The organism is Massilia cellulosiltytica (genome assembly GCF_047325105.1).
Classification (GTDB): domain Bacteria; phylum Pseudomonadota; class Gammaproteobacteria; order Burkholderiales; family Burkholderiaceae_D; genus Telluria; species Telluria orientalis.
Genome location: NZ_CP168562.1, coordinates 1,251,394 through 1,366,736, shown reverse-complemented (window position 1 = coordinate 1,366,736; position 115,343 = coordinate 1,251,394). Strand labels below are relative to the sequence as shown.

Annotated in this window: 92 protein-coding genes (2 of these 92 only partly in view); 33 read left to right on the top strand and 59 right to left on the bottom strand. The window is 66.0% G+C overall.

Translation table 11 applies throughout. The features are described 5' to 3' along the window. Nucleotides 1–7, top strand: partial view of a sensor histidine kinase gene (locus tag ACEN9H_RS06040; RefSeq protein ID WP_413674105.1) — the final stretch only. It extends 1,424 nt beyond the left edge of the window; 7 of the gene's 1,431 nt are visible here — the last part of the coding sequence; its start codon lies beyond the left edge, outside the window; it ends in the stop codon at nucleotides 5–7. Nucleotides 8–373: 366 nt separating this feature from the next. On the opposite strand, the gene ACEN9H_RS06035 is transcribed toward ACEN9H_RS06040, so the two are convergent. Genes ACEN9H_RS06035 through ACEN9H_RS06020 form a run of 4 tightly spaced genes read right to left on the bottom strand, consistent with a single transcriptional unit; the run spans nucleotide 374 to nucleotide 5,927 of the window. After that, nucleotides 374–1,717 (bottom strand): sigma-54-dependent transcriptional regulator, encoded by a 1,344-nt coding sequence (locus ACEN9H_RS06035; RefSeq protein ID WP_413674104.1) that lies wholly within the window; start codon nucleotides 1,715–1,717, stop codon nucleotides 374–376. A gap of 9 nt (nucleotides 1,718–1,726) precedes the next feature. Then, nucleotides 1,727–3,589 carry a sensor histidine kinase gene (locus tag ACEN9H_RS06030; protein ID WP_413674103.1) on the bottom strand — a complete coding sequence of 621 codons (1,863 nt, stop codon included), beginning with the start codon at nucleotides 3,587–3,589 and terminating at the stop codon, nucleotides 1,727–1,729. A gap of 29 nt (nucleotides 3,590–3,618) precedes the next feature. Continuing rightward, nucleotides 3,619–4,623 carry a porin gene (locus ACEN9H_RS06025; RefSeq protein ID WP_413674102.1) on the bottom strand — a complete coding sequence of 335 codons (1,005 nt, stop codon included), beginning with the start codon at nucleotides 4,621–4,623 and terminating at the stop codon, nucleotides 3,619–3,621. Between the two features lie 32 nt (nucleotides 4,624–4,655). Then, nucleotides 4,656–5,927: a dicarboxylate/amino acid:cation symporter gene (locus tag ACEN9H_RS06020; protein WP_413674101.1), complete on the bottom strand. Its 1,272-nt coding sequence runs from the start codon at nucleotides 5,925–5,927 to the stop codon at nucleotides 4,656–4,658. A gap of 301 nt (nucleotides 5,928–6,228) precedes the next feature. Here ACEN9H_RS06020 and ACEN9H_RS06015 point away from each other — a divergent pair, with 301 nt between their 5' ends. The 3 genes from ACEN9H_RS06015 (at nucleotide 6,229) to ACEN9H_RS06005 (ending at nucleotide 9,404) form a co-directional block, all read left to right on the top strand. Beyond that, nucleotides 6,229–7,155, top strand: a complete 927-nt coding sequence (locus ACEN9H_RS06015; protein ID WP_413674100.1) for a LysR substrate-binding domain-containing protein — start codon at nucleotides 6,229–6,231, stop codon at nucleotides 7,153–7,155. Between the two features lie 565 nt (nucleotides 7,156–7,720). Further along, nucleotides 7,721–9,004, top strand: a complete 1,284-nt coding sequence (locus ACEN9H_RS06010) for a Glu/Leu/Phe/Val family dehydrogenase (protein WP_413674099.1) — start codon at nucleotides 7,721–7,723, stop codon at nucleotides 9,002–9,004. Nucleotides 9,005–9,191: 187 nt separating this feature from the next. Further along, nucleotides 9,192–9,404, top strand: coding sequence for a hypothetical protein (locus ACEN9H_RS06005; RefSeq protein ID WP_413674098.1), 213 nt, complete (start codon nucleotides 9,192–9,194; stop codon nucleotides 9,402–9,404). A gap of 59 nt (nucleotides 9,405–9,463) precedes the next feature. Here the strand turns inward: ACEN9H_RS06005 and ACEN9H_RS06000 are convergent, their stop codons facing one another. Both ACEN9H_RS06000 and ACEN9H_RS05995 read right to left on the bottom strand, forming a co-directional pair. Next, the gene (locus ACEN9H_RS06000) at nucleotides 9,464–10,783 is read right to left on the bottom strand and encodes a homoserine dehydrogenase (protein WP_036233023.1); all 1,320 of its coding nucleotides are present in this window, start codon (nucleotides 10,781–10,783) and stop codon (nucleotides 9,464–9,466) included. Between the two features lie 29 nt (nucleotides 10,784–10,812). Next, nucleotides 10,813–12,039 carry a pyridoxal phosphate-dependent aminotransferase gene (locus tag ACEN9H_RS05995; RefSeq protein ID WP_056136773.1) on the bottom strand — a complete coding sequence of 409 codons (1,227 nt, stop codon included), beginning with the start codon at nucleotides 12,037–12,039 and terminating at the stop codon, nucleotides 10,813–10,815. 188 nt (nucleotides 12,040–12,227) lie between these two features. Here ACEN9H_RS05995 and ACEN9H_RS05990 point away from each other — a divergent pair, with 188 nt between their 5' ends. The 10 genes from ACEN9H_RS05990 (at nucleotide 12,228) to ACEN9H_RS05945 (ending at nucleotide 22,470) form a co-directional block, all read left to right on the top strand. Next, the gene (locus ACEN9H_RS05990) at nucleotides 12,228–12,617 is read left to right on the top strand and encodes an Mth938-like domain-containing protein (RefSeq protein ID WP_413674097.1); all 390 of its coding nucleotides are present in this window, start codon (nucleotides 12,228–12,230) and stop codon (nucleotides 12,615–12,617) included. Continuing rightward, nucleotides 12,614–14,281, top strand: coding sequence for a glycosyltransferase family 39 protein (locus ACEN9H_RS05985; RefSeq protein ID WP_413674096.1), 1,668 nt, complete (start codon nucleotides 12,614–12,616; stop codon nucleotides 14,279–14,281). The genes ACEN9H_RS05990 and ACEN9H_RS05985 overlap by 4 nt, the downstream gene beginning before the upstream one ends. A 9-nt stretch (nucleotides 14,282–14,290) precedes the next feature. Continuing rightward, complete coding sequence (locus ACEN9H_RS05980; protein ID WP_413383871.1) at nucleotides 14,291–14,665, top strand: 4-amino-4-deoxy-L-arabinose transferase; 375 nt, start codon at nucleotides 14,291–14,293, stop codon at nucleotides 14,663–14,665. Nucleotides 14,666–14,742: 77 nt separating this feature from the next. Beyond that, entirely contained in the window at nucleotides 14,743–15,882 is a 1,140-nt protein-coding gene (locus ACEN9H_RS05975; protein WP_413674095.1) for a DegT/DnrJ/EryC1/StrS family aminotransferase, read from the top strand. 11 nt (nucleotides 15,883–15,893) lie between these two features. After that, nucleotides 15,894–16,877 (top strand): glycosyltransferase, encoded by a 984-nt coding sequence (locus tag ACEN9H_RS05970; RefSeq protein ID WP_413674094.1) that lies wholly within the window; start codon nucleotides 15,894–15,896, stop codon nucleotides 16,875–16,877. Between the two features lie 88 nt (nucleotides 16,878–16,965). Beyond that, nucleotides 16,966–17,883: a formyltransferase gene (locus tag ACEN9H_RS05965; RefSeq protein ID WP_413674093.1), complete on the top strand. Its 918-nt coding sequence runs from the start codon at nucleotides 16,966–16,968 to the stop codon at nucleotides 17,881–17,883. Between the two features lie 22 nt (nucleotides 17,884–17,905). Next, complete coding sequence (locus ACEN9H_RS05960) at nucleotides 17,906–18,946, top strand: bifunctional UDP-4-keto-pentose/UDP-xylose synthase (RefSeq protein ID WP_413674092.1); 1,041 nt, start codon at nucleotides 17,906–17,908, stop codon at nucleotides 18,944–18,946. Nucleotides 18,947–18,955: 9 nt separating this feature from the next. Beyond that, nucleotides 18,956–19,897, top strand: coding sequence for a polysaccharide deacetylase family protein (locus ACEN9H_RS05955; RefSeq protein ID WP_056136761.1), 942 nt, complete (start codon nucleotides 18,956–18,958; stop codon nucleotides 19,895–19,897). 36 nt (nucleotides 19,898–19,933) lie between these two features. Continuing rightward, a complete protein-coding gene (locus ACEN9H_RS05950; protein ID WP_371767560.1) occupies nucleotides 19,934–20,431 on the top strand; it encodes a peroxiredoxin in 498 nt (165 codons plus the stop codon). Between the two features lie 221 nt (nucleotides 20,432–20,652). Continuing rightward, a complete protein-coding gene (locus ACEN9H_RS05945) occupies nucleotides 20,653–22,470 on the top strand; it encodes a PhoH family protein (protein ID WP_056136756.1) in 1,818 nt (605 codons plus the stop codon). Between the two features lie 164 nt (nucleotides 22,471–22,634). Here ACEN9H_RS05945 and ACEN9H_RS05940 read toward each other — a convergent pair whose 3' ends face one another. From ACEN9H_RS05940 to ACEN9H_RS05920, 5 genes are all read right to left on the bottom strand, one after another. Then, on the bottom strand, nucleotides 22,635–23,417 hold the full coding sequence (locus ACEN9H_RS05940) for a FecR domain-containing protein (RefSeq protein ID WP_413674091.1): 783 nt from the start codon (nucleotides 23,415–23,417) through the stop codon (nucleotides 22,635–22,637). Continuing rightward, nucleotides 23,383–27,450, bottom strand: a complete 4,068-nt coding sequence (locus tag ACEN9H_RS05935; RefSeq protein ID WP_413674090.1) for a filamentous hemagglutinin N-terminal domain-containing protein — start codon at nucleotides 27,448–27,450, stop codon at nucleotides 23,383–23,385. The genes ACEN9H_RS05940 and ACEN9H_RS05935 overlap by 35 nt, the downstream gene beginning before the upstream one ends. A 10-nt stretch (nucleotides 27,451–27,460) precedes the next feature. After that, a complete protein-coding gene (locus ACEN9H_RS05930; RefSeq protein WP_413674089.1) occupies nucleotides 27,461–29,017 on the bottom strand; it encodes a ShlB/FhaC/HecB family hemolysin secretion/activation protein in 1,557 nt (518 codons plus the stop codon). 314 nt (nucleotides 29,018–29,331) lie between these two features. Continuing rightward, nucleotides 29,332–31,560, bottom strand: a complete 2,229-nt coding sequence (locus tag ACEN9H_RS05925; RefSeq protein ID WP_413674088.1) for a CHASE2 domain-containing protein — start codon at nucleotides 31,558–31,560, stop codon at nucleotides 29,332–29,334. After that, complete coding sequence (locus ACEN9H_RS05920; protein ID WP_413674087.1) at nucleotides 31,557–33,176, bottom strand: HD domain-containing phosphohydrolase; 1,620 nt, start codon at nucleotides 33,174–33,176, stop codon at nucleotides 31,557–31,559. The genes ACEN9H_RS05925 and ACEN9H_RS05920 overlap by 4 nt, the downstream gene beginning before the upstream one ends. A 210-nt stretch (nucleotides 33,177–33,386) precedes the next feature. Between ACEN9H_RS05920 and ACEN9H_RS05915 the strand changes: the two genes are divergently transcribed. Genes ACEN9H_RS05915 through ACEN9H_RS05905 form a run of 3 tightly spaced genes read left to right on the top strand, consistent with a single transcriptional unit; the run spans nucleotide 33,387 to nucleotide 36,955 of the window. After that, nucleotides 33,387–34,289, top strand: coding sequence for an MBL fold metallo-hydrolase (locus ACEN9H_RS05915; protein ID WP_413674086.1), 903 nt, complete (start codon nucleotides 33,387–33,389; stop codon nucleotides 34,287–34,289). Then, nucleotides 34,289–36,670 (top strand): ATPase, T2SS/T4P/T4SS family, encoded by a 2,382-nt coding sequence (locus ACEN9H_RS05910; protein WP_413674085.1) that lies wholly within the window; start codon nucleotides 34,289–34,291, stop codon nucleotides 36,668–36,670. Before ACEN9H_RS05915 ends, ACEN9H_RS05910 begins: the two co-directional genes overlap by 1 nt. A gap of 36 nt (nucleotides 36,671–36,706) precedes the next feature. Beyond that, nucleotides 36,707–36,955: a hypothetical protein gene (locus ACEN9H_RS05905; RefSeq protein ID WP_036232992.1), complete on the top strand. Its 249-nt coding sequence runs from the start codon at nucleotides 36,707–36,709 to the stop codon at nucleotides 36,953–36,955. A gap of 65 nt (nucleotides 36,956–37,020) precedes the next feature. On the opposite strand, the gene ACEN9H_RS05900 is transcribed toward ACEN9H_RS05905, so the two are convergent. The 8 genes from ACEN9H_RS05900 to rpsF all read right to left on the bottom strand — a co-directional run bounded on the left by ACEN9H_RS05900 (nucleotide 37,021) and on the right by rpsF (nucleotide 45,411). Then, complete coding sequence (locus tag ACEN9H_RS05900; protein WP_413674084.1) at nucleotides 37,021–40,116, bottom strand: alpha-1,6-glucosidase domain-containing protein; 3,096 nt, start codon at nucleotides 40,114–40,116, stop codon at nucleotides 37,021–37,023. A gap of 445 nt (nucleotides 40,117–40,561) precedes the next feature. Next, nucleotides 40,562–41,572: an inorganic phosphate transporter gene (locus ACEN9H_RS05895; protein WP_056136745.1), complete on the bottom strand. Its 1,011-nt coding sequence runs from the start codon at nucleotides 41,570–41,572 to the stop codon at nucleotides 40,562–40,564. A gap of 22 nt (nucleotides 41,573–41,594) precedes the next feature. Continuing rightward, nucleotides 41,595–42,221 carry a DUF47 domain-containing protein gene (locus tag ACEN9H_RS05890; protein ID WP_056136743.1) on the bottom strand — a complete coding sequence of 209 codons (627 nt, stop codon included), beginning with the start codon at nucleotides 42,219–42,221 and terminating at the stop codon, nucleotides 41,595–41,597. Between the two features lie 96 nt (nucleotides 42,222–42,317). Continuing rightward, nucleotides 42,318–43,703: a replicative DNA helicase gene (locus tag ACEN9H_RS05885; RefSeq protein WP_056136924.1), complete on the bottom strand. Its 1,386-nt coding sequence runs from the start codon at nucleotides 43,701–43,703 to the stop codon at nucleotides 42,318–42,320. Between the two features lie 182 nt (nucleotides 43,704–43,885). Further along, the gene (gene rplI / locus ACEN9H_RS05880) at nucleotides 43,886–44,338 is read right to left on the bottom strand and encodes a 50S ribosomal protein L9 (protein WP_056136742.1); all 453 of its coding nucleotides are present in this window, start codon (nucleotides 44,336–44,338) and stop codon (nucleotides 43,886–43,888) included. Between the two features lie 46 nt (nucleotides 44,339–44,384). Next, complete coding sequence (gene rpsR, locus ACEN9H_RS05875; RefSeq protein ID WP_020656854.1) at nucleotides 44,385–44,675, bottom strand: 30S ribosomal protein S18; 291 nt, start codon at nucleotides 44,673–44,675, stop codon at nucleotides 44,385–44,387. A gap of 38 nt (nucleotides 44,676–44,713) precedes the next feature. Beyond that, nucleotides 44,714–45,004: a primosomal replication protein N gene (priB, locus tag ACEN9H_RS05870; RefSeq protein WP_056136740.1), complete on the bottom strand. Its 291-nt coding sequence runs from the start codon at nucleotides 45,002–45,004 to the stop codon at nucleotides 44,714–44,716. 23 nt (nucleotides 45,005–45,027) lie between these two features. After that, nucleotides 45,028–45,411 carry a 30S ribosomal protein S6 gene (rpsF, locus tag ACEN9H_RS05865; RefSeq protein ID WP_056136738.1) on the bottom strand — a complete coding sequence of 128 codons (384 nt, stop codon included), beginning with the start codon at nucleotides 45,409–45,411 and terminating at the stop codon, nucleotides 45,028–45,030. Between the two features lie 326 nt (nucleotides 45,412–45,737). On the opposite strand from rpsF, the gene lexA reads away from it, so the two are divergent. Next, nucleotides 45,738–46,400 carry a transcriptional repressor LexA gene (gene lexA / locus ACEN9H_RS05860; RefSeq protein WP_056136736.1) on the top strand — a complete coding sequence of 221 codons (663 nt, stop codon included), beginning with the start codon at nucleotides 45,738–45,740 and terminating at the stop codon, nucleotides 46,398–46,400. A gap of 55 nt (nucleotides 46,401–46,455) precedes the next feature. On the opposite strand, the gene ACEN9H_RS05855 is transcribed toward lexA, so the two are convergent. After that, the gene (locus tag ACEN9H_RS05855; protein WP_413674083.1) at nucleotides 46,456–47,091 is read right to left on the bottom strand and encodes an SAM-dependent methyltransferase; all 636 of its coding nucleotides are present in this window, start codon (nucleotides 47,089–47,091) and stop codon (nucleotides 46,456–46,458) included. Nucleotides 47,092–47,579: 488 nt separating this feature from the next. On the opposite strand from ACEN9H_RS05855, the gene ACEN9H_RS05850 reads away from it, so the two are divergent. Further along, complete coding sequence (locus ACEN9H_RS05850; RefSeq protein WP_413674082.1) at nucleotides 47,580–47,873, top strand: hypothetical protein; 294 nt, start codon at nucleotides 47,580–47,582, stop codon at nucleotides 47,871–47,873. 15 nt (nucleotides 47,874–47,888) lie between these two features. On the opposite strand, the gene ACEN9H_RS05845 is transcribed toward ACEN9H_RS05850, so the two are convergent. From ACEN9H_RS05845 to ACEN9H_RS05750, 20 genes are all read right to left on the bottom strand, one after another. After that, entirely contained in the window at nucleotides 47,889–48,677 is a 789-nt protein-coding gene (locus ACEN9H_RS05845) for a tetratricopeptide repeat protein (protein WP_371770825.1), read from the bottom strand. A 52-nt stretch (nucleotides 48,678–48,729) separates the two neighbouring features. Further along, nucleotides 48,730–49,971, bottom strand: a complete 1,242-nt coding sequence (locus tag ACEN9H_RS05840; RefSeq protein WP_413674081.1) for a cystathionine gamma-synthase family protein — start codon at nucleotides 49,969–49,971, stop codon at nucleotides 48,730–48,732. A gap of 66 nt (nucleotides 49,972–50,037) precedes the next feature. Beyond that, nucleotides 50,038–51,561 carry an amidophosphoribosyltransferase gene (gene purF / locus ACEN9H_RS05835; protein ID WP_056136727.1) on the bottom strand — a complete coding sequence of 508 codons (1,524 nt, stop codon included), beginning with the start codon at nucleotides 51,559–51,561 and terminating at the stop codon, nucleotides 50,038–50,040. A 40-nt stretch (nucleotides 51,562–51,601) separates the two neighbouring features. Then, nucleotides 51,602–52,090 carry a CvpA family protein gene (locus ACEN9H_RS05830; protein WP_056136726.1) on the bottom strand — a complete coding sequence of 163 codons (489 nt, stop codon included), beginning with the start codon at nucleotides 52,088–52,090 and terminating at the stop codon, nucleotides 51,602–51,604. Between the two features lie 13 nt (nucleotides 52,091–52,103). Continuing rightward, on the bottom strand, nucleotides 52,104–53,105 hold the full coding sequence (locus ACEN9H_RS05825; protein WP_413674080.1) for an SPOR domain-containing protein: 1,002 nt from the start codon (nucleotides 53,103–53,105) through the stop codon (nucleotides 52,104–52,106). 11 nt (nucleotides 53,106–53,116) lie between these two features. After that, a complete protein-coding gene (gene folC, locus ACEN9H_RS05820) occupies nucleotides 53,117–54,415 on the bottom strand; it encodes a bifunctional tetrahydrofolate synthase/dihydrofolate synthase (protein ID WP_160410289.1) in 1,299 nt (432 codons plus the stop codon). 68 nt (nucleotides 54,416–54,483) lie between these two features. After that, on the bottom strand, nucleotides 54,484–55,356 hold the full coding sequence (gene accD / locus ACEN9H_RS05815; RefSeq protein WP_056136719.1) for an acetyl-CoA carboxylase, carboxyltransferase subunit beta: 873 nt from the start codon (nucleotides 55,354–55,356) through the stop codon (nucleotides 54,484–54,486). 162 nt (nucleotides 55,357–55,518) lie between these two features. Next, nucleotides 55,519–55,890 carry a hypothetical protein gene (locus ACEN9H_RS05810; RefSeq protein WP_413674079.1) on the bottom strand — a complete coding sequence of 124 codons (372 nt, stop codon included), beginning with the start codon at nucleotides 55,888–55,890 and terminating at the stop codon, nucleotides 55,519–55,521. Nucleotides 55,891–56,181: 291 nt separating this feature from the next. Further along, on the bottom strand, nucleotides 56,182–56,982 hold the full coding sequence (gene trpA, locus ACEN9H_RS05805; protein WP_056136715.1) for a tryptophan synthase subunit alpha: 801 nt from the start codon (nucleotides 56,980–56,982) through the stop codon (nucleotides 56,182–56,184). A gap of 84 nt (nucleotides 56,983–57,066) precedes the next feature. Beyond that, complete coding sequence (trpB, locus tag ACEN9H_RS05800; protein ID WP_413674078.1) at nucleotides 57,067–58,323, bottom strand: tryptophan synthase subunit beta; 1,257 nt, start codon at nucleotides 58,321–58,323, stop codon at nucleotides 57,067–57,069. Beyond that, on the bottom strand, nucleotides 58,292–58,999 hold the full coding sequence (locus ACEN9H_RS05795) for a phosphoribosylanthranilate isomerase (RefSeq protein ID WP_413674077.1): 708 nt from the start codon (nucleotides 58,997–58,999) through the stop codon (nucleotides 58,292–58,294). Before ACEN9H_RS05795 ends, trpB begins: the two co-directional genes overlap by 32 nt. A 148-nt stretch (nucleotides 59,000–59,147) precedes the next feature. Further along, complete coding sequence (truA, locus tag ACEN9H_RS05790; protein WP_413674076.1) at nucleotides 59,148–59,948, bottom strand: tRNA pseudouridine(38-40) synthase TruA; 801 nt, start codon at nucleotides 59,946–59,948, stop codon at nucleotides 59,148–59,150. 11 nt (nucleotides 59,949–59,959) lie between these two features. Then, nucleotides 59,960–62,926, bottom strand: coding sequence for a FimV/HubP family polar landmark protein (locus ACEN9H_RS05785; RefSeq protein WP_413674075.1), 2,967 nt, complete (start codon nucleotides 62,924–62,926; stop codon nucleotides 59,960–59,962). 247 nt (nucleotides 62,927–63,173) lie between these two features. Beyond that, nucleotides 63,174–64,295, bottom strand: a complete 1,122-nt coding sequence (asd, locus tag ACEN9H_RS05780) for an aspartate-semialdehyde dehydrogenase (RefSeq protein WP_082577194.1) — start codon at nucleotides 64,293–64,295, stop codon at nucleotides 63,174–63,176. A gap of 49 nt (nucleotides 64,296–64,344) precedes the next feature. Next, a complete protein-coding gene (leuB, locus tag ACEN9H_RS05775) occupies nucleotides 64,345–65,415 on the bottom strand; it encodes a 3-isopropylmalate dehydrogenase (RefSeq protein ID WP_413674074.1) in 1,071 nt (356 codons plus the stop codon). Nucleotides 65,416–65,428: 13 nt separating this feature from the next. Next, nucleotides 65,429–66,076: a 3-isopropylmalate dehydratase small subunit gene (leuD, locus tag ACEN9H_RS05770; protein ID WP_056136701.1), complete on the bottom strand. Its 648-nt coding sequence runs from the start codon at nucleotides 66,074–66,076 to the stop codon at nucleotides 65,429–65,431. A 12-nt stretch (nucleotides 66,077–66,088) separates the two neighbouring features. Then, a complete protein-coding gene (locus tag ACEN9H_RS05765) occupies nucleotides 66,089–66,211 on the bottom strand; it encodes a lipoprotein (protein WP_413674073.1) in 123 nt (40 codons plus the stop codon). A gap of 14 nt (nucleotides 66,212–66,225) precedes the next feature. Further along, on the bottom strand, nucleotides 66,226–67,626 hold the full coding sequence (leuC, locus tag ACEN9H_RS05760) for a 3-isopropylmalate dehydratase large subunit (RefSeq protein ID WP_413674072.1): 1,401 nt from the start codon (nucleotides 67,624–67,626) through the stop codon (nucleotides 66,226–66,228). 220 nt (nucleotides 67,627–67,846) lie between these two features. Next, on the bottom strand, nucleotides 67,847–69,757 hold the full coding sequence (locus ACEN9H_RS05755; protein WP_413674071.1) for a chemotaxis protein CheA: 1,911 nt from the start codon (nucleotides 69,755–69,757) through the stop codon (nucleotides 67,847–67,849). Next, on the bottom strand, nucleotides 69,757–70,629 hold the full coding sequence (locus ACEN9H_RS05750; RefSeq protein ID WP_371767587.1) for a protein phosphatase CheZ: 873 nt from the start codon (nucleotides 70,627–70,629) through the stop codon (nucleotides 69,757–69,759). Before ACEN9H_RS05750 ends, ACEN9H_RS05755 begins: the two co-directional genes overlap by 1 nt. 369 nt (nucleotides 70,630–70,998) lie before the next feature. On the opposite strand from ACEN9H_RS05750, the gene ACEN9H_RS05745 reads away from it, so the two are divergent. The 3 genes from ACEN9H_RS05745 (at nucleotide 70,999) to ACEN9H_RS05735 (ending at nucleotide 73,450) form a co-directional block, all read left to right on the top strand. Continuing rightward, nucleotides 70,999–71,463, top strand: coding sequence for a universal stress protein (locus ACEN9H_RS05745; protein WP_056136694.1), 465 nt, complete (start codon nucleotides 70,999–71,001; stop codon nucleotides 71,461–71,463). 128 nt (nucleotides 71,464–71,591) lie between these two features. Next, nucleotides 71,592–72,236, top strand: a complete 645-nt coding sequence (locus ACEN9H_RS05740) for a response regulator (RefSeq protein WP_413674070.1) — start codon at nucleotides 71,592–71,594, stop codon at nucleotides 72,234–72,236. A gap of 419 nt (nucleotides 72,237–72,655) precedes the next feature. Then, nucleotides 72,656–73,450, top strand: a complete 795-nt coding sequence (locus tag ACEN9H_RS05735; RefSeq protein ID WP_056136692.1) for a Crp/Fnr family transcriptional regulator — start codon at nucleotides 72,656–72,658, stop codon at nucleotides 73,448–73,450. Nucleotides 73,451–73,535: 85 nt separating this feature from the next. On the opposite strand, the gene ACEN9H_RS05730 is transcribed toward ACEN9H_RS05735, so the two are convergent. The 6 genes from ACEN9H_RS05730 to ACEN9H_RS05705 all read right to left on the bottom strand — a co-directional run bounded on the left by ACEN9H_RS05730 (nucleotide 73,536) and on the right by ACEN9H_RS05705 (nucleotide 82,229). After that, a complete protein-coding gene (locus ACEN9H_RS05730) occupies nucleotides 73,536–74,633 on the bottom strand; it encodes a glycine zipper 2TM domain-containing protein (protein ID WP_413674069.1) in 1,098 nt (365 codons plus the stop codon). A 69-nt stretch (nucleotides 74,634–74,702) separates the two neighbouring features. After that, nucleotides 74,703–75,353, bottom strand: a complete 651-nt coding sequence (gene pdeM / locus ACEN9H_RS05725; RefSeq protein ID WP_160410276.1) for a ligase-associated DNA damage response endonuclease PdeM — start codon at nucleotides 75,351–75,353, stop codon at nucleotides 74,703–74,705. Continuing rightward, entirely contained in the window at nucleotides 75,350–77,836 is a 2,487-nt protein-coding gene (locus ACEN9H_RS05720) for a ligase-associated DNA damage response DEXH box helicase (RefSeq protein ID WP_413674068.1), read from the bottom strand. The genes pdeM and ACEN9H_RS05720 overlap by 4 nt, the downstream gene beginning before the upstream one ends. Continuing rightward, entirely contained in the window at nucleotides 77,833–79,464 is a 1,632-nt protein-coding gene (locus tag ACEN9H_RS05715; RefSeq protein ID WP_413674067.1) for an ATP-dependent DNA ligase, read from the bottom strand. The genes ACEN9H_RS05720 and ACEN9H_RS05715 overlap by 4 nt, the downstream gene beginning before the upstream one ends. Then, the gene (locus ACEN9H_RS05710) at nucleotides 79,457–80,497 is read right to left on the bottom strand and encodes a ligase-associated DNA damage response exonuclease (RefSeq protein ID WP_056136684.1); all 1,041 of its coding nucleotides are present in this window, start codon (nucleotides 80,495–80,497) and stop codon (nucleotides 79,457–79,459) included. The genes ACEN9H_RS05715 and ACEN9H_RS05710 overlap by 8 nt, the downstream gene beginning before the upstream one ends. Before the next feature lie 19 nt (nucleotides 80,498–80,516). Continuing rightward, nucleotides 80,517–82,229, bottom strand: a complete 1,713-nt coding sequence (locus ACEN9H_RS05705; RefSeq protein ID WP_413674066.1) for a RecQ family ATP-dependent DNA helicase — start codon at nucleotides 82,227–82,229, stop codon at nucleotides 80,517–80,519. 437 nt (nucleotides 82,230–82,666) lie between these two features. Here ACEN9H_RS05705 and ACEN9H_RS05700 point away from each other — a divergent pair, with 437 nt between their 5' ends. The 4 genes from ACEN9H_RS05700 (at nucleotide 82,667) to ACEN9H_RS05685 (ending at nucleotide 86,898) form a co-directional block, all read left to right on the top strand. Next, complete coding sequence (locus ACEN9H_RS05700) at nucleotides 82,667–83,113, top strand: hypothetical protein (protein WP_413674065.1); 447 nt, start codon at nucleotides 82,667–82,669, stop codon at nucleotides 83,111–83,113. A gap of 374 nt (nucleotides 83,114–83,487) precedes the next feature. After that, entirely contained in the window at nucleotides 83,488–84,714 is a 1,227-nt protein-coding gene (locus ACEN9H_RS05695) for a glycoside hydrolase family 30 protein (RefSeq protein WP_413674064.1), read from the top strand. Nucleotides 84,715–84,745: 31 nt separating this feature from the next. Continuing rightward, on the top strand, nucleotides 84,746–86,290 hold the full coding sequence (locus ACEN9H_RS05690; protein ID WP_371770840.1) for a glycoside hydrolase family 30 protein: 1,545 nt from the start codon (nucleotides 84,746–84,748) through the stop codon (nucleotides 86,288–86,290). 11 nt (nucleotides 86,291–86,301) lie between these two features. Next, nucleotides 86,302–86,898, top strand: coding sequence for an NF038129 family PEP-CTERM protein (locus ACEN9H_RS05685; protein WP_413674063.1), 597 nt, complete (start codon nucleotides 86,302–86,304; stop codon nucleotides 86,896–86,898). Nucleotides 86,899–87,170: 272 nt separating this feature from the next. Here the strand turns inward: ACEN9H_RS05685 and ahpF are convergent, their stop codons facing one another. The 9 genes from ahpF to ACEN9H_RS05640 all read right to left on the bottom strand — a co-directional run bounded on the left by ahpF (nucleotide 87,171) and on the right by ACEN9H_RS05640 (nucleotide 101,236). After that, a complete protein-coding gene (gene ahpF, locus ACEN9H_RS05680) occupies nucleotides 87,171–88,748 on the bottom strand; it encodes an alkyl hydroperoxide reductase subunit F (RefSeq protein WP_413674062.1) in 1,578 nt (525 codons plus the stop codon). Nucleotides 88,749–88,963: 215 nt separating this feature from the next. Continuing rightward, complete coding sequence (gene ahpC / locus ACEN9H_RS05675) at nucleotides 88,964–89,527, bottom strand: alkyl hydroperoxide reductase subunit C (protein ID WP_056136676.1); 564 nt, start codon at nucleotides 89,525–89,527, stop codon at nucleotides 88,964–88,966. 154 nt (nucleotides 89,528–89,681) lie between these two features. Further along, nucleotides 89,682–90,899: an ATP-binding protein gene (locus ACEN9H_RS05670; RefSeq protein WP_413674061.1), complete on the bottom strand. Its 1,218-nt coding sequence runs from the start codon at nucleotides 90,897–90,899 to the stop codon at nucleotides 89,682–89,684. After that, entirely contained in the window at nucleotides 90,896–91,528 is a 633-nt protein-coding gene (locus tag ACEN9H_RS05665; RefSeq protein WP_413674060.1) for a chemotaxis protein CheB, read from the bottom strand. The genes ACEN9H_RS05670 and ACEN9H_RS05665 overlap by 4 nt, the downstream gene beginning before the upstream one ends. Continuing rightward, on the bottom strand, nucleotides 91,525–92,352 hold the full coding sequence (locus ACEN9H_RS05660; RefSeq protein WP_160410269.1) for a CheR family methyltransferase: 828 nt from the start codon (nucleotides 92,350–92,352) through the stop codon (nucleotides 91,525–91,527). The genes ACEN9H_RS05665 and ACEN9H_RS05660 overlap by 4 nt, the downstream gene beginning before the upstream one ends. Before the next feature lie 8 nt (nucleotides 92,353–92,360). Continuing rightward, complete coding sequence (locus tag ACEN9H_RS05655) at nucleotides 92,361–95,831, bottom strand: response regulator (RefSeq protein ID WP_413674059.1); 3,471 nt, start codon at nucleotides 95,829–95,831, stop codon at nucleotides 92,361–92,363. 110 nt (nucleotides 95,832–95,941) lie between these two features. Then, entirely contained in the window at nucleotides 95,942–98,467 is a 2,526-nt protein-coding gene (locus tag ACEN9H_RS05650; protein ID WP_413674058.1) for an excinuclease ABC subunit A, read from the bottom strand. 438 nt (nucleotides 98,468–98,905) lie between these two features. Continuing rightward, complete coding sequence (locus tag ACEN9H_RS05645; protein WP_413674057.1) at nucleotides 98,906–99,985, bottom strand: SDR family oxidoreductase; 1,080 nt, start codon at nucleotides 99,983–99,985, stop codon at nucleotides 98,906–98,908. A gap of 27 nt (nucleotides 99,986–100,012) precedes the next feature. After that, on the bottom strand, nucleotides 100,013–101,236 hold the full coding sequence (locus ACEN9H_RS05640; protein ID WP_413675556.1) for a glycosyltransferase: 1,224 nt from the start codon (nucleotides 101,234–101,236) through the stop codon (nucleotides 100,013–100,015). A gap of 167 nt (nucleotides 101,237–101,403) precedes the next feature. On the opposite strand from ACEN9H_RS05640, the gene ACEN9H_RS05635 reads away from it, so the two are divergent. Beyond that, entirely contained in the window at nucleotides 101,404–103,008 is a 1,605-nt protein-coding gene (locus ACEN9H_RS05635) for an ATP-binding cassette domain-containing protein (RefSeq protein ID WP_413674056.1), read from the top strand. On the opposite strand, the gene ACEN9H_RS05630 is transcribed toward ACEN9H_RS05635, so the two are convergent. The 4 genes from ACEN9H_RS05630 to ACEN9H_RS05615 form a co-directional block, all read right to left on the bottom strand. Then, entirely contained in the window at nucleotides 102,953–103,795 is an 843-nt protein-coding gene (locus ACEN9H_RS05630; RefSeq protein ID WP_413674055.1) for a sterol desaturase family protein, read from the bottom strand. The two genes, ACEN9H_RS05635 and ACEN9H_RS05630, sit on opposite strands and share 56 nt — an antisense overlap. A 6-nt stretch (nucleotides 103,796–103,801) precedes the next feature. After that, entirely contained in the window at nucleotides 103,802–104,524 is a 723-nt protein-coding gene (locus ACEN9H_RS05625) for a PEP-CTERM sorting domain-containing protein (protein ID WP_413674054.1), read from the bottom strand. Nucleotides 104,525–104,766: 242 nt separating this feature from the next. Continuing rightward, the gene (locus ACEN9H_RS05620; protein ID WP_413674053.1) at nucleotides 104,767–105,234 is read right to left on the bottom strand and encodes a DUF1854 domain-containing protein; all 468 of its coding nucleotides are present in this window, start codon (nucleotides 105,232–105,234) and stop codon (nucleotides 104,767–104,769) included. A gap of 3 nt (nucleotides 105,235–105,237) precedes the next feature. After that, entirely contained in the window at nucleotides 105,238–107,526 is a 2,289-nt protein-coding gene (locus tag ACEN9H_RS05615; RefSeq protein WP_413674052.1) for an ABC transporter ATP-binding protein, read from the bottom strand. A 307-nt stretch (nucleotides 107,527–107,833) separates the two neighbouring features. Between ACEN9H_RS05615 and cphA (ACEN9H_RS05610) the strand changes: the two genes are divergently transcribed. The 6 genes from cphA (ACEN9H_RS05610) to ACEN9H_RS05585 form a co-directional block, all read left to right on the top strand. Next, nucleotides 107,834–110,011 carry a cyanophycin synthetase gene (cphA, locus tag ACEN9H_RS05610; protein ID WP_413674051.1) on the top strand — a complete coding sequence of 726 codons (2,178 nt, stop codon included), beginning with the start codon at nucleotides 107,834–107,836 and terminating at the stop codon, nucleotides 110,009–110,011. A 54-nt stretch (nucleotides 110,012–110,065) separates the two neighbouring features. Beyond that, a complete protein-coding gene (gene cphA, locus ACEN9H_RS05605; protein ID WP_413674050.1) occupies nucleotides 110,066–112,636 on the top strand; it encodes a cyanophycin synthetase in 2,571 nt (856 codons plus the stop codon). A 166-nt stretch (nucleotides 112,637–112,802) separates the two neighbouring features. Continuing rightward, nucleotides 112,803–113,171 carry a hypothetical protein gene (locus tag ACEN9H_RS05600; protein WP_413674049.1) on the top strand — a complete coding sequence of 123 codons (369 nt, stop codon included), beginning with the start codon at nucleotides 112,803–112,805 and terminating at the stop codon, nucleotides 113,169–113,171. A 71-nt stretch (nucleotides 113,172–113,242) separates the two neighbouring features. Next, nucleotides 113,243–113,458: a hypothetical protein gene (locus ACEN9H_RS05595; RefSeq protein ID WP_056136651.1), complete on the top strand. Its 216-nt coding sequence runs from the start codon at nucleotides 113,243–113,245 to the stop codon at nucleotides 113,456–113,458. 206 nt (nucleotides 113,459–113,664) lie between these two features. Further along, nucleotides 113,665–115,074: a PLP-dependent aminotransferase family protein gene (locus ACEN9H_RS05590; protein WP_413675555.1), complete on the top strand. Its 1,410-nt coding sequence runs from the start codon at nucleotides 113,665–113,667 to the stop codon at nucleotides 115,072–115,074. Between the two features lie 171 nt (nucleotides 115,075–115,245). Beyond that, a protein-coding gene (locus ACEN9H_RS05585; RefSeq protein WP_413674048.1) for a nitroreductase family protein crosses the window boundary here: on the top strand, nucleotides 115,246–115,343 show its 5' end (the start). It continues 538 nt past the right edge of the window; the window shows 98 of its 636 coding nt (coding positions 1–98); its start codon is at nucleotides 115,246–115,248; its stop codon lies off the right edge, out of view.

The window sequence follows — 115,343 nt, the reverse complement described above, 5'->3', positions numbered from 1 at the left end:
CCGGTAACGCAAGTACGTCGTCCCCGCGCAGGCGGGGACCCAAGTTTCATGCGCAGACGAGACGCAAGCAAGATTGGATCCCCGCCTGCGTGCACTGCTGTCCGGAATAATTTTTACCGTCGAAAATAGGCCCGCCATAGGAAAAACCGTCGTTCCCGGCATTGCCGGAAACGACTTCCCGCGAAAGCGGGAACCCATGCTGACTGCTCGAAGTCGACTCTTTGTAGCCAACGAGGTGGAAATGAAGAACGTAGTCAGCATACTCAGTATGGATTCCCGCTTGCGCGGGAATGACGCTGCTATTTCTGACGGTTTTTGAAAACAATATTCCGGACACTAGTGCGCCTTCGCGGGAACGACGGTCAACTTTAATCTAGCGGTAGTCGTCCGGCGTAAGCGCGTATTTCTGCATCTTGTAGTACAGCGTTTGCTTGGGCACCCCGAGCGCCGCGGCGACGTCGACGACGCTTCCCGCCGCCCTGCGTAACTCCTGTTCGATGACGGCGCGCTCGAACGCGCCCACCTGGTCCGCGAGCGGCACCGGCGCCGCCGTGCGCGCGGTCAGCAGGCCGTCGGCGCCGCTGGACAGGCCCAGCACGAAGCGCTCCGCGATGTTGCGCAGCTCGCGCACGTTGCCGGGCCAGTCGTGCGCCATCAGCGATTGCATCAGCGGCCCCGGCACCGTGGGCGCGGCGCGCTTGTAGCGGGCCGCCGCGCCCAGCATGAAGTGTTCGAACAACAACGGGATGTCCTCGCGCCGCTCGCGCAGCGGCGGCAGGTTCAGCACGATCAGGTTCAGGCGGTAGTACAGGTCGCTGCGGAATTTCTGCTGGTCCGACCATTCCTTCAGGTCGACCTTGGACGCGGCGATCACGCGCACGTCCACCGGCACCGGGTGGTTGGAACCGAGCCGCTCGACGTAGCGTTCCTGCAGCACGCGCAGCAGCTTGACCTGCAGCGACAGCGGCAGGCTTTCGATCTCGTCGAGGAACAGCGAGCCCTTGTCGGCATGCTCGATCTTGCCGACCTGGCGCTTGGTCGCGCCTGTGAACGCGCCCGGTTCGTGGCCGAACACTTCGCTCTCGAAGATGTTTTCCGGGATCGCGCCGCAATTCAGGGCGACGAAATGATGCGCGCGGCGGCGGCTGAACTGGTGCAGGCAGCGCGCCACCATCTCCTTGCCGGTGCCCGTCTCGCCGTAGATCAGCACGTCGGCCGATTCGTCGGCCAGGTCCAGGATCAGGCGGCGCAGGTCGCGCATCGGGGCCGAATCGCCCAGCAGCATCGCCTCGATGCCCTCGCCGTTCGCGATGCGGTGGCGCAGCGTCTCGACTTCCAGGATCAGGCGCCGCGTCTCCAGCGCGCGCTGCACCGCCTCGACCAGCTGTTCCGACGAATACGGCTTCGGGATGAAATCGTAGGCGCCGCCGCGCATCGCGCCGACGGCCATCGAGATGTCGCCGTGGCCCGTCACAAGGATCACCGGCAGCTGCGCATCGATGGCCTTGACGGCGGCCATCAGCTCGATGCCGCCCATGCCGGGCAGGCGCACGTCGCTGACGACGACGCCCGCGAAGCCGGGCTTTATCTGCGCCAGCGCCGGCTCGGCGGCGTCGAACGCCTCGACCTGGAAGCCGGCGAGATCGAGCGCCTGCGCGCTGCCCGCGCGGACGATGGCGTCGTCTTCGACGAGCAGCACTTTCATGGATTCGTACATGGTTGTCTCCTACTCCGCCCGGGGCAGATCGATGATGAACCGGGCGCCGCCCTCGGGCGGCGACTCGGCCCGCAGCCGGCCGCCGGACTCGCGCACGATCTGCTCGGAGATCGCGAGCCCGAGGCCCAGTCCTTTGCCCTGCGGCTTGGTGGTAAAGAAGGGTTCGAACAGGTGCGCGCGGACGTCCTCCGGGATGCCGGGACCGCTGTCCGTCACGGAGATCAGGACGCGCGCCCCCTCGCGCCCCGCTTCGACGACGAGCTGGCGCGGATGACTTCCCGCCATCTCCATCGCATCGAGCGCATTGCCGAACAGGTTGACGAGGACTTGCTGCAGCCGGTTGCTGTCGCACAGCGCGTACAGGTCGCGCGGATGAGTCGCCATGCGGAATCCTACACGTTCCTGCGCGATGCGGCGCTCGACGAGGAACAGCGCCGCGGTGACGGCATCCGCCACCGGCACGGCGCTCGGCCGCGTGTCGGACTTGCGCGCGAACTGGCGCAGCTGCCCGGTCAGTTGGCCCATGCGCTCGACCAGTTGCGAGATGGTCGTGAGGTTCGCGGAGGCGTCGGCGTGCCGGCCGCGCTCGATCAGCACGCGGGCATTGTCCGCCATCGTGCGCAGCGCCGTCAGCGGCTGGTTCAGTTCATGCGTGATGCCGGCGGAGAGCTGCCCGAGCACGGCCATCTTGCCCGCCTGGACCAATTCGCTCTGCGCCTTGCGCAACTGCTCTTCGGCCTGGCGCCGCACGGCGTTCTCGTCGCGCAGCTCGCGCGTGATCTGCTCCAGGCTCGCGGTGCGGTCGGCCACCAGGTGTTCCAGCTGGTCGTACGCGCGCTGCAGATCCTCGCGCGCCCGCTGGCGCTGCCGGCCGAGGCGGTGGCGCTGGCGCGCATACAGCACGAGCATGACCGCCAGCGCTTCCGACAGCACCGTCAGCAGCGCCGCCGCGCGGGCGCTCGCGCGGGCCGGCGCGAGGTCGGACAGGTACACCATCTGCCAGTTGCGCTTCACCAGCCCGCGCGACTGGCTCAGCATCGGCCCGGTGGCCGGCGGCGGTCCGGCGACGATGCGCGCGCGGGCGTCGAGCGCGCGCACCTCGCGCAGGCCCAGCGGCGTGAGCGCATGCGAGAAATACTGGCGCGACTGTTCCAGTTCCTGCCGCGCGGCCGGCGTCAGCGGCGCAAGCGTCCGGTATTTCCATTCGGGCACCGAACTCAGGAACACGACACCATGCGCATCGGTGAGCAAGGCCTTGCCGCCGGCTTCCGCCCAACTCGCCTCCAGGCTCTCGATGTTGACCTTGACGGTCGCCACGCCCAGCATGCGGCCCTCGTGATAAATGCCGCGGGCAAAGTAATAGCCGGGCTCGCCGCGGGTCGTGCCGACCCCGTAAAAGCCGCCCGGCATGCCCCGCAGGGCCTCGCGGATATAGGGCCGGAACGCGATGTAGTCGCCGACGTAGCTGTCGGGCGCGCGCCAGTTGCTGGCCGCCTGCGTCACGCCCTTCAGATTGACGATGTAGATGCTGGTCGACCCGGCCAGCCGGTTGACGCGCTCCAGGTAGATGTTCACGTCCCGGCGCAACGCCTCGTCGCCCGGCTGGCGCAGCAGCGCGATGACGTCCTTGTTCAGTTCGAACGTGCCGGGCAGGAAATCGTACTTGGACAGCAGGTGTTCGAGGCCGGCCGCGTACGTGTCCAGGCGCTGCGCGCCGGACAGCCGCAGCCGGTCGATCGCGGCATCCTCGGCATAGCGGTACGCCACGGCCGCCAGCGCCGCGCACACCAGCAGCAGCATGAGCGACAGCCCCAGCCGCCGCGGCCAGCGGCCGGTCTGCTGCGGGTTGACGGTGGGTGCGGCTGCGGGCATGGCGGTCCTGGAATGTTTACGTTGTGCGATTAAAACACATGACGCACGCCCAGGTTGATGCCCGTGGTGCCGGTACCGGCGTTCGTGGCGTCGCCGACCGTGTACGCGGCGCCGCCGCGGTTGACGATATGGCCATACGCCGCGTACAGGTCGGTGCGGCGCGACAGGCTGTACTCGTAGCCGATCGCGGCCTGGCGCGCGTTTGCACCGCGGCCGGAATCGTCGTGGTGGACGATCACGGACGCGAGCACCCTGCCCGCGGCGCCGGCCTGCACGGCCGCGCCCAGCAGCGCGTCGCGGCTGGCGTGGCCCAGCACGTCGCGGTTGCGCGCGAAGGCTGCGTGCGCCGTCACGGTGCCGAAGCGGTAGCGGCCCACCAGCATCGTGTTGCGCTCGTGCGCGGCGCCCGTCGCATGGTTCTGCCGGTGATGCGTCAACGCCAGCGTCAGCGGACCCGCTTCGTACGTGGCCGACGCGTCGACAGTACGGTTCTTCGCGGCGTCGCCGGCCACTTCGCCCGCGCCGTACAGCACATCGGCGGACAGGCCGTTCCACTTCGGCGACTGGTACTCGACCGAGTTGTCGACCCGGCCGAGTCCGGGGAGGATGTTCTGCGCATTGCCGGCGAGGCCCGTGCAGAACGGGTCGGCGATGTCGCGCATGACCTTGTAGTACGGCGCGTACTGGCGGCCCAGGCTGATCGTGCCGGCCGCGCCGGACAGGCCCACGTACGCCTGGCGGCCGAACAGCAGGCCGCCCTGCGCCGCCTTGCCGGTGTCGATGTTGTAGCCGTTTTCCACCACGAAGACGGCGCTCAGGCCGTCGCCGAGATCTTCCTTGCCCTTGAAGCCCAGCCGCGAGCCGGACGCCACGCCACTGCCGATGTTCTGCGACGAACCGGCGGCGCCGCCGCGGTCCAGCACGATGCCGGCGTCGGCGACGCCGTAGACTTTAACGAACGATTGCGCCTGCGCGCAGGTGGCAAACAGGGCGAGCGCGCACGCGCCGGCACCGGCGATATGACGATATTTCAATGAAGTCTCCGTTGATTTGATTTGTTATGTGGTCAGCCGACTTGCGCGACGACGGGTGCGACCTGTTGCGGTTTTTCTTCCAGCGCGCCTTCCCAGTTGGCGACGACGGCCGTGGCGACGGCGTTGCCGACGGCATTGGTGGCCGAGCGGCCCATGTCGAGGAACTGGTCGATACCCATCAGGAGCAGCAGGCCCGCTTCGGGAATGTGGAACTGGTTCAGCGTGGCGGCGATGACGACCAGCGACGCGCGCGGCACGCCGGCCATGCCCTTGGAGGTCAGCATCAGCAGCAGCAGCATGGTGATCTGCGTGCCCAGCGACAGGTCGATGCCGTACGCCTGCGTGATGAACAGCACGGCGAAGGTGCAGTACATCATCGAGCCGTCCAGGTTGAACGAATACCCCATCGGCAGCACGAAGCTGGAGATCTTGCGCTGCACGCCGAACTGGTCGAGCGCCAGCAGCAGCTTGGGATACGCGGCTTCCGAGCTGGCGGTGGAAAACGCCAGCAGGAACGGTTCGCGGATCAGCGCCAGCAGGTGCAGCACGCGCTTGCCGATGAACAGCGAGCCGCCCAGGATCAGCAGCAACCACAGCGTCACGAGACCGAGGTAGAAGCCGCCCATGAACTTGGCGAACGTGAAGAGGATGCCCAGGCCGTTGGTGGTGATGATGGAGGCCATCGCCGCGAACACTGCCAGCGGCGCCATGTTCATGATGACGCCGGTAATGCGCAGCATCACCTGCGCCAGCTGGTCGATCACGGCGGTGAGACCGGAGGCGGCGGGGCCCAGCGCGCCCAGCGCGGCGCCGAAGAACAGCGCGAACACGAGCACCTGCAGGATCTCGTTGTTGGCCATCGCCTCGATCGGCGATTTCGGCACCAGGTGGGCGGCGAAGTCCTTCAAGGTGAACGCCGTGGTCTTCAGGCCCGTGGCCGCGTCGACCGGCGGCAGCGGCAGGTTCAGGTGCGCGCCCAGCTGCATCACATTCGACAGCAACATGCCCAGGCTCAGCGAGACCAGCGACGCGATCACGAACCAGGCCATGGCCTTCATGCCGATGCGGCCCGCGGCGCGGCCGTCGCCCATGTGCGCGATGCCGACGGCCAGCGTCGAGAACACGAGCAGCGAGATGATCATCTTGATCAACCGGAGGAACACGTCGGTGACGATGGAAATGTGGGCGGCGATGTCGGCGCTGATCGCCTTGTCGGCGACGGTTTCATGCAGGCCGTAGCCGACCGCGGCGCCCAGCACCATCGCGATCAGGATGTACAGGGTCAGGGGACGCTTCTTTTTCACTTTGATCTCCAAGAATCGCGGCGTTTTACTGTCGCCGCGTGTTGTCGTGACCCGGCGGGAACCGGGTGCGACCACAACAGCAAGCCGCATGCCAGAGAGATCTTTGAAATATTTACGTCGTAAACTCCTGATTACAAATGTGTTTTATTTTGGAAACTGAAGTTAGCCAGCCCGGAGCGTCCAACTTTCGGGACGCGCTCGGCGGGGGCTGTATGAATAATTGGAAGGCGCCGCAAGGCCCTGTCTGCGGGGCCGGGAATGGCCTTACAATGCCGCGATATTCAACGGTGCGGGACGCGGCATGGAAACCAAATGGCTGGAAGATTTCATTTCACTGGTCGAGACCAAGAACTTCAGCCGCTCCGCGCAGTTGCGGCACGTGACGCAGCCCGCGTTCTCGCGCCGCATCCGCTCGCTGGAAAACTGGCTCGGCACGGACCTGATCGACCGCACCACGTTCCCCACCCGCGTCACGCCGGCCGGCATGATCTTCTACGAACAGGCACTGGAAATGCTCGGGCAGATCAACGGCGTGCGCGAGATGCTGCGCAACAACCGCGTCACGGCGACGAAGACGATCGACCTGGCCGTCCCGCACACGCTGTCGCTCACGTTCGTGCCGAAGTGGCTCGCCGCGCTGGAACGCGACTTCGCGTCGATCAACAGCCGCCTCATCGCCCTCAACGTCCATGACGCGGTGCTGCAGCTCGTCGAAGGCGGGTGCGACCTGCTGCTGTGCTACCACCATCCGCGCCAGCCGGTGCAGCTCGACCCGGGCCGCTACGACATGCTGCTGATGGGCCGCGAGGCGTTGTGTGCGTACGCCCGCTGCGGCGCGGACAGCCAGGCGGAATACCGCCTGCCCGGCCGCAGGGACGCGCCGCTGCCATTCCTCTCCTACACGACGAACGCCTACCTCGGGCGGATGGTGGACCTGATCCTCGCCGACGCGAAGCCCGGCCTGCACTTCGACAAGCGCTACGAGACCGACATGGCGGAAGGCCTCAAGATGATGGCGCTCGATGGCCACGGCATCGCGTTCCTGCCCGAATCCGCCGTCACGCGCGAGGTCGCGCAGGGGCAACTGGCGCGGGCCAGCGAACCCGGACAGTGGGAGATCGAGATGGAGATCCGGCTGTATCGCGAACGGCCGTCCGATGCGCGGCCGGGCAAGCAGATCGTCGCGGAACTGTGGGAATACCTCGTCGCGCAGCAGTCGGCGACGTGATGCTGGTGGCGGTGTTCGCGTCTGGTATGTCACATCGCTAGTTGGAGCAGGCGTTGCAGACGCCTGCAGGGTCGATGGCGGATGTGCCGGTGTCAATTATCCGGTCGATCATCCGGCGCGTGCTACAGCGGACCGGCCACTTGGCCGGGAGCCTGCGATTTATCCGAATATCAGCTAAATCCGTTTTATCTGCTATTCGGATATTTTCCATGCCCTTCGCGCCTGACTAGCACACGCTCTCTACCGCATCCAACCTCGGCCAGCTCCTCAAGACCGCCCGCACACGCCACAACATCACGCACGCCGACGGTCTTGAAGAAGGTTCTGGATGGCAGGCTGGCCGCGGCGCACGCGCTGGAAGCAATGCCGCCAAGCCAAGAACGCCTCACAGATCGCCGAAAGGTGAGCGAAGGCGCATCGACGAACATGTGGCTGTCGGCCCGCGCAAGTCACGCAAACACCGCCATGCTTTTTGCGCATGACCGCATGCGCAAGCAGCATTGGCCAGGCTCCGGCAGCCCATCCTATGATGCGCTCAGCCTTGAACCACACACGGAGACCTGCCATGAGCCACGACTACATCCCTTCCTATCTGAACCCGAACGACCTCGGCCCGTGGGGCCAGTACCTGCAACAGGTCGACCGCGTCGCCCCGCACCTGGGCAGCCTGTCGCGCTGGGTCGAAACGCTGAAGCGTCCGAAGCGCATCCTGACCGTGGACGTGCCGATCGAACGCGACGACGGCACCATCGCGCACTACGAGGGCTACCGCGTCCAGCACAACCTGTCGCGCGGTCCGGGCAAGGGCGGCGTGCGCTTCCACCAGGACGTGACGCTGTCGGAAGTGATGGCGCTGTCGGCCTGGATGTCGGTCAAGAACGCGGCCGTCAACGTGCCGTACGGCGGCGCCAAGGGCGGCATCCGCGTCGATCCGTCCACCCTGTCGAAGGGCGAGCTGCAGCGCCTCACGCGCCGCTACACGAGCGAGATCAGCATGCTGATCGGCCCGACGAAGGACATCCCCGCGCCCGACGTGAACACCAACGAACAGGTCATGGCCTGGATGATGGATTCGTATGCCATGATCGAAGGGAATCTGTCGACGGGCGTCGTGACGGGCAAGCCGATCTCGCTCGGCGGCTCGCTGGGGCGCCGTGAAGCGACGGGCCGCGGCGTGTTCGTCGTCGGCCAGGAAGCGGCGACGCGGCGCGGCGTGGCGCTGGCCGGCGCGCGCATCGCCATCCAGGGCTTCGGCAACGTGGGCGGCACCGCCGCCACGATCTTCGCGGATGCCGGCGCGAAGATCGTCGCCGTGCAGGACCACACGGGCACCATCGTGCGCGAAGGCGGCCTCGACGTCGCGCAGCTGCACAAGCACGTGGCCGAAGCGGGCGGCGTGAAAGGCTTCCCCGGCGCGGATGCGACGCTGGACCGCGACGCGTTCTGGGACATCGAGTCCGACATCCTGATCCCGGCCGCGCTGGAGCGGCAGATCACGGCGGACGTCGCGGCGAGGCTCAAGACGAAGATCATCCTGGAAGGCGCGAACGGCCCGACGACGCCGGAAGCCGACGACATCCTGGCTGACAAGGACGTCCTCGTCGTGCCGGACGTGCTGGCCAACGCGGGCGGCGTCACCGTGTCGTACTTCGAATGGGTCCAGGATTTTTCCAGCTTCTTCTGGACGGAAGACGAGATCAATGCCCGCCTCACCCGCATCATGCAGAGCGCGTTCGGCGCCGTGTGGGACGTCGCTCAGGAGAAGAAGGTGAGCCTGCGCACCGCGACGTTCATCGTGGCCTGCACGCGCATCCTGCAGGCGCGTGAAGTGCGCGGCCTGTACCCGTAATCTCGAATCGAAGCTCGCGTGGCGCGCCTGCCGGTATGACGCCACGCGACTTCAAAAAAATCCATTTTTCACCGCACATTGCGCGCAGATAAGCATGCGTTGCAGCACATTCTCACATCGTTGAGCGACCGCAAGCATGCCTTCGGACATGATTTCTTGTGCGCCGCAGCACAGGTAAGATGTGCGGATGAAAACGACCGACTTCCCTCCCCCATCGCCCGGCGCGGACGACGCGCTGTTCGACCACATCGAGCGCCGCCTGCTGGCGCTCACCACCGCCCCGCTGCACGCGCCGACACAGGTGGAAAGCCGCTGCGTGGATGAGTTCGCGGATGGCTTCCTCGGCCACATCGGCCTGGCTCCCATCCCGCTCGCGCGGCGCTGGCGCACCGCACCATGAGACGTAAAAAAAGCCGCCTGCCGTTCGCACGGCGGCGGCTTCGCTTCGAGCGAGGACGATCAGCCCAGGCTTTCCAGGCGGATGCGCACCACCTTGCCCACGGTCGTCGCCAGGCTCTCGATCTTGGCGATCGCGGCGTTGACGTATTTTTCGCGGGTCTGGTGGGTGATGATGACGATGTCCGTGCGCGCCTTCTCGCCCGGCTCCTTCTGCAGCACGGCGTCGATCGAGATGCCGGCGTCGGCCAGGATGCGGGTCAGGTCGGCCATCACGCCCAGCTGGTCCTGCACGGTCACGCGCAGGTAGTAGCTGGTGCGGATCTCTTCCATCGGCAGGATCGGCACGTCGGCCAGTTCCGTCGGCTGGAACGCCAGGTGCGGCACGCGCGAATACGGGTCGGCGGTCGCCAGGCGGGTCACGTCGATCAGGTCGGCGATGACGGCGGAGGCGGTCGGCTCGGCGCCGGCGCCCTTGCCGTAGTACAGCGTCGCACCGACGGCGTCGGCCTGCACGAGCACGGCGTTCATCGCGCCTTCGACGTTCGCGATCAGGCGCGCGCCCGGCACGAGGGTCGGGTGCACGCGCAGTTCGATACCCTCTTTACCGTCGACCGTCGTGCGGCGCGTGATGCCCAGCAGCTTGATGCGGTAGCCCAGCTGTTCGGCGTAACGCAGGTCCACGGCCTGCAGCTGGCTGATGCCCTCGATGTGGGCGCTGCCGAACTGCACGGGGATGCCGAACGCGATGGCGGACATGATGGTCAGCTTGTGCGCCGCGTCCACGCCTTCGATGTCGAAGGTCGGATCCGCTTCCGCATAGCCCAGTTCCTGCGCCTGCTTCAGCACGGTGTTGAAATCCAGGCCCTTGTCGCGCATCTCGGACAGGATGAAGTTCGTCGTGCCGTTGATGATGCCGGCCACGGATTCGATGCGGTTCGCGGACAGACCTTCGCGCAGCGCCTTGATGATCGGGATGCCGCCGGCGACGGCCGCTTCGAACGCCACCATCACGCCCTTGGCCTGGGCCGCCTCGAAGATCTCGTTGCCGTGCAGCGCCAGCAGCGCCTTGTTGGCGGTGACGACGTGCTTGCCGTTGGCGATCGCCTGCAGCACCAGTTCGCGCGTCAGGTCGTAGCCGCCGATCAGTTCGACGACGATGTCGATGTCCGGATTGTTCACGACGGCGAACGGGTCGGCGACGACCTCCACTTCGCTGCCGACGATGCGCTTGGCGCGTTCGAGGTTACGGACGGCGACCATCGCAACCTCGATGCCGCGGCCGGCGCGGCGGCGGATCTCTTCCTGGTTGCGTTGGAGGACGTGGTAGGTGCCGGCACCGACGGTGCCGAGGCCGAGCAAGCCTGCTTTGATGGGTTTCATATGAATGTACTGTCTGCTGTCTGTCGTTCTCAGCGCGCGTGGCGGCGCCGGTAGCCATCGAGGAAGCGGGCGATACGGCCGCACGCATCCGTCAGGTCGTCGGAATTGGGGAGGAAGACCAGGCGGAAATGGTCCGGCGTCTTCCAGTTGAAGCCAGTGCCTTGCACCAGCAGGACTTTTTCCTCGGACAACAGCTCACAGATAAATTGCTGGTCATCGGCGATCGGGTAGATCTTCGGGTCGAGGCGTGGGAACATGTACAGCGCCGCTTTTGGCTTGACGCAGGTAACGCCCGGGATATCGGTCAGGAGTTGGTGAGCCAGGTCGCGCTGGCGTGCGAGGCGGCCGCCGGGGGCCACGAGGTGCGCAATGCTCTGGTGGCCGCCGAGCGCGGTCTGGATCGCGAACTGGCCCGGCGCGTTGGCGCACAGGCGCATCGACGCGAGCATGTTCAGGCCTTCGATATAGTCCTTCGCATGGCGTTTTTCGCCGGAGAGGACCATCCAGCCGGCGCGGTAGCCGCACGAACGGTAGTTCTTCGACAGGCCGTTCAGCGTGACGAACAGGACGTCGTCGGCCAGCGAGGCGAGCGACACGTGCTCCTCGCCGTCGTACAGCGTCTTGTCGTAGATTTCGTCGGCGTAGACGATCAGCTGGTGCTGGCGCGCCAGTTCGACGATTTCCAGCAGCACGTCGCGCGAATACAGCGCGCCGGTCGGGTTGTTCGGGTTGATGACGACGATCGCGCGCGTGTTCGGCGTGATCTTCTTGCGCATGTCGTCGATGTCGGGCAGCCAGCCGGCCTGTTCGTCGCAGACATAATGCACCGGATTGCCGCCGGCCAGGCTGACGGCCGCCGTCCACAGCGGGTAGTCCGGCGCCGGGACGAGGACTTCGTCGCCGCTGTTCAGCAGGCCCTGCATCGCCATCACGATCAGTTCGGAGGCGCCGTTGCCCAGGTAGATGTCGTCGATGCCGACGCCGCGGATATTTTTTTCCTGGGTGTAATGCATGATCGCCTTGCGCGGTGCAAACATGCCCTTGGAATCCGTGTAGCCGGCCGAGTTCTGCATGTTGAGGATCATGTCGCGCACGATCTCGTCCGGCGGGTCGAACCCGAACACGGCCAGGTTGCCGATGTTCAGCTTGATGATCTTGTGGCCGTCTTCCTCCATCTGGCGCGCGATCTGCAGCGCCGGGCCACGGATCTCGTAGCAGACGTCGTCGAGCTTGTTGGATTTCAGAATCGGTCGCAAAATATCACCTTGGAAATAAAAGCTGCGGAAAAGTGCCTGTTAAGCAGCCTGATCTGTAGCGCGTTGTTGCAATGCGAAAAATTCCATTCTGCCCAAAGCGCAAGGATTAAGCAACCCGCCATTGCTGGGACGTGGTGGAAACCAGTTACAATACGCGCCCTGTGCCTGTCATTCCCCGGCTTGCCATCATGAAGCTCCATTCCAGCAGCACCGAAAAATACCAGACTGTCACCGGCTACGACCAGGCCGGCGTCGAGATCAACGCCCAGCGCTTCGACTACAGCGTGCTCGTGATGCCCGAAGTGGCACCGCGCGCGTGGCCCGTCACGCGCTTCGAGGACCTGAAAGCCGAGCATTTCGAGGCGATCGCAGCCGACAAGCCGGACGTCGTCATCCTCGGCACCGGCGAGCGCCAGCGCTTCGTGCATCCGCGCCTCGTCACCAGCCTGTCCAGCCAGCGCATCGGCGTCGAAAGCATGGACAGCCACGCCGCCTGCCGCACCTACAACATCCTGATGGGCGAAGGCCGCAAGGTGACGCTGGCGCTGATCATCGAAGGGGACGCGAAGGCCGCATGAACGACCTGCACCGGAATAAAACCCTCACCTGGACCCTGCTGATCGTCTTTGCCGCCGTCCTGCTGTACGCACTGGGCGCGCGCACGCTCGTGCCGCCGGATGAAGGCCGCTACGCCGAGATGGCGCGCGAGATGTTCGCCAGCGGCGACTGGATCACGACGCGCCTGAACGGCATCAAGTATTTCGAAAAGCCCCCGCTGCAGACGTGGATGAACGCCCTGTCGTTCACCCTGTTCGGCCTCGGCGACTGGCAGGCGCGCCTGTGGACGGGCCTGTGCGGCCTGCTCGGCGTCGTCCTGACCGGCGTCGCCGGCACGCGCGTGTTCGGCGCACGCATCGGCTTCTACGCCGCGCTGGTGCTCGGTTCCTCGTTCTACTGGGTCGCGTGCAGCCAGATCGATTCGCTCGACATGGGCCTGTCCGGCATGATGACGGTGGCCCTGTGCGCCCTCCTCATCGCCCAGCGCGACGATGCGTCCGAGTCCGAGCGCCGCAACTGGATGCTCGTGTGCTGGGCCGGCATGGCGCTGTCCGTGCTGTCCAAGGGCCTGATCGGCCTCGTGCTGCCGGGCGGCGTGCTCGTGTTCTACACGATCTTCTCGCGCGACTGGGCCATCTGGAAGCGCCTGCACCTCGTGAAAGGCCTGCTCCTGTTCTTCCTGATCGCCACGCCGTGGTTCGTGCTGGTCGGGCTGAAGAATCCGGAGCAGCCGCACTTCTTCTTCGTCCACGAACACTTCGACCGCTTCCTCAAGAAGGAACACCACCGCGAAGCGGCGTGGTACATCTTCTTCGTGCTGCTGGCCGCCGGCAGCGTGCCGTGGGTCGGCGTGCTGGTGCAAAGCCTGATCGGCGCCGCCCGCCGCGACGGCGAGACGACCAAATTCCGCCCGCGCCTGATGCTGCTCGTGTGGGTCGCGTTCATCACGCTGTTCTTCACCAAGTCGAATTCCAAGCTGCCCGGCTACATCCTGCCCGTGTTCCCCGCCGTCGCGCTGCTGGTGGCGGTCTACCTGGACGCCGGCACGCGCCGCGGCCGCATGGTCACGGCGGCCCTGACGGCGCTGCTGGGCGTGGGCTTCCTCGTCACCGTCCCGTTCATGCTGAAGTTCGCCAAGCATGCGGGCGAGGACGTGCTGTACGCGGCCTATCAGCCGTGGGTGCTTGCGGCCGGCCTCGTGCTGCTGATCGGCGGCTGCCTCGCCCTGCTGTACGCACGCCAGATGCTGCGCGACCTGTTCGTCGTCGTGCTGGCCGTCGCCGGTTTCGCCGGTACGCAGCTGCTGCTCGTCGGCTTCGAGCCGATCGGCCAGGTGCGCGCGGGCGTCAACCTGCTGCCCGCATTGAAGGCCGCCGGCGCCGCGAATCCGGCCGTGAAAGTCTACTCGGTCGGCATCTACGAGCAGTCACTGACCTTCTATCTCGGCCGTCCCGTGACGCTCGTCGATTACCGCGACGAGTTCGACTTCGGCCTCCAGCAGCAACCGGAACTCACGATCCCGACGATTCCCGAGTTCGTCGCCCGCTGGCGGCGCGATGCGGCCGCGGGCGTGCACGACGTGGCGATCACCCGTCCCGAGATCGCCGCGGACCTGCAGCGCCAGGGCGTCCCCCTGCGCATCGTGGCGGCGGACGCGCGCCGTACCGTCATCGCGAATTTTTGATACTCCCGAATGAACCTCACCACCTTTGCCTTCATCATCTCCGGCGTGATCCTGAACGCCTGTGCCCAGCTGCTGCTGAAAGCGGGCACCAACGCCATCGGCGGCGCCATCCACCTCACCATGAGCAACTGGTTCGAGACCTTCGTCAAGGTCGTGACCCAGCTGCCGATCCTGGGCGGCCTGGCGTGCTACGCCATCTCGCTGGTCGTGTGGATCATCGGCCTGTCGCGCACGGACGTGACGATCGCGTATCCGATGCTGTCGCTGGGCTATGTCGTGTCCGCGTTCGGCGCGTGGATGTTCCTGGGCGAGGTGGTGTCGCCGCAGCGCCTGGCGGCCATCGGCGTCATCGTGGTGGGCGTCGTGTTGCTGGCGAGAACCTAATTTAGCGTCGGACAGGGCGCTGTTACAATGCCCGCTTTGTCCGCATATATCTTTATCAAGAGAATAACGAGTTTCCCATGACTGCCGAGCTGCCCTTCCTGCCCTTTTCCCGGCCCACCATCGACGAAGAGACCATCGCCGCCGTCGGCGAAGTGCTGCGCTCCGGCTGGATCACGACCGGTCCGAAAAACCAGGCATTCGAGGCCCTGCTGTCGGAATACTTCGGCGGCCGCCCGGTCCGCACCTTCAATTCCGGCACCTGCACGATGGAGATCGCGCTGCGCATCGCCGGCATCAAGCCGGGCGATGAAGTGATCACGACGCCGGTCTCGTGGCCGGCCACCGCCAACGTGATCCTCGAGGTGGGCGCGACGCCGGTCTTCGCCGACATCGACCCAGTCACGCGCAACATGGACCTGGACAAGCTGGAAGCCGCGATCACCCCGCGTACGAAGGCGATCATCCCCGTGTACCTCTCCGGCCTGCCGCTGGACATGGACCGCCTGTACGCGATCGCGCGCAAGCACGACCTGCGCGTCGTCGAGGATGCCGCGCAGGCCATCGGCTCGCTGTGGAACGGCAAGCGCATCGGCTCGTTCGGCGACTTCGCGTCGTTCAGCTTCCAGGCCAACAAGAACATCACGACGGGCGAAGGCGGTTGCCTCGTGCTGAACAACCTGGAAGAAGCGCGCCTGGCCGAGAAGTACCGCCTGCAGGGCGTGACGCGCAGCGGCGTGGACGGCATCGACGTCGACGTCCTGGGCGGCAAGTACAACATGAGCGACATCATGGCCACCATCGGCCTGGGCCAGATGAAGAACCTGGAGACGCTGACGGCGCACCGCGCCGCGCTGGCGCGCCATTACTTCGACTGCTTCGGCCCCGATTTCGAGGCGCAGACCGGCGCCCAGCTGCCGATCCAGGCCTTCGGCACGAGCAACTGGCACCTGTTCCAGATCATCCTGCCGGACAACGGCCCCGGCACGCGCGCCGACTTCATGACCCGCATGCAGAAGGAACACAACGTCGGCACCGGCTACCACTACGCGCCGATCCACCTGTTCACGCTGTACCGCGAGCGCGGCTTCAAGGAAGGGATGTTCCCCGTCGCCGAGAAGATCGGCCGCCTGACCGTCACGCTGCCGATGTTCAATGCGATGACGTTCGCCGACGTCGAACGCGCGGTCAACGCAGTCAAAGCGGTGCTCGCAAAATGACGGCGGTGGCGATGAAACCGGAAGTCTCGGTCGTCATTCCGGTCTATAACGAGGAAGCGGGCCTGGCGAATTTGTTCGCGCGCCTGTACCCCGCCATGGATGCGCTCGGTATCGCGTACGAAGTCGTCTTCGTCAACGACGGCAGCCGCGACAACTCGGTGGCGATCCTCGCGGATCAGTACCGCAAGCGCCCGGACGTCACGCGCGTCGTCCTCTTCAACGGCAACTACGGCCAGCACATGGCGATCCTCGCGGGCTTCGAGCAGACGCGCGGCCAGATCGTTATCACGCTCGACGCCGACCTGCAGAACCCGCCGGAAGAGATCCACAAGCTGATCGCCAAGATGCGCGAGGGTTACGACTACGTGGGCTCGATCCGCCGCAAGCGCCAGGATTCCGCGTGGCGCACGGTGGCATCGAAGGCGATGAACCGGGTGCGCGAGCGCATCACGAACATCCACATCACGGACCAGGGGAACATGCTGCGCGCGTACGGCCGCAACGTGATCGACCTCGTCAACCAGTGCGGCGAAGTGAACACCTTCGTGCCGGCGCTCGCGTACAAGTTCGCGCGCAAGCCGACGGAAATCGTCGTCGAGCACGAGGAACGCGCGGCCGGCGAATCGAAGTATTCGCTGTACAGCCTCATTCGCCTGAACTTTGACCTGATGACGGGCTTCTCGCTCGTGCCGCTGCAGATGTTCTCGCTGCTGGGCATGACCCTGTCGCTGCTGTCGGCGCTGCTGGTGATCGTGCTCATCTTCCGCCGCTTCCTGCTGGGCGCCGAGGCGGAAGGCGTGTTCACGCTGTTCGCGATCGCGTTCTTCTTCATGGGCGTGATCCTGTTCGGCATCGGCCTCGTGGGCGAATACGTGGGCCGCATCTACCAGCAGGTGCGCGCACGGCCGCGCTACGTCGTCGCGACGATCCTGGAGGGCGTGCCGCCGGACCTGGCGGAACTCGACGGGATCGAGAAGCGGCAGGTCGCGCGCTGAGTATCTGGCCGCGGCCATAAAATCGTCGTTCCCGCGAAAGCGGGGATGACGGTGTTTTGCATGCTCATCCCAAATTGACTCGAACACTATGACCCAACCCCGCAAACGCGCAGTCGTCTTCGCCTACCACAACGTGGGCGTGCGCTGCCTGAAGGTGCTGCTGGCCGGCGGCGTCGACGTCGCGCTCGTCATCACGCACCAGGACAGCGCCACCGAAAACATCTGGTTCGAATCCGTCCTCTCGCTGTGCGAGACCGAAGGCATCCCCTACCTCACGCCGATCGATGCGAAAGGCGCCGACCTGGTGGAAGCGATCAAGGCCGCGCAGCCGGACCTGATGTTCAGCTTCTACTTCCGCCACATGCTGCCGCAGGCGATCCTCGACATCGCGCCCGCGTACAACATGCACGGCTCGCTGCTGCCGGCGTTCCGCGGCCGCGCGCCCACCAACTGGGCCGTGCTGCACGGCGCCACCGAGACGGGCGCCACCCTGCACGAGATGACGGTGAAACCGGACGCCGGCGCCATCGTCGCCCAGCAGGCCGTGCCGATCCTGCCGGACGACACCGCGTTCGAAGTGTTCGGCAAGGTGACGGTCGCCGCGGAGCTGGCGCTGTACCACGTGCTGCCGAGCCTCCTCGCCGGCACCGCACCGCGCACGCCCAACGACCTGACGAAAGGCGGCTACTTCGGCGGCCGCAAGCCGGAAGACGGCCGCATCGACTGGACCAAACCGGCGCAGGAGGTGTACAACCTGCACCGCGCCGTCGCCCCGCCCTACCCCGGCGCCTTCACGGACGTCGGGCCGCGCCGCTACGTCATCGAACGCGCTCGATTACAGAACGGTAATGTTCAGGGCCTCTCGCCGGGTCTTGCGGTCGTCGATAATGCCATCCTCGGCGTCTGCGGCGACGGCCGCGCGCTGGTCATCCACAGCCTGCTGGCCGACGGCCTGCGCATCTCCCCTGCCGAACTGCGGGCACAACTCGCAGAAGGCCAGGCCTGAACAAGCATCCAGGAAAACCCACATGAAAAAAGTCCTCATCCTCGGCGTCAACGGCTTCATCGGCCACCACCTGTCCAAGCGCATCCTCGAGACGACCGACTGGGAAGTCTACGGCATGGACATGTCGTCCGACCGCATCAGCCACTTGCTCGGCAACCCGCGCATGCACTTCTTCGAAGGCGACATCACCATCAACAAGGAGTGGGTTGAGTACCACGTCAAGAAGTGCGACGTGATTCTCCCGCTGGTGGCGATCGCGACGCCGTCGACGTACGTGAAGGAACCGCTGAAAGTCTTCGAGCTGGACTTCGAGGCGAACCTGCCGATCGTCCGCTCGGCCGCGAAGTACAAGAAGCACCTGATCTTCCCGTCGACGTCGGAAGTCTACGGCATGAGCCGCGACGCCGAATTCGATCCGGAGAACTCGGAACTGGTCTACGGCCCGATCAACAAGCCGCGCTGGATTTACGCCTGCGCCAAGCAGTTGATGGACCGCGTGATCTGGGGCTACGGCATGGAAGGCCTGAACTTCACGCTGTTCCGTCCGTTCAACTGGATCGGCGCCGGCCTGGATTCGATCCACACGCCGAAGGAAGGTTCGTCGCGCGTGCTGACGCAGTTCTTCGGCCACATCGTGCGCGGCGAGACCATCCAGCTCGTCGACGGCGGCCACCAGAAACGCGCCTTCACGTACATCGACGACGGCATCTCGGCGCTCATGAAGATCATCGAGAACAAGGACGGCCGTGCCACCGGCCAGATCTACAACATCGGCAACCCGACGAATAACTATTCGATCCGCGAACTGGCCGACATGATGATGAAGCTCGCGGCCGAGTACCCGGAATACGCGGCCGGCGCGCAGAAGGTGCAGATCGTCGAGACCAGCTCGGGCGCCTACTACGGCACCGGCTACCAGGACGTGCAGAACCGCGTGCCGAAGATCGAGAACACGAAGAACGATCTCGATTGGGCGCCGTCCGTGACGATGGCGGACGCGCTGCGCCACATCTTCGACGCCTACCGCGGCCAGGTCGCGGCGGCCCAGGCCCTCGTCGATTAAGGAACGACCTTGGCACCGCTGCTCGTCCTCAAGATCGACGTCGACACCTACCGCGGCACGCGCGAAGGCGTGCCCAACCTCGTGCGCATGCTGAGCAAGCACGGGGCCGGGGCGACGTTCCTGTTTTCGCTGGGCCCCGACCACACGGGATGGGCGATGCGGCGCGCGCTGCGTCCCGGCTTCTTCCAGAAGGTGTCGCGCACGTCCGTGGTTGAGCACTACGGCGTCAGGACGCTGATGTACGGCGTGCTGCTGCCCGGCCCGGACATCGGGGCGAAGGCGGCGGCCGAGATGCGCGCCGCGCGCGACGCCGGCTTCGAATGCGGCATCCACACGTGGGACCACGTCTGGTGGCAGGACAACGTGCGCGGGCGTGACGCCGCGTGGACGGACCGCATGATGAAGAAGAGCGAGCAGCGCTATACGCAGGTGTTCGGCGAGCCGCCGCACACGCACGGCGCGGCGGGCTGGCAGATGAACCCGCATGCGTTCGCCCGTCATGATGCCGTCGGCTACCGCTACGCATCCGACGGCCGCGCCCAGTTGCGCGACGACGGCTCGCTGGCCGATCCGCAGTTCGGCCCGTACCGCTACCGGGGCCTGTCGCACATCCAGATGCCCACCACGCTGCCCACGCTGGACGAGCTGCTGGGCCGCGAGATCGACGGCACCGTCATCGACGAGAACAATATCGCCGCCCACTTGCTCAAGCTGACGGCCGATCCGCAACGCGACCACGTGTATACCTTGCACGCAGAGCTTGAAGGACAGAAACTCGCCCCCATATTCGAGCAGCTGTTGTCAGGTTGGAAAGCCCAGGGCTACCGACTTGCCTCGATGGCGGACTATTATGAGAAGATAAAAGGCGACCCGCTGCCCGAGCATCCGGTCCAGTGGGGCGAGTTACCGGGACGATCGGGCGAACTGATCATCCTCGACAAGACTATGTAAGCACGCGGTGCTAGGGCCGCGAGACAGGAGAAAACCGTGGCCGAAAGCCCAACCGCAGCACCCGCAACCGCAGACGGCGCCGCCGCGCCCTTGGCGAATTTCAGCGCGCCGATGACCGGCGACGGGACTTTTCAACTGAACGGTCGCCCCGCGCGCTACACGGTGCTGTACTTCTATCCCAAAGATAATACTCCCGGCTGCACGACGGAAGCGATGAACTTCCGCGACCGCTACGACGAATTCAAGGCGCTGAACACCGACGTCTACGGCATCAGCCGCGATTCCCTGCGCTCGCACGAAAACTTCAAGACCAAGCTGGGCCTGCCCTTCGAACTGATTTCCGATCCGGACGAAGCCGTGTGCACCCAGTTCGACGTCATGAAGATGAAGAATATGTACGGCAAAAAAGTGCGGGGGGTCGAGCGCAGTACGTTTGTCATTGACGCTGACGGCAAGTTGGTGAAAGAATGGCGTGGCGTGAAAGTCAATGATCACGTCCAAGAAGTGCTGGAATTTCTACAAAGCCAGCCTTGAAGAGCGGGCTGGCGATGGTTCTTACAAACCTTTAGCCGAGCGTTCGCCTATTTTGAGTCACTGTTTTACCTCACCGCATCATTCCAATCTGGCTGCCGGCCAGGGCCCCCGTCTGGGCTCGCCGGCGCCTCGCAGCTCCCCCCAGTTGCATCTGTCTGCCCGGCGGCGCGCGCGTGCCGTGCGGTGCGTTTTTCCGACTTTTTTTCTGGATTGAGAACCTGATGCCACTGCCTAAACTCCCCACCAAGCCGGCAACCATTTTGCTGGCCAAGGATTACCCGAGGGCCGAACCGGGCAAGACGCCTGTGCGCGCAACCGCGAAAGCGGAAAACGACCCCGTCGAAGACCTGATCAGCGGCCCGGCCGTGCCGGCCCCCAAGGCGACGAAGCCGCGCAAGTCGAAGGCCGCCCTGCTGGCCGAGGCGCCCGCGCGCGAAGACACGCCGGTGGCTGCGCCACCCACGCCCCCGATGCCCGCACGCGGCGAAAAGCCCGCGAAACCCGGCAAGGCGAAGGCCGAAGGCGCCGGCGCCAAGCTGCGCGAGAGCGACATGAACGAACCGCATCCGGCCAAGCACAAGCCGGTCGAGGTCAACGTCAAGTCGCAAGCGAGCCGCAAGGCCGACACGTCGGGCACCACGAAGGTGTTCGTGCTCGACACGAACGTGCTGATGCACGACCCGACCTCGCTGTTCCGCTTCGAGGAACACGACGTCTACCTGCCGATGATGACGCTGGAAGAACTCGACAACCACAAGAAGGGGATGTCGGAGGTCGCGCGCAACGCACGCCAGGTCTCGCGTACGCTGGACGCGCTGATCGCCAATGTCGACGACGACGCCATCGAGACCGGCATCCCGCTGGCCAAGCTGGGCAACAAGGATGCGAAGGGCCGCCTGCACTTCCAGACGCGCCTGAACGGCGCCGCCCTGCCGGAGGGTCTCCCGTCCGGCAAGGCCGACAACCAGATCCTCGGTGTCGTGCGCGCGCTGGAAGCGGAGCAGCCGGGCCGCGCGATCGTGCTGGTGTCGAAGGACATCAACATGCGCATCAAGGCGCGTGCGCTGGGCCTGGCCGCGGAAGACTACTTCAACGACCACGTGCTGGAAGACACCGACCTGCTGTACTCGGGCATCGTCCAGCTGCCGGACGACTTCTGGACGAAGCACGGCAAGGGCGTCGAATCGTGGCAGGAGATCAAGGGCGGCTACTCGTCCACGTTCTACCGCATCACGGGTCCGCTGATCCCGACCCTACTCGTCAACCAGTTCGTGTACCTGGAACCGAAGAACGGCGAAGCGCCGCTGTACGCCCAGGTCAAGCAGATCAACGGCAAGACCGCCGTGCTGCAGACCCTGCGCGACTATTCCAGCAACAAGAACAACGTGTGGGGCATCACGGCGCGCAACCGCGAGCAGAACTTCGCGCTGAACCTCCTGATGAATCCGGAAGTCGACTTCGTCTCGCTGCTCGGCCAGGCCGGTACGGGCAAGACGCTGCTGGCGCTGGCCGCCGGTCTCGCGCAGGTGCTGGAGACGAAGGTCTACAACGAGATCATCGTCACCCGCGTGACGGTCCCCGTCGGCGAAGACATCGGCTTCCTGCCGGGCACCGAGGAAGAAAAGATGTCGCCGTGGATGGGCGCCTTCGACGACAACCTGGAAGTGCTGATGAAGGGCGACGGCGACGCCGGCGACTGGGGCCGCGCGGCGACGCAGGACCTGATCCGTTCGCGCATCAAGATCAAGTCGCTGAACTTCATGCGCGGCCGCACGTTCGTGAACAAATTCCTCATCATCGACGAGGCGCAGAACCTGACGCCGAAGCAGATGAAGACGCTGGTCACGCGCGCGGGTCCGGGCACGAAGATCCTCTGCCTCGGCAACATCGCGCAGATCGACACGCCTTACCTCACCGAGGGCTCGAGCGGCCTGACGTACGTGGTCGACCGCTTCAAGGGCTGGGGTCACGGCGGCCACGTGACCCTGGCACGCGGCGAGCGTTCGCGCCTGGCGGATCACGCGAGCGACGTGCTGTAACGTCGGTAGTTCCAGACAAAAAGCCTGTGCATCGGAAGGTGCACAGGCTTTTTTTGTCACCGTCGTCCCCGCGAAGGCGAGGGCCCAATTTTGCTGGCGTTACCGCAGCGCTTGCAAAATCGGGCTCCTGCCTGCGCAGGGGCGACGTTGTTTTGCCGTGCGGCTTAGCGCACGATGCAATCCACCTTGTTCTGCTGCGCCTCAGGCCCCTGCGACGCCAGCGGTCCACCCGTACCGATATTGAACGTCGGCGGCGGAGTGAACTTCAGCCCCGGATTCTGCGGGATCACGATCGGCGGCACGGTCATGTTGGGCACGAAGCCGAACTGGCCGGCCTGGAAATGCTGGGCGCCGCCCGGGTTCGTCACGACGATCATGCCGTCCAGGACGGCCACGTGCAGACCCGGCGCCAGGTCGGGCACGAGACCGGGCGTGACCGGCCCCGGCGCCTGCTTCGCCGCGGCCGCGTCTTCGACCCACTGCGCGATGAACGTCGTGCCGCGGATACCGATCGTGGCGGCCGGCGTCTTGAGCTGGAACTTCTCCTTGTTGCGCTTGCCCAGCAGGCCCGTGATCGAGCGCAGGCCGCCCTTCACGAGGCTGAATGCGGCGCTGTCGGCTTCCGGCTTGTCGGCGTCATACGCGAAGTTGTCGATCTTGAAGGTCGTGCCCGGTCGCAGCGTGATCTCGCTGTTGTCGATGAAGCGGATCTGCGCGTAGGTGTTCTTCTCCGCCACGAGCGTGTCGCCGCTCTCCACTTCCGACTTCGCTGCGAGTATCTTGACGGTGCCGTCGGCCTTGCGGTCCATCAGCGGCCCGCTCAGGTGCTCCACGATGCCCACGGCCTGCCCTGCCCATGCCGCGCCTGCGCCGCACAGCAGCACGGCGCACAGCAGGACCCGGGCCAGCGCCTCAATTGCAGTACATTTTGGTCGCAGGTTTTTCATTCTTGACTCCAGATAGTTCCGCTTGCGCGAGGCCCGACAGGCGTTCGCCCGGCTTGGCGGCCGCCGCGTCCTTGTCGCTCTTGTCGGCACCGCTGCCGGAGACAGTGGGCGTCGACGTGTTGATGAGTTGGACGACCGTCTGTACCGCCTGGGCCACCGGCGTGCCCTTCGCGTCCTGGCCGGCGCCGCCGCTGCCGCCGAACACCACGCAGACGGCATCGCCCGGATGCGTGCTGCAGAACGACGCCGTCGGCAGCACGGCTTCACAGCCCGCCGTGTTCGGCGCCGCCGCGCACACCGCGAGGCTCGGCAGGCGCACGTCGCAACCCTGCAGGCTCGGGCTGCCGATGCATTGCGCCAGGGTCGGCAGCACGGCGTCGCAGCCGGGCAGCTTCGTATTGCCCTGGCATTGCGTCAGCGTGGGCAGGATGCCGCTGCAGCTCGCATCGTGCGGGTTCGCGAGGCAGGCCTGGAAGCCCAGCGCCAGCACCTGCGTACAACCTTCCAGCGACGGCGTCAGCTTGCACACGTCCAGCTTCGGCAGGACGTCGCCGCAGCCCGCGCCGGACGGATTCGCGAGGCAGGCGTCGAACCGGGCGCGCGCCAGCACGGCCGCGCAGCCGTAGGCGCTGCCGTCCGCGCGGCACTGGTCCAGCGGCGGCAGGGTCGCCGTGCAGCCCGGCGCTTTCGGATCGGCGATACAGGCGGAGATGGCGTCGTGTTCCTTGATGACGACCGCGCAGCCATAGGTCGCCGGCGCCGTCTTGCAGACGTCGTACACGGGCAGCGTGGTCGTGCAGCCCGGCGCCTTCGGGTCGGCCATGCACGCGGTGATCGCGTCGTGTTCCTTGATGATGGCACCGCAGCCCGGTGCGGTGGGCTGGGCCGAGCACGTCTCGTACGTCGGCATGATCTCGCCGCAGTGCGGGGCGGACGGATTCGCCGTGCAGGCCTGCAGCGCGGCCGCCAGCACGGGGGCGCAACCGGCCGCGGTGCGGTCGGCGAGGCAGGCGTCGAGTGTCGGCGTCGGCGGCGGGGTCGTGGTGCCACCGTTCGTGGAAGTGATGTCGACGTGGGCGCCCGTGACCCTGTTCGGCGCGATCTCCGTGGTGCCTGCCGTGATGGTGACGTTGCCGGTGACCGACATCACGTTGGCGCTGTCGCTGATCTTGAGGACGCCGCCATTGTCGGCGAAGAGACGCACGTTGCCGCTCGTCGTCGCCACGCGGCCATCGATGGTCAGCGGGCTGTGCGTCGTGAGGCTGATGTCGCCGCTATTGGTCCGCACTTCGCCGGCGCCGTTCTCGACATCGAACACGGGCACGGTCATGCCGCCCACGCTGTCGATGGCGATCGCGCCGCCATTGCCCGCGCCATCCTGCACGGCCCGGCGCAGCAGCAGCGGGCCATCGTTGGCGATGTTGATCGGCTGGCTGCCCGTGCCCTGGTTGGACGCCGTCAGGACACCGGTGCGGGTCTTGAGCGGGCTCGTCGTGGTGCCGATGCCGGCGCTGGACTTCAGCGTCAGCGTGCCGGCCTGCAGCAGTCCGCTGCCCGCGATGCCCGCCGCGTCCAGGGTCGCGTCGGCGCCGGCGATGCCGGCATCGAGCGCCAGGAGACCGCCGGTGACGACTTGCACGCTGGCGTTCGGCGCGGCGATGCCGCTCATGCCGTCGACGGTGCCGATGCGCAGGGCGCCCCGGTTCACGACGTGGAACGTGTCGCCGCCCGCACTGCCGGACAGCGTGCCGATCTCGTTGGCACCGGTGAGAATCACCTGGCCGCCGCGCAGCGCCACGTTGCCCGCCCTGAGGGCGCCCGTATCGCGTTCGTAGATGCCGAGGGTGGACGCCAGCGCCACGGTGCCGGTCGCGCCCAGCGGCGCCTTGATCGCCAGCTCGCCGGCGCCCGCATCGAGGGTCAGCTTCGCGCCCGCGAAGCTCGCGGCGCCGTCGACGTCGATGCCGCCCCAGCCGCCGGCCAGCCCGCCGATCGTGAGATCGTTCGTCTGCACATTGGACAGGGCCGCCTGGCCGATCATGAAGCCGTCGGACTGGCCCGTGCCGCCGATGCTGATGTGCGTGCCCGTGCTGTTGGGCTGCAACGTGACCTTGTCGGCGGATACGGTCGCGCCGATCCCGAGCCAGTCGCTCTGCAGCAGCACGGATTTCGCAGCCTTCACGCCGCCCGCGACGTCGATCCGGCCACCCGGCGCGTACTGGCTCGCGATGAAGCGGCTGCCCGCGTTCGCAGTCAGGTCGACGGGCGCGCCGATGTGGATGTCGCCGGCGTTTTCCAGCACCACGTTGGTCGCGGCGGAGAGCGCGCTGTCGACGGACACGGTCCCCTTGTGCGCGCTGTTGCCCACGTTGATCTCGAACAGGTTGGTGCTCAGGCGCTGCAGGGATGCGGCGTCCAGCGCCAGCGCCCCGGTGCTGCCGGTGCCCGTGCCGATGCTGATGGCGCGGCCCGGATCGGCCGACGTCAGGGTCATGATCGGCAACTGCCCGGTACCGGCGATGCCACCCGCCAGCGTGATCGAGTTGGCGCTGATGTCGATGTAGTTCCCGGTCTTGAGCAGGCCGTTCGCGCCCAGCGTGAACGCATTCTGCGCGCGGAAATCGAGGTCGCCGCCCGCGCTCACCTGGGCGTTGATGCGGATGTCGTTGCCCGCCGTCGCGCGTACGCTGGCGGCTGCGTCCAGCGCGTCCGTGATGGTGAGGTCGTGCTCCGCCTGCAGGACGACGTCCGTGCCGGGGGCCGTCAACGTGGCGGGCGCCACGCGGGTGACGTTGTCCGTGCCCGCCGTGCCGCCCGCCACGACCTCGATGTCGTACGGATCCAGCAGCCACGTGCCGTTCTTCCCTTTGCTGCCGGAGGCGTCGACCGCGATGCCGTCCACGTCGAGCGCATGGCCCGACGTCTCGACCTTGCCGCCGGCCGCGCTGCCGCGCGCGGACACGACGCCGTGCGCCGCCGTCGCGCCGTCGGACCACAGCACGACCTTGCCGCCGTTGCCGGCACTGCCGTCGGCGCGGATGACGGCGCCTTTCGCGACGCTGGTGGTCTGCGCGCGCACGATGCCGCCGCCGCCCTGCCAGCCGCCGCCGACGAGCACCGTGCCGCCATTGCGGCCGCTCGCATCCACGCCCGCGCCGGCGGCGACATTCACCTGCTCGCCCAGCACCTGCACCGTGCCGCCGTCCGCGCCCGCGCTACCGGCGGCGCGCGTCACGCTGCCCGCGTCCAGCGCTACCGCGCGGGTCGCTTTCAGGACGACGCGGCCGTTCGCGCCCATGACGGCGCTGTCCGCGTTGACGACGCCGCGCTGGTTCACGAGCGCGCCGTAGATGCCGATGCGGCCGCCCTGCGCGATCACCTGGCCCAGGTTGATGGCCTGTCCGGCCGGCGCGGAAAGCTCCACACGCAGGTCCGGATCGTTCGAATCCACCAGCTGCACGCTGTGGCCCGCCGCGAGGATCACGTCGCCGTTCGGCGCCGTGACGATGCCCGTGTTCTCGACGTGCGGCGCGATCAGGAAGACCTGGCCGCCGGACGGCGTCGCGATCGTGCCTTCGTTGCGCACGCTGCCCGCGACGGTGCCGGCCTGGAAGCGCTTGCGGCCCGCCCGGAAGTCGGCATCGCCGATGTCCAGCGTGGAGGCCACGAGGCCGTTCACGTCCACGCGCGCGCCCTGGCCGAACAGGATGCCGTTCGGGTTGATCAGGAAGACCTTGCCGTTCGATTGCAACGCGCCGAGGATCTTCGTCGGGTCCTGGCCCAGCACGCGGTTCAGCACCGCGCTGTCCGCGCCCTGCTGGATGAAGCGGGTGACCTCGCCTGCGCCGATATTGAAGCTCTGCCAGTTGATGATCGCGCCGGGCGTGTTCGTGATCGAGAACACGTTGCCCTGCTGGTTGAACGTCGCCTGGCCCGCGACGACCTGCGGCAGCGTGGGCGCGGCGGAACCGGTGGCGTAGTAACACGCCGCGAGCAGCAGCGCACCGAGCCGTCTTTGGATGGAAGAAGTCATGGATGGATCCTCAATACGCGAGCGCCACGCGCACGTGGAGCTTGTTCCTGCTGGTGGCCGCCACCTGGCCCACGTGCAGGCCGTGGCCGTAGTCGAGCTGCACGCTGGCCGCGCCGCCCGCCGAGACACGCAGGCCGAGGCCCGTGCTGGAGATCGCGGTGCGATGCAGCTCGGCCGGGAGTGCGCGATTGCGCTCGCCCCAGGCCGTGTCGTAGAAGCCGAGCAGGCGGCATTGCCAGCCCGCGCGGCCGCACAGGTCGGGCGTGTACAGTTCGATGTTGGAGACGATGCCCGTGTCCGTCGCGAGATCGCGCTCGCCGAAGCCGCGCACGGACGTCGCGCCGCCGGCGCCGAACTGCTCGCCCGGCACCAGCGCGTCGTGCGTCCACTGGCCGTTCAGCAGCACGCGCGTCTGCCAGTCGCGTGCCACGACGTTGGTGAAGGCGGCCGCGAAACGCACCATGCGGTAGCCTGCCTTGGCGCCGCTGCGCACGGCCGCGAAGTCGTCCGCGCTGCCGCGCGAGCCGCCCGGTACGTTCTGCAGCAGGGCGATGGAGAAATCGGCCTGGCCGTCGGCCGTCGCGTGGCTGCCGGCCCAGGCGATGCTCAGCGGACGCACGGTGACGTCGTTGCCGAAATTCTGCGTGCCGAAGACGACGTTGTTGCGGTAGGCCTTGACGTCGAAGCCAAGGACGATGCGGCTCTCCAGGTTGCCGCGCTTGGCCAGCACGTGGTTGTAGCGGCCGCCGTAGACCGTGCCCTTGCCGCTCACGGCGAGGTCGAACAGGCCGGCGTTGACGGCGCCCGAATCGACGTCCGAATAGCTCGCGAACAGGTCGATCGAATCGCCCAGCGCGTACAGCGGCACGTGGTAGCCGGCGGCCCACACGGCCACGCGGTCCGGACGCTCGGCCGTCGTCGTGTACTGCAGCGTGCCCACGTGGTCGCGGCCCCACAGGTTCGCATGCTGCAGCAGCACGCCCGCGTGGGTCTGGCCGGTGGACTCGGTGCCCGTGTTGTCGGCATTGACCATCACCTTCCACGGACGCTCGTCGGCCACTTCGACCTTCGCGTCGACCGCGTCTTCGCCGTTCGCACCGGCGAGGCTCAGCTTGACCCTCTTCGCCGGGTTCTCGTTGACGAGTCGGAGGTTGCGCGACACCTCGGCCAGGTTGGGCGTCGCACCCGGGACCAGCGTGGGCAGGCTCGCGCGCACGTTCGCCTCGGAGAACCAGCGGTTGCCCGTCACCTCGACCTGGCGCACGGTCGTCTGCACCACGTGCAGGCGCACGACGCCGCCATTGAGTTCCTGTTCCGGCAACTGGACGGTGACGACGTTCCAGCCGCGCGCGTGGTACAGCGCCTCGAGCGCTTCCAGCGCGCGCTGGACGTCGCCGAAATCGCGGCCCGTGCCCGTGTACGGGGCGACGGCGGCCTGCACGTCGGCTGCGGGCAGCAGCGTATTGCCGCTCACGTCGAAGCGGCTGATCTCGAACCGGATCGCATCGTCGGCCCAGGCGGCGCCGACGGCGGCAGCCAGCACCGAGCCCGCGACCAGGCGTGCCAAGCATAGTTTCATGTTGTGGATGACCATATCGTTATTGTTCTGGCCCATGCATCCCCGGGCCCCTCGACGAGTGTAAAGAGGTTTTACTTGCTTGAGAGAAAAATAGTGGAGAATGCCGGCATCTTCCCCACGGGATGGGGGGAATAGCGGGCACGGCGTTGTGCGACCGATACATCCGCCGTCGCCCCCGCGGAGGCGGGGGACCATGCCGAGGCGCCGAAGTCAGTCTGTCGATCGAACTTGCTGCGTTTCCAGAGTACGGGATTCGGCCGACCAGCATAGGTTCCCGCTTTCGCGGGAACGACGAGCCACTGTCATTTCATCTCGAACGTCGTCACGCCATCCCACCCCGCCCCCGGCGGGTCCGCACGCCAATGCGCGATCCGTTCCAGGTACAGGGTGTAGAGCGCGCGCTGCGGATGCGCCGCGTGCAGCGCCGCGATCGCGCCTTGCGCGCCATCCCAGTCCTGCGCGCGCACCTTGGCCAGCGCCCCATCCCATGCGGCCAGCTCGTCCAGCACGGCGGGATCGAGATCGGCCGGCTTGCCGAGCGGCTCGAAGATCGCCACCGGCTCGTTCTTGCCTTTTACACGGACGAGATCCAGCTCACGGTAGACGAATTCGGGGGCGGCCAGGCGCGTCGCCTCGCCCACCGCGATCCCGACGCCGTACACCTTCGTGATGCCTTCCAGGCGCGAACCCAGGTTCACCGCATCGCCCATCACCGTGTAGGCGCGGCGGATCGCGGAACCCATGTCGCCCACGTGCATCAGGCCCGAGTTGATGCCGATGCCGATCGCGAGCGGGGGCCAGCCGCGCCGCTGGAAATCCTCGTTCAGGCGCGCCGCGCTGGCCTGCATCAGCAGCGACGTGGCCACCGCGCGGCTCGCGTGGTCGGCGAAGGCGACGGGCGCGCCCCAGAAGGCCATCACGGCGTCGCCGATGTATTTGTCGAGCGTGCCCTGGTGGCTGCCGCGGATGTCCTCGGACATCGCCGTGAGATAGAGATTGATGTACTCGCGCAGCGCCTTCGGCGACAGGCCTTCCGAGATCGTCGTGAAGCCGCGCACGTCGACGAACATCACGGACAGCTCGCGGCTTTCGCCTTCCATCGTATAGGCTTCGGGATTCTCGGCCATCTGCGCGACCAGTTCCGGCGCCACGTATTCGCCGAAGCGCGAGACCAGCGCGCGGCCCTTGCGGTGCTCGAAGAACCAGCCCCACGCCAGGTTCAGCACGAACAGCACGGCCACCAGCAACAGGCAGATGAACATGTCGGTCGTCCAGTCGAGCGCACGGTAGGCGTACCAGTTGAGGCCCACGACGGCCGCGAAGGCGATGCCGGACGTGAGCACGGCCGCCAGCGGCGCGAGGGCCGGCAGCAGCAGCGACAACGCCAGCCCGACGACGATCACCTGCGCGAACTCGATGCCGGACGCGTAATCGGGATGCGTCTTGTAGTGCTGGTCGAGGATGGACTTGATGACGTTGGCGTGCACCTCGACGCCCGGGTACTCCTTGTTGACAGGGGTGGCGCGCAAGTCCTGCAGGCCGGGCGCCGTCGTCCCCACCAGCACGATCGCGCCCTTCAGCACGCGCGGATCCACCCGTCCCGCCAGCACGTCCGCCGCCGACACGTAGCGGAACGCTCCGCCCTGCGGCCCGCCCGTGCCGCGGAACTGCACGGCCGTGAGCAGGCCCAGGCCGACCGGGATGCGGCGCTTGCCGCGCGTACCCACCACGCGGATGGCGTCGGCGGCGCCGCTGTCCGCATCGTACTTGCCGAAGTCCGGCGTCAGCTTGCCGGCATCCAGGTACACGGCGGCCGTCGCCAGCGCCAGCGACGGGTAGTAGCCGTCGCCGATCTGCTGCAGCAGCGAACTGGATCGCACCATGCCGTCGTCGTCGGAGATCACCGTGAAGCTGCCGGCGCCGCGCGCGGCCGCCTGCAGGCGCGCCAGGTTGGCCTCGTAGCCGTCCGCCGCGTAGGCGACCAGTTCGCGCCCCCGCAGGTCGGCCGCCGTGAACGCGGGCGCCGGCAGCACGCCCCGCTTCACGGCGGCCAGGTTATAGCCCAGCACGACGGGCCGGCCTTGCAGCGCTTGCGCGAACAGGCCGTCGTAGTCGAGCGCCGGTTGCAGCTGCGCCAGTTGCGCGCGCAGCGCGGGAACGTCCTTCAGCTCGTGCGCCGCCAGGCGGTCCAGCACCGCGTAGCCGGAACTCGTGTCCGGCTCGGGAAAGGAGATGTCGAAGCCGATCGCGGCGGCGCCGTAATGCCCGGCCAGCTGGTCGACGAGCTTCGCCAGCACGTTGCGGCTCCAGGGAAACCGCCCGACCTCGCCCAGGCTCTTCGTGTCGATGTCGACGATGACGATGCGCGGATCGAGCACGGGCGCCTCCAGGCGCATGCGCACATCGCCGATGATGGTGTCCTGGCGCGCGATCGCGTGGCTGCTCCACATGCCCATCACGTAGGCCAGCGCGGCCAGCGTGAGCGCCAGCCCCAGTGCCCAGCGCGCGCCGTAGCGGCGCAGCAGCTTCACGGCGTGTAGCCCGGGATCGCCGCCTCGTCGACGTGGTCGATCTGCGACGGATCCAGGTTCTTGCGCGCGAATTTCAGGTACACCTTCTGGCGCACGAAGATGTCGAACAGGTCCGGGTCGATGTGGCCGTTGAGGGCGAACTTGCCCAGGATATGGAGCGATTCGGACAGCGACTTGCCCTTCTTGTACGGGCGGTCGCGCGCCGTCAGGGCCTCGAAGATGTCGGCGATGGCCATCACGCGCGCCTGCACGGACATCTGCTCGCGCGTGAGACCGCGCGGATAGCCCTTGCCGTCCATGCGCTCGTGGTGGCCGCCGGCGTATTCCGGGACGTTCTTGAGGTGCTTCGGCCAGGGCAGGGATTCGAGCATGCGGATCGTCACGACGATGTGGTTGTTGATGATCTTGCGTTCATCGTCGTTGAGTGTACCAAAGCGCACGGTCAGGTTGCGTACTTCGTCCTCGTCGAGGAAGTCCCGTTCCTGGCCGTCCGGCCCCGTCCAGCGGACCGCGGCGATGCGGCGCACGCGCTCCTGGTCGTCCGGCGACATGCCTTCGCCGCCGATGTTCGCCTGGCGCAGGAAGTCGCGGTCGGCGCGCAGGCGCGCCTGCTCGGACGCGAGGCGGTCGACGATCGCGGCGCGGTTCGCCCCGGGCTGGCATTGCTCCTTCAGCGCGCGGATCTCGGCGTCGCGCAGCAGCACCTCGAAGCGCGTGTCGATCATGTGGATGCGGTCGAAGATCGTTTCCAGCTTCGTCGCCTTGTCGACGACGTGGACCGGCGTCGTGATCTTGCCGCAGTCGTGCAGCAGGCCGGCCAGCCACAGTTCGCGGCGGTCGCGGTCGTTCATGCGGAACGACGCCATCGGCCCGAGGGGCGTCTCGTGCACGGCCTCGGCCAGCATCATCGTCAGCTCCGGCACGAACTGGCAATGGCGGCCCGTGTACGGCGATTTTTCGTCGATGCCGATGTTGATCAGGTTGACGAGGGCTTCCAGCAGCTGTTCCATCTGCACGACGAGCTGCTGGTTCGTGAGCGCGACGGCCGCCTGCGCCGCCAGCGCCTCGATGAAGCGCTGGTCGGTGTCGGAGAATGCGACGATCTCGCCGGTGTCCCGGTCCTTCGCGTTGATCAGCTGGAGCACGCCGAGCAGTTCGCCCTCGTGGTTCGTCATCGGCACCGTCAGGATCGACTTGGACCGGTAGCCGAACGTCTGGTCGAACGAACGCATGCCCGAGAAGTTGAAGACATCGGCCTGGTAGACGTCGGCGATGTTCACGGACTGGTGGAAGTTGGCCGCATAGGCCGCCACCGACGCGAGGTTCTTGTTGCCGTGCTGGTCGTACAGGGGAATCGGCGGCAGGTCGATGGACACACCACTGGCGCCGCCCTGGTAGAGGTCCAGCGTGTCGTTCAGCGAGATGTGGAAGCACAGGCTGCGCTCGTCGCTGCTCGGACGGTACAGCGTGCCGCCGTCCGCATGCGTCATGCTCTTGGCGACCTTCAGGATGCGGTCGAGAAAGGTGCCGATGTCATGGCCGTCGCCGAGGGCGACGCTGACCTCCGTGAGCAGGTCGAGGCGCTCCACGATATTGGCCGGGGTGAGCTCTTGCATGTGATGTATCGCCACATTAATTGCCGCTGTGAAATTCTACCACAGTGTAACGTCATTACGCCCCGCTGTACACCAACCGATGCATAATTGCAAATTCCAGATAATCAGTTACAAATAAACGTTATGATCTGACATATATTGCAACGGTGCTGGCCTGGCCGCGACAAAAAACAGAGCAGACGACGAGGCTGCACAGCAAGGGGAGTCCCGATGAAATTCAGATTCTGGGGAGTACGCGGATCGATCCCGTCCCCCGGGCCGCGTACCGTGCGCTACGGCGGCAACACTACGTGCATCGAGGTGCGCGGCGACGACGGCACCCTCGTGGTGCTGGACGCCGGCACCGGGATCTACGCGCTCGCCCAGGACCTGATGCGCCGGCGCGCGGAAGACGGCGCGCCCGTGCGCGCCAACATCTTCATCACGCACAGCCATTGGGACCACATCCACGGCCTGCCCTTCTTCACGCCGCTGTTCGTGAAGGGCACGCGGGTCTGCCTGCACGGCGCCCACGATCCCGTCACCGGCCAGGGCATCGAGCATGTGATGGGCGTGCAGCTGCAGAACAGCTACTTCCCCGTCAGCGAGGAACGGATGGACGCCACCATCGACTACCGGACCCTGGACATCGGCGTGGCGCACGCCGTGGGCGACGTGGTCGTGCACAACGTCGTGATGAACCACCCCGTGACGAACCTCGGCTACCGCGTCGAATGCAACGGCCGCGCCATGTTCTTCACGGGCGACCACGAAGCGTTCTTCAACCCGCACGCGCCCGGCGGCGCGGACTACGACGCGGCCCAGCGCGAGATCGAGCGGCGCGAGCGGGAGATCGAGCGCGCCATGGAAGGCGTCGACGCGCTCGTCGCCGACTGTTCATACACGCTCGAGGAATATCCCGCCAAGCAGGGCTGGGGCCACGGCACGTTCGACGGCGCCATCGCGCTGGCGCTGAAGGTCGGCGCGCGCAGCCTGTATTGCACCCACCACGAGCCGACCCGCTCGGACGACGAGCTGGAAGCGGTGTTCGCGCAGGCCGTCGCGCGCTGGCGGGACCGGTTGAACGGCCTCGCCGTGACGCTGGCTTTCGAAGGCCTGGAAGTGGAGCTCTGATGAGCGGGGACTTCGTGGAACAGCGCAAGGGAGACCGGCGCGCGCCCGACGACACGGCGCGGCGCCTCGACTTCCAGCGCCGCCTGCAGGCGATCACCACGAGGATCCACGCCACCGCCAACCTGGACCAGATCATGCTCGACCTGGGCCAGGACTTCTGCGACCTGTTCGATGCCGACCGCTTTACCCTGTACGCCGTCACGCCGGCGCAGGACGCCCTCGTCGCCAAGGTCAAGACCGGCCTGTCCGAAATCCGCCACCTGCAGCTGCCGATCGGCCCCGGCTCCATCGCCGGCTTCGCGGCACTGGCGCGCGCGACCGTCAACATCGCCGACGTCTACGACGAGGCCGAGCTGCGCCGCCTGGCGCCCACGCTGCGCTTCCAGCGCGGCGTCGACCAGCGCACGGGCTACCGCACGCGCGAGATGCTGGTGGCGCCGCTGATTGACGCGGGCGGTGCGCTGCTCGGCGTCATCCAGTTCATCAACCACCGCGCCGGCGGCCCCTTCCCCCAGCTGTGCCTCGACGGCGTGAAGCAGTTGTGCGACACCCTGGCCGTCGCGTTCAGCCAGCGCCTGCGCGCCCCGCTGCCGCGCGGTCGCTACGATGCCCTCGTCACGCGCGCGGTCCTCGCCGTGCAGGAACTGGAACTGGCCACGCGCCTCGCGCGCGAGCGCGATGCCGACATCGAGGACGTGCTGCTGTCCGACTTCCACCTGAAGCCGGGCCAGATCGGCGAGGCGCTGTCGGCGTACTGCGGCCTGCCCTACGAAGCGTTCCGCGCCGAGCGCGTGAAGCCCGTCGAGCTCCTGCGCAACCTGAAGCCGCAGTACGCGCTCGAACACGGCTGGCTGCCGCTGGAAGATGGTCCCGACGGCCTCGTGCTGATGGCGCTGGACCCGGAGCGGGTGGCCGCCAGCCACATCGCCGCGCAGGTGTTCGGCCGCGCGCGCATCGCGTGGCGCGTGACGACCCGGCACGACCTGCGCCTTACGGTGGCCCAGTTCTTCGGCGGGGCGGTGGCCGACGACACGAGCGTGGGTGAACTGCTGTCGCACCTGGACGAGGAAGGCGATCCGGACGAGGAGACGGAGGGCGGCAGCACCGAGGTCTCGGCCGCCGTCGAGAACGAACTGGTGAAGCTGCTGAACCGGATCATCGTCGACGCGCACCGCCAGGGCGCGTCCGACATCCACATCGAACCGCAGCCGGGCCGCGGCAAGACGGGCATCCGCTTCCGCAAGGACGGCGTGCTCGTACCGTACATCGAGATCCCGGCCAGCTACCGCAACGCCCTCGTCGCGCGCATAAAAATCATGTGCGACCTCGACATCTCCGAGCGGCGCAAGCCGCAGGACGGCAAGATCCGCTTCCGCAAATACGGTCCGCTCGACATCGAACTGCGCGTGGCGACGATCCCGTCCAGCGGCGGCGTCGAGGACGTCGTGATGCGCATCCTGCAGGCCGGCGAACCGATCCCGCTCGACAGCCTGGGCATCCTGCCGCACAACCTGGCGCGCCTGAAGGCCGCCGTCGCCAAGCCGTACGGCCTGTTCTTCGTGTGCGGACCGACCGGCTCGGGCAAGACGACGACGCTGCACTCAATCCTCGCGCACCTGAACACGCCGGAGACCAAGATCTGGACCGCCGAGGACCCGGTCGAGATCACCCAGAAGGGCCTGCGCCAGGTGCAGGTCAACCGCAAGACGGGCCTCGACTTCGCCACCGTCATGCGCGCTTTCCTGCGCGCCGATCCGGACGTGATCATGGTCGGCGAGATGCGTGACCGCGAGACCGTCAGCACGGGCATCGAGGCCTCGCTGACGGGCCACCTCGTGTTCTCGACCCTGCACACGAACAGCGCGCCGGAATCGGTCGTGCGCCTGCTCGACATGGGCATGGACCCATTCAATTTCGCCGACGCCCTGCTGGGCATCCTGGCGCAGCGCCTTGCACGCCGCCTGTGCACCGCGTGCCGCCAGCCCTACCGCCCGGACGACGCCGAGGTGGAGGCGTTGCTCGACGAGTACTGCGAAGAGCTGCGCGGCCAGGCCTCGTACAGGACGGACCCGCAGGCCGCGCGCGCGGCCGTGCTGGCCGGCTGGCGCCAGCGCCACGGCGACGCTTCCGGGCGCTTCACGCTGTACCGCGCCGTGGGCTGCGCCGAGTGCAACAAGGGATACCGCGGGCGCGTCGGCCTGCATGAACTGATGCTGGGCAGCGAGCGTATCAAGCGCCTGCTGACCGAGCACGCGCGCGTGGCCGACCTGCTCGCGGCCGCGCTGGAGGACGGGATGCTGACCCTGAAAATGGACGGCATCGAGAAGATCCTGGGCGGCGTCACCGACATCAAGATGGTGCGTGCCGTCTGCATCAAATGACCTGCCAACCGCAACTCACTACAGGAGAGTAACGTAATGAACCGCATCGTTCCGCCGATCCTGGCGGCCACCGCCATCCTGCTGTCCGGCTGCGCCGCCGACGGCGCCAAACCGACGCAAGGTGGCAACACCTACCTCGATTCGAGCTACACGCCGACCGGCACCCTCATCCCGCGCAAGGCGCCGAGCCGCACGGACAACCTGACGATCGTCGACAAGCAGGCGCTCGAGAACGACCGCACCAACGGCAGCGGCACCAACAACTGGGCAGCCGGCAAGCCCTGAGTCGCAACGCGCCATGGCACACGGGCCGGAGACCGCATCTCCGGCCCTTTTTCATTGCACGCCGATCAGTCGTTCGCGTTCTGCACGAACACCGCCGCCGTGCGCGCCGGGATCGCGAAGATGCCGACGCCGGGCACGAAGGTGGAGGCCTTCACGACGTCGTCGCTGCCGTTGCGCTGGATGCGATGCAGCTGCAGCTTGCGACCCTTCAGTTCCGGGATCGCGATCGTCTTCGGGATCTTGTCGACGTTGAACACGACGACGACCGCCTTGTACCGGGCGCCCGGATAGCGCGCACCATCGATGCTCAGCGCGACGAGTCCCGGCACCTGGTTCGGTCCCACGTTGTAGAACTTCAGGCGGTCGATCACGTCCTGCGCCGTGCGCATGCGGAACAGCGTGCTGTCCGCGCGGATCGCGAGGAAGTCTTCGAACGCGTTCTTCGCGGCGAGGATCGCGCGCGTGTCCGGCTTGATCAGCGGGTTGGCGAGGATGGGCGCCATCAAGGACCAGTTGTCCTGGTTCTGCCCCGCCATCGGCAGGCCGACGCCGAAGTTATTCGACGCGTAGCTGTAATCCAGCTTGTTGAACCAGTCGCCCGCGTTGTAGCTGTCGCGGTCGAGCGATTTCGAGCGCAGGATTTCCTGGCCGGCGTGGAAGAACGGGATGCCTTGCGCCAGCACGTTGATCGCGGCACCGAGCGTCTGCACGCGCACGCGGTCGGACAGCGAGGTCGCTTGCGGCAGGCGGAACGCGTTGATGTCGAACAGCGTCTGGTTGTCGTGCGCCTCGATGTAGTTGATCGTCTCGGCCGGACTCGCCGCGAAGCCGGCCTGCTGGCCGAAGTAATCGATCTGCGCGTTCGTGCGCTCGTTGCCGAAGCGGTCCGTGAAGCGGTAGTCGCGCAACGTGCCGGACAGCGCGACGCGCACGAGGTCCGCGAGGCGCAGCGCGTCGTCGCGGGTCTGCGTCGACAGTGCGTTCGGGTCCGTGTAGACGCCGTTGATGAAGCCCTGCTCCTTGACCAGCGCCTGGCCGCCGTCGCAGCAACCGCCGCCGCGCACCGTGTCGCGCATGCGGTCGTTGAACGAACCGATGCCGGTGCCCGCCATGTTGGCCTGGCGCGCCTGCACGAAGCGGGCGTCGTTGCCGACGGCGCCGAAGTTCCACGCTTCGCCGTACAGGTAGATGTCGCGGCCCGCGGCCTGGTTGACGCTGACCTGCAGGCGCTTGATGAGATCCAGCGGCGACAGGCCCATGATGTCGAAGCGGAAGCTGTCGACCTTGTACTGGCGCGCCCACAGCGACACGGAATCGATGATCAGCTTGCCCATCATCGCGTTTTCCTGCGCGGTGTCGGCGCAGCAGCTGTCGTTCAGGATGTGGCCATCGTTGGCGAGGCGGTAGTAATAGGTCGGCACGATGCGGTCGATGACCGACAGCGGACCTTGCTGCGAATGGCTCGTGTGGTTGTACACGACGTCCATCGTCACGCGCAGGCCGGTCTCGTGCAGCGCCTGCACCATCGCGCGGAACTCGCGCACGCGCACGGCGCCGTCGTCGGCATCCGTTGCATAGCTGCCTTCCGGCGCGCTGTAGTCGACCGGGTCGTAGCCCCAGTTGAAGCAATCCGCATCCGCCACCGCGGCCACCGCCGCCTGCTGCGCGGTCGAATCGGCCGCTGCATTCGGGATGGCCGGCGTGACGCAACCCTTCTCGTTGACGCTGGCGATGTCGAAGCTCGGCATCAGGTGCACGTGCGTCATGCCCGCCTTCTGCAGCGATTTCAGGTGACGCATGCCGTTGGCGTCGCCGTCCGTGAAGGCCAGGTATTTGCCGCGGTGGGCGGCCGGCACGGTGGCGTCGGACGCGGAGAAGTCGCGGATGTGCAGCTCGTACAGCGCGATGTCGGTGGGCGCATCGAGTTTCGGGATGCGCTGGTCGTCCCAGCCGGCCGGCTTCAGTTGCGGGCTGTCGAGGTTCGCGACAAAACTGCGCGCGCTGTTCGCGGACAGGCTCAGCGAATACGGATCGGTCACGGTGTTCGTCACGATCTTGTTGTCGGCCCAGCGCGACAGCACCTGCACGGTGTACGTGTAGTAGGCGCGGTTGGCGAGCGTCGGATCGTTCGACGTGGCGCTCCACACGCCGCTGGCCGCGTCGCGCGTCATCGGGACGGTCGTCGCGGTCGCCGCGTTGGCGCTCGCGTACAGGTTCAGCGCGACGGATTTCGCCGTCGGTGCCCACACGCGGAACGTCGCGCGGCCGCTGCGGTCGAACGTCACGCCCAGCTGGGCCTGCGCCGCCTGCGCCGCGTACAGATCGTCCAGCAGGCCGGCCGTCTGCAGCGACGTCACCTGCACGAGATTGCCGGCACCGTCGTACTGGGCGATGGCGAACTGGCCGCTGACCAGCGATGCGATCCTGGCCGCGTCGGCGTCCTTCAGGCGCAGGCCGGTCGCGCCGGCCAGATGCGGATATTTCTGGCGCATGGCGTCCGGCAGCGCGGACACGGTGAGGTCGAAGGCGACCTCCGCGCCGCTGAGGCCCACGGGACCGCCTTCGCTCGCCGCGAGACCGCCGTTCGCGGCATGGAACAGTTTATAGGTGCCGCCGGTGGGCACGCCCGGCCAGGCCAGCGTCGTGCTGGTGAGCCACTGGGCGTTGGCGAAGGCGAGATTGCCGAAGCTGAGCGCGGGCTGGGTGACGTACACGGTGCAGTCGCCTTCGAGCATCCAGACTTCCTGGCCCTTCGTGGCGACGTCGGCATTCAGGTCGGCGTGCTGGTCGGCGCCGCAATTCTTGCTGCCGTTGCCGTCGGTGACGAGGAACCAGATCGCGCTCTTGCCCGCCGCCAGCGGAATATCGACGTAGCCGCCAAAGCCGTCGGTGCCCGTGAACATGAAGCGGTCGGTGATCCACGCCGAACTGGGATGCTGCGGACCATCCCACGAATATACGCCCCACTGGGCCGTGTCGTTCTGGACGCGGTGGAAGTGCATGCGGATGCTGCCCGGCGCGACGGGTGTGGCCGTGGTAGCGCTGGCCGCCAGCAACCGGGTGCCGGACTGGGTGGCCTGCTGGCCGGAACCGCCGGCGCCGCAACCGGCCAACAGCAGGCTGGCGCAGGCGGCCGCAGTGAGCCCCAACCATGAAGTCAAACTACTTCTCAATATCATATTGTCCCCTCTTCATTCTTATTCTGACCGACGGGCGTGGCCCGGACGGCAACGCTGGCCGACGATCGCCTGTAATATTACTACGTACGTTAGCAAAAATGAAAAGGAAACACCGAAATGTGGCGCAAAACCCAAATTCGGGGTCAGAGCACATTTTTCGCAAAATTCGGGGTCAGAGCCCTTTTTGAGGGAAGAAACTGCAAGAAATTTCGAGTGCGCTGTGGGCAAAAAACGGCCACCAACGTGGTCAGTGATCACAGCAGCGTCGCTTCTGCCCATCTTTTGAAAAAGTGCTCTGACCCCGAATCTGCGGGAAAATGTGCTCTGACCCCGAATTTGGGCAATTTCTTAAAGCTGGGGGTTGACTTCGGTGTTGGGAAATAAAAAAGCAGCCCGGAGGCTGCTTGTCGATGACGGCGCGGTGCGCTTACAGGATGTGGGTGCCGACCCACCACGCGATCGCCGCCATGAACGCCGACGCGGGGATGGTGAAGATCCAGGCCCATACGATGTTGCCGGCCACGCCCCAGCGCACGGCCGACGCCTTCTGCGCCGAGCCGACGCCGACGATGGCGCCCGTGATGGTGTGCGTCGTCGACACCGGCACGCCGATCGCGCTGGCGATGAACAGTGTGATGGCGCCGCCCGATTCCGCGCAGAAGCCGCCCACCGGCTTGAGCTTGGTGATCTTCTGGCCCATCGTGCGCACGATGCGCCAGCCGCCGAACAGCGTGCCCATCGAGATCGCCGTATAGCAGGAGATGATGACCCACAGCGGGGGCGTGGCGTCGCCGGCCTTGGAGACGCCGGCCACGATCAGCAGCATCCAGATGATGCCGATGGTCTTCTGCGCGTCGTTGCCGCCGTGGCCCAGGCTGTACGCCGCGGCCGAGAACAGCTGCAGGCGGCGGAACCACGTGTCGACCTTGCGCGGCGGGGTGCGCACGAAGATCCACGACACGGCCAGCATCACGAGCGAACCGAGGATGAAGCCCAGCAGCGGCGACAGGATGATCCATTGCACGGTCTTGAGCAGGCCGCCGCCGACCAGCGCGCCGGTGCCGCTCTTGGCGACGGCGGCGCCGACCAGGCCGCCGATCAGGGCGTGCGAGGACGACGACGGAATGCCGTAGTACCACGTGATGATGTTCCAGATGATCGCGCCGACGAGCGCCCCGAACACGACGTAGTGGTCGACGATGTGCGGGTCGACGGTGCCCTTGCCCACCGTCGACGCCACGTGCAGGCCGACGGTGAAGATGGCGACGAAGTTGAACATCGCGGACATCGCGACGGCCGTCTGCGGACGCAGAACGCCCGTCGACACCACCGTCGCGATCGCGTTGGCGGCGTCGTGGAAGCCGTTCATGAAGTCGAAGACCAGCGCTAAAAAGACGAGCAGGCCCAGCACATAAATGCTGATATGTAGAGAGTCCATGTTGTTTTTGTTGTTCCGGTCGTTACGCGTTCTCGACGATGATGCCTTCGATGATGTTGGCAACGTCTTCGCAGCGGTCGGTCACGGTCTCGAGGATTTCGTAGATGGCCTTCATCTTGATCAGGTTGCGCACGTCCGGCTCGTCGCGGAACAGCTTGGACATGGCGGCGCGCATCACGTGGTCGGCGTCCGATTCCAGGCGGTCGATCTCTTCGCAGATGGCGACCATCTTCTGGGCGTTGTCCATGTTGTGCAGCATGCCGACGGCCTGCTGGACCTTTTCGCAGCATGCCAGGCACAGCTCGGCCAGGCGCTTCGCTTCCGGCGTGACGGCGTGCAGGTCGTACAGCGAGATGGTCTGGGCGGCGTCCTCCATCATGTCGAGGATGTCGTCCATGCGGGTGATCAGCTTGTGGATGTCGTCGCGGTCGAGCGGCGTGATGAACGTCTTGTGCAGCAGGTCCACGCATTGGTACGTGACCTTGTCCGCCTGTTTTTCGATGCTCTCCACGGCGTGCGTGCGGTTTTCCAGGTCGTCGAAGTTGGTCATCAGGCCGACCATCTCTTGTGCACCCTTCACGCACAACGCGGCGTGCTGGTTGAACAGGTCGAAAAATTTGCCCTCCGTGGGCATCAGGCGTCCAAACATAGGTTCTCCGTTGGGTAAATCTCTTGGGACTTCTTTGAAAGTCGCGGCGCCCGTTCCAGAGTGGACCGGGCGCCGCGATCCTTGACTGCTGCCGGCTTAATCGCCCTGGTACACAGCCAGGTTGCCGGTGTAATTGCCGAACTTGGTGTACATGCCCATCCAGGTCACGCGAATGGCGCCGATCGGGCCGTTACGCTGTTTGCCGATAATGATCTCGGCAGTGCCTTTATCGGGCGAGTCCGGGTTGTAAACTTCGTCACGATACAGGAAGATGATCACGTCCGCATCCTGTTCGATAGCGCCCGATTCGCGCAGGTCGGACATCACGGGACGCTTGTTGGGGCGTTGTTCCAGCGAGCGGTTCAGCTGGGACAGCGCGATCACCGGGCATCCCAATTCCTTCGCCAGGCCCTTCAGGCTACGCGAAATCTCCGAGATTTCGGACGCGCGGTTGTCGCCCGGCTTGGAACCCTGCATCAGTTGCAGGTAGTCGACGATGATCAGGCCCAGCTTGCCGCACTGGCGGGCCAGGCGGCGCGCGCGGGCGCGCATCTCGATCGGGTTCAGCGCCGGCGTCTCGTCGATGAAGATCTGCGCATCGTTCATCTTCTGGATCGCGTGCGTCAGGCGCGGCCAGTCCTCGTCCAGCAGCTTGCCGGTACGCAGGCGGTGCTGGTCGAGCTGGCCGATGGAGCCGAGCATACGCATCGCCAGCTGCACGCCGCCCATCTCCATCGAGAAGATCGCGACCGGCAGGCCGGCGTCGACCGCCACGCTTTCACCGATGTTGACGGAGAACGCGGTCTTGCCCATCGACGGACGGCCGGCGACGATGACGAGGTCGCCCGGCTGCAGCCCGGACGTCATCTTGTCGAGATCGGTGAAGCCCGTCGGGACGCCGGTGATCTCGCCCTGGTTGTCGCGGCTGTACAGCTCGTCCACGCGCTCGACCACCTGGGTCAGCAGCGGCTGGACGGGCAGCCAGCCCTGGGCGCCGCGGGCGCCCTGCTCGGCGATCGCGAAGATGCGCGATTCCGCCTCGTCGAGGATCTGCTTGACCTCGGCGCCTTGCGGATTGAATGCCTTGCCGGACACTTCGTCGGCAACCGTGATGAGCTGGCGCAGCACGCCGCGATCGCGGACGATCTCGGCATAACGGCGGATGTTGGCGGCGGATGGCGTGTTCTGCGCCATCGCATTCAGGTACTGCAGGCCGCCGACGTCCTCGGCCTTGCCGAGCTGGACGAGCGCCTCGTACACGGTGATCACGTCGGCAGGCTTGCCGGCATTGATCAGGCGGACCATCTGTTCGAAGATGATCCGGTGGTCGTAGCGGTAAAAATCCTCCGCATGCATGAAGTCGGCAATGCGGTCCCACGCCGCGTTATCGCGCAGCAGGCCGCCGATGACGGACTGTTCTGCTTCGATGGAATGCGGGGGGATGCGGAGCGACTCGATCTGCGGGTCTGCTGGGGTGTTCATGGCCGGCATTATACCCGTTCCCGATCAGGCGCTGAAATCATTGGTGAGTTTCCAAAAACGAATTTTTTTTGCTGTTGCAAAAAAAATCGTCCCCGCGGAGGCGGGGACCCAAGCTTTGCATCCGAAGTCGCAACTTGGGTCCCCGCCCGCGCGGGGACGACGGTATTACTTTGAAACTCTGATTAGGCGGCTTCGCCCACGACAGCGATGGTGATTTCCACCACGACGTCGGTGTGCAGAGCGACCGACACCGGGTGCTCGCCGGTGGTCTTCAGCGGACCGGTCGGCATGCGCACTTGTGCCTTTTCGACGGCGAAACCTTGCTTGGTCAGGGCTTCAGCGATGTCGAAGTTGGTCACGGAACCGAACAGACGGCCGTCGACGCCGGCTTTCTGGGCGATCGTGACGGTCATGCCGTTCAGCTTGTCGCCCTGGCCTTGAGCGGCAGCCAGTTTCTCGGCAGCTGCTTTTTCCAGTTCGGCGCGCTTGACTTCGAATTCAGCCACGGCAGCTTGCGTTGCACGACGGGCCATTTTTTGCGGGATCAGGAAGTTACGAGCGTAACCATCCTTGACCTTGACGACGTCGCCCAGGTTGCCGACGTTGACGACTTTTTCCAGCAGGATAACTTGCATTTTATTCTCCAGTAATCTGACTATGCTTCGATGTCGTAACCGACGATTAAGCGTTGTGCAGGTCGGTGTACGGCAGCAGAGCCAGGTAACGGGCGCGCTTGATGGCGGTGTCCACTTGACGCTGGTAGTGAGCCTTGGTGCCGGTCAGGCGTGCCGGCATGATCTTGCCGTTTTCCTGGACGAAATCCTTCAGGGTGTCGACGTCTTTGTAGTCAACCTGTTCCACGCCTGCAGCGGTGAAGCGGCAGAACTTCTTGCGCTTGAACAGCGGGTTCTGCTGTTTGCGCTTCTCTTTGAGCTTAGCTTTGTTTTTGTCGAACTTTTTACCGAATGCCATTTTGAGGCTCCTGTATCTATCTATAAACGTGCCCGCATTTACGCGGCACTGAAATCAATGATGTGAAACACCAAGCTTTTGCTGTGACGGCTTTTCCTGGCCAAGAATCCCGTGAAGCGGTACATCGCGCCCAACTCGGCATTGGCAAATCGTCCCGAAATCTCGCCCGCGGCAACCGCGGGAATCTCGAATTCGACCTGCCTGTCAAGCCTCGCTTCCGTCTGCGTCGATCCGTGTTGCAGGATGCCGCCCACGATGGGGATGCCGGCCGGTGTGTAGCGCAGGACGTCGCGTTCCAGGATGCTCGCGACCAGGGACAGCTCGTTCACTACAGCTTGTTGCTCCCGCGAGATTAGGCTGCGGCGGCCGGAGCGGCGGCCTGCTCGGCGCGGTGGCTCTTGGCTGCGTCTTCGCGCTGGACCGACTTCATCATCGGCGACGGTGCGGTTTCAGCTTTCTTCATCTTCACGGTCAGGTGACGCAGCACGGCATCATTGAATTTGAATGCGGTTTCCAGCTCGACCAGGGTCTCGTTGTCGCACTCGATGTTCAGGCAGATGTAGTGTGCCTTCGGCAGCTTCTGGATCTGGTAAGCCATTTGACGACGGCCCCAATCTTCGACGCGGTGGATGTTGCCGCCGCGCGAGGTGACCGTAGCCTTGTAGCGTTCGATCATCGCCGGGACCTGCTCGCTCTGGTCCGGGTGGACGATAAACACGATTTCATAATGACGCATGAAACACTCCTTAAGGACGTTTAAACAAATGCCCACCTCGGCGTCAAGACGAGTGTGGGAAGGGAAAGCCCAACATTATAACAGCAAGACCGTCAAGTACTCAATAGGTACCGCTTGCAGGTGCGCCGCGTACCGCACCGCAAAGAGTTGTGAACGTGCGCCCCGTACCGCAGCGCAAAGAGTTGTAAACGTGCGCTGCGTACCGCACTGCAAAGAGTTGTGGACGTGCGCCGCGTACCGCAGCGCAAAAAAAACTTGAAATCCCCTTGCGCGTGGCGCAATACTGTACAAAAATACAGTCTGACCCCGTACCAACGAAGACGAACATGCTTAAGCTCACCGCACGGCAAGAACAGATCCTCAACCTGATCAAGGAAGCCATCGACAACACTGGCTTCCCGCCGACTCGCGCCGAAATCGCCCAGGAGCTTGGCTTCCGCTCGGCCAATGCCGCCGAGGAACACCTGCAGGCCCTGGCCCGTAAGGGCGCGATCGAAATTTCCCCGGGTACCTCGCGCGGTATCCGCCTCGTCGGCCAGTCCGTCGAATCCAAGGCGACTGCAGCCGCGGTACCGGCCTTCGTGCCGCCGATTCCGCCGAACCTGATGTCGCTGCCGCTCGTCGGCCGCGTCGCTGCGGGCTCGCCCATCCTCGCCCAGGAACACGTCGAAGCGACCTACTCCGTCGACCCGGCCATGTTCTCGAGCAAGCCCGACTTCCTGCTGAAGGTCAAGGGCTGGTCGATGCGCGACGCCGGCATCTGCGACGGCGACTTCCTCGCCGTCAAGAAGGTCGACAGCGCGAAGAACGGCCAGATCGTCGTCGCCCGCATCGGCGACGAAGTGACGGTCAAGCGCTACCGCAAGACCGGTTCCACGATCGAACTGCTGCCGGAAAACCCGGACTTTTCCGTGATTACCGTCGACCCGCAGGCCGACGAGTTCGCGCTGGAAGGCCTGGCCGTCGGACTGCTGCGGTCCTGGCACTGACCTTCCGCTTGCACACGGGCCCGCGTCATGCGGGCCTTGTCGTTTTATCCTGCTCTCAGCGCGGATAGACGAAACCGGTACGGATATCCGTCGGCAGCAGCCGGCTGCCGTCACGTACCATCAGGCGCTGCGGCGGCTCGTCGCCGGCCAGGGCGCGCCAGATGACAGGCAACCCCTCTCCTTTGCGCAACAGCTCGTCGCTCCGCTCGAATACGTTGGCGCACCCCGTCGCCGCGATCAGCGCCTGCACGATGGTCACTTTCCACGCGTCGACACCGGCGGCATTGAACTGGCACACCAGGTAACCGCCGGTCCCGCCATAGCTGTGCACCACCAGCCCCGGCAGGCCGTCTTTTTCGCCATCGATCACCAGGACCAGGGCTTGCGGATCGGCGCCGCGCACGGCCACGGCGCGCCGCGCGACCGCGGCCTGCACGCGCCGTTTCATCATGGCGTGATCGACCGGCTCGTCCTCGCGCAGCGTCCAGACGCGGGCCGCGATCTGCGACTTCGCGTTGTAGGCCGCGCGCGCCAGAAACTGGCGTGCCGACGACTGCACGATCGCAGTGACGCCGGGTTTGCCGCGCTCCTGGGGCCGTCCCTCGATTTTCTCGACGGCGGACAAATAAATCCACGGGTCGCCGGACAGCAGGCTTTTTTCCTTGCCTTGTTTGATGGTGATGATGAGCATATGCCGAAGCGACTTTTAGTGAGAAAACAACGATATTTTTTGGATATGATCCTGGTGCGTCGGCTTGCGGCGCCGTACCGCGAAGGAGTCTTGTGCCGCCCTCCCCCAGAATCCAACTGCCCGGCGCCCGTGCGCACGGAAGGCTGGCACTTGCCGTGCTGGTATCCGGCGCGGCGCACCTGCTGTGGCTGGGCCTGGTCCAGACGACGTCCGTTCCCCTGCGACCTTTTCCCGGCCGCGATGACGCGCCGCTCAGGCTGACGCTCGTCCCACCCGATGCGCACATCGCAGTGCCCGGCGCTGCGGCATCGCCCGCACCCGCCATGCCACCGCCAGCACGCCGGCGCACACGGACGACACCTGCGCGAACGCCGCAGCCGTCACGCGCCGCCGGTCCGGCGCTCCCGGCCGCGCCGCCGCAAGCCGCCACCGAGCCGCAGCCCGACCCCGCGCCTGCCGCGCCGACGGACGCACACCCTCCGGGGCGCATGGACATTCTGGCTGCCGCCACGCGCGATGCGGCCGTGATTGCCCGCGAACTGAACCACGCACCCGGCGCACCGCAACGCTTCCGCTCGCGCGCACAGGATGAAATCGACCGCCGGTTCGACGCCGCTCACGCGGCTGGCGGCAGCTGGTTCCGGTCGGCGCGCATCGAAGACATCACGACGGCAGCCGACGGCAACGCGCGCGTGTACCGCATCGTCACGCCGGTGGGCGCATTCTGCCGCACCTATCCGGCAAACGGCAGCGCGCCCATGAACACCACATGCCCGCGCTAACGCGCCTCCCAACGCTTACTTGTCGTTATCCGGCGGCGGCGCGTTCTTGACCATCTCGTTGTGTTCCTTGACGTAGGCTTCCGTGCCTGCGCGCCAGGCGTCGAAGTCCGCCACGATCATCCGGCCGGCCACCTTGGTGTCTTCCGCCAGGCGATCGCCCACCTCCTTCAGGTGCACGTTCGCCTTCTCCGTCTCGTCCTTCGTCATCAGCTTCGCGATGTCTTCCGGGATGCGTTTCGTCAGCGGCAGGGAGGCGTTCAGCTGCTTCACCCAACGGTTGTGGCACGCTTCCCAATCCTTCATCTTGCCGCTGTAGTAATCGATTTCCTCGTTGACCTTGGACATGGTCGGGAAGCGCGGCGCCGGGCAGCGGTAGTCGTTGGTGCGCACGTCGGAACCGTCGTATTTCGCGATCCAGTAGTCGAGGTCGGCGCGCCGGGCCTCGCGCTGCTTCATCAGCTCGAGCGATGCGATGGCGACGGCATTGCCCTTGGCGGCCGCCTTCTGGAACCATTGCGCGGCCTTGTCCATGTCGACGCTGCCGGCCTCGCCGTAGAAATACATTTCACCCAGGTGCTGCTGGGCCATCACGTTGCCGGCGTTCGCCAGCTTGGTGTATTTCGCCAGCGCGTCCGGATACGATTTCTTGGCGAACAGCGCGTCCGCTTCAGCGAGCTCGGCGGCGACGTTGGCGGACGGGGCGGCGGCGACCGGCTTCGGCGCAGCACCTTTTTTTGCTGCGGGCTCGGCAGCCAGCGCGACACCGCCGCACAGCAATGCGGCACAGAACAGGACAGTCTTCATGGCGAATAGATGAATGGCAACAAGTCGATCATAACCGCAGCGTCGCCCGGGCTCAACCGTTCAGCGCGTTACCGAAATCGGCCAGCAGGTCGGCCGTATCCTCGATACCCACCGACACGCGGATCAGCGATTCCGCGATGCCCATGCTGGCGCGGCGCTCGGCGCCCATCTCGAAGAAGATCGTGTGCGCGACCGGGATGACGAGCGTGCGCGTGTCGCCCAGGTTCGACGCCGGAATCGCCACCTTCAGGCGGTTCAGGTAATCGAAGCAGTCGATGCCTTCCTTCAGCTCGAAACTGAACAGCGAGCCGTACGCGCGGAATTGTTCGGACGCCAGCTTGTGCTGCGGATGCGATTCCAGGCCAGGATAGTGGACGGCGGCGACGCGATCATCGGCCTCGAGCATGCGGGCCAATGCCAGGGCGTTCGCGCACGTGCGCTCCATGCGCAGCGCGAGCGTTTCGGCGCCGACCGCGATGTGGTGGGCCGCTTCCGGCGCCAGCGATGCGCCGAAGTCGCGCAGCGCTTTCGCGCGCAGCTGGGCCATGCCCTGCGCGGCGGCCGGCTGGCGGCGGAAGTTGTCGGCGATGTTCGGATAGGCGCTCCAGTCGAACACGCCGGTGTCCGTGACCGCGCCGCCCAACGCCATGCCGTGGCCGCCGATCGACTTCGTCAGCGCGTTCACGACGAGGCCCGCGCCGACCGCCTTCGGGCGGAACAGGTAGGGCGTCGTCATCGTGTTGTCGACGACGTACAGGATGCCGCGCGCGCGGCACAGTGCGCCGATGCGGGCCAGGTCCGCGATCTGCGTGCGCGGGTTGGCGATCGTCTCGACGAACACGAGGCGCGTGTTCGGCTTCAGCGCGGCTTCCACGTGCGCGACGTCGGTCGCATCGACGAACGACACTTCCGTGCCCTGCGCGGCCACCGTGTTCCACAGGCTGTTGGTATTCCCGAACAGGAACGAGGACGACACGACGTGGTCGCCGGCGCGCAGCAGTGCCTGCGCGAGCGCGCCGATGGCAGCCATGCCGGTGCCGAAGCACAGCGACGTGACGCCGTCTTCCATCTTGCTGATCTTGTCTTCCAGCGCGCTGACGGTCGGGTTGCCCTGGCGGCCGTAGCGGAAGCCCGGTTCCTTGCCCTGGAAGACGGACGCGAGCTGGCGCGCATCCGTGTAGCCGAACGCGACCGATGTGTGGATCGGCTTGTGCAGCGAGTTGTGTTCGATCGACTTCCTGCGATCGTTGTGCAGGATGGTGGTGGTGAAGCCGTAGTTGGGTTTGTCGCTCATGGTCGTTTGAATGATGGGCCGCGATATGCCAGGCGGGCACCGGGTGCCCGCCCTACGGAATACGCGTTATTCCGCCGCGACGGGCGGGTTCAGGTTCAGTTGCGTGCGCACGATGTCTTCCGACGATTTACCGGACGACTTGTGGCGCGCGTGCTCCAGCTGGTCGAGGTAGGCCGGCGTGACGTCGCCCGTGACGTAGACGCCGTCGAAGCACGACGCTTCCACGTTCGTCAGGGCCGGGTTGACGTCGGAGATCGACTTCTTCAGCGCATCGAGGTCCTGGTAGACGAGGCGGTCGGCCGTGATCTCGCGGCACACTTCCTCGACGGTGCGGCCATGGGCGATCAGCTCGTCGCGCGTCGGCATGTCGATGCCGTACACGTTCGGGTACAGGACCGGCGGCGCGGCGGACGCGAAGAACACCTTGCGGGCGCCCGATTCGCGCGCCATCTGCACGATCTCGCGGCTCGTCGTGCCGCGCACGATGGAGTCGTCGACGAGCAGCACGTTCTTGTCCTTGAATTCGGACGGGATCGCGTTCAGCTTCTGGCGCACCGACTTCTTGCGCATCGCCTGGCCCGGCATGATGAACGTGCGGCCGACGTAGCGGTTCTTGATGAAGCCTTCGCGGTATTCGACGCCCAGTTTCAGCGCGAGCTGGATGGCGGCCGGACGCGACGAATCCGGGATCGGCATCACGACGTCGATCTCTTCGACCGGAATCTCCTTGCGGATCTTCTCGGCCAGGTATTCGCCCATGCGCAGGCGGGTGGCGTACACGGAGGCGCCGTCGATCACGGAGTCCGGGCGGGCCAGGTAGACGTATTCGAACGCGCACGGATTCAGCGACGGATTCTCGGCGCACTGGCGGGTGTGCAGCTGGCGGTCGGCGTCGACCCAGACGGCTTCGCCCGGCGCGATGTCGCGCACGAAGCGGAAGCCCAGGCCTTCCAGCGCGACGGATTCGCTTGCGACGAGGTATTCGGGGCCGTTCTCCGTCTCGTTGATGCCGAGGCACAGCGGGCGGATGCCGAACGGGTCGCGGAACGCGAGCAGGCCGTGGCCGGCGATCTGGGCGATGACGGCGTACGCGCCGCGCACGCGGCGGTGCACGTGCGCGACGGCCTTGAACACGGCGTCCGGATCGAGCGAGTAGCCGTCGGCGGCCGTGGCGATCTCGTGGGCCAGCACGTTCAGCAGGACTTCCGAGTCGGAGTTCGTGTTGACGTGGCGGCGGTCGATGCGGAACAGCTCTTCCTTCAGTTGTTCCTGGTTCGTGAGGTTACCGTTGTGCGCAAGGGTGATGCCGAACGGGGCATTCACGTAGAACGGCTGCGCTTCCTCTTCGCTGGACGAGCCGGCGGTCGGGTAGCGGCAGTGGCCAATGCCGGAATTGCCTTGCAGCGAACGCATGTTACGCGTGCGGAAGACGTCTCGCACGAGGCCGTTGGCCTTGTACATCGAGAACATGCTGCTGTGATTGGTTGCAATCCCCGCTGCGTCCTGACCGCGGTGCTGCAACAGCAGCAACGCATCATATAACAGCTGGTTGACGGGGGCTTGCGAGACGACGCCGACGATGCCACACATGGTGTGCTCCTAAACTTGGACAGCTAGACAAAAGGGTGTTTCAAAACTGCACGTGCTGCGCGAAGGCAGCGGGCAAGAAAGGTTTGACGGTGCGCGCTCCGGTTTCCGCCATGGGCGAGAACAGCGCGTCTTTCCAGAAAGCCTGTTGGGGGATGGATGTCATCCCGCACAATATGACGCCGGCCAGCACGATCACAATACCCCGGCCCAATCCGAACAGGCCGCCGAGTCCGCGGTCGGCCAGGGACAGGCCGGAGGCCTCGATCAGGGCGCTGATCGCAAGGGCCAGCAGGCCCATCAGCACGCGCACGCCGAGGAACAGTGCAATGAAGGCAACGATCAGCCGCAAGGCTTCGCCCGGAATCACGGATGGTAGCATGGGTGCCAGTTTCGCGCCGAAGGCGTTGGCCACGATGAAGGCCGCCACCCAGCCGACCAGCGACAGGATTTCCTTCACCAGGCCGCGCATGGTGCTGATGACGACCGACGAGATCAGGATGAACAACACCACGTAGTCGAAAATCGTCACGGCTTCAATCGAATCAGACTGGGGTCATGGCGCCGGACAAGCCCAGGCGGCCCAGCTTGGCGCGTACTTTCTCGGCGTCTTCCTTGTTCAGGGGGCCGACTCTAACGCGGATCAGTTCGCCGGAGGGGGTGGACGTCTTCTGCGTGTACGACGAGATGCCCGCTTCGCGCAGCTTCGCTTGCACTTCCGCCGCCTTTTCCTGGCTCGACAGTGCGGCCACCTGCAGCACGAAGCGCTGCGACGAGGCCTCGGCCGGCTTGTCCTTCTCCGCCGGCTTGCCTTCCAGGATGGCCATGGCGCGCGCCGCGTCGTCCTTCGGCTTCACGGGCTTGTCCTCGGCCTTCTTCGCCTTCTCCCGGGCTTCACGCGCGAGGCGCTCCGCCTTCTCGTGCTCGGCCCGGTCGTGCTCGGCCTTCGCGCGTTCCGCCTTTTCCTTCTCGGCGAGGCGCGCCTCGGCCTTCGCATCCTTGTGCTCGGCCGCGGGCGTTTCCTTGTGTTCGGGCTTGTGCTCGACCTTCGGCTCCGGTTTCGGCGCGATCATGGCCGGCGGCTGCGTCGCGACGCTCTCCGGCCTGGCGGCGGCGACGGCGGCCGGGGCCTTCGCGGCGGGCGCGGGCGGCGGTGCGTCGACCACTTCCTCGCCCTTGTCGACGCTGTCCGCGGCGGACACGGCCTTGTCAGCGGCCGGCACGGGCAGCGGCGCGGCCTTGTCTTTCGCGGGAATCTGGATCGCGATGTCGCCGGCGAGTGGCTTGGGCTCGGAATCGAGGAGCATCGGCAGGCCGACGGCCGCCGCGAGCGCCAGCGCGATGGCGCCGACGAGACGGCGCCGGGCGCGCTTCTTTTCGGGGAGCATGGGGTCGGCACCGGGACGGCGCGATGCGCCGCCACCGGCATTGCTGGCGCGTTTGGCGCGGGCGCGCTCGCCAATCGCGGCGTCGTCGTCCTTGCTGTAGAAGCGGCCACTGTCCTCGGTGAGGCGGTCCTGCTTGCTTTTACGGGAGAACAAGCCCATGCGGTGTCACGTCAATGAAGAGAGGATTTACGGGCTGCCATCACGCCAGCCACGGTATAGAACGAGCCAAAGACCACTATTCTATCATCCTGTCCGGCCCGGCTTGTTGCATCTGCGAATGCATCGGCCGGATTCGCGAACGTTTTGACCGAGAATTCGTCGTCTTTCGCACCACTCGGCTTCAATGCCCGCAGCTTCTCGGCCAGCACGGCCGGGTCGGCCGACCGGGGCGACGGCAGCGCCGTCACGCACCAGTGGTCGATGGTCGGCGCGAGGTGGGCGATGACGGCGTCGATGTCCTTGTCCTGCATGATGCCGAACACGGCGTACGTGAAACGGTGGAACCCCATATTTCCCAGGTTCTGGGCGAGCGTCGCGGCCGCGTGCGGGTTGTGCGCGACGTCGAGGATCGTCGTCGGACGGCCCGCCAGCACCTGGAAGCGGCCCGGCAATTCGACCATCGCGAGGCCCGCGCGCGTTTCCTGCGCGCCGACCGGCAGCACGTTGCGCAGCGCTTCCAGCGCGGCCAGCGCGGCCGATGCGTTCAGCAGCTGGTTGGCGCCGCGCAGCGCCGGATACGCGAGCGAATTGCGGCGCTGCGTGCGGCCGCCGTAGGCCCACTGCTGCTTGTCGCCCTGGTAGTTGAAATCGCGGCCCAGCAGCCACAGGTCGGCACCGATGTCTTCCGCATGCTTGATCAACGCTTGCGGCGGCTGCGGATCGCTGCAGATCGCGGGCTTCCCGGGACGGAAGATGCCGGCCTTCTCGAAGCCGATCTCTTCGCGCGTGTCGCCGAGATAATCCTTGTGGTCGATGTCGATGCTCGTGACGATGGACACGTCCGCATCGATCACGTTCACGGCATCCAGGCGGCCGCCGAGGCCCACTTCCAGGATCGCCACGTCGACGCCGGACGTCGACAGCAGATGCATGATCGCGAGCGTCGTGAATTCGAAATACGTGAGGTCGATGTCGCCGCGGCGCGCCTCGACGTCGTTGAAGGCGGCGATGAGCTTGTCGTCGCTGGCCATGTCGCCGTTGATGCGGGCGCGCTCGTTGAAGTCGAGGAAGTGCGGCTTGATGTACAGGCCGACTTTGTAGCCGCTCTGCAGCAGGATGGCTTCCAGCATGGCGCAGGTCGAGCCCTTGCCGTTGGTGCCCGCGACCATGATCACGGGGCAGGAAAAGGCGAGGCCCATGCGCTCCTTGACGGCGCGCACACGGTCCAGGCCCATGTCGATGTGGGTTTCGGCATGGCGCGACTCGAGCAGCGCCAGCCAGTCGGGCAAGGTAGTCGGCAGGTTAGGCATGGGATGGCTTCCGGAATGCGCCCGCCCGGCTGCTTTGCACAAGCAGCCGGCCGCGCGGTGACAGCGAATCAGGCGATGACGTCGGCCGGCTGGCTTTGCAGCAGGGCGAGCAGTTGCGCGATTTCTTCGCGCATCTTGCGGCGGTCGACGATCATGTCGATGGCACCTTTTTGCAGCAGGAACTCGGAACGCTGGAAGCCTTCCGGCAGTTTTTCACGCACCGTGTTCTCGATCACGCGCGGACCTGCGAAGCCGATCAGGGCCTTCGGTTCGGCGATGACGACGTCGCCCATGAACGCGAACGAAGCGGACACGCCGCCCGTCGTCGGGTCGGTCAGCACGCTGATGAACGGCAGTTTTTTCTCGGCCAGCTTGGTCAGCATCGACGTGGTCTTGGCCATCTGCATCAGCGACAGCAGGCCTTCCTGCATGCGCGCGCCGCCGCTGGCGGTAATGCAGATGAAAGGCACCTTCTGCTCGAGCGCCACCTGGGCGCCGCGCACGAAGCGCTCGCCGTTCACGGAACCCATTGTGCCGGCCATGAATTCGTAGGCGAAGCAGGCGACCACGACCGGCAGGCTCATGATCGAACCGCCCTGCACGACCATCGAATCGGTCTCGCCGGTGGCTTCCATCGCGTCCTTCAGACGATCAGGATATTTCTTGCTGTCTTTGAACTTGAGGGTATCGACCGGCAGCACGTCCTGGCCGATCTCGTAGCGGCCGCCCTCGTCGAGCAGCGCGTCGAGGCGCTCGCGGGCGCGGATGCGCATGTGGTGGCTGCATTTCGGGCAGACATGCAGGTTCGACTCCAGGTCGGCGCGGTACAGGACCGACTCGCACGACGGGCACTTGACCCACAGGCCTTCGGGCATGGTCTGGCGTTTGGCGGCATCGGAGCGCTGGATCCGGGGGGGCAGCAGCTTTTCCAACCAACTCATGTTCTCTCCTTTGCGGCAATTCTGGAATTGGGCGTAGTGTAGCCGTTCGCATCAGGCTTGTCGAATTCTTGCCGTTAATTACTTGCCTTCTTAGCAAAGTTGCGCTAGCAGAAATGAGAACCGGGGCGCTTGGCCCCGGCAATGTCGTGCACGATCCCGGCGTCAGCGCACGGCGGCCTCGCTGACCTCCGCCGTCGTGAATTCGAAGCCGCCGATGCGGGCTGCGACCAGATTGTAAATCCACGCACCGAATGCAGCGCCGATGAAGGCGCCTACCGCGTAGGCCACCGGCATCATGATCAGCATGGCGATGCCGGCGCCTGCAGGCATGAACGATGACATGAACAACCCGGCCAGTACGACGACGGGAATGGCGGTGACGAGATAGACAGCGGCCATGACCTTGGCCGACTGCACGACGGAAACCTGCACGATTTGTTTTTTCATATGGATGCCGGGGTTGAGTGGAAGAAAACTGCACTTCCACTCTATCGCTCCATTTCCACCAAGAAAATCGACCGCATCAAAAGACACCGGCGTCAGCTCCCGATTTCGAGCAATTTCCCAAATTCGGGGTCAGAGCATCTTTTTTTTCAGATTCGGGGTCAGAGCACATTTTCGGGATGCGCGCTGGCGGGGCCCCGATCAATTGATTCCGACATGACGTCGACAGGCTCACTCTGGCGCGAGCGATTTGGCTGACAACTAATCAATTGCTCGAAAAAGTGCTCTGACCCCGAATTTTCGAGAAAATGTGCTCTGACCCCGAATCTGGGCAACAAAAAAACCGGGGCATGCCCCGGTTCGTGTCGTGCTGCGAATGAATCAGCGGGCGTCCAGCGCTTCCCGGATCCCGGCGACGAAGGCGCGTACGGCCGCGGGCCCCTGCTCTTTCGGCGTGTTTTCCAGTTCCTGGATGATGCGGCTGCCGATGACGACCGCGTCGGCGACGCTGGCCACCGATTTCGCCGTCTGCGCGTCGCGGATGCCGAAGCCCACGCCGATCGGCAGCTTGACGTGCTCGCGGATCGCTGCCACGCGCTTGGCCACGTCGGCCGTGTCGATGCCGCCGGCACCCGTCACGCCCTTCAGCGACACGTAGTAGCTGAAGCCGCTGCCGTGGCGCGCCACCTGCTTCACGCGTTCCGTGGTCGACGTCGGCGCGAGCAGGAAGATCACGTCGAGGTCGTTGGCCTTCATCTCGGCCGCGAACGCTTCGCATTCCTCCGGCGGGTAGTCGACGACGATGGCGCCGTCGGCACCGGCCGCCTTCGCGCGGCGGACGAATTCGCTCTGGCCCATGCGCTCGATCGGGTTCGCGTAGCCCATCAGCACGACCGGCGTGTGCTGGTTCGTTTTTCGAAACTCGGCGACGTAGCCGAACACGTCGGTCATGCTGACGCCGAAAGTGAGCGCCCGCTCGCAGGCGCGCTGGATGACGGGGCCTTCCGCCATCGGGTCGGAGAACGGGACACCCAGTTCGAGGACGTCGGCGCCGCCTTCCACGAGGGCGTGCAGCAACGGGACGGTCAGTTCCGGGGCCGGGTCGCCGGCGGTAATGAAGGTGACGAGGCCGGTCTTGCCCTGTTCCTTGAGGGCGTCGAAAGTTTGTGCGATACGGGACATGCTGTTATTCCTTATTCTGTGGTTGCAAACGATGGGGCACGTCGAAAAACCTGACGGTTTTTCGAGGTGCCCGATGATGGGGGCTCAGCCGAAGTTGAGTCCCGCCCGTTGCGCCACGGTGTGCATGTCCTTGTCGCCGCGGCCCGACAGGTTGACCAGGATGATCTGGTCCTTGGGCAGGGTCGGCGCCAGCTTGGCGGCGTAGGCGATCGCGTGCGACGATTCCAGCGCGGGGATGATGCCCTCGATGCGGCAGCAGTCGTGGAAGGCGGCCAGCGCCTCGTCGTCCGTGATCGACACGTATTCCGCACGCTGGCTGTCCTTCAGCCACGCGTGTTCCGGTCCAACGCCCGGATAATCCAGGCCCGCCGACACCGAATGCGTTTCGATGATCTGGCCGTGCTCGTCCTGCAGCAGATAGGTGCGGTTGCCGTGCAGGACGCCCGGGAAGCCGGCCGTCAGCGACGCCGCGTGCTTGCCCGAGTCGAGGCCCTCGCCCGCCGCCTCGACGCCCACGAGCTTCACGCCCGGCTCGTCGATGTACGGATAAAAGATGCCCATCGCGTTCGAGCCGCCGCCGATGCAGGCGACGACGTAGTCCGGCTGGCGGCCCGTCATCTGCGGCATCTGCACGCGGCATTCCTCGCCGATCACGGACTGGAAGTCGCGCACCATCATCGGATACGGGTGCGGACCGGCGACCGTGCCGATGATGTAGAACGTGTTCTCGATGTTCGTGACCCAGTCGCGCATCGCTTCGTTGAGCGCGTCCTTCAAGGTCTTGGAGCCCGACTCCACCGGCACGACGGTCGCACCCAGCAGTTTCATGCGGTAGACGTTCTGCGCCTGGCGCTTGACGTCCTCGCTCCCCATATAGATCACGCATTCGAGGCCGAAGCGGGCGCAGATCGTGGCCGTCGCGACGCCGTGCTGGCCGGCGCCCGTCTCGGCGATGATGCGCGGCTTGCCCATGCGTTTCGCGAGCAGCGCCTGGCCGATCACGTTGTTGATCTTGTGGGCGCCCGTGTGGTTCAGGTCTTCGCGCTTGAAGAAGATCTGCGCACCGCCGCCCTGTTCGGACCAGCGTTTGGCGTGGTAGACGGGCGACGGACGGCCGACGAAGTGCGCCAGCTCGTAGCGGAATTCTTCGAGGAATTCGGGGTCCTGGCTGTAGCGCGCGTACGCGTCGTTCAGCTCGGCCAGCGCGTGGCTCAGCGTCTCGGCGACGAACGAGCCGCCGTACGGGCCGAAGTGGCCGGTGGTGTCCGGCAGTTGATAGTCGGGGGTCTTGAACAGCGCTGCAGTGTATTCACCTGCGCCGTTGACTTGATTCGCTTTCATGGTGTTCCTGGCTCAAAAGGGTGGCATCGCCTGCCCGCACCGCGTCGATGAACGCGGCAATCTTGCGGGCATCCTTGATCCCCTTCGCCGCCTCGACACCGCTACTGATGTCGACCGCGAAGGGGCGTACTTGCGCCACCGCGCCAGTCACGTTGTGTACGCTCAAGCCACCACTCAAAACGACCCGAGGCGCGAGCTCTTTTGGAATAAGAGACCAATCGAAAACCTTTCCTGCGCCGCCGTAGGCATCTACGTACGTGTCGAGCAGCAAACCCGAGAACCAGGGAGAAGCGGCGCGGTATTGAGCTTCCGATTCTAGCAAATCGGCGGCGGTCGTGTCAGGTTTTACCCGGAATGCCCGCGTGAACGGGCGTTGCACGGCCTGCGCCAGTTGCGCGCATGCCTCCGGTGTTTCGTCGCCGTGGAATTGCAGCAGCGACACCGGCCCCGCCGCGACGACGGCACGGACCTCGTCCACGGTCGCGTTGACGAACAGCGCGACGGCGTTCACGTATGGCGGCAGTTCACGGGCCAGCTCGGCGTAGCGCTGCGCGGTGACGTAACGGGGGCTCTTGGCGTAGAACACGAAGCCGAGGGCGTCGGCGCCGGCGTCGACGGCAGCGTGCAGGTCTTCGGTGCGGGTGATGCCGCAGATTTTGATGCGGGTACGTTTCATAGAAAGCTAGGGTTAGATGCGAAACCGTCATCCCCGCGCAGGCGGGGATCCATGCTGATCTGCAGAAATCGCAAAGCTCGCGCCATCGCAACGTGTGCGGGCTTTGGTGCCTCAGCATGGGTTCCCGCTTTCGCGGGAACGACGCCGATCAGAGCCACGGCAGCGGCGGCGCCGGCTCCTGCGGCAAGCCCCACTTCGGGTCGTAGTCGATTGTAGCAAGGTACAGCCCATCCGGCATGAAGGTGGGCGCCGCGGCGTCGCGCGAGCGCGCGTCCAGCACCTCGGCCATCCAGCCAGGCTCGTTGCGTCCGGTCCCCACGTAGATCAGCGAGCCGACGATGTTGCGCACCATGTGATGCAGGAACGCGGACGCGCGCACCGTGAACACGATGATGTCGCCCATCCGTTCGATGTTCACCTCATGCATCTGCTTGATCGGCGAATTCGCCTGGCAGCCGGATGCGCGGAAGCTGGAAAAATCGTGCGTGCCGATCAGGTGCGCGGCGGCTTCCCGCATGCGCTCGACGTCGAGCGGGCGGAACACCCAGCCGGCGCGTCCGGCCAGCAGCGCCGACGGATTGGCGTGGTTGTACAGCACGTAGCGATAGGTGCGCGAGCGGGCCGAGAAGCGCGCGTGGAAGTCCTGCCCGTCGGCGTCCGGTGCCACGACGTGGGCCCAGCGCACGACGATCGACTCGGGCAGGAACGCGTTCGTACCGCGCACCCATGATTGCGGGGCGCGGTCGAGGTCCGTGTCGAAATGGACGACCTGCTCGATGGCGTGGACGCCGGCGTCGGTGCGGCCGGCGCACGTCGTCGCGAGCCGCGTGCAGGCAAATTTCTCGAGCGCGATCTCCAGCTGGTCCTGGACCGTGTCGCGCGATGGTTGTTTCTGATACCCGTTCCAGGCGGTGCCCACATACTGGACACCCAATGCGATACGTGTCAAATCGTCCTGCCTTACACCAGTGCCGCGCGCATCGAGTTGGCGCGTGCCGCCTGCTCGGGATTGCCGCCGCGGATGACTTCTTCGAGCAGCTCGCGCGCCCCTTCCTTGTCGCCGATCTCCTGGTAAGCGATGGCCAGGTCCAGCTTCGTCTCCATCTCCATGTGCGAGGCGGACAGCGCGGCCGGCTCCGCCGGTTCGGCCGGCGCGGCAAACTGCGGCTCGGACAGCGACTGCACTTCCGGCAGCGGCAGCGAACCGTCGGCCGGCAGGTCGAGGTCGAAGCCGCCGACGTCGAACTGCGGCGTGGCCGGTTCCAGCACGATGCGGTCATGCTCGGCGAACGGCGCGTCGGCCGGTGCCGGCGTGGCCGGGATGTCGAACAGGTGCTCGTCCAGCGCGGCCGTCGGGATCGAGGCTGCCGAATTTGCAACCGAACCTTCTGCGCGCGGCGTCTCGTCCAGGCCGAAGTCCATCGCGTCGAGGTCGAACAGCGGATCGCGTGCCGGCTGCTCCGGCTCCGGCGGCAGGTTGGCCTGCAGTTCCGTCGGCAGGTCGGGCAGGTCGAATTCGCGGGCCAGGTTGGCCATCTCGATGTCGGCGGCGGCAGCGGTGCTTGCGGCCGCAGCCGCGGCCGGCGCCAGCAAATCATCGTCCCTGTGCACTTCCAGTTGCGGCACCGGGTTCGCGGCCGGGGCGGCGAAGTCCATGTCGAACGAGAAGTCGAGCGGGTCGTGTTCGGCCTTATCGAGTGCGACAGCCGGCTCGGCCGCCGGCGGCTCGGCCGGCTTCTCGAACGCGCTCATGTCGAAGTCGAGATCGTGCACGCCACCCAGGTCGGCGGCTGGTTCCGCGGCCGCTTGCGGCGCGGGCGCCGGCTCGACCGGTTCGAACGCGAGGCCGCCCAGGTCGAAGTCGAGCACGTGATCGTCTTCCATCGGCGCGGGTTCGGTCGACGGTGCATTGGTGACGGGCGCCGGGGCCGGCTGCGCGGTCGCCATCGCGTCGGCGAAATGCTGGCTGAAGTCCAGCGGCTCGCCCGCCAGCGCCGCCGTCGGCGTGGCCTGCGGGTCGGGCGCGCTGAACACGTCGTCCAGCTCCTTCGACAGCAGGGCCTGCTGGCCCAGTTCCTCGGTGCTCGCCACCGGACCGCTCGGTGCGGCGGTGTGCTGGTACAGCGGGTTGAGTGGATCGATGGTGAGGCCCAGCGCGGCGGCCTGCGCCCACTCGTCGCCCTGCCCGCGCGTCATGCTGTAGAGTTCCGCGGCCTGCGTCTCGAACGCGCGCTGGTCCTTGCGCGCGGCATAGATCTCGAGCAGCTTCAGGCGCGCCGGGTAGCGTTCCGGATGCGTGCGCAGGGCTTCCTTGAGGATTTCCTCGGCCTGGGCATCGCGGCCATAGGCGATGTAGACGTCGGCTTCCGCCACCGGATCCACCTCGTTCGTGTCGAGCTGGCTGGCGGACGGCGCGAAGCTGGAATTGAAGACGCTGTTGTTCGTGTCGACGCTCTGGCCGCCCGTCTCCGCGAACATCGAGTGCGCGGGTTCGCTCGGCACGCCGAGGATAGCCGGTTCCGGCACTACCTTGACGACCTTCTTCTTGCGGCGCTGGGCGACGAGCAGGCCGCCGAGCAGCAGCGCGGCCGCGCCGCCGCCGACCAGCGGCAGGTTCTGCATGATGAAGTCCATCAGGCCCGGTTCCGGCGGCGCGCCGGCGGGCTTCGCGGCCGGCTTGATGGTCGGCAGCTTTTGCGGTGCCGGCGCTTGTGCGTGCTGTGCCGGCGGTGTCGTGGCGGCAGGCGCGGCAGCGTTCTTTTCCGCCTCGGCGCCGGCCTTGCTCTTGATCGTGGCGATCTTCTCGAGGTCGTTCACGTTGCGTTCGAGCTCGCGCACGCGCGTCTGCGCATCGGCCAGTTCCTTCTCCTTGGCGATGCGGTCCTCGGCGCTCATCGTCGTGCCCTTGCCGGCCGGCGTGGTCGGGGCGGCTTTCGACAGACGGAGCTGGTCCTGCGATTCGTTCGCGGCGGTCGGGCGCTCCTCGACCTTGGCCGTGATCTTGCCGGCCGCGCTCTGCCCCGCCTGCGGGGTCTTGACGGGTTCGGAGGCGCCGACCTGGCCCGCCAGCTTGTTGCGGTAGGCGTTGAAGTCGGCCGCGTGGGCGACGACGACGCCGTGTGCCTCGGTATCGTCCGTAGCGCGCACGGCATCGCCCGCCGGCACGGTCAGGATGCGCCCCGATTTCAGGCGGTTCATGTTGTTGCCGATGAAGGCATCCGGATTGGCGCGGTACAGCGCCACGAGCATCATGTCGAGCGACACGTCGACGGGTTTCAGCTGAGTGGCGATGCGGCCCAGGCTGTCGCCCGGCTTGACGCGGTAGCGTGACGACGCTGCTGTCTCGGCCGCCGGCCTGGGCGCTTCCGGGGTCTCGGCACGGGCGGCACGGCGCGGACGCTCGGCAGCCGGCGCGGTCGAAGGTTGCGCCGGCGCGGGCGCCGCTTCCGTGCGCGGACGCGCGGATTCGCTCGCCGCGACCTGCGCCGACTGCGTCGCGCGCAGCTCGGCCGGATCGAGCAGGAACGTGTATTCGCGTACGAGGCGGCCGTTATTCCACGACAGTTCGAGCAGCATGTCGACGAACGGCTCGTTCAGCGGCTGCGTGGAGCTGACGCGGATGAACTGGCGTCCGCCGCGCTGCTCGACGTTGAAGCGCAGCGACAGCAGCGCCGGATTGAAATCGATGTTGGCCGCCTTGAACGCTTCCGGCGACGCCAGCTTCGCGGTGAGGCCGGACGCCTCGTCGCCGGACACCGCCGTCAGTTCGATTTCGGCACGCAAGGGCTGGCCGAGTGCGGACAACACCGTGAGCTTGCCGAGGCCGGCCGCGTGGGCCGCCGACGTCAGGACCAGCGCACTTGCGACCGCCGCAGTGAGCTTTTTCAGTGCGGACGACTTCATCGGGAGGCGGGGAGTGACATGCATAGGTTCGAGAGCGACGTGGCCGGAGGTCTCAGGAACATATCATCATGCACTGTGGCATGCAAGTTCCGCAGGGAGAAACATTCAAGGAGTCTGACGTATGTAGACGGTCTATTCAGACTTATGATGTTTTTTGGATGATCCGGTGTCAATTCTATACGAAACCCAGAATGACAAAGAGCGGCCCGGGGCCGCTCTTCGGGGCAGCACTGGGCCGCCCTCTTCGTGCGCCCGGAGGCGCCAGCTTACATCACTTGTCCAGCACGATGCGCAGCATGCGGCGCAGCGGCTCGGCGGCGCCCCACAGCAGCTGGTCGCCGACGGTGAACGCGGAGATGTACTCCGGGCCCATCGACATCTTGCGCACGCGGCCGACCGGGATCGTCAGGCTGCCCGTGACGGCGGCCGGGGTCAGGTCGCGCACCGACGCTTCGCGCGTGTTCGGCACGAACTTCACCCACTGGTTGTCGTTCGCGATGATGTCGTTGATCTCGTCCAGCGGCACGTCCTTCTTCAGCTTGATCGTCAGCGCCTGCGAGTGGCAGCGCATCGCGCCGATGCGGACGCACAGGCCGTCGACCGGGATCACGTTGGAGCCGTTGTGACGGCCCAGGATCTTGTTGGTCTCGGCGCCGCCCTTCCACTCTTCCTTCGACTGGCCGTTGCCCAGGTCCTTGTCGATCCAGGGGATCAGGTTGCCGGCCAGCGGCACGCCGAACTGCTTCGTTTCTTCGGCCGACAGGCCGTGCTGGGTGGCCAACACGCCGCGGTCGATTTCCAGGATCGCCGATGCCGGGTCGTCCAGCAGGTTCTTGACGGCCGAGTTGATGGTGCCGAACTGGGTCAGCAGCTCGCGCATGTGCTGCGCGCCGCCGCCCGATGCGGCCTGGTACGTCATCGACGTCATCCAGTCGACCAGATCGTTCTTGAACAGGCCGCCGAGACCCATCAGCATGCACGACACGGTGCAGTTACCGCCGATGAAGTTCTTCACGCCGTTCACCATCGCGTCCTTGATGACATTCAGGTTGACCGGGTCGAGCACGATGACGGCGTCGTCGCTCATGCGCAGGGTCGACGCGGCGTCGATCCAGTAGCCGTTCCAGCCGGCGGCGCGCAGCTTCGGGAACACTTCGGTCGTGTAGTCGCCGCCCTGGCACGAGATGATGATCTCGCATTTCGACAGTTCGGCGATGTCGGTTGCGCTTTTCAGCTTGGTTTCGTTCTTCGCCATTTTCGGGGCAATGCCACCCGGATTCGACGTGGTGAAGAACACCGGCTCGATGTGGGCGAAATCGCCCTCGTCCTGCATGCGCTGCATGAGAACCGAACCGACCATGCCGCGCCAACCAACCAGACCTACTAGTTTCATTTTGATCCCTCTTTTAAAAATGTTCCGCCCATGCCGGGCGTATTCCTGGTCAACCCAATGCCTTGAGGACGGCGTCGCCCATCTGTTCCGTACCGACCTTCGTCGTGCCTTCCTCGTAGATGTCCGGCGTGCGCAGGCCCTGGGCCAGCACCTTCTTGACGGCGTTCTCGATGCGGTCGGCCTGCTCGGCCTTGCCCAGCGAGAAGCGCAGCATCATCGCGGCGGACAGGATCGTCGCCAGCGGATTCGCGACGCCCTTGCCCGCGATGTCCGGCGCCGAACCGTGCGACGGCTCGTACAGGCCCTTGTTGTTCGCATCCAGCGATGCCGACGGCAGCATGCCGATCGAACCGGTCAGCATCGCGGCCGCATCGGACAGGATGTCGCCGAACATGTTGCCGGTGACGATCACGTCGAACTTCTTCGGCGCGCGCACGAGCTGCATCGCGGCGTTGTCGACGTACATGTGTTCGAGCTCGACGTCCTGGTATTCCTTGTGCACGTCGGTGACGATGTCGCGCCAGAACTGGAAGGTCTCCAGCACGTTGGCCTTGTCGACGCTCGTCACGCGGCGGTCGCGCTTGCGCGCGGCCTGGAACGCGACGTGGGCGATGCGGCGGATCTCGCCTTCCGCATAGCGCATCGTGTCGAAGCCTTCGCGCTGGCCCGCGAACGGACCGTCCGGGCACTCGCGCACGCCGCGCGGCTTGCCGAAGTAGATGTCGCCCGTCAGTTCGCGGATGATCAGGATGTCCAGGCCAGCCACCACTTCGGGCTTCAGGGTCGAGGCGCCGGCCAGTTCCGGATACAGGATCGCGGGACGCAGGTTGGCGAACAGGCCCAGCTCCTTGCGCAGGCCCAGGATAGCCTGCTCCGGACGCAGCGCGCGCTCCAGCGAGTCGTACTTGTAGTCGCCGACGGCGCCGAACAGCACGGCGTCCGCGGCCTTCGCCAGCGCCAGCGTGCCTTGCGGCAGCGGGTGGCCGTGCGCGGCATAGCCGGCGCCGCCGACGTCCGCGCTTTCGAGTTCGAAGGACTCGCCCAGCGCGTTCAGCACCTTGACGGCTTGCGCGGTGATTTCGGGACCGATGCCGTCGCCCGGCAGGATGGCAATCTTCATGTCTTGTTCTCGTTCAGATGGTGTTGGCGAGCCACGGCTGCGCGCGCAGATGGCGTTCTTCGTAGGCGCGGATGTCGTCGGCGTGACGCAGCGTGAGGCCGATGTCGTCCAGGCCGTTCAGCAGGCAGTACTTGCGGAAGTCGTCGATGGCGAATTCGAACGCGAGGTGGCCGTCCGGCGTGCCCACGGTCTGCTTCTCGAGGTCGACGACGAGCTTGTAGCCCGGGAACGCCTTCACTTCATTCATCAGCTGGTCGACCTGCGCCTCGGTGAGGACGATCGGCAGCATGCCGCCCTTGAAGCAGTTGTTGAAGAAGATGTCGGCGAAGCTCGGCGCGATGACGGCGCGGAAGCCATACTGCTGCAGGGCCCACGGCGCGTGCTCGCGCGAGGAGCCGCAGCCGAAGTTCTTGCGGGTCAGCAGGATCGACGCGCCGGCGTAGCGCGGCTGGTTCAGCACGAAGTCCGGATTGACTGGACGCTTGCTGTTGTCCATGCCCGGTTCGCCGTGGTCGAGATAGCGCCACTCGTCGAACAGGTTGGGGCCGAAGCCGGTGCGGCGGATCGACTTGAGGAACTGCTTCGGAATGATGGCGTCGGTGTCGACGTTGGCCCGGTCCAGCGGGACCACCAGTCCTTCGTGTACGGTGAATTTATCCATGATTCCTGATCCTTAATGACCGCCGGCGCCCGTGATGACCTGGCCAACTTTCTGCACGTCCTTGCCGACGCCCGAGATGGTGTTGCAGCCGGCGACGGCGATTGCGATGAGTGCGAGAGCGATTACTTTTTTCATATGACTAAGCTGGATCAGATTTTACGAACGTCGACGAAGTGACCGGCAATGCCAGCCGCCGCGGCCATGGCCGGCGACACCAGGTGCGTGCGGCCGCCCTGGCCCTGGCGGCCTTCGAAGTTGCGGTTCGACGTCGAGGCGCAGCGCTCGCCCGGTTCCAGGCGGTCGGCGTTCATCGCAAGGCACATCGAGCAGCCCGGCTCGCGCCATTCGAAGCCGGCGGCCTTGAAGATCTGGTCCAGGCCTTCGCGTTCCGCCTGCTCCTTCACGAGGCCGGAGCCCGGCACCACCATCGCCAGCTTCACGTTCGACGCGCGCTGGCGGCCGCGCACGATGGCGGCGGCGGCGCGCAGGTCCTCGATGCGCGAGTTGGTGCAGGAACCGATGAACACCTTGTCGATGCGGATGTCTTCCATCGCGGTGTTCGGCTTCAGGTCCATGTAGACGAGCGCCTTTTCCATCGCGTCGCGCTTGACGGGATCTTTTTCCTTGTCCGGATCGGGCACGCGGCCGTCGATCGTCGTGACCTGCTCGGGCGACGTGCCCCAGGTCACCTGCGGACGGATCTCGGCGGCATTCAGCTGCACGACGAGGTCGAACTTCGCACCCGGATCCGAGTGCAGGGTGCGCCAGTACGCGACGGCCTGTTCCCACTGCGGACCCACCGGTGCGAACGGGCGGCCCTTGACGTACTCGATGGTCGTGTCGTCGACGGCGACCATGCCGGCGCGCGCGCCTGCTTCGATCGCCATGTTGCAGACGGTCATGCGGCCTTCCATCGACAGCGAGCGGATCGTCGAGCCGCCGAATTCGATGGCATAGCCCGTGCCGCCGGCGGTGCCGATCTTGCCGATCACGGCCAGCACGATGTCCTTGGCGGTCACGCCGGCCGGCAGGTCGCCGTCGACCTGCACCAGCATCGATTTGGATTTCTTCGCGAGCAGCGTCTGCGTGGCCATCACGTGCTCGACTTCCGACGTGCCGATGCCGTGGGCCAGCGCGCCGAACGCGCCGTGCGTCGACGTGTGCGAGTCGCCGCACACGACGGTCATGCCCGGCAGGGTCGCGCCCTGCTCCGGGCCGATCACGTGCACGATGCCCTGGCGCTTGTCGTTCATGTTGAAGTACGTGACGCCGAAGGACTTGGTGTTGTTGTCCAGCGTCTCGACCTGCAGGCGCGAGGTCGGGTCGGCGATGCCATGCGAACGGTCGGTGGTCGGCACGTTGTGGTCGGCTACGGCAAGATTGGCCGAAGTGCGCCATAGCGGGCGGCCGGCTTCGCGCAGGCCTTCGAACGCCTGCGGGCTGGTGACTTCGTGGACCAGGTGACGGTCGATATACAGCACGGTGGTGCCATCCGCATCGGCACGCACGACATGCGAATCCCAAAGTTTGTCGTAGAGCGTTTTTAACATGTTAAATCCAGTAAAGCGACCGCTACATGCGGGCATGGTCTTTGATTATGCCATATTTGTGCAATGCGGAAGCAATGCCCTTCGAGCACGATTATTCCAATGAACTCATCCGTATAAAAATTTTGTTCGGACCCATTTGCAGACACACAAATAAAAAAAGCCTGCGCATTTCCTGCGCAGGCTTTTCGTAGCTTTGTGGCAAAAATGCTGCAACGTCTTTTTACGCGGCCAACCTCACGGTAGTGCGGCAACCGTCCATCAGGAACGACAGGCCGACGACCAGCACGAGCGAACCTTCCGCCGAACGCGCCGTACCCGTGATGCCTTCGACGTTCAGCGCCGTCATCGGCTTGATCACCAGGTCGGCCGTGCCGTCGACGGCTTCCACCGCGATGATGTACGGCTGCGGGGCGTTGATGACGATGCCCACGCGCTCGACGCATGCCTCGTAGCCGAGCGACAGCGCCAGCGAACGCACCGGCAGCGGACGGCCCTGGTCCTTCAGCACCGGGGCGCCGCCGACCTGCATGAAGGTCTCCGGCAGTTCGACGACGCGCTCGACCACCGCCATCGGCAGGGCCAGCTGCGCGCCCGACGTCGACACGAGCATGGTCGGCACGATCGACAGTTCGATCGGCAGGCGGATCGAGAACTTCGTACCGGTACCCAGGTTCGAATCGATGCGGATCGCGCCGCGGTTCTTCTCGACGGCCGTCTTGACCACGTCCATGCCCACGCCGCGGCCCGAGACCGACGACGCCACTTCCTTGGTCGAGAAGCCCGGCAGGAACACCAGCTGGTACGCCTCGTCGTCGCTCGTCGCCTGGTTCTCCGAAATGAGACCCTTCTCCATCGCCTTCTTGCGCAGCTTGGCCGGATCCATGCCGCGGCCGTCGTCCTGCAGCACGATCATGACGCTGTTCGCTTCCTGCCACGCCTTCAGCAGGATGTAGGCCTTCGCGGGCTTGCCGTTGGCGACGCGGTCTTCCGGCGACTCGACGCCGTGGTCCAGCGCGTTGCGCAGCATGTGCACGAGCGGGTCGTACAGGCTGTCCACGACGACGCGGTCGACTTCCGTCTCGGCGCCTTCGATGGTCAGCTCGACGTCCTTGCCCAGGTCCTTCGCCAGCTCGCGCACGAGGCGCGGGAATTTCTGGAACAGGCGGCCCACCGGCTGCATGCGGGTCGCCAGCGTGGCGCGCTGCAGTTCGGCCGAGTAGCGCGACGCGCGCTCCAGCGTTTCCGTCAGCGTGGCCATCAAGGTGGCGGCCTGGCCTTCGAACTTGAACTGCGACAGGCGCTCCAGCAGCACGGCCGCCTGGTTCGCGGCCTGCACGGATTCGCCGGCCACTTCCAGCAGCGCGTCCAGCTTGACCGCGTCGATACGGATGCTCTCGTCCTTCGCGGGGCCGGTGCTGGCGGGCTTGTTATCGTTGCGGCGCTCGACGCCGTCCCAGCCCGGTTTTCCGGACGCGGCGGCGGGTGCAGCCGCTGCCGCGGCTTCCAGCGGCGCGGCAGCCGCGGGTGCAGCCACTGCCTCGACGGCGGTGCCCGGCGCGGCGGCAGGCGCCTCGGCCGGGGTGTACGTGCCGGCCGGGACGACCGCCATGTACATCGCTTCCCAATCGAGACCGTCGGCGCCCGGCGCGGCCGGTGCCGGTGCGGCCGCGCTTGGCGCCGGGGCAGCCTTCACGGGCACCGGCGCAGGCGCGAGTGCGGGCGCGGCCTTCGGCGCGGGCGCGGCGTCCGTGCCGGCGATGGCGTCCTTGAGCATGCGCTCGAGATCGGCCGGCATCTGCGGCAGCTGGTCCGGCGTGGCGCCGTTGTTCAGGTCATTGAGCTGGTCGGCCACGAAGCCCGACGCCTGCAGCGACGCTTCGATCGCGCCCGGCGTGACAGGGGCGGCGCCGGTGCGCAGCGCGTCGAACAGGTTTTCAGTAAGGTGGCAGGCGGCGACGAGCGCCGGCAGCCCCATGAAACCCGCGCCACCCTTGATCGTGTGGAACGAGCGGAAGACCGCGTTCAGCGTTTCCTTGTTGTCGGGATCGCGTTCGAGGTGCAGCAGATGCTCTTCGACATTCGCTGCAAGATCCATCGCCTCGACGACGAAATCCTTGAGCATTTCATCCATTAGAATCCCAGATCGGCAAGAAGGTCATCGACACTGTCCTGGTCGAGCGCCGCGGACGGCACCGACGGACCCGACATCAGTTGCTGCGGCGGCTGCGGCTGTTCCTGTGCCGCCTGTTTCTGCGCCAGTTTTTCTTTCACGTCGGGCGGTGCGCTGTCCTTCAGCAGCTGGGTCAGCTCGTTCTCGACCGTCTTGGTGATCACGACCACTTTCTTGATCAGCTGGCCGGTGATGTCCTGGAAGTCCTGCGCCATCATGATCTCGAGCAGGCGCGCCTTCTCGGCTTCGGTCGCTTCCGACACGAGCTGGGCGAACTGCTTCGAATCGCCGGCCAGGGCCTTGAACTGCTCGATCGAGAGCTTGCCGGCGAACAGGTCGTCCCAGCGGTTTTCCATATCCTTGGCCTGCTTGGACAGCAGGTCCTGGGCCGGCATGCCGTCGTCCAGGGTGTTCAGCACCTTGTTGGCGGCCTGTTCGGTCAGGGTGGCGACGTATTCCAGGCGGTCCTGGGCGTCCACGATCTGGGACGACGCCTCGGTCAGGGCCTTGTCGTAGCCCAGCTCGCGCAGCGAGTCGTGCAGCAGGCGCACGATGCCGCCGAGGCGCTCGTACATCCCCTTGTGTTCTTCCTCGCCGCCCTCGGCCGGGGCGGCAGCGGCCGGCGCGGCCGGAGCAGGCACGACGGCCGGGGCCGGCGCGCTGGTGGCCGCGACCTGGTCGAACAGGGCCTCCAGGTCGTCGGTATCGCCGCTGTCGCCGCCGGCGGCGGGCTCGGGCGCGGGCGCCGGCGTCGGAGCGGCAGCGGGTGCGCTGGCACGCTGCGCTGCCACTTCCTCGAATAATGCGTCGAAATCGTCAGCGGCGTCGGTCATAGTCCCTGCTTCTCCATAATTTAAATGTCGCGATCATCTTTGCTGTGTGCGGTACGGCTGCCGTCATTACGCTGACGGTACAAATTCCCGACGAGTGTATCAGCGTGGTTGCCGTAGGTAAATCTTCTGAAATGCCGGAGTTGCCGATTGGTGAGTAATCTTGGCCTGTCGACAATCTTTTACAGGATTTTCTGAATATTTTCACAAAGCATGTGTTGTATTTTTTTATCGCGGAGGCATTTGTGACATCCGGTATTTGGGCGCCGAATGCCGAGCACATCCCTGAGCAAGATCAAGCATTTACATTCCGCCAAGAGGGGAAACGCGAACTACAATGAGAAGGTAGCGTGACGTGAGGGAGGGCTCACCATGTACCAGAAAATTCTGATCACCACCGACGGCTCCTCGGTATCGCAGCACACCGCCTGTGCCGGCGTCAAATTCGCGCGACAGATGGGGGCCGAAGTGCTCGCCCTGTTCGTCGCGCCCGAGTACCAGTACCCCGTGTATGTCGAGATCGTTCCGCCCGCTTACCCCAGCGAAGAGGAGTACGTCCAGCAGATGAAGCGCCTCGGCGAGGAGTACATGGGCTCCATCATGCGTGCGGCGGAAGGTTGCGGCCTGAAGCACGCCTGCATGACGGCGTTTTCCGACGCGGCGGCGCTGAAGATCGTGGACGTGGCGGAACAGCAACACTGCGACCTGATCTTCATGGGGTCGCACGGCCGCAGCGGCTGGGGACAGTTGCTGCTAGGTAGCGTGACCAACAAGGTGCTGTCCCATACGACCAAGCCCGTGCTGGTGCACCGCCTGATCCGGGAGCCCGGCACCTGACGCGCCTACCGGAAGTCGGGGCGGCGCGCCATCGGACAGCAGGCGTTGTCCGAAAAAAAGCAACGTCAGTGTTGCTTCTGTGATATCTTTTTACCTTCATTTTACAATTGATCCCCAAGGGACATCTTATGATTCGCATTGTCATCGCCGACGACCACACGATCATGCGCGAGGGCCTCAAGCGTATCCTCGACGGCGCGCTCGACATCGAGATCGTCGGCGAAGCCATCAACGGCTTCGAAGTGCTGTCGCTGGTACGCCAGGGCGGCTTCGACCTGCTGCTGCTGGACCTGTCCATGCCGGGCCGCAGCGGCGTCGACCTGATACGCCAGGTACGCAGCGAAGCGCCCAAGCTCGCCGTCCTGATCCTGACGATGCACGAGGAAGAGCAGTACGCCGTGCGCGCCATCCGGGCAGGCGCCCAGGGCTATCTCACCAAGGAAAGTGCCGGCACGCAGCTCGTCGGGGCGATCCGCAAGGTGGCATCCGGCCGCCCGTACATCAGCACGGAAGTGGCCGAGCAGCTGGCGCTGAACATCATGGCGCCGAACGAACAGCTGCTGCACAAGCAGCTCTCGGATCGCGAATTCGAGGTATTCTCGCTCCTCGTGGGCGGCAAATCGATCACGGAGATCGCCAACAACCTGCATTTGTCCGTCAAGACCGTCAGTACCCACAAGACCCGCATCATGCAGAAAATGGGCATGACCTCGCTGTCCGAAATGGTCCAGTACGCGGTGGCGCATCGACTGCTTGCGCCGATGAAAGCCTGAACGGCCAGGCACGAAACAGATTTGACATTCAAGCGACACTTTTCGTGCCCTGCCCCGGCGTTTTCCGGCCATGCAGGGCCCGCCGCCCGCTCGCGTAATCCTACACGCGCCTCACTCGTGACTCCCCCTCCATCGGCAGCTTGGCAGTAAGAAAATTCCTACAAGCTGACGCTCCCTCCTACTACACATTCAGCCGTTGCTGATATTAATGCCGGACTCGTGTTGGCATACTGACTTCAGCGTTTCGACTTGCCTGCGGTCCATATCCGTATCCAGTCAGCTCTGTGGCTCCGATACCGCACTGGCACCACCGGACCGCAGCTTAGTTCTTTGAAATCCTAAACCTGGAGATGAGTATGCAGTCCCAGCTAACTTCAGAACAACGTAACGCCTCCCCGTCGACCCTGCACTCGTCACAGATGGAAGCCGGACGCCAACGCCAGGGCCGCCTCTGGTCGAACCTGAAAGAGGTCTGCGACCTGCTCCACATCCCGGCCGCCGTCTCGATGAACACCGAGGAATTGCTGTTCCAGCACGTACAGTTCAAGACAGGACAGCGCGTGCACACGATCGGCCAGGCTTTCGACACCCTGTACATCGTCAACTCCGGTTTCCTGAAAACCGTGCTGATCGACGAATTCGGCAACGAACAGGTGCTCAGCTTCCCGATGAAGGGCGACATGCTCGGCGTCGACGGCATTCACACGCGCCATTACGCGTCGGAAGCCGTCGCCCTGTCCGACTGCGACCTGATCCTCGTGCCGTTCAAGAAGCTCACCGCGCTCGGCCGCGTGCATGCCGAGCTCGAGAACCTGATGTATGGCGTGATGAGCCGCGAACTGGTGCGCGAACAGGCCATGATCGGCATGCTCGGCGCCCTGTCGGCCGAAGCGCGCGTGGCCCGTTTCCTGATCTCGCTGGCGGAACGCTTTGCCGCGATGGGGTATTCGAGCAAACTGTTCAACCTGCGCATGACGCGCCACGAGATCGGCAGCTATCTCGGCCTGACGCTCGAGACGGTCAGCCGCACCTTGTCCGCGTTTAACGAAATCGGCCTGATCACCGTCGACCAGCGCACCATCGGCATCAAGGATCCGGAAGCCCTCAAGACGCTGCGCCGCCTGCCGCCGTCGCGCTCGCGCGCCAAGCAGAACGCCAAGCTCAAGGCCGAAGCGGACAGCGCAGGCGACGGCCAGGTCCTGGCCACGGTCTGAACCGCTTCCCGCGTCAAAACGAGAAAAGCCGGTTCCTCGCGGAAGCCGGCTTTCTGTTTTCTGGGACGGACAGATCAGTCGCGCATCAGTCGCGGATCAGCACGCCATCGCTGACCTTCACGCGGTCGCCCACGCGGAAGCCCGGATTGTTTTCGTACGGGATCGTCTGCGTGGCACCGTTGGCGTAGCGCACGACGACTTCGAAGCGCTGCCGCGCATTGGCATTGCGTTCGATCTCGCGGCCCGCGATCGCGCCGCCGACGGCGCCCGCGACGGTGGCCGCCGTGCGTCCGCTGCCGCTGCCGACCTGGTTGCCCAGCAGGCCGCCCACGACGGCGCCGGCACCGGTGCCCAGGTAGCTGCCGTCGCCGCTGACCTGCACGACGTTGACGGCTTCCACCGTCGCGCAATTCGTGCAGTAACGCGCCACGCGCGGCTGGTTATTCGGATTGAGGCCCTGGCCGTTGCCGCCCGCCATCAGCGGTTGTCCCAGCGTGGCCGTCGAATAACGGCCATGGTCGCGAATCGTGGCCGTGACGGCCGCATCCGGTGCGATACGGTCGTCGCGGCGGATCGTGTACAGGCCGCTGTACTCGCCCGGCCGCACTTCCGGCAGGAAGAAGATGCCGCGCGAACCGGCGATCTGCACCTCGACCTTCGCGCCCGGCGTGCCGCGCACGGTGAATTTCAATTCGTTGCCCGGCCCGAGGTCGTCGCTGCCGCGCACGTCGAAACGGTCCACGTGCGGCATGTTGGCCGCCGTGCGGTCGCTGCGGTCGTCACGGCCCGGTCCGCGCACGATCGATTCGGCCAGCAGGCGCGTCGTGACCATGTCGTTCACGCGCAGGTTCGCGGTGACGGCGCTGCCGGGGTTGATGCGGTCGTGCGTGCCGATCGTGTACGTGCCCTGGTAGGTGCCCGGCGACGTTTCCTGCAGGGTCAGGTTGCGCGTGGCGCCATCGATGCGCAGGGTGGCATAGCCGCCCGGCGTGCCGTACAGGTCGAAGTTCAGCTCGGTGCCCGGTTCCAGGCGCCGCACTTCGTCCACGTTGAAACCATCGATGCGGGGTGCCAGCCTGGCTGCGCGCGGATGATCCTGCGCTTGCACGGGCGTCGTCACGCTCATCGAGAGCAGAGGCAGCGCGGCCACGACCGCGGCCAATGTCTGTCGGGTTGTTGCCATGGGATCCTCCGACTTCGTCTTGTTGTCGATAAGACCAGCTTACGCCGCGCACTGGACGGGCTCGGTGCGTTAGCGAACGCTGTGCACGGCTTCCCCGGAGGTAATAAAAATGCGATCGCCTTCCTCCGGACGGATGGCGTGTCCGCCGGTAAAAGATCCGAAAGACGGCAGGATCATCCGACGCGGGCCTAGGACGAAGCACGGCAGCCGCAGGGCGTCGAAACGTGTCGCCAAGACATACACTGGATGCACGTGCCCCGCCAGCACATAGCCGGGCGCGTCCAGATCCGGGTGGTGGCAGAACGACAGCGGGCCGACCGTGTACGGCTCGTCGACGAGGTCGATGCCCAGCACGTCGGCCGGGTCGCCCGCATGCTTGTCGTGGTTGCCGCGCACGAGCGTCAGCACGAGGTCGCAGCGCCGCCGGCGCCATGCGAGCAGCGCGGCCTGCGTGCCCGCCGCGTGCGCCGCGCGCGCATGCAGGAAGTCGCCGAGGAACAGCACGTGGTTCGCGCCCGTCGCATCGATGAGGGCGTCGAGGGCGTCGAGGTTTTCCGTCGTCGTCCCGCGCGGTACGGGGATGCCGAACGAGCGGAACGCGGCCGCCTTGCCGAAGTGGATGTCGGCGATGGCCAGCAGTTTTTCGCGCGGCCAGTACACGGCCTTCTGCGGCAGCAGCACGAGCTGCTCGCCGGCGGCGTCGACGGTGACACTGCTCATGCCCCGGCCGCCTTTTCCAGTTCCCGCACCATGCGCGCGACGCGGTCCGCCAGCTTTTCCGTGCTGACCTTTTCGCGGAAGCGCTCGACCATCAGCGGAAAGCCGAACGGCGTGGCGCGCTTCACCTCGCGGAAGGCGATACGGCGCGCGTGCAGCTCGACGAGCGTGTCGCGCAGCCGCGTGAGCTCCAGTTCCTGCTCCAGCACTTCGCGTTCGGCCTGCGTGAGCAGCAGGTTGCCGCTGTCGTGCTTGCGGAAGACTTCGAAGAACAGCGACGACGACGCCTGCACCTGGCGCATGGATTTGTGCTGGCCCGGATACCCCTGGAAGATGAGCCCCGCGATGCGCGCCACTTCGCGGAAGCGCTGCTGCGACAACTGCGTCGCGTTCAGGCTGTCCAGCACGTCCTCGAGCAGGTGCGACGTGTCGAACAGGCCGACGTCGGCGCCCGTCTCCGCAGCGAACACGGTCGCCCAGTCGACGGCTTCGGGCGCCAGCAGCTCGAACCCGTAATCGTTGACGGCGATGGAAAAGGTGCTCGGCATGACGCGCCCGACGCGGTACGCGAACAGCGATGCGAGCCCCGTGTGCACGGCGCGTCCCGCGAACGGGTACACGAACAGGTGGTAGCCCTCGCGGCTCTTCATGCTTTCCACGACGAGCACGTCGCTGTCGGGCAGCGCCGACCAGCGGGCCTGGATCTCCAGCAGCGGCTGCAGCGCGCGCATTTCCGGCCCGTCGTAGATGCCCTCCCCGGCCATTTTCAATTCTTCGAGCGCCGCATGCGCGAGCTCGGACGACAGCGGCATCTTGGTGCCCTGCCAGCGGCTGACGGCGCCGCGCGTCGATTCCGAGCGCTTCACGTACGCCGTCATCTCGTGCACGCGCACGAGTTCCAGGATGCGGCCGGAGAACAGGAAGCGGTCGCCCGGCTTCATGCGCCCGATGAACGATTCCTCCACGCTGCCGATACGGCCGCCGCTCACGTATTTCACCTGCATCTGCGCGTCCGACACGATGGTGCCGATCCCCATGCGGTGGCGCCGGCCGATCTTCACGTCGGGCACGCGGTAGACGCCCTCCTCGTCCGGCAGCACGCGCTTGTATTCCGGATAGACCGTCAGGCTCTGGCCGCCGCGCGCGACGAAATCCAGCGCCCATTGCCATTCTTCCGGCGTGAGGTGGCGGTACGACCACGCGCTTTTCACTTCCTCGTAAAACGCTTCGGAACGGAAGCCGCCGCCCAGCGCGACGGTGACGAGGTGCTGCACGAGCACGTCGAACGGCTTGTTCGGCACTTGCCTGGCCTCGATGCGGCGCGTGGCGACGGCGCGCTTGGCGCCCGCCGCTTCCAGCAATTCCAGGCTGTTCGTCGGCACGAGCGTCACGCGCGAGATGCGCCCCGGTGCGTGGCCGCTGCGCCCCGCGCGCTGCAGCAGGCGCGCGATGCCCTTCGCGCTGCCGACCTGCAGCACGCGCTCGACGGGTAAAAAATCGACGCCCAGGTCCAGGCTCGCCGTGCACACGACGGCTTTCAGGTCGCCGCGCTTGAGGCCCGTCTCGACCCATTCGCGCACCTCGCGGTCGAGCGAGCCGTGATGCAGCGCGACGAGGCCGGCCCAGTCCGGGCGCGCCTCGATGATGTTCTGGTACCACAGCTCCGACTGCGAGCGCGTGTTCGTGAAGACCAGCGTCGCGGCGTGCTGCTCGATCTCGTCGATCACCGGCTGCAGCATCTGCAGGCCCAGGTGGCCTGCCCACGGAAAGCGCGCCACGCCCTGGGGCACGAGGCAGTCGACGACGATCTGTTTTTTCAGGTCGCCTTCGACGAGCACGCCGGCTTCCGGATCGCCCAGCAGCACGCCGCGCGCTTCGGCGAGATTGCCCATCGTCGCGGACAGGCCCCAGACGACGAGACCGGGATTCCAGCGCCGCAGCCGCGCCAGCGCGAGCTGCACCTGCACGCCGCGCTTGCTCCCCATCAGCTCATGCCACTCGTCGATGATGATCATGTCCAGGTGCCTGAACTGGTCGCGCGCGGCCGCGTGCGACAGCAGCAACGACAGGCTTTCCGGTGTCGTGATCAGCGCACCGGGCAGCGACTTGGACTGGCGCGCGCGCTCGGCCGCGCCCGTGTCGCCCGTGCGCGCGCCGATCGACCACGTGCCGATGACGTCCGGGCTCGCGGCGCCCAGTTCGGCCGCCGCCACTTCCAGCGACCGCTGCGTGTCCGCCGCCAGCGCGCGCATCGGCGTGATCCACAGCACGCGCAGGCCCGTGTTTGCGCGCCGGGTACGATTCGCGCCACGCAGCAGCGCCGCGAACCACACGGCGTACGTCTTGCCGGCACCCGTGTTCGCATGCAGCAGGCCCGATTCGCCCGCCAGCGCGGCCTTCCACACCGCGCGCTGGAACGGAAAGATCTTCCAGCCGCGCGATGCGAACCACGCGTCGACGGCCGCTTCCGCCTGGGTCCTGGTCATGGCGTGACGGCTCCCAGCAGGCCTTTCAACGTATCGAGCGTATCCGCCTCTTCGACGGGCTTGTCGTCGCGCCGCCGCAGGATGCGGGGAAAGCGCACGGCGATGCCCGCCTTGTGGCGCGTGGACAGCGCGATGCCTTCGAAGCCGATTTCGAACACCATCGTCGGCTTCACGGACCGCACAGGCCCGAATTTTTCCACCGTCGTCTTGCGGATGATGTTGTCGACCTGCGCGATTTCCGCATCCGTCAGGCCCGAATACGCTTTCGCGAACGGAACGAGCTTGCGCGCGTCACCCTCGCCATCCCACACGGCGAACGTGTAATCCGTGTACAGCGACGCGCGCCGCCCGCTGCCCGCCTGCGCATAGATCAGCACCGCGTCGATGGCGTACGGATCGATCTTCCACTTCCACCATGTGCCGACGTCCTTCGTGCGGCCTACGCCGTACTGCGCGTTCCGTGCTTTCAGCATCATCCCCTCGACCCCGCGCGCCCGCGATTCCGCGCGCAACTTGCCGAGATCGTCCCAGCTGTCGGCCGTCACGAGCGGCGAGATGCGCAGCTGCGGTTGCGCCGCGCCCGTGACGAGTGTCTCCAGCAGCGCGCGCCGTTCGTGCTGGGGCAGCGCGCGCGTGTCCACACCGTCCAGTTCCAGCAGGTCGTACGCGAGCAGTACCGCGGGCAGCTCGGCCAGCAGTTTCGCGGACAGCGTCTTGCGGCCGATGCGCTTCTGCAGGTCGGCGAACGGTGCCGGCGAATCACCCGTCGTCCAGATCAGTACCTCGCCGTCGATCACGGTGCCTTCCGGCAGGGATAGACTCGCGAGCTCCGGGAAGCGTTCCGTGATCAGGTCCTCGCCGCGCGACCACAGGTAGTTCTGGCCGCCGCGCCGCACGAGTTGCGCGCGGATGCCATCGTACTTCCACTCGACCTGCCAGTCGCCCATGTCGCCCAAGGCAGCAGGCTCGCCCTGCAGCTGGTGGGCGAGGAAGAAGGGGTAAGGCTGGCCGCCGCGCAGCTGGTGCTCGTTGTCCGTCTGCGCCGCGATCAGTTGCAGGAAGCCCGTCGCCGTCGGCTTGACACGGCCATCCGTCCAGCCCATCAGGCGCTGCGCGATCAGCTTCGAATCGACCGCGGCGATGGACGCCAGCGCGCGCGTGACGAGCAGCTTCGACACGCCCACGCGAAAGCCGCCGCCGATCAGCTTCACGAACAGGAAGCGTTCGCGCCACGTCAGTTCGTCCCAGTACGAGAACAGCGCTTCCCGGATCGTGCCCGGATCGGCACCGCGCAACGGGCCGATGCGCTCTTCCATCCACACGGCCAGGCCGACATCGCTGTGGCGCTTGGGCGGCGGCAGGATGTGGGCGATGGTCTCGGCCATGTCGCCGACGGCCGCATACGATTCGTCGAACAGCCACTCGTCCAGGCCCGCGTATTCGATGGCGTACTGGCGCATGAGCTTACTCGGCACGGCCTGGCGCGGCTTGCCGCCCGCGAGGAAGTACACGGCCCAGGCGGCGTTTTCCGGCGCGGCGCTGGCGAAGTAATTCTGCAGCGCCTCGAGCTTGCGGTTGGTGGCGGTGGTTTCGTCGAGTTCGGCGTACAGGCGGGCGAATTCACGCATCCTTCGCCTCCTCCACGGGCTCACCCGGTGTGGCCGTCACGGCTTCGTCATCCTCCTCGCCGTATTCCGTGTCGAACGCTTTCGCATCGAGGCCGATCTGGCACAGCCAGCGCACCATCACGGGAATCGAGCCGTGCGTGACGATCACCTGCTGCGCGCCGGTGGCGTGGATCGCGTCCAGCAGGCCGGGCCAGTCGGCGTGGTCGGACAACACGAACCCGCGGTCGACGCCGCGCCGCCGGCGCGCCCCGCGCAGCAGCATCCAGCCGCTGGCGAAGGCGTCGGAATAGTCGCCGAAGCGGCGCGTCCACGGCGAGCCCGATGCGGACGGCGGCGCCAGCACGAGCGCCTTTTTCAGGTCCGCCTTGTCCGTCTCGCTGACGAGCTGCGTGTGCGGCAGGACCACGCCGCCCTCGCGGTAGATGCGGTTCAGCGGCTCGACGGCGCCGTGGCAGACAATGGGCCCGACAGAAGGGTCCAACCCACAGAGCAGGCGCTGCGCCTTGCCGAACGCGTAGGCGTACAGGATGCTCGTGCGCCCCTCGTCGGCATTGCGGCGCCACCAGCGGTTGATGTCGTCGAAGACTTCCTGCTGAGGATCCCAGCGGTAGATCGGCAGGCCGAACGTGGATTCCGTGATGAAGGTGTGGCAGCGCACCGCCTCGAACGGCGCGCACGTGGCGTCCGGCTCGACCTTGTAGTCGCCCGACGCGACCCAGATCTCGCCCTGGTGCTCCATCCGGACCTGAGCGGAGCCGAGCACGTGCCCCGCCGGGTGCAGCGAGATCGTCACGCCGTTGTGGACAACCTTGTCGCCGTATTCGAGGCCCTCGATGTTGATGTCCTGGCCGAGGCGCGACTTCAGGATGCCGACACTTTGCTGCGAGGCCAGGTAGTGCTTGTGGCCCCAGCGCGCATGGTCGCCGTGGGCATGGGTGATGACGGCCCGGTCGACCGGCCGCCACGGGTCGATGTAGAACTGGCCCGGCACACAGTACAGGCCTTCCTTCCTTACGATGACCATGTCGCCCATGCGTTCGGCGTCCTCCTTGTTATGCTGGCGTCACGAAATCGGCGAGGAACGCGCGCTGCTCGCCGTCCGGGAATTCGATGTGGACCTGGTCCCCGGACACGGACAGCACGACGCCTTCGCCATACTTCGGCACCGTCACGCGCGCGCCCGCGTCGAACGCGGGGCCGGCCGGCGCGTCTGCGTCCGGTTCGCGGTCGAACTCGTCGTCGCGGATGTCGATATCTTCCGTCAGCACGGCGGCCGGCGGGTTCAGGCAGTTGTCGCAGCGGCAGCACTTCTCGAAGCCTTCGACCTCGTCGCCGAAATAATCGAGCAGCAGCTTCCAGCGGCAGAAACCGCTCACGGCATACGATACCATCTGTTCGAGCGCTTCCTTGTCGCGCTCCTGCTTCTGGCGATACACCTCGGCCATCGCCGCGAACAGTTTATCCTTGGGCGACGCGCTGCCGGGCAGGTACGCGAGCTTGCGGTTCTGGCGCAGCAGCTTCGCATCCTTCAGCAGTTTCAAACACACCTTCAGGTGCGGCCCCGCCAGTTCGCCGGCTACGTCATGCACGCGATCCGGCGTCGCCGTCTCGTTTTCGGTCAGCGCGTGCACGGCCTCGTACACGGCGCGGATCTCGTCCGCCGTCGGGTAGTGCTTCACGAGGAAGAACTGCTGCACGCGCTTGTCGTCCTGCAGGAACAGCAGGGTGCAGCTGGCGTCCTGGCCGTCGCGGCCCGCGCGGCCCGATTCCTGGTAATAGGCTTCCAGGTTCGCGGGAATCTGCAAGTGGATGACAAAGCGCGTGTCGGGCTTGTCGATGCCCATGCCGAACGCGTTCGTCGCCACCATCACGCGCCGTTCGTCGTTCATGAACAGGTCCTGGTTCGCCTTGCGCTCGCTGGCTGCCAGCTTGCCGTGGTAGAGCGTGACGGATTCGCCGGCGTCCAGCAGCACCTGGTGCATCTCCTCGGCCATCTTGACGGTGGCTGCGTAGACGATGCCCGTGCCTGCCGTCTCGCGCACGAGACGCAGCGCCGCCTGCAGTTTCTCGTCCGGGTTCGTCACCTGCACGACGGCGTACTGCAGGTTCGGCCGGTAGATGCCTGTGTTGATGACGTTCATCCGCGGGCGATTGAGTTGGCGGCCGATGTCGTCGATCACGTCCTCCGTCGCGGTGGCCGTCAGCGCCAGCACGGGCGGACGGCCCAGCGCCTCGATCGCGCCGGCCATCTCGAGATAGGCCGGGCGGAAATCATGGCCCCATTGCGAGATGCAGTGGGCTTCGTCGACGACGACGAGGGCGATTTTCACGGCCTTCAGCACGTCGACGAATTCGGGCATGACGAGGCGCTCGGGCGTGCAGAACACGATCTCGCAGCGGCCCTCCGCGATCGCGGCCAATGCGTTCCTCTCCTCTTCCGCCGACAGGCTGCTGTTGACCTGCTCGGCGCGGATACCGAGCTCCCCGAGCTTTTCCAGCTGGTCTTTCATCAGCGAGATCAGCGGCGAGACGACGACCGTCATGCCGTCCAGGATGCGGGCGGGGATCTGGTAGCACAGCGATTTACCGCTGCCGGTCGGCATGATCGCCAGCGTGTCCCTGCCATCGAGGACGCTGTCGATCACGCGTTGCTGGCCGTCGCGCAGGTGTTCGATGCCGAACACCGTATGCAGCAGGCGGCGAATGGTGTTGCGGCGTACCGCGAGCACACCCTTGTGGAGGAGTTTGGGATCGTGTGTGGTCATGATGCAGCCAATGTAAGCCTGAGCACGGCCACACACCATAGGACGCAACCTACAGCCACCGTAGGAGGCTATGCACGAGCGACCCCATGCGGTCAGACAGAGCGACGAGGTTTATTCCTACAGGTCGACGGATTGCCAGCCGATAGTTTCTCTCAAGAACGCGTTCTAAGATGACATCAACATCAACACGACAGCAATCCGCATTCGGAGGTTCATCATGGTCCGCTTCCTGCCCGCTCCCTTTACCGCAGCCTGGCTCGCGCTCACGAGCGCGGCGACGTGGCTCCTGTGCGAAACCGATGCATTGAATGGCTTCGCGCCGCTGTTTTACCACTGAAGACGCCACGTATCCTCTCATTGTCGTCCGTATCATTTGTTACAAATTGACAGTTGATCAGTATGAGGAGGTCGCCATACCTGAGCCAGGAGGACTCATCATGAAGTACGCCCTGATATACGACGATGACGCGGCCGCACGCCGCCACAGTGCCACCCTGCTCAAGTCGCTCGGCTACGTTGTCGCCCAGACGACGACGGCGCAGGCGACGCTGAACGCCATGCAGGCGCTGCACTTCGACGTGATCCTCACCTCCAGCGCGCACGCCGCCGGTGACCGGCGCTCGCTGCCCGGCGAACTCTCCCGCCTTGCGCCCGACACCCCCACGATCCTGCTGCTCGACGAGGACGAACCGTTCCCGCCGCTGTATCACGCGTTCAGCGCCACCGTCACGAAACCGGTCACCGTACGCGCGCTGCGCCATGCGCTGGAGTTCGGGCTGGACGGTACGGGCGCCCATCCGGTCCCCTCTCGCACCCACGTGGAGCGGCGCGACGGCCAGCGGCGCCGACACACGCGCGACATGGCCTCCACCCGGTTGGCATAAATACAATTTGTGAATTATTGCTAACAATCTTTGGTTTGATCAGGCATCCACCGAGGCATAAGATAGTTGCCATAAAATGTTATCGCAAACATAATTTTGTGAAATAACAGTAAATAACAATAATCGGAGGAGATATGCCGCACACCCTGATCCCGCAGCGCCGACCGCGTCCTCCCTCTCGTCCCGCCCCGCGCTGAACGCGCGCCCCGACAGTCCGCTTTTTTTTCACGGTGATCCTGTGCCCTCACAGCGGGCAGGGGCGTCGCTCGTCCTGCCCGCCGGCGATCCCGGCACGGGTCCGCAGTAAAAGCAGCACACGCAGTGAACTCCGGGCCGCCCCCGCCCGGCAATCAACCCGAACCACGGAGATGTTCATGCCCCATGCTTTTTCGCGCACCACCCGCCGCGTCGCGTCGGCGCTCGTCATGTTGTCCGCCTTTGCCGCCGGCGCGTCCGCGCAGACGGTCGCCATCAACCCGGCCACGACGTACCAGACCGTGCGCGGCTTCGGCGGCTTCAGCGGCGCCGGCTGGGCGGCGGAGCTGACCGCGGCCCAGGTCGACGCCGCGTTCGGCACCGGCACGGGCCAGATCGGCCTGTCCATCATGCGCCTGCGCATCGATCCGGACCCAAGCAAGTGGTCCACGCAACTGGCGTCCGCGCAGCTCGCCAAGGCGAAGGGCGCGATCCTGTTCGGGACGCCGTGGACGCCGCCGGCGAACATGAAGACGAACAACAGCCTGGTCCAGGGAAGCCTGTTGCCGAGCCGCTATGGCGACTACACCACGCACCTGCTGAACTTCGCGAGCACGATGCAGGCCGGCGGCGCCGCGCTGTACGCCATCTCGATCCAGAACGAACCCGACTTCGCCCCGGACTACGAAAGCTGCCTGTGGAACTCGCAGCAATTCATCGATTACCTGTCGAGCCAGGGGTCGCGCTTCGGCACCTTCAAGGTGATCGCGGGCGAGTCCGCCACCTTCTACAAGCCGCTCACCGATCCCATCCTCAACAGCGCGACGGCCGCACCACAGTTCGACATCGTCGCCGGCCACCTGTACGGCGTGAACCCGAGCGACTATTCCCTCGCCCGTGCGAAGGGCAAGGAGGTGTGGATGACGGAGCACTTCACCGACAGCACGTCCAGCGCCAACGACTGGTCGAAGGCGATGCCGGTGGCGCTGGAACTGCACAACAGCATGGTGGCCAACTACAGCGCCTACGTGTGGTGGTACATCCGCCGCTCCTACGGCCTGCTGACGGAGGACGGCAACGTCAGCAAGCGCGGCTACATCATGGCGCAGTTCGCGAAATACGTCCGCCCCGGTTCCGTGCGCGTCGCCGCGACGGAAAAACCGTATGCCGACGTCTTCGTCACCGCCTACAAGAACACCGCCGGCAAGCTGGTCGTCGTGGCCATCAACAACGGCACGTCGCAGCGCCAGTTGCAGCTGCAGGTCGGCAGCGCCGCCCCCGGCTTCACGAAATACCGCACCACGTCGACCGACAACACGGGCTATGCGGGCCAGTACACGGTGACGGGCGGCGTCGCGACCGCGTGGATCGATCCCGGCAGCGTCAACACTTTTGTAAGTCAGTAAGTCAATAAAACCCACCAGGAGGAGATGAGTCATGTTGAAACAACGTTTACTACGATGGAGCCTGCCTTTGCTCGCGATGTCCGCGCTCCCCGCGGCCGTCGCGCAGACGGTCGCCATCGATCCCGCGACGACCTACCAGGTCATCCGCGGGTTCGGCGGGCATAACGGCGCGGGCTGGATCGCCGACCTCACGCCGGCGCAGGTCGACACCGCGTTCGGCACGGGACAGGGCCAGATCGGCCTGACGATCATGCGGATGCGCATCGACGCGTCCAGCACCGCGTGGGCCACGCAGCTGCCGACGGCGAAGCTGGCGAAGGCCAAGGGCGTCACCCTGTTCGCCACGCCGTGGACGCCGCCGCCGTACATGAAGACGTCGAACGCCATCGCACACGGCAGCCTGATCCCGAGCTACTACCCGGACTACGCGACGCACCTGCTGGGATTCGCGGACTACATGCGCACCAACGGCGCCCAGCTGTACGGCATCTCCGTGCAGAACGAGCCGGACTGGGATCCGGACTACGAAGGCTGCACGTGGACGTCGGCCCAGTTCATCGACTTCATCAAGTCGCAGGGCCCGCGCTTCGCCGGCCTCAAGCTGATGGCGCCGGAATCGCTGGGCATGCGCAAGGTGCTGTCCGATCCGATCCTGAACGACGCGGGCGCGGCGGCCCAGCTGTCCATCGTGGCGGGCCATCTGTACGGCACGACGCCCAGCGACTACCCGCTTGCGCGCGCCAAGGGCAAGGAGGTGTGGATGACGGAGCACTACACGGACAGCACATCGGACGCCAACGACTGGGCGAAGGCGATGCCCGTCGCGATCGAGGTCCACCGGAGCATGGCCGCGAACTACAGCGCGTACGTGTGGTGGTACATCCGCCGGTTCTACGGGCTGATCACGGAAGACGGCAACGTCAGCAAGCGCGGCTGGATCATGTCGCAGTACGCGAAATTCGTGCGGCCTGGCTACGTGCGCATCGGCGCCACGCAGAATCCCTACCCGGACGTGTACGTGACCGCGTACAAGGGCGGCGACGGCAAGGTCGTCGTCGTGGCGGTCAACAACGGCACGGCCCAGCGCCGCGTCGACCTGACGTTCGGCAGCGGCGCGCCCCGCACCCTGCAGCGCTATGTCACGTCGGCCGCCGCGAACGAGAGTTATGCTGGCGACTACCCGGTCATCGCGGGCGGCGCCAGCGCCGACCTGGAACCGTCCAGCATCAGCACCTTCGTGAGCCAGCCCGGCGTCGCCGACCTCACCGGCAGCGTGAAGATCGTGCAGGGTGGCCTGACGGCGAACCGCTTCACGGGCCAGTTCAGCGGCACGGTGTCGTTCACGAATACGACGGGCGCGACGCTCACGGCATCGACGCTGCGCCTCGTGCTGGAAGGCCTGACGCCCGGCGTCACGCTCGACAACAAGCAGGGTGACGTGAACGGCGTCCCGTACATCGCGCTGCCCGTGAACCAGCTCGCGCCCGGCGCCACCGTCACCGTGACGACGACGTTCGGCAACCCATCGAAGGGCGCCATCGCCTACACCCCGAAACTCCAAGGCATCACGTTCTGAAAGACTTCGCCATGATCAAGCACCTGACCTCCTTCTTTACACGCGCCCTGCTGGCGCTGGCCCTCGCCGGTGGCGCGAACACGGCGTTCGCCGGGCCGATGTATCACTTCACCGTCGACACGACGAACCTGACGGGCACCGGCTATCTCGACCTGACGTTCGCGGCCCTGGCAGGCGCGACGCCGGCGACGGCCACGCTGACCCATTTCACGGGCGCGTTCGGCGGCACCGCGCTGCCGACGGGCGACGTCGGCGGCGACATCGGCACCGCGGTCACGCTCGGCAACGGGCAGACGTTCAACGAACTGCTGCAGGCGGTGACGTTCGGCGGCCTGCTCGGCTTCGACGCCGCGTTCGACATCGCGCCGGGCGGCACGATCGGCACCGGCTTCGGGATCGCCCTGGTGAATGCGGCGCTCGACAACTACGTGCCGGGCACGATGGGCAACGTCGCGTCGATCGACCTGATGCCGGGCGCACCCGCCACGGTCTGGGCCGACGCCGCGTTCGTGACCGCCACGAAGGTGCCGGAGCCGGCCGGCCTGCCCCTGTTCGCGACAGGCTGCGTGCTGGCCGCCCTGGCGCTGCGGCGCCGGACGCGTTCCTGAAATTCGGGGTCAGAGCACTTTTTCGTGAAAATTCGGGGTCAGAGCACTTTTTGATGCACGATCTTGGAAGCAAGTTTGCTCAAATTAGCGACGGCAGCCCAGCCGCTGTCCGCATATGACCGTCCGCGTTTGGAAAATTCTTGTGCTCTGGGGAAATTGATCAGAAATGTGCTCTGACCCCGAATTCGGGAAAAAATGAGCTCTGACCCCGAATTTGGGAAACAAAAAGCCCGGGCGGTTTTCCGTCCGGGCTTTGATCTGACGCTACACGCTTACGCTGCTTCGACGGCCACCGGCATGCGGATCAGGTAGTCGAACGCGGACAGCGCCGCCTTCGCACCGTCGCCCGCCGCGATGACGATCTGCTTGAACGGCGTCGTCGTCGCATCGCCCGCGGCGAACACGCCCGGGATGTTGGTGCGGCCGTGGGCGTCCACGACGATCTCGCCGAAGCGCGACAGTTCCACCGTGCCCTTCAGGAACTCGGTGTTCGGCACGAGGCCGATCTGGACGAACACGCCCGCCAGCGGCACGTGGTGTTCCTCGCCGCTGATGCGGTCCTTGAACTTGATGCCGTTGACCTTGCTGCCGTCACCGGTGATTTCCGTCGTCTGCGCGTTGACGTGGATCGTCACGTTCGACAGGCTCTCGACCTTGTTGACGAGCACCGCGTCCGCCTTCAGCTGCGACGCGAATTCGATCAGCGTCACATGCTCGACGATACCGGCCAGGTCGATCGCCGCTTCCACGCCCGAGTTGCCGCCGCCGATGACCGCCACGCGCTTGCCCTTGTACAGCGGACCGTCGCAGTGCGGGCAGTAGTTCACGCCGGCGTTCTTGTACTCCTGCTCGCCCGGCACGTTCACGTTCCTCCAGCGCGCACCCGTCGACAGGATCACGGTGCTCGACTTCAGCGAGCCGCCATTCTCGAACTGCACTTCGACCAGTTCACCGGGCGCGGCCGGCGGAATGATCCTGGCCGCGATCTGCTGCGTCATGATATCCACGCCGTAGTGGCGCACCTGCGCTTCCAGCGCGCTTGAAAATTTCGGGCCGTCCGTTTCCAGCACCGAGATGTAATTCTCGATCGACATCGTGTCGTTCACCTGGCCGCCGAAGCGCTCCGTCGCGACGCCGGTGCGGATGCCTTTGCGGGCCGCGTACACTGCCGCTGCCGCACCCGACGGGCCGCCGCCGACGATCAGCACGTCGTACGGATCCTTCGCGTTCAGTTTCGCGGCGTCGCGGGCGCCGGCGCCCTTGTCCAGCTTGGCGACGATCTCTTCGATCAGCATGCGGCCCGAGCCGAACAGTTCGCCGTTCAGGAATACCATCGGCACGGCCATCACCTTGCGCGACTCGACTTCGGCCTGGAACGCGCCGCCTTCGATCACGGTCGTCTTCACGCGCGGGTTCAGGATCGCCATCAGCGACAGGGCCTGCACGACGTCCGGGCAGTTATGGCAGGTCAGCGACATGTACATCTCGAATTCATAATCGCCGTCCAGCGCCTTGATCGCGGCTATCGTCTCGGCTTCGACTTTCGGCGGATGGCCGCCCGTCCACAGCAGCGCCAGCACGAGCGACGTGAATTCGTGGCCCAGCGGCAGGCCGGCGAAACGCAGATTCATGTCGGTACCGACGCGCTTCAGGGTAAACGACGGCTTGCGGGCGTCGTTGCCGTCCGTGCGCAGCGTGATCTTGTCGGCGCGCAGGCCCTGGATCGTCTGCAGCAGGTCGAGCATCTGCTTCGACGTGTCGCTGTCGTCGAGCGAGGCGACGATCTCGAACGGTTGCTGGACGCGTTGCAGGTAGCCGGCGAGTTGGTTTTTCAGTTCTTGTTCGAGCATGATCGTATCCTTTCGTTCAGTCGTGTTCAGGCCGATGCGGTCCATCGAGGACGCATCCGATAATCTAAATAGTGAATCTGGACCGGCAGATCGACTAGCGAGATCGCCTGTGTTATTCGTGCGGGCCCATTCCGGTTGGGCTCGTGGGAGGGGGCACCGGCCGCCCCCCGCGGCCGGTGCCTGGTACTACGGTGTTACAGGTGCTGCTTCAGGTCTTAGATCTTGCCGACCAGGTCCAGCGACGGCTTCAGCGTTTCGGCGCCTTCGGTCCACTTGGCCGGGCAGACTTCGCCCGGGTGCGATGCGACGTACTGGGCTGCCTTCACTTTGCGCATCAGTTCCGACGCGTCGCGGCCGATGCCGTTGTCGTGCACTTCCATGACCTTGATCTGGCCTTCCGGATTGATCACGAAGGTGCCGCGCAGGGCCAGGCCTTCTTCTTCGATCATGACTTCGAAGTTACGCGACAGCAGGCCGGTCGGGTCGCCGATCAGCGGGTAGTTGACCTTCTTGATCGCGTCCGACGTGTCGTGCCATGCCTTGTGGGCGAAGTGGGTGTCGGTCGACACGCCGTAGACTTTGACGCCCATCTTTTCGAATTCCGGCTGGAAAGCAGCCAGGTCTTCCAGCTCGGTCGGGCAGACGAAGGTGAAGTCCGCCGGGTAGAACATCAGGACCGACCACGTGCCTTTGAAATCGGCTTCGGTCAGGTCGATGAACTTGCCTGCGTGGTAAGCGGTTGCTTTGAACGGCTTGATTTCGGTGTTGATGATGGACATTCAGTACTCCTCTTTCGGGGTTAAAAAAAGCTTAGGTGTGAACTATACCCTGTCACACCATTCATGTGAAATTGATTGAACAGATTCTATCAATTAATTTTAGCTATCAGACGTGGATAGCCTGCGCCTATCGGGAACATTGGCGGCACAAGGATCAGGCAGGCGCGGCCGCCGGCTGCAACGCCGTTTCCGTGCACGGCAGGACGAGGCTGAACGTCGCCCCCTGCCCCGGCGTGCTCTCGACCGTCAACTGGCCGCCATGCGACGCGGCCAGCTGGCGCGAGATGTACAGGCCCAGGCCCAGGCCCTTCGGCTCGCCGCTTTTCGCGCCGCGCTCGTAGGGTTCGAAGATGCGTTCGATGAAGTCCGGCGCGATGCCCTTGCCGTGGTCGCGCACCGCGATGCGGACGTTGCATCCCTCAGCATGGACACTGACCTCGACCGCGCCGCCGCCGCCATAGCGCATCGCATTGGTCAGCAGGTTGACGACGACCTGTTCGATACGGAATTCGTCCCAGAATCCTTCGACCGGGTGATGCGGCGCCAGCACGACGTTGGCGCCGGCCGCCGCGGCCTGCAACGACAAATCGTTCACGACGCGTTCCAGCAAGGCCATCAGTTCGACCTTGGCCGGGCGGATCGACAGCGTCCCGCTCTTCATGCGCGAGACGTCCAGCATGTCGTCGATCAGGCGGATCATCGCCTTGATCTGGCGCTCGTCGCGCTTGATCATGCTGTTCATATGGTCCGGATTGAACGCCGGCAAATTGCCCCGCTTCAGTTGCAGGCTGCGCATTTGGGTTTCCAGGAACAGCGTGTTGAGTGGCGTGCGCAGCTCGTGCGCGACGAGGGACATGAATTCGTCGCGCATGCGCAGCGAGCGCTGCAGCTCGGCCTGCGTCGCGTTCAGCTCGCCCAGCAGCACCTCCTGCTCGCGCCGCGCCGCTTCCAGCGCTTCCATCTGGCGCTGCATCTCGCGCCGCTGCTGGTCCAGCGTGACGAACACGTGCACCTTGCTGCGCACGGCGTCCGGGTCCAGCGGTTTATAGAGAAAATCGACGGCGCCCGTCTCGTAGCCCTTGAACGCATAGTTCAGCTCGCGGCCGGCGGCGGACACGAACACGATCGGGATATTGCGGGTGCGCGAGGTGGAGCGCATCAGCTCGGCGAGTTCGAAGCCGTCCATGCCGGGCATCTGCACGTCGAGGATGGCCAGCGCGAACTCGTGTTCGAGCATCAGGGACAGGGCTTCCTCGCCGGACTGGGCCTGGAACACGAGGCGCTGCTCGTCGCGGATCAGCGCGTCGAGGGCGCGCAGGTTTTCCGGCAGGTCGTCGACGATCAGCAATTTACTGGGGTCATGTGCGCTCATGGTTCATTCATCTCCAACATGGGCAACAAGGCGTGGATGCGCGCCAGAGGCAGTATCAGGTTCGGTTTGCAGCGGTTGATGGCGGTCACGGGCATCGTGGGCACCTGGGCGTCGGCGGGGTCCTGCACGACGGTGAAGCCGCCGCGCGCGCGGATACGGGCCATGCCGTCCGCGCCGTCGTGGTTCGCGCCCGTGAGCAGGATGCCCGCCAGGGCCGGACCGTAGGCGTCCGCGCTGGATTCCATCAGCACGTCGATCGCGGGCCGCGCGAAGTGCACGGGCGGCTCGCAACTGATCGAGAACGTGCGGTCGCGTTCGACGGACAGATGGTAGCCCGGTGCGGCGAAGTACACGGTGCCGGGCACGATTTCTTCCTTGTCGGCCGCCTCCTTCACGCGCACGGGCAGGCGCTCGTCGAACAGCTCGGCCAGGCGGCTTTCGCGGTCGCCCGGCATGTGCAGGATGCAGAACACGGGCAAAGAATAGGCCGCCGGAATCGCGGGCAGCAGCGTGACGAGCGCATCCACGCCGCCGGCCGAGCCGCCGATCACGACGGCCTCGAAGCGCCGGCCGCGCAGTGCCGCGCGCAGCGCGCCTTCCTGCGGACCGGGGTCGAAGCCGGGGCTCATGGCGCCACCTTGCGGAACACCCGTTCCCGCCGTGCGAGCGGCTCGAATTGCCGGGCATACGTGGAAAAGTCGATGCTTTCCTTGCTGCCGAGGCCAAGGAAGCCGCGGTGGCACAGCGATTCGTGGAACAGGCCCAGCACCCGGTCCTGCAGGCGCCGGTTAAAGTAGATCATCACGTTGCGGCAGCTGATGAAATGCGTCTCCGCGAACACGCTGTCCGTGGCGAGGCTGTGGTCCGCGAACGTGACGTTCTCGACGAGCGCGCGGTCGAACAGCGCGCCGCCATAGGCCGCCGTGTAGTAATCGGAAAACGCGCGCGTGCCGCCCGCCTTCTGGTAATTCTCCGTGTACACGCGCATCTTATCCAGCGGCATCACGCCGCGTCGTGCCGCTTCCAGCGACTCCGGATTGATGTCGGTCGCGTACATCTGCGTGCGCTCCAGCAGGCCCTCCTCGTGCAGCAGGATCGCGAGCGAAACCACTTCCTCGCCCGTACTGCAGCCGGCCACCCACACGTTCAGCGACGGGTACGTCTTCAGGAACGGCACGACGAGCCGGCGTACAGCCAGATAATAATCCGGGTCGCGGAACATTTCCGTCACCGGGATGGTCAAAAACTGCAATAGCTGCGCGAACGCGGCAGGGTCGTGCATGACGCGCGCCTGCAAAGCCGAGATCGTTTCGCATTCCATCGCGCGCAGCGCGGCAAGCACGCGGCGCTTTTGCGAGGCGCCCGTGTAGTCGCGGAAATCGTAGTTGTACTTGAGGTAGACAGCCTCGACCAGCATCCGCAACTCGATGTCGTCGCTCGGCAGGCTGTGCATAGTCTTTTTCAAATGCGCTCCAGCGTCGGCATCCACACGCGCAGCAGCGAGTACAGCCGGGTCAGGTCGATCGGCTTGGCAAGATAGTCATTGGCGCCGGCGGCCAAGCATTGTTCCTGGTCGTCCTTCATCGCCTTCGCCGTGATCGCGATGATCGGGAGGCGCGCGAAGCGCTTGTCCTGGCGGATGCGACGCGTCGCTTCCAGTCCATCCATGCCTGGCATCATCACGTCCATCAGGACCAGGTCGATCGACTCATGTTCATCGAGCTTGGCAATGGCTTCATACCCATTGCGCCCCACCTCCACCCTGGCGCCGCGTTGTTCCAGGGCACTGGTCAACGCGAACACATTGCGCACGTCATCGTCCACGAGCAGGATCGTGCGGCCTTCGAACACGCGGTCGCGTCCGCGCACCGTCTTGAGCATCGACTGGCGTTCCGACGACAGTTCCGATTCCACCTTGTGCAGGAACAGCGTGACCTCGTCCAGCAGGCGCTCCGGCGAGCGCGCACCCTTGATGATAATCGAGCGCGAATATTTCAGCAGTTCCGCTTCCTCGTCGCGGGTCAGATTGCGTCCCGTGTACACGATGACGGGCGGGAACGAACACAGTTCTTCCAACGACATACGCTTGAGCAACTCGTTACCCTGCATGTCCGGCAGCTTCAAGTCGATGATCATGCAGTCGAATGTCTGCGTGCGCAACAGGTCCAGCGCTTCCGTGCCGGACCCGACGGCCGCGATCTCGACGTCCGTATCGGAAATCAATTGCACGACGCTGTCGCGCTGGCGTTCGTCGTCTTCCACGAGCAGCACGCGTTTCATTTCCTGCGACGACTTGTCCTTCAGCTTGCGGAACACGTCTTCCAGCTGCTCGCGCGACGTCGGTTTCAGTGCGTAGCCGATCGCCCCCAGGTGCAGCGCCTCGCCGCCGTTCTCCTGGCTCGAGACGACGTGGACGGGGATGTGGCGCGTGCCCGGGTTGTCCTTCAGCTGTTGCAGCACGGACAGGCCGGAGCCGTCCGGCAGGCGGATGTCGAGCAGGATCGCGTCGGGACTCTCGTTCGTCGCCAGTTCCAGGCCTTCCTGTGCCGTCAGCGCGACGAGGCAGCGGAATTCCATGTCGTGCGCAAGGCCGTACAGGATGCGCGCGAATTCCGGCTCGTCCTCGACCACGAGCACCGTGCGCACGCCGGCGGCGGGCTGGGCGCGGTCGTCGGCGAACGCCGGCAACGCCAGGCCCTGCGCCGGCGCTACCGGCTCCGGTTCCGGCACGGGTGCGCGCACGGGCGGCTGCGCCGGCGGCAGCACGGGCGGCGTCGCGGCGACGGTGCCGTTGCGCGGCAGGCTCAGCACGAACGTACTGCCCTCGCCCGGCGCACTCGTGAGCGTCAGGGTGCCGCCCAGCAAAGCGGTCAGGTCGCGCGAGATGGACAGGCCCAGGCCCGTGCCGCCGTACTTGCGCGCGGTGGAGCCGTCGGCCTGGTGGAACGCGTCGAAGATCTTGTCCTGCTGCTCGGGCGCGATGCCGATGCCGGAATCCTGCACGGTGAACTGGATCCAGCCATCCGTGTTGGCGCTCACGGTGAGATGCACCTTGCCCTTGTCCGTGAACTTGACGGCGTTCGACAGCAGGTTCTTGAGGATCTGTTCCAGGCGCTGGCGGTCCGTGTGGATGCTGATCGGCACGTTCGGCTCGACCGTCAGGCTGAAGTCCAGGTTCTTCTGGCGCGCCAGCGGTTCGAACACGCGGGCCAGGCCCTCGATGACGCGGCGCAGCGGCAAGTCTTCCGGCACGAGCTCCAGCTTGCCGGCCTCGACCTTCGAGATGTCGAGGATGTCGTTGATCAGGTTCAGCAGATCATTGCCCGCCGAATAAATCGTCTGGGCGAAGCGCACCTGCTCGTCGTTCAAATTGCCGCCCGTATTGTCGGCCAGCAGTTTCGCCAGGATCAGCGACGAGTTCAGCGGCGTGCGCAGTTCGTGCGACATGTTCGCGAGGAACTCGGACTTGTAGCGGCTCGCGCGCTCCAGTTCCAGCGCCCGCTCGCGCAACTGCTCCTGGGCCTGCACCAGCGCGCTGTTCTTGTTATCGAGGTTGGTGGCCTGCTCGGCCAGCTGTTCGTTCGTCTGCTCCAGCTCGGCCTGCTGGTTTTCCAGCGCCGACTGCGATTCCTCCAGCGCGCGCGACTGTTCTTCCAGCTCTTCGTTCGCCGTGCGCAGTTCTTCCTGCTGCACCTGCAATTCCTCGTTCAGGGCCTGCTGCTCTTCCAGCGCGGCCTGCAGGCGCTGGCGGTGCAGCACGTTGGCGACGGCGGCGCCGACCGACGGGGCGATCGTCTCCATGAACTGGACGTCGCGCTCGCGCACGCCGTGCAGGAAGCCGATCTCGATGACGCCCTTGATCTTGCCAAAGTTCGACACGGGCGCGATCAGGAGCTCGCGCGGCGCCGTCTCGCCCAGCGCCGAGCCGACCTTGATGTAGTCCGGCGGCAGGTCGCGCAAGGTGACGATGCGGTTCTGGGCGGCGGCCTGCGCGGCCAGCGACTCGGTCGGATGCACGATGCGCGCGCGGTCCGTGTCCGCATGCGCGAACCCGTACGCGCCGATGCGGGTCAACGTACCGTCCTCCGCGCGCACGTACATCGCGGCCACGACGCCGTTCAGGTAGTTCGCCACATAGTTCAGCACGGCGTCGGCCAGCGGTTCCAGGCTGATGATACCCGTCGTCTTCCCGACCAGTTCCGTCTGGCCCGAGCGCAGCCACGCCTGTTGCATCAGCTGGGTATTGTGGTCTTCTTCGTGCTGCAGGATATCGCCGTACGATTTGGACAGCGCCTGCAGGTCGCGCCGGCCGAACACGGCGAGCAGGCCGGCCACGATCAGGCTGAACGCGAGGAAGGCGGCGACGGACCATGCGATCACGGAGCGCGACGTCGCGTTCCGTTCCTGCAGGATGCGTTGTTCTTCCAGGATGAATTCGAGGAACTCGCGCCGGACCTGGTCGGTCAGGATCTTGCCGCGGCCGGCCTTGATGTTCTGGATGATCTCGACGAAATCGCTCTTCTTGGCGCGCATGCCGATCATCTCTTCGGCGAACGCCTGCCACTGGGCCTGAGCCGCGCGCACCCGTTCGATGCGGTCGAGCTGGGCCCGGTTGTCGTCCACGAGCCGCTCGAGATTCTTCAGCTCGGCATCCATGCGCGGCTTGGCCGACAGGTAAGGCTCCAGGAAATCGTCGTCGCCGGACAGCACGTAGCCGCGCATGCCGGCCTCCATGTCGGACGACAAGCGGCTGACCTCGTTGGCGCGGCCGATCACGTGCTCGGAATGCTCGACCCAGCTCAGGACATTGATGAGGTAGGCGATGATACCGACGAAGACGAGCGCGCTGAGCACGCCCATGCCCAGGGGCATGGCGACGTTGCGCGACAGGATCCGGCGGAATTGGTCACTATCGATACTCGAACCGGGCATGCTGTGTGGTTACTCTTGTGAAAAAAATATCCCAAGTGTAACGCAAGCAAAGAATCCGAGGCGTTCGCTTGAACGTGAATTTTTGCCAAGTCGACGGCGTTGCGACGTATTTACGACAAAGATCGCCGAAGATACGGCGCGGTGCGGCTGCCCTTCTCCCTGGCGACGTGCGCCGGCGGCCCCTCCGCCACCACCTTGCCGCCCGCCTCGCCCGCACCCGGGCCGATGTCGATCACCCAGTCGCACGCAGCCACCACGCGCATCGTGTGCTCGACCATGATGACGGTGTTGCCCGCATCGACGAGACGGTCGAGCTGGGCCAGCAGGCGGTCGGCGTCGAGCGGGTGCAGGCCCGTCGTCGGCTCGTCCAGGACGTACAGCGTCCCGCCGCGGCCGGCGCGCTGCAGTTCGGTCGCCAGCTTGATGCGCTGCGCCTCGCCGCCCGAGAGCTCCGTCGCGCTCTGCCCCAGCCGCAAATAACCGAGGCCCACCTCGCGCAGCACGGAGAGCGGCCGCGCGACGGCTTCCTCGTCCGCGAAGAACGCATGCGCCTCGTCGACCGTCATGCCCAGCACGTCCGCGATGTTGCGATCGTTGTAGCGGATCGCCAGCGTGTCGGCGTTGTAGCGCGCGCCGCCGCACGTGGGACAAGGCGCGTACACGCTCGGCAGGAACAGCAGCTCGACCATCACGAAGCCCTCCCCCGCGCAATGTTCGCAGCGGCCCTTCGCCACATTGAACGAGAACCGGCCGGCGTCGTAGCGGCGCTTCTTCGCGGCCGGCGTCGCCGCGAACAGTTTGCGCACCTGGTCGAACAGGCCCGTGTACGTGGCGAGGTTCGACCGGGGCGTGCGGCCGATCGGCCTCTGGTCCACGCGCACGAGGCGGCGGATGCCGTGCATGGGGCCCGCGATGTGGCCGACGGTCGGGATGTCGGCCTCGCGCTCCAGGTCCATGCCTTCCTCCGCCTCGGCGTCGGCCGCTCCCTGTCCAAGCGCCGCGCCGACGAGGTCGACGAGCACCTGGCTCACGAGCGTCGACTTGCCGGAGCCGGAGACGCCCGTCACGCCCGTCATCACGCCGAGCGGGAAGCAGACCGCGATATCGTGCAGGTTGTTGCGCGTGACGCCTTCCAGCCGCAGCCACCCGGCCGGCTCGCGCGGGGTCCGTTCCGGCGGGCGCACGGCGTCCTGCGCATCCGTGAACAGATAGCGCCGCGTGTGCGAGCCCTTCACGTCGCGCAGGCCCTCCGGCGGGCCGCTGTATAGAATCTGGCCGCCTTTCTCGCCTGCCTGCGGACCGACGTCGACGATCCAGTCGGCGTGCCGGATCACATCGAGCGCGTGCTCGACGACGAACAGCGAATTGCCGGCCGCCTTCAGGTGCGCGAGCGCGTCCAGCAGCGCTTCGGTGTCGGCCGGATGCAGGCCGGCCGACGGCTCGTCCAGCACGTACACGACGCCGAACAGGTTCGACCTCACCTGCGTGGCGAGGCGCAGGCGCTGCAATTCTCCCGGCGACAGGGTCGGCGTGCTGCGTTCCAGCGCGAGGTAGCCCAGGCCCAGCGCCAGCATCGTGTCGAGCCGCGCGCACAGGTCCGCGGCGATGCGCTGCGTGACGATCAGCTGCTCCGGGTGTTTATCGGCACGCCTGGGTGCCTTTCCATCCGCGTAAGGACGCAGCATCTGCGCCAGGCGGTCCAGCGGGACGCGCGACAAGGTCATGATGTCCATGCCGGCAAACGTCACGGACAAGGCTTCCTGGCGCAGGCGGCGGCCCTGGCACAGCGGGCATTCCGTGCTCACCATGTAGCGCGCCACGCGCTTCTTCATCGACGCGCTTTCCGTGTTCGCGAACGTCTGCAGCACGTAGCGGCGCGCGCCGCTGAACGTGCCCTGGTAGCTGGGCGTCTCCTTGCGCTTCAGGGCGCGGCGCGTTTCCTCCGGCGTGAGGCCCGCGTACACGGGCACGGTGGGCGTCTCGTCGGTGAACAGGATCCAGTCGCGGTCCTTCCTGGGCAGGTCGCGCCACGGCGTGTCGACGTCGTAGCCCATGGTGACGAGGATGTCGCGCAGGTTCTGGCCGTGCCAGGCGGGCGGCCACGCGGCGACGGCGCGCTCGCGGATCGTCAGGCTGTCGTCCGGCACCATCGACGCTTCCGTCGCGTCGTACACGCGCCCAAGTCCCGAGCATTGCGGACACGCGCCTTCCGCCGTGTTGGGCGAGAACGATTCGGCGTACAGCAGCTCCTGGCCGGGCGGATAATCGCCGGCGCGCGAATACAGCATGCGCAGGGAGTTCGACAGGGTCGACACGCTGCCGACCGAGGACCGCGTCGTCGGCGTGCCGCGCTGCTGTTGCAGGGCGACGGCGGGCGGCAGGCCGTCGATGTCGTCGACTTCCGGCACGGGCATCTGGTGGAACAGCCGGCGCGCGTAGGGCGAGACGGATTCCAGGTAGCGCCGCTGCGCTTCCGCATAGAGTGTCCCGAACGCGAGCGACGACTTGCCCGAGCCGGACACGCCCGTGAACACGACGAGCGCGTCGCGCGGGATGTCGAGGTCGACGTTCTTCAGATTGTGCTCGCGCGCGCCGCGCACGCGCACGTGGCCTGTCTTCAATGTTTGGTCGCGCATGCCTGCGGCTCCGGATGCTTCACGATGCCTCATTTCAGCACATGCAAACCCGGCAGTCGGTGCGGTCGAACACAGTTGGACCGTCGTTCCCGGATCAGGCGTCCCCTTGCCGGGAACCCAATGGCTCGCATGCCGCTACCGTTACACGTAGTCGGTGTGCACAAAACTCAGGTTCCCGCCTTCGCGCACTGCTGTCCGGAATAATTTTTACCGTCGAAAATAGGCCCGCCATAGGAAAAACCGTCGTTCCCGCGAAAGCGGGAACCCATGCTGACTGCTCGAAGTCGGCTCTTTGTAGCCAACGCGGTGGAAATGAAGAACGTAGTTAGCATACTGAGTATGGATTCCCGCTTGCGCGGGAATGACGATGCTATTTCTGACGGTTTTTGAAAACAGTATTCCGGACACTAGTGCGCCTTCGCGGAAACGACGGGTCGGCTAGGGGATCAGCATCCGCGCCCGCAACTCGGCAAACAGGTCGTAGAACGAATCCTCGGTCGACTGCCACGCGGCAAAGCCGAGGCGGCGGCTGTTCGCCATGTCTGTCATCACTTCGATGGGACGGCCGAGGTCGAGGTCCGTGTGCCACGGCGACACGAGCCGGTTCAGGTCCGCCTCGACGAGCTTGTGGCGCGTGGCGAGCTCGCGCCAGACGGCGTGGTCGTTCGCCATCTCGGCTTCGAGCGGCCGCATCTCGCCCTCGAAACCGGCGGCCTGGACGCCGAACCACGCCGCGAGCCGGCGCCACAGCCAGCTCCAGCGGAAGTAGTCGCCGTTCGTGATGTTGAAGGCCTCGTTGCGCGCGGCGTCGTGGTCGGCGGCCCAGCGCAGCTGCTGCGCGAGCATGCGCGCATCCGTCACGTCGGACAGGCCTTCCCACTGCGCCCGCGAACCGGGGAAGCGGAACGGCCGGCCCGTCGCCTTGCAGATCGACGCGTACACGGCCAGCGTCGTGCCCAGGTTCATCGCATTGCCGACCGCCATGCCGATGACCGTGTGGGGCCGGTGCACGGTCCACGTGAAGCGATCACGGGCGGCCGCCGCGTAGACCTCGTCTTCCTGCGCGTAATAAAAATTGTCGAGGGGCAGGCGCGGCTGCGATTCGCGCAGCGGCGTGTCGGGCAAGGTGCCGGAACTGGCGTACGCCTCGAACGGGCCGAGGTAGTGCTTCAGGCCCGTCACCAGCGCCACGTGGCGCAGCGTCTTGCGGCGGCTGAGGGCATCGAGCAGGTTGCGCACGAGCGCGGCGTTGACGCGGATGTTTTCCGCTTCGCTGTCCTGGCGCATCCACGTCGTGATGAAGACGTGCGTCGGGCCACTGTCGCCAAATGCCGTGGCGAGCGCTGCGCCGAGCCGTTCCGGATCCATCAGGTCGGCCGGCACGGGGATCAGGCCCGGCAGGTCGGCGGGCGGGCGGCGCGCGAGGCCGTACACGGTCCAGCCGTGGGCCAGCAGTTCCCGTGCCGTGGCATGGCCGCCGATCCCGCTGGCGCCCACGACGAGTGCGCTTCTTTTCATGCCGCTTCTCCTTGTCGATGGCGACCGCTATTCTTGCCCGCTTCGGGAAAGCGCGTCGCACACCTTGTCGATGCCGCCGCCCGGCGGGAAGCGCGCCGCCACCGCACGCGTCCGAGCCGCCAGGCCGGGCGCCGCCAGCAGATCGTCCAGCGCGCGCACGAGCCGCCGTTCGTTCAGCCGCCCGGCCGGCAGGCTCGCGCCGACGCCGAGCGCCGTCACGCGCGCGCCGTTGTCGAACTGGTCGTGCGCCAGCGGCACGACGAGCTGCGGCGTCCCCGCGCGCAGCGCCTCCGCCGTCGTGCCGATGCCGCCGTGGTGGACGAGCGCCGCGGCCTGCGGCAGCAGTGCCCGCAGCGGCACGTAGTCCTGCCACAGCATGGCTGGCGGCAGGTCGGCCGGCACCTGCTCGCGGTGCGGCGTGAGGAAGATCGCGCGCCCCCCCAGCCGCGTGGCTGCTGCGGCGGCGTCACGGAAATATGCAGCTGCCTGCGTGTTGCCGGTGCCGTGCGTGAACACGAGCGGCGGTGCACCGGCCTGCAGGAACGCCGTCAGCCCGGGCGCCAGCGACGCATCGCCATGCGGATCGAACAAGGGAAAATCGCCGCGCACCAGCGGTTGCGGCCAGTCCGGCTGCGTGGGCGCGAACCAGTCGGGGAACAGCGTCACCGACAGGTCGGGCACGGACGCGATCCAGTCCATCAGCGACGGCACCGGTGCCAGGCCGTGCGGCGTGCGCGCCGCATTCACGTCCGCCAGCGCGACGGGATCGATGAAGCGCCTGCCCACCCAGCGCCAGAACGCCCGGCGCGCGGACAGCGGCACCCACGCGGGCACGCGCCACGGGCCTACCAGCAACGGATCGTGTACCGTCATGAGGTTTGCCGGCGCGAGGTAGGCGGCGGCGATCCTCACGCCAGGATGCACCACGCGGCACAAGTCGGCCTCGGGCAGCGCGAGCGGATGCACGAGCAGCACGCAGGATTCTTCCTGCGGCAGCGCGGCGACGAAGGGAACGATGCGCGCCATCGCGGGCCGCGTCGCGCGCCACACGACGCCGAAGCCGCGCGTGGGATGCCACAGGTCGGGATCGCGCAGCACGGCTTCGTCGGCGGGCAGGCCGGTGAACGGCAAGCCGGTCGGCCGTACCCACGGGCCGTGCTGCCCGGGCGCGAGGAAGCTCACGCGGTGGCCGCGGGCACGCAGGGCGAGCGCCAGCGCGAGAAACGGGAACAGGTCGCCGGCCGAGCCGATCGTGACGACGACGTAGTGTTGGGGTTCGATGCGGCACTCCTGCTAGAATATGGGTTCGTCTTCAGGAGATTCTACCCATGCGCCTGTAATGCCCGCCGTTCGCATGCTTTTCGCACTGCTACGGCCTCGAAACCCTTCCGGCTTTCCTTGGCATCCAGGAGTTCCACATGGCGCATCCCTACTTCGCGGCCCTGCACGGGGTCGACATCATCCTGCCCGACGGGCGCATCCTCTTCACGAACCTGCACGAGTCGTTTCAAGCGGAGACGGTCGGCCTGATCGGCCATAACGGCAGCGGCAAGTCCACGCTCGGGCGCGTGCTCGCGGGCGACATGCCGCCAGCCGCCGGCCGCATCGAACGGCCGGGGCGCATCCGTTACGTGGCGCAGCAGACCGGGGGCACGTCCGCACGCTCCCTGGCCGAAGTCGCCGGTCTCGACGCGCCGCTGGCCGCCCTGCACCGGCTGGCGGACGGCGATGCACGCGACGAGGATTTCGACCTCATCGGCGACCGCTGGGACCTGGAAGCGCGCTGGAAGGCGATGCTGGACGGCGCCGGGCTAGACGCGCGGCTCGAACCGCGAGCATTGTCCGGCGGCCAGCACACGCTGCTCGCGCTGATCGGCGCCTTTTGCTCGGACGCCGACCTGCTCGTGCTGGATGAACCGGGCAACCACCTCGACCTTGGCAACCGCGCCTTCCTGCTCGACCAGATGCGCGCGTGGCGCCAGTCCGGCCGTGGCCTGCTGCTCATCAGCCACGATCGCGACCTGCTGGAGCACGTCGAGCGCACGCTGGAAGTCCATGCGGGTGGTTTGCGGCGCTACGGCGGCGGGTGGTCGCTGGTGGCCGAACAGCGCGAGGCGGAACTGGCGGCCGCCGGCGCGAAGCTGGAACGTGCGAAGGTCGAGCGCCGCCAGGGCGAGCAAAAGATGCGGGAACAGGCCGAACGCGCCGCGCGCCGGAGCGCCCGCGGCGCGCGCGCGAAGGCGGACGGCGGCATGCCGAAGATCGTCCTGAACGCCCTGCCCCAGCGCGCCGAACAGACCGACGGCGCCCGCGCGGAGCGCCATGCGCGCGCGCGGCAGGCGTTACAGGACGACGTCAGCGCCGCATTTTCCACGTTCGATGCGCTGCACCGGCAGCCGGCCTTTCCGCAGCTGGACGTCGACATCCCGCCCGGCCAGACGGCGCTCGCATTCGACGCGCTCGTCGCGCGTCACGGTCCGCCTCAGGCACTGGACTGGCGCGTGCACGGCGCGGCGCGCATCGCGATGTCGGGGCCGAACGGCTGCGGCAAGTCCACCTTGCTGCGCACGATCGCCGGCGAGATCGCGCCGCTGTCCGGCAGCGTGCACGGGCTGCCCGGCGTGCTGCTGGACCAGCACCTGGCCCTGCTCGACCCGGCGCGCAGCCTGCTCGATCAACTGAAAAGCACGCACGACGCGGGCCGCCTGCGCCAGATGCTCGCGCTCGCGGGGCTGGGCCCGGACCGCATCCTGCGTCCCAGCGGCGAGTTGAGCGGCGGTGAACGCATGCGCGGCGCGCTGCTGCTGGCCGTACTGCGCGAGCCGTCACCGAAGCTATTGATGCTGGACGAGCCGACCAACCACCTCGACCTCGCGAGCGTGGAGGCGCTGGAAGCGATGCTCGTGTCGTGGCCGGGGGCGCTCGTCGTCGTGTCGCACGACGGGCGCTTCCTGGACACGCTGGCGCTCACCCACCGTATCGAGTGGACGGCGGGTGGGTGGCTGGCCGGCGCCCCGGCGTGAGAGGACCCATCAACTGTCCCGCCAGCGTGGACGCGTGCGGCGTATCGGTGCCGTAGTCGGACGGCCAGCGGGCCGGCAGGTAATGGGTGCCGAACAGGCGGTCGAGGATCGGCAGCGTCGCCGCGTAGTTGCGGTCGACGTGGTCGTGCCGGGTATGGTGCCAGTGATGGAACGCGGGAGTCGTCACCAGCCACTCCAGCGGCCCGAGGCGCCAGCGCAGGTCGGCGTGGATGAAGAATCCCCAGAACGTGCCGAGCACCAGGATCAGCGCCGGGGTGCCGCTGCCGGCGGCGCCGGGCGTCGCCAGGCCGAGCAGGTACAACGGCACGAGGCCGAAAAGCCGCGTCACGACCATGTCGACGGGATGCGAGCGGGTATTCGCGAGAAAGCGCATCCGCTCGGTACTGTGGTGCAGCGCGTGGAAACGCCATAGCCACGGCAGTTCATGGCTCAGCCGGTGTCCCCAGTAGAAGCCTGTTTCGCCGACGATAAAGGCCAGCGCCACCCGTACGGGGGTGGGCCATCCCTGCACCGTCGATGTCAGCGCGGCCGGCACGATGCGCTGCGCCGCAGCGGCCAGCAGCGCCGCCGGCACCGCGAGCACCACGATCGGCACCAGGCTGCTGATGACGTAGTACGCAAGGTCGTGACGCCACGCGCGCCGCGGCAAGCCGTTGCCGCGCATGCCGAACCAGCGTTCGAGCGGCACGAACACGGCCATCAGCAGCACCAGCCAGGCGCCCATCCGCAGCGCGCTCACCGCCCAGTCGTGCAAGGACGCGGGCATGGCCGCTCAGGCCTTCGACTTGCGGCGGCGTGCCAGGAAAGCCGCGAGGCCCACGCCGCCCAGCATCAGGCTCAGGGTCGACGGTTCGGGCACGGCAGCCTGCATCGACACGTTATCGAGCAGCATGAAGGGCGGCGCGCCCGGCGAATTGCTCGCCGCCAGGAAGGACAGCACCTCGCTGGCGCTGGTGGCCGTGAACGTCAGGCTGGCCGTCTTCCATCCGCTGAAGCCGCCGTTGTCGATAGACAGCGCGCCCGCGTTGACGGTGGTGTCGCCGAATCCGACTTTCCAGTAGTTGTTCAGGTTGGCGCCGTCGAAACCCGCCTGCTGGCCCAACGCATAGTCGAACGTCAGCAGATAGGACGCACCCACGGTCAGGCCGCCGACCGTCTGCGACAGCGTGCCGGGATAGTAGAGCGCATCGGATGCGAACACGTTGCCGTGCGCCGTCGACGACGCGTACGTCTTCAGGCCGATGGCCGATGCGCCGGTCGTGATGATGCCGCTGTCCAGCACGAAGTTGTAGCCGCCGTCGTTACCGTTGCTGCTCGTCCAGCCCGCCAGCGTGGAGCGGTTGGCGTCGCCGTTCGGGCTGGACGACAGTTGCTTGTTCGTGCCGTTCGTCGCGGATTCGAACGTGCCGTTGGCAATCAGGGGAAACGCCTCCACTGCGTTCGAACTCAACGCGGCGACGACGGACAAGGACAGCAGGACGGACTTGAGGCGCATTGCGGGCTCCAGTAAATGACGAACGATGGGATGGAAAGCTGCCGGCGTTGGCTGGGCCGACGACAGCTCGACGGGGACGTTGGTCGAACTGGAACGCGATCTCGCGGTTGCGAGACATGCAAGGAATGTTGCAATGAAAACAGTGTAACAGAGAAATCGAACGGAATCGACGAGTTTCCGTCAATTCCGTCGATATTTTTTATTTTCGCAACGTTACAGCGAGAATATTTGACGAAATAGCCTTACAGGAACCGGTCGAGTATCTTCCGGCTCCCCTTGTCGATGGCGAACATGTCGCGGATGAGAAAGTGAATCCCATGACTGTCCGCGATGAGCAGCGAATACGTCCCCAGCCGGCGAATGTCTTCTTCGCCCTTGAGCACGAATTCCGTGTCGCCACGGTCGGTTTTCACCGTCCACGTGCACGGCGTGGCGAAGCTGGACACGTCCTTGATCGACAAAATCTCGGGCATGAATTCGCGGCCGTCGAGTTCTTCCGTCACGAGCGAGCGGATGTCGGCCGGCACCGTGTCGATGTCGTCGATCCACGCGACTTCCTTGCCGCCGTCGCGCACGAGCGAGATGCCTTTCGACGGCGCCTGCACGGGGAATGAGCGCACGGGCGTGACGCCCACGAATTCCTCGCCCTCGGCATTCGTCAGGACCAGCTTCCCGAACGGGTCGCGCCTCAATTGAAAAGTTGCATTCATCGTTCAGTCGTCCTTGCTGCCGTCGTCGTCCGGATCCTGGTCCACATTGCGCGCCTGCGCTTCGTACAGGCGGTAATACGCGCCTTCGCGCGCCATCAGTTCGTCGTGGTTGCCCTCTTCCACCACCTGGCCGCGGTCCAGCACGACCAGGCGGTCGGCACGGTGCAAGGTGGACAGGCGGTGCGCGATGGCGATCGTCGTGCGGCCCTGTACGAGATTGTCCAGCGCCTTCTGGATTTCCTTTTCCGTTTCCGAGTCGACGGACGACGTCGCTTCGTCCATGATCAGGATCGGCGGGTCGATCAGCAGCGCGCGGGCGATCGAGATGCGCTGGCGCTCGCCGCCGGACAGGCCCTGGCCCCGCTCCCCGACCATCGAGTCGTACCCCTGCGGCAGGCGCAGGATGAATTCGTGGGCGTGCGCGGCGCGGGCGGCGGCGATGATCTCTTCGCGTGTCGCATCCGGCTTGCCGTAGGCGATGTTGTCCGCGATGGTGCCGAAGAACAGGAACGGCTCCTGCAGCACGAGGCCGATGTGGCGGCGGTAGTCCGCGACGGCGAAGCTGCGGATGTCGCGGCCGTCCAGTAGGATCGCGCCTTCCGCCACGTCGTAGAAGCGGCAGATCAGGTTGACCAGGGTGCTCTTGCCCGAGCCGGAGTGACCCACGAGGCCCACCATCTCGCCGGCCTTGAAGTTCAGCGAAATGCCGCGGTTGACGGCGCGGTTGCCGTAGCGGAAGCCCACTTCGCGCAGCGCGATATTGCCCTCGACCTTGTCCAGCTTGACCGGATTGACGGGGTCGGGGACGCTCGACACGTGGTCGAGGATGTCGAAGATGCGCTTCGCGGCCGACGCGGATTTCTGCGTGACGGACACGATGCGGCTCATCGAATCGAGACGGACGTAGAAGCGGCCGCTGTACGCGATGAACGCCGACAGCACGCCGACGGTGATCTCCTGCTGGCTGACCTGCCAGATACCGAAGCACCAGATGATGAGCAGGCCCAGTTCCGTCAGCAGCGACACGGTCGGCGAGAACAGCGACCACACCTTGTTCAATTTGTCGTTGACGGCCAGGTTGTGTTTATTGGCCTCGCGGAAGCGCGACGCCTCGCGGTGCTCCTGCGCGAACGCCTTCACGACGCGGATGCCGGGGATCGTATCCGCCAGCACGTTCGTGACCTCGCCCCACACGCGGTCGATCTTTTCGAAGCCCGTGCGCAGCTTGTCGCGCACGACGTGGATCATCCACGCGATGAACGGCAGCGGCACCAGCGTGATCAGGGCCAGCTTGGCATTGATGCTGAACAGGATCACGCCCGTCATGATGATCATGAGGACGTCGGACAGGAAGTCCAGCAGGTGCAGCGACAGGAACACGCAGATGCGGTCCGAGCCGCTGCCGATGCGCGACATGAGGTCGCCCGTGCGCTTGCCGCCGAAGAATTCCAGCGACAATCTCAGCAGGTGCTCATAGGTCTCGGAACGCATGTCGGCGCCCATCCGCTCGGACACGAGGGCGAGGATGTACGTGCGGCCCCAGCCCAGCGCCCAGGCCAGCATGCTCGATGCGAACAGGCCGCCCATGTACATGTAGACGAGGTGAGTGTCGATGTGCTTGCCGTTCTGGTAAGGGATCAGCACATTGTCCATCAGCGGCATCGTCAGATACGGCGGAATCATGTGTGCGCCGGTACTTGCCAACATAAGCAAGAATCCGAGGAGCAATTGACCCTTGTAAGGCCGGGCGAAGCGCCACAGGCGGAACAGGGTCCAGGTCGACGGCGGCGTATGCAGCACCTTGGTGCAAATCGGGCAGTCTTCCTGGTCCGGTTCCAGCGGCGCCTTGCAACTCGGGCAAGTATGTTGCTCGGGCGCTTGCACGGCGACGCCGCTGACGTGGCTTTCGACCTGGTCCTCGAACTGGTCGACGACGCGAATGGCTTGCAGGTTCTGGCCCAAGGTAAAGCGCCAGGCCGCCAGCAGGCCGTTCTGGTCGACGAGTTCGAGGTGGCCGACGCCCGCGTGGTCGTGGTGGCGCATTGTCAAACCGGCACGATACGGCCAGTCGCGCCACATCGTGTCGCCGGGTGCGCGGGTCAGCAGGCGATAATTCGTGACGACAAGAATACCTTTGGTGAAACGTAATTTCGCATCGAGGTCAACCTCGACGCTGTTTAAAACGTTTTCCCCTGGCGCAAGCTTCTTCGCGACGTCCGCCTGCCAGTGCTCAGGCAGGAAACCGGCGGTCGACGCCTGCGGACCGGAGGGAACAAGTTGTTGAGTTGTCATGTGATGCCGCCGGCAAAGGCGAGTTTTGGTTCTGATCTGTACGATGGAACGTTGAGGGCGGTGTTGCCGTTGACACGCGCACCTTCCGAAACGCGGCGCTTCGGCGTGTACGGTATTCTATCGGAGGGGCCAGAGTGGCAGAAATCGGTTCGGCACGGTAAGCTTCGTTCCGGCAAGTATACAACATGTGCATTATGGAAAGAGAGGAAGACGGGGCCGCGATCCGGCAACGTCTTTGACCATCGATGTGCAAACTTAGGCAATGCCACGCGATGAGAGAGCGGTCGTCGCGTGGCTGGATATTTTCATGACAAATAAGAAAGACATTGCAATTCTTCGTGTAAACCACCTGCGTGGACCGAACATCTGGACCTACCGCCCTGTCATCGAAACGTGGCTCGACATCGGCGAACTCGAAGAATGTCCTTCGAATAAACTTCCCGGCCTGTATGAACGCCTCACCGCCTGGCTGCCGGGCCTGATCGAACACCGCTGCGGCGTCGGCGAACGGGGCGGCTTCCTGGAGCGCCTGCGCGACGGCACCTGGTCCGGTCACATTCTCGAACACATCGTCCTCGAATTGCAGAACCTGGCCGGCATGAAGACCGGCTTTGGTAAAACCCGCTCCACCGCCGATCACGGCATTTATAAAATGGCATTCCGCACGCGCGACGAGACCGTCGGCCGTGCAGCCCTGCAAGCCGGTCACGCGCTGCTGATGGCCGCCATCAACGACACCCCGTTCGAACTGCAGGCCAAGGTCGATGAGCTGACGGAACTGGTCGACCGCTACTGCCTGGGTCCGTCGACCGGCCACATCGTCGACGCCGCCACCGACCGCCGCATCCCCTCCATCCGCCTGACCGAAGGCAATCTCGTGCAGCTGGGCCACGGCAGCGCGCAGCGCCGCATCTGGACGGCCGAGACGGACCGCACGAGCGCCATCGGCGAATCCATCGCCAGCGACAAGGACCTCACCAAGACCCTGCTCGCCTCCTGCGGCGTGCCGGTCCCCGAGGGGTCGGTGGTTCGCAGCGCGGCAGCGGCGTGGGAAGAAGCGCAGGACATCGGCCTGCCCGTCGCCATCAAACCCGTCGACGGCAACCATGGCCGCGGCGTGTCGCTGAACCTGATGTCGGAAGCGGACGTGCATGCCGCCTACGCCATCGCGGCCGAAGAAGGCGATTCCAGCGCCGTCCTCGTCGAGCGCTTCATTCCCGGCAACGAACACCGCCTGCTCGTCGTCGGCTCGAAAGTCGTTGCCGCTGCCAAAGGCGAATCGCTGTGGGTCGTCGGCGACGGCACCTCCACCGTCACGCAGCTGTGCGACAGCCAGATCAACATCGACCCGCGCCGCGGCAATTCCGAAGAATTCCCGCTCAGCCCCGTCGTGCCGGCCGAAAGCGATGAAGTCATGCTGGATCTGAAACGCCAGGGCCTCACGCCGGATTCGGTCCCGCAGGCCGGCCAGAAAGTGCTGATCCAGTTGAACGGCAACGTGGCCGACGACGTCACGGACGAGGTCCACCCCGACGTCGCGCACGTGGCCGCGCTGGCCGCGCGCGTCGTGGGCCTGGACATCGCCGGCATCGACCTCGTGTGCGAAGACATCTCGCGTCCGCTGGAAGAACAGCGCGGCGCCATCATCGAAGTCAATTCCAGCCCCGGCCTGCTCGCGCACATCAAGCCCGCCCAGGGCGAGCCGCGCAACGTGGGCAAGGCCATCGTCGAGCACCTGTTTGCCGAGGGCGAGACGGGCCGCATCCCGCTCGTGGGCGTCACGGGCACCACGGACGCCGCACTCGCCGCGCGCCTCGTCGGCACCGTGCTGAACCTGGCCGGCAAGCACGTGGGCGTGGCCAACCGCGAGGGCCTGTTCCTCGACGGCCGCCAGGTCACTGCGCAGGACGGCACCCGCTTCGACGCCGGCCAGCGCCTGCTGATCAACCGCACCGTGCAGGCCGCCGTGTTCGAATCGAACGCGCGCACGATCCTGACCGAAGGCCTGCCGTACGACCGCTGCCTCGTCGGCATCGTGACCGACATGGGCAATGTAGCCGACGTGGCCGACCTGTACGTGCGCGACGACGATGCGCTCTACAACGTCGTGCGCAGCCAGGTCGACGTCGTGCTGTCCGATGGCGCGGCCGTGCTGGACGCGGCGAATGAACGCGTGGCCGCGCTGGGCGAACTGTCCGACGGCGCCGTGCTGTTCTACGCGCAGGACGAAGCCAACGCCACCCTGGCCGCGCACCGCGCCGCCGGCGGCCGCGTGGCATTCGTGCGCAACCACCACATCGTCCTGGCCCAGGGCAGCGAGGAAATGCCGCTGCTGGGCATCGACAAAGTGAAGCCCGCCACCGCCGCGCAGCCGAATGCCCTGCTCGCGGCCGCGCTGGCCGGCTGGGCGCTGGACGTGCCGACGGACCTGATCTGCGCCGGCCTGCGCACGTTCGACCCGGCCGGCAAAAAGAAAAAGGCCTGATGACGAGCCCGGCATTGACCGGGCCGATGCCGCAAGACCCTAAAGGAAAGACTTATGGAAGTATCACGCGTACGCGCCCTGCGCGGTCCCAACCTCTGGAGCCACCACACGTCGATCGAGGCGATCGTCGCCTGCTTGCCGGAAGAGGAATCGATCGGCGCCCTGCCCGGCTTCGAGACGCGCCTGCGCGCCCTGTTCCCGGAAATCTGGCCGCTGCAGCCGACCGGCCATGACGACACGATCCCGCTGGCCCAGGTGCTGGAAGTCGCCGCGCTGGCCCTGCAGGCGCAGGCCGGCTGCCCCGTCACGTTCAGCCGCACCACCGCCACCCTGGAGCGCGGCATTTACCAGGTCGTCGTCGAATACAGCGAGGAAGACGTCGGCCGCCTCGCGATGGAACTGGCGGAACAGCTGTGCGCCGCCGCCCGCAACGACCAGCCGTTCGACCTCGATGCGGCCCTGAAGCAGCTGCGCGACCTGGACGAGGACGTGCGCCTCGGCCCGTCGACGGGTTCGATCGTGCACGCCGCCGTCGCGCGCGGCATCCCGTACCGCCGCCTGACCGAGGGCAGCCTCGTGCAGTTCGGCTGGGGCAGCCGCCAGCGCCGCATCCAGGCCGCCGAGATCGACGCCACCGGCGCCATCGCGGAATCCATCGCGCAAGATAAAGAATTGACCAAGACCCTGCTGAACGCGGCCGGCGTGCCTGTGCCGCTGGGCCGCAGCGTGAGCGATCCGGACGACGCGTGGGCCGCCGCGCAGGAAATCGGCCTGCCGGTCGTGATCAAGCCGAAGGACGGCAACCAGGGCAAGGGCGTGACCGTGAACGTCACCACGCGCGCACAGCTCGACAAGGGCTTTGCCGCCGCGTCCGAGTTCCGCGACGAGATCATGGTCGAAAAATACCTGCCGGGCCACGACTACCGCCTGCTCGTCGTCGGCAACAAGCTCGTCGCCGCCGCGCGCCGCGACCCGCCGCACGTGGTGGGCGATGGCGTGCACACCGTGCGCCAGCTCGTCGACATCGTCAACAAGGACCCGCGCCGCGGCGACGGCCACGCGACCTCGCTCACCAAGATCCGCTTCGACGACATCGCCCTCGGCTCGCTGGCGAAGCAGGGCTATGACGCGGAATCGGTCCCGCCGAAGGGCCAGCGCGTCACCCTGCGCAACAACGCCAACCTGTCGACGGGCGGCTCGGCGACGGACGTCACGGACGACGTGCATCCGGAAGTGGCGGCGCGCGCCATCGCGGCCGCCCACATGGTCGGCCTGGACATCTGCGGCGTCGACCTCGTGTGCGACAGCGTGCTGAAACCCATCGAGGACCAGGGCGGCGGCATCGTCGAAGTGAACGCCGCGCCGGGCCTGCGCATGCACATCTCGCCGTCGTTCGGCAAGGGTCGCGCCGTCGGCGAAGCCATCATGGACACGCTGTACGGTCCGGGCGACGACGGCCGCATCCCGGTGGTCGCCGTGACGGGCACGAACGGCAAGACGACGACCGTGCGCCTGATCGCGCACCTCCTCGCGAGCTCGGGCCTGCGCACCGGCATGACGAACACGGACGGCGTGTACATCCAGGGCCGCCGCATCGACAGCGGCGACTGCAGCGGCCCGCGCAGCGCGCGCAACGTGCTGCTGCATCCGGACGTCGACGCGGCCGTGTTCGAGACGGCCCGCGGCGGCATCCTGCGCGAGGGTCTCGCGTACGACCGCTGCCAGGTCGGCGTGGTCACGAACATCGGCTCCGGCGACCACCTGGGCCTGAACTACATCACCACGCTGGAAGACCTCGCGGTCCTGAAGCGCGTGATCGTCCAGAACGTCGCGCCGAACGGCATGGCCGTGCTGAACGCGGCCGACCCGATCGTCGCCGGCATGGCCGAGAACACGAAGGGCGACATCACCTATTTCGCCGCGGACGCCTCGCTGCCCGTCATGCAGAAGCACCGCGCGCAGGGCCGCCGCATCGTCTACGTCGACAAGGGCCACCTCGTCGCGGCGCAGGGCAAGAACGAAGAACGCGTGCCGCTGCTCGACGTGCCCATCACCCGCGGCGGCGTGATCGGCTTCCAGGTCGAGAACGTGATGGCCGCCGTGGCCGCCGCCTGGGCCGTGAACATCTCGTGGGATGCGATCCGCGTCGGCCTCAAGACCTTCGTCGGCGAAAGCGACAATGCCCCGGGCCGCTTCAACGTGTTCGACTACCGCGGCGCCACCGTCATCGCCGACTACGGCCACAACCCGGACGCGATCCAGGCCCTCGTGAACGCCGTCGAATCGATGCCGGCCAAGCGCCGCGCGGTGGTGATCTCCGGCGCGGGCGACCGCCGCGACGAGGACATCCGCGACCAGACCCGCATCCTGGGCAGAGCGTTCGACGACGTGCTGCTGTACGAAGACCAGTGCCAGCGCGGCCGCCTCGAGGGCGAAGTCGTGGGCCTGCTGCGCGAGGGCCTCGCCGGCGCGCCCCGGACGACGCACATCGACGAGATCAAGGGCGAGTTCGTCGCCATCGACAAGGCGCTCGAACGCCTGCAGCCGGGCGACCTGGCGCTGATCCTGATCGACCAGGTGGACGAGGCGCTGGCGCACATCGCCAAGCGGGTGCAGGCAGGCTGACGCCTCCTGGCCGTTGTTTTGGAACGGGCGCCGCGAGCGCCCGTTTCGCTTTTTATTGGTGCTGCTCAGAAACGTCAGGCATCGCGCACGCTACGTTAGGCAACGAACGTGGCTGGACGCGGCATCTGGCATACCATGAATGAGAATTCGAGCGAGCGGTGCAACCATGACGATCGACAAGCAGTCCCACCCCGTTGCAGACAACGACCCGGCCCCGGAAATGCCCTTCCGGCGTCTCCTGTACCGCTTCCTGTTCTTCGACTGGCTGTTCCGCGACGTCAGCGCCGCGCGCGACCGCATCGAACGGCACGCCGCGCGCCAGCACAACCGCAAGATGAGCCGCTACCTGCCCGTCTACCTGCGGCGCTGGTCCTTTCTCACCGCCGTCGATTTCGCGCTGGGCATCCTGTTCGAGAAGGTGCTGCAGGCCGGGATCGTGTCGGCCTGGTTCTTCACCTGGTCGTGCGTGACCTTTACCGGCATGGTCGTCATCACCGTGGCCTGGCTCATCCTCAACCACGCGCGTCTTTCCTAGGCTTGATGCTCGGTAAGTTGCCTTGATGCAATTAACGCGAAACTGGTGTCCTCAACCACAAGGAGGACGTCATGACTTACCGATGGATCGACGACCAGGGCTTGCTGAAGAAAATGCTCGGTGAACGGCGGAGCGACCGCTGGACGGCCGAGAACGTGCAGGATGCGTTGCGGGCGCGGGGCGTGCATGCGGCGGCAAGGGCGATGGAGTATCGGCGCGTGCGCATGGAAACGGCGCTCAGGGTGTTGGCGGTGCCGGGCAAGCGACGGCGCACTTTCCTGCTGTGACATCGAGGCCGGGCCATGCGTGTCGTGGCCCGCCGCCCCGCGCGAACGTCGTCAAACCCTGCCATCCACTCTCATCCCGGAGTTCGAACGCGTCGATCAGGACGAATTAGAACAATTTCGAGACCTTGCGATACGCGCCGACTGCTACCGTTGCTTATTTCTGAATATCGCCTCATGTCAACGCCGAGAGTCCTTTGACACGTCATATCAATTCAGACCTGCACATTGAGCTCGACCGGGCATCCACGCAGTCGCTGTCGGAACAAATTCGTATCAGCATCACCAAGGCGATCGACTCGGGTCTGCTCGCACCTGGCACGCGCTTGCCTTCGTGGCAAGACCTGGCGGCTCACCTGGGTGTGGCACGCGGCACGGTCCAGGCGGCGTACGAGCGCTTATCCGACTTCCAGATGATCGAAACGTTCGGTGCCCGGGGCACGCTCGTGGCGCCACGGCCGGACGCGCGGTCGACGCAACCACAAGCAGTTGGGCCCGACACCTGTGCGAGGAAGCGCGATGAGACGAGCGCCGGACCGGCGATCTTCCAGCTCGGTATTCCAGCGTTGGAAGGTCAGCCGGAAAGGCTGTTCGCGCGTGCCCGCTCTTCCAATCTGCTGAAGCCAGGTCCTTTCTCCTCGCTGGGCCATCCCGACCCGTCGGGGGAATTCGAGCTGCGCCGGGAAATCGCAGGGCATCTCTCGATCTCCAGGAACATCCACTGCCTTCCCGAACAGGTGTTCATCACGTCGGGCTATAGTTCCGGACTCGATCTCACGCTGCGGGTGCTCGGTTTGGATGGTCGCAAGGTCTGGATGGAAGAGCCTGGTTTCTACCGCACCCGCAAGGCGCTGCAACTGGCGCGTTTGCGTATTGTTCCGGTCCCCGTGGACGCGGGCGGCATGAACGTCGGTTACGGGATCGACCATGCCGCGGACGCCGCGCTGGCCGTCGTGACGCCCGGTCAACAGGCCCCCCTCGGTCCGACCCTTTGTTTGAGACGGCGGCTTCAGCTGCTTGAATGGGCAAGCTCGAACGGTGCATGGATCATCGAGGACGACTACCTCGGCGACTTGCAAATCGAAGGCAGGGCGGCGCCGGCCCTGGCATCGCTGGACAACGGCAGACGGGTCATCCATATCGGTACGTTCAGCAAGACCGTCGGCCCGGGACTGCGCCTCGGATTCATCGTGGCGCCGACTGGGCTGGTCGCCGCGTTCTCCGAGGCGGCGGCAGTGTTTGTCCACGCGCCCTCCCCCGTCATTCAACTTCCCGTGGCGCGGTTCATGCGCGAGGGCCATTACAGCCGGCGCGTCCGGCGGCTGAAGCGTTTGTATTCGTCCCAGCGCGACGCGCTGTGCGAACAGTTGCGGATACATGACGTACCGTGGGTCACGGCGGGCCTGGCCGTCCTGCTCAGCCTGCCCGACGGCACGCCCGACGTACAGATCGCCCGGGAAGCCAGAAGCTTCGGGATGGCACCGTCGCCGTTGTCCCAATGGTTCGCGACCCGGTCGTGGAGCCAGCCGGGCCTGTTGCTTGGGGTAGCGACCGCACCCGAGCCGCATCTCGCGTCGGCCTGCCGCCGACTGTTCGAGATCATCGACCGCTACGCCTGATACGCCGGCGGCGCCTTGGTACACACGGGAATCGGCAATCTTGGTTCTTCAATTCATCTCATCGATACGACAGAATGCATTGCTGCGCGATATGCGCGCCCTGATACGCGTCGGCACCGTTCACGCCGGATAGCACGCGACCACCACACTCCTTTACCCACAGGACCAATTATGACCAAGGGATTTACCGGGACCAACACCGTCATCGACTGTATCTTGAGCCGCAGCGCAACCAAGTACTACGACCCGTCCGCCACCCTGAGCGACGA

Bases quoted from the DNA above. Each gene is read 5' to 3' on its own strand.
- ACEN9H_RS05620 (WP_413674053.1), bottom strand. From the start codon at position 105,234: ATGAATGCAACTTTTCAATTGAGGCGCGACCCGTTCGGGAAGCTGGTC.
- ACEN9H_RS05615 (WP_413674052.1), bottom strand. From the start codon at position 107,526: ATGACAACTCAACAACTTGTTCCCTCCGGTCCGCAGGCGTCGACCGCC.
- ACEN9H_RS05895 (WP_056136745.1), bottom strand. From the start codon at position 41,572: ATGGACTCTCTACATATCAGCATTTATGTGCTGGGCCTGCTCGTCTTT.
- ACEN9H_RS05940 (WP_413674091.1), bottom strand. From the start codon at position 23,417: ATGAAAAACCTGCGACCAAAATGTACTGCAATTGAGGCGCTGGCCCGG.
- ACEN9H_RS05965 (WP_413674093.1), top strand. From the start codon at position 16,966: ATGACCCAACCCCGCAAACGCGCAGTCGTCTTCGCCTACCACAACGTG.
- ACEN9H_RS05905 (WP_036232992.1), top strand. From the start codon at position 36,707: ATGAACCGCATCGTTCCGCCGATCCTGGCGGCCACCGCCATCCTGCTG.
- ACEN9H_RS05650 (WP_413674058.1), bottom strand. From the start codon at position 98,467: ATGCGCGACCAAACATTGAAGACAGGCCACGTGCGCGTGCGCGGCGCG.
- ACEN9H_RS05735 (WP_056136692.1), top strand. From the start codon at position 72,656: ATGGAAGCCGGACGCCAACGCCAGGGCCGCCTCTGGTCGAACCTGAAA.
- ACEN9H_RS05710 (WP_056136684.1), bottom strand. From the start codon at position 80,497: ATGGGCGACATGGTCATCGTAAGGAAGGAAGGCCTGTACTGTGTGCCG.
- ACEN9H_RS05595 (WP_056136651.1), top strand. From the start codon at position 113,243: ATGACTTACCGATGGATCGACGACCAGGGCTTGCTGAAGAAAATGCTC.
- ACEN9H_RS05660 (WP_160410269.1), bottom strand. From the start codon at position 92,352: ATGCACAGCCTGCCGAGCGACGACATCGAGTTGCGGATGCTGGTCGAG.
- ACEN9H_RS05600 (WP_413674049.1), top strand. From the start codon at position 112,803: ATGACGATCGACAAGCAGTCCCACCCCGTTGCAGACAACGACCCGGCC.
- ACEN9H_RS05705 (WP_413674066.1), bottom strand. From the start codon at position 82,229: ATGACCACACACGATCCCAAACTCCTCCACAAGGGTGTGCTCGCGGTA.
- ACEN9H_RS05720 (WP_413674068.1), bottom strand. From the start codon at position 77,836: ATGACCAGGACCCAGGCGGAAGCGGCCGTCGACGCGTGGTTCGCATCG.
- ACEN9H_RS05765 (WP_413674073.1), bottom strand. From the start codon at position 66,211: ATGAAAAAAGTAATCGCTCTCGCACTCATCGCAATCGCCGTCGCCGGC.
- ACEN9H_RS05685 (WP_413674063.1), top strand. From the start codon at position 86,302: ATGATCAAGCACCTGACCTCCTTCTTTACACGCGCCCTGCTGGCGCTG.
- ACEN9H_RS05850 (WP_413674082.1), top strand. From the start codon at position 47,580: ATGGACATTCTGGCTGCCGCCACGCGCGATGCGGCCGTGATTGCCCGC.
- ACEN9H_RS05690 (WP_371770840.1), top strand. From the start codon at position 84,746: ATGTTGAAACAACGTTTACTACGATGGAGCCTGCCTTTGCTCGCGATG.
- ACEN9H_RS05745 (WP_056136694.1), top strand. From the start codon at position 70,999: ATGTACCAGAAAATTCTGATCACCACCGACGGCTCCTCGGTATCGCAG.
- ACEN9H_RS05970 (WP_413674094.1), top strand. From the start codon at position 15,894: ATGAAACCGGAAGTCTCGGTCGTCATTCCGGTCTATAACGAGGAAGCG.
- ACEN9H_RS05740 (WP_413674070.1), top strand. From the start codon at position 71,592: ATGATTCGCATTGTCATCGCCGACGACCACACGATCATGCGCGAGGGC.
- pdeM (WP_160410276.1), bottom strand. From the start codon at position 75,353: ATGAGCAGTGTCACCGTCGACGCCGCCGGCGAGCAGCTCGTGCTGCTG.
- ACEN9H_RS05700 (WP_413674065.1), top strand. From the start codon at position 82,667: ATGAAGTACGCCCTGATATACGACGATGACGCGGCCGCACGCCGCCAC.
- folC (WP_160410289.1), bottom strand. From the start codon at position 54,415: ATGCCTAACCTGCCGACTACCTTGCCCGACTGGCTGGCGCTGCTCGAG.
- lexA (WP_056136736.1), top strand. From the start codon at position 45,738: ATGCTTAAGCTCACCGCACGGCAAGAACAGATCCTCAACCTGATCAAG.
- trpA (WP_056136715.1), bottom strand. From the start codon at position 56,982: ATGTCCCGTATCGCACAAACTTTCGACGCCCTCAAGGAACAGGGCAAG.
- ACEN9H_RS05670 (WP_413674061.1), bottom strand. From the start codon at position 90,899: ATGAGCGCACATGACCCCAGTAAATTGCTGATCGTCGACGACCTGCCG.
- ACEN9H_RS05985 (WP_413674096.1), top strand. From the start codon at position 12,614: ATGAACGACCTGCACCGGAATAAAACCCTCACCTGGACCCTGCTGATC.
- rpsR (WP_020656854.1), bottom strand. From the start codon at position 44,675: ATGGCATTCGGTAAAAAGTTCGACAAAAACAAAGCTAAGCTCAAAGAG.
- ahpC (WP_056136676.1), bottom strand. From the start codon at position 89,527: ATGTCCATCATCAACACCGAAATCAAGCCGTTCAAAGCAACCGCTTAC.
- ACEN9H_RS05935 (WP_413674090.1), bottom strand. From the start codon at position 27,450: ATGACTTCTTCCATCCAAAGACGGCTCGGTGCGCTGCTGCTCGCGGCG.
- ACEN9H_RS05920 (WP_413674087.1), bottom strand. From the start codon at position 33,176: ATGCAAGAGCTCACCCCGGCCAATATCGTGGAGCGCCTCGACCTGCTC.
- accD (WP_056136719.1), bottom strand. From the start codon at position 55,356: ATGAGTTGGTTGGAAAAGCTGCTGCCCCCCCGGATCCAGCGCTCCGAT.
- ACEN9H_RS05795 (WP_413674077.1), bottom strand. From the start codon at position 58,999: ATGAAACGTACCCGCATCAAAATCTGCGGCATCACCCGCACCGAAGAC.
- ACEN9H_RS05695 (WP_413674064.1), top strand. From the start codon at position 83,488: ATGCCCCATGCTTTTTCGCGCACCACCCGCCGCGTCGCGTCGGCGCTC.
- ACEN9H_RS06030 (WP_413674103.1), bottom strand. From the start codon at position 3,589: ATGCCCGCAGCCGCACCCACCGTCAACCCGCAGCAGACCGGCCGCTGG.
- rplI (WP_056136742.1), bottom strand. From the start codon at position 44,338: ATGCAAGTTATCCTGCTGGAAAAAGTCGTCAACGTCGGCAACCTGGGC.
- ACEN9H_RS05635 (WP_413674056.1), top strand. From the start codon at position 101,404: ATGGCGCATCCCTACTTCGCGGCCCTGCACGGGGTCGACATCATCCTG.
- ACEN9H_RS05890 (WP_056136743.1), bottom strand. From the start codon at position 42,221: ATGTTTGGACGCCTGATGCCCACGGAGGGCAAATTTTTCGACCTGTTC.
- ACEN9H_RS05945 (WP_056136756.1), top strand. From the start codon at position 20,653: ATGCCACTGCCTAAACTCCCCACCAAGCCGGCAACCATTTTGCTGGCC.
- ACEN9H_RS05625 (WP_413674054.1), bottom strand. From the start codon at position 104,524: ATGCGCCTCAAGTCCGTCCTGCTGTCCTTGTCCGTCGTCGCCGCGTTG.
- ACEN9H_RS06000 (WP_036233023.1), bottom strand. From the start codon at position 10,783: ATGAAACCCATCAAAGCAGGCTTGCTCGGCCTCGGCACCGTCGGTGCC.
- leuC (WP_413674072.1), bottom strand. From the start codon at position 67,626: ATGTTAAAAACGCTCTACGACAAACTTTGGGATTCGCATGTCGTGCGT.
- ACEN9H_RS06010 (WP_413674099.1), top strand. From the start codon at position 7,721: ATGAGCCACGACTACATCCCTTCCTATCTGAACCCGAACGACCTCGGC.
- ACEN9H_RS06005 (WP_413674098.1), top strand. From the start codon at position 9,192: ATGAAAACGACCGACTTCCCTCCCCCATCGCCCGGCGCGGACGACGCG.
- cphA (WP_413674051.1), top strand. From the start codon at position 107,834: ATGACAAATAAGAAAGACATTGCAATTCTTCGTGTAAACCACCTGCGT.
- ACEN9H_RS05665 (WP_413674060.1), bottom strand. From the start codon at position 91,528: ATGAGCCCCGGCTTCGACCCCGGTCCGCAGGAAGGCGCGCTGCGCGCG.
- ACEN9H_RS05730 (WP_413674069.1), bottom strand. From the start codon at position 74,633: ATGGCAACAACCCGACAGACATTGGCCGCGGTCGTGGCCGCGCTGCCT.
- purF (WP_056136727.1), bottom strand. From the start codon at position 51,561: ATGTGTGGCATCGTCGGCGTCGTCTCGCAAGCCCCCGTCAACCAGCTG.
- cphA (WP_413674050.1), top strand. From the start codon at position 110,066: ATGGAAGTATCACGCGTACGCGCCCTGCGCGGTCCCAACCTCTGGAGC.
- ACEN9H_RS05980 (WP_413383871.1), top strand. From the start codon at position 14,291: ATGAACCTCACCACCTTTGCCTTCATCATCTCCGGCGTGATCCTGAAC.
- ACEN9H_RS05855 (WP_413674083.1), bottom strand. From the start codon at position 47,091: ATGCTCATCATCACCATCAAACAAGGCAAGGAAAAAAGCCTGCTGTCC.
- ACEN9H_RS05915 (WP_413674086.1), top strand. From the start codon at position 33,387: ATGAAATTCAGATTCTGGGGAGTACGCGGATCGATCCCGTCCCCCGGG.
- ACEN9H_RS05630 (WP_413674055.1), bottom strand. From the start codon at position 103,795: ATGCCCGCGTCCTTGCACGACTGGGCGGTGAGCGCGCTGCGGATGGGC.
- ACEN9H_RS06035 (WP_413674104.1), bottom strand. From the start codon at position 1,717: ATGTACGAATCCATGAAAGTGCTGCTCGTCGAAGACGACGCCATCGTC.
- rpsF (WP_056136738.1), bottom strand. From the start codon at position 45,411: ATGCGTCATTATGAAATCGTGTTTATCGTCCACCCGGACCAGAGCGAG.
- ACEN9H_RS05655 (WP_413674059.1), bottom strand. From the start codon at position 95,831: ATGCCCGGTTCGAGTATCGATAGTGACCAATTCCGCCGGATCCTGTCG.
- ACEN9H_RS05960 (WP_413674092.1), top strand. From the start codon at position 17,906: ATGAAAAAAGTCCTCATCCTCGGCGTCAACGGCTTCATCGGCCACCAC.
- ACEN9H_RS06015 (WP_413674100.1), top strand. From the start codon at position 6,229: ATGGAAACCAAATGGCTGGAAGATTTCATTTCACTGGTCGAGACCAAG.
- ACEN9H_RS05755 (WP_413674071.1), bottom strand. From the start codon at position 69,757: ATGGATGAAATGCTCAAGGATTTCGTCGTCGAGGCGATGGATCTTGCA.
- ACEN9H_RS05750 (WP_371767587.1), bottom strand. From the start codon at position 70,629: ATGACCGACGCCGCTGACGATTTCGACGCATTATTCGAGGAAGTGGCA.
- ACEN9H_RS05785 (WP_413674075.1), bottom strand. From the start codon at position 62,926: ATGCATGTCACTCCCCGCCTCCCGATGAAGTCGTCCGCACTGAAAAAG.
- ACEN9H_RS05715 (WP_413674067.1), bottom strand. From the start codon at position 79,464: ATGCGTGAATTCGCCCGCCTGTACGCCGAACTCGACGAAACCACCGCC.
- ACEN9H_RS05840 (WP_413674081.1), bottom strand. From the start codon at position 49,971: ATGAGCGACAAACCCAACTACGGCTTCACCACCACCATCCTGCACAAC.
- ACEN9H_RS05990 (WP_413674097.1), top strand. From the start codon at position 12,228: ATGAAGCTCCATTCCAGCAGCACCGAAAAATACCAGACTGTCACCGGC.
- ACEN9H_RS05645 (WP_413674057.1), bottom strand. From the start codon at position 99,985: ATGAAAAGAAGCGCACTCGTCGTGGGCGCCAGCGGGATCGGCGGCCAT.
- ACEN9H_RS05845 (WP_371770825.1), bottom strand. From the start codon at position 48,677: ATGAAGACTGTCCTGTTCTGTGCCGCATTGCTGTGCGGCGGTGTCGCG.
- leuB (WP_413674074.1), bottom strand. From the start codon at position 65,415: ATGAAGATTGCCATCCTGCCGGGCGACGGCATCGGTCCCGAAATCACC.
- ACEN9H_RS05825 (WP_413674080.1), bottom strand. From the start codon at position 53,105: ATGGGCTTGTTCTCCCGTAAAAGCAAGCAGGACCGCCTCACCGAGGAC.
- ACEN9H_RS05885 (WP_056136924.1), bottom strand. From the start codon at position 43,703: ATGAACACCCCAGCAGACCCGCAGATCGAGTCGCTCCGCATCCCCCCG.
- leuD (WP_056136701.1), bottom strand. From the start codon at position 66,076: ATGGATAAATTCACCGTACACGAAGGACTGGTGGTCCCGCTGGACCGG.
- ACEN9H_RS05975 (WP_413674095.1), top strand. From the start codon at position 14,743: ATGACTGCCGAGCTGCCCTTCCTGCCCTTTTCCCGGCCCACCATCGAC.
- trpB (WP_413674078.1), bottom strand. From the start codon at position 58,323: ATGAAAGCGAATCAAGTCAACGGCGCAGGTGAATACACTGCAGCGCTG.
- ahpF (WP_413674062.1), bottom strand. From the start codon at position 88,748: ATGCTCGAACAAGAACTGAAAAACCAACTCGCCGGCTACCTGCAACGC.
- asd (WP_082577194.1), bottom strand. From the start codon at position 64,295: ATGAAACTAGTAGGTCTGGTTGGTTGGCGCGGCATGGTCGGTTCGGTT.
- ACEN9H_RS05910 (WP_413674085.1), top strand. From the start codon at position 34,289: ATGAGCGGGGACTTCGTGGAACAGCGCAAGGGAGACCGGCGCGCGCCC.